This window comes from Gordonia sp. BP-119, from assembly GCF_016924115.1.
In the GTDB taxonomy this organism is placed as follows: Bacteria; Actinomycetota; Actinomycetes; order Mycobacteriales; family Mycobacteriaceae; genus Gordonia; species Gordonia hongkongensis.
Genome location: NZ_JAFFZF010000022.1, coordinates 1 through 92,941, shown reverse-complemented (window position 1 = coordinate 92,941; position 92,941 = coordinate 1). Strand labels below are relative to the sequence as shown.

Genomic DNA, 92,941 nt, shown 5'->3' with positions numbered 1-92,941 from the left:
GTACGCAGAACCTGCTGCTCGAACAACTCCACCAACGTCGAACCGACGACGGCTTGCGAGGTCTCGTTGACCTGTGCGATGGCCCCGAGATCGGCGGCATCGGCAATCTCGACATCACCCACGGGGCGGGCCGGGTCGGCGACGACCGCGTCGAGAACACGGACGTAGGCCTCGCCGAGGGCACGGACGGTCTGCTGGTCGAACAGGTCCGCGGCGTAGGTCAGCGACGACACCAGATCCCCGGGGGTTCCGGCGTCGGTGTGCGAGTCGACAACGGTCAGTTGCAGATCGAAACGTGCGACGTCGAAGTCGGAGGTCAGGCCCGACACCGTCAGGCCGGGGAGTTCGAGGTCCACCGACGGGTTGTTCTGCATGGTGAACATGACCTGGAACAGCGGCGAGTACGCGGTCGACCGAGCCGGGGCGAGGGCTTCGACGAGCTGCTCGAACGGCATGTCGGCGTGGGTGAACGCCGACAGGTCGGTCTCGCGTGCGGCGTCGAGTAGATCAGCGAAACTCGAGTCGGACTCGACAACGGTCCGCAGCACCAGGGTGTTGACGAACATGCCCACCAGGTCGTCGAGCGACTGCTCGCCCCGACCGGCCACCGGCGTACCGATCGCGATGTCACTTTCCCGCGCGATCTTGGACAACAGCACGGCGAAGGCCGCGTGCAACACCATGAACAAGCTTCCGCCCCGGGCGCGGGCGAGGTCGAGCAGACGGGCGTGCCGGTCGGCGTCGATGACGAACTCGACCTTGGCACCCGCGGTCGACTGGATCGCCGGGCGGGGACGGTCTGTCGGCAGGTCCAGGACCTCTGGCAGACCAGCGAGCTGGTTGAGCCAATATGAGCCTTGCGCGCTGATCAATGACTCGGGGTCGTCCGGCGAACCGAGGACCTCTCGCTGCCACAGGGCGTAGTCCGCGTACTGCACCGGCAGCGGTGACCACTGTGGCGCATTGCCCTGCGTCCGGGACGCGTACGCGACCATGATGTCGCGCGCCAGCGGCGCGACCGACGCACCGTCGGAGGCGATGTGGTGCATCACCACGACGAAAACCCGCTCGGTCGGCGAAACCTCGAGCAGCGCGACGCGCACCGGTGGCGCCGCCGCGACATCGAAGCCGGCCGCGACGATTTCGATGGTCCTCTCGACGACCTCGTCCTCGCGCACCCGTACCGGCGCCAGCGAGACGGGTACGTCGGAGACCTGCAGGATCTTCTGCACCGGTCCCCCGGCCGATTCCGGATACACGGTCCGCAGGATCTCGTGGCGCTCGAGTACGTCGACGACGGCGTGCTCGAGCGCGTTCGTGTCGAGGTCACCGGACAGCCGGACCGCCATCGGGATGTTGTAGGCCGCCGAGGTGGTGTCGAACTGATTGAGGAACCACATCCGGCGCTGCGCCAGCGACAGCGGCAGCTGCTCCGGTCGAGGTCCGGCCGCCAGCGGACGTGCCTGTAGGGTCGCCGAATTCTCCATCCGCGCAGCGAGTTCTGCGACAGACGGGGCGTCGAACAGGTCACGGACACCCACCCGGACGCCGAGGGCTGCGCCGACGCGCGCCGTGACCTTCGTCGCCGACAGGGAGTTGCCGCCGAGGTCGAAGAAGCTCGTCGTCACGCCGACCCGGTCCACGCCGAGGACCTCGGCGAAGACACCGGCCACGATCTCCTCGGTGAGCGTTCGCGGCGCCACGTATTCGCCTGGCTCGGTGACGAACTCGGGCATCGGCAACGCGCGACGATCCAGTTTGCCTGCGGGCGTACGGGGAACCTCGTCGAGGGCGATGACATGAGACGGGACCATGTAGGCGGGCAGGAACTCCGCGGCGAACGCCCGCAGTGCACCCTCGTCGACGCTGCGACCGGCGGCCGGCAGCACGTACGCCACCAACACCGTGCCGCCGTCGGGCGCGACCACACCCTCGGTGGTCACGAATCCGACGCTGTCGTGACAGGCGAGCGTGCCGCTCACCTCGCCGAGCTCGATTCGGAAACCACGCACCTTGACCTGGAAGTCCGAACGGCCGACGTACTCGAGGTTGCCGTCGGACCTCCATCGCACCACATCACCGGTGCGGTACATCCGCTGTCCGGGCACGCCGAAGGGGCTCGCTATGAATCGTTCGGCGGTCAACGGGCCACGGGCGTGATAACCGCGGGCAAGCGCAGGCCCCGACAGATACAACTCACCTGTGACACCCACCGGGGACGGTCGCAGACGCCCGTCCAGAACTGCCACCTGGAAGCCACGGATCGGTGCACCGATGGTGATCGGACCGGACGGCGTGAGCGGGGCCGACACCGTTGCCCACACGGTCGACTCGGTGGGCCCGTAGAGGTTGAGCATGACGCGACCGGGGGCCCAGCGTGCCACCAACTCCGGCGGGCAGACGTCACCGGCCACGGCCAGGACACTGAGGCCGACATCTGCGGGGTCCGCGGCCGCGAGGGCGGCGGGCGTGACGCACGCGTGGGTGACGTCGCGAACGCGCATGAAGTCCGACAGTTCGAGTCCGCCGAGCAGATCCGGCGGGGCGACGACCAGGGTCGCGGCGCTGCCGAACGCCATCATCATCTCGAAGACCGAGGCATCGAAGCTCGGGGAGGCGAATTGCAGTGTGCGCGAAGAAGGCTCGATCAACATATGCGCCTGCTGCTCGGCAACGAGGTCGGCGAGACCGCGGTGGTTGACAACGACGCCCTTGGGTACGCCCGTCGAACCCGAGGTGTAGATGACGTAGGCGGCGTCGTCGGGCGTGACACGTCGGGTGCCATGCATCCGCGAGTCGGCCACGGATGCGAGCATCTCGGTCGCGCCGTCGAGTGCGAGCCAGTTCACCTGATCGGACAGCGCAGGGCGGTGCGTCGTCGTCGTGATCCCGACAGTGACCGCCGAGTCGGTGAGCATGTGCTCGATGCGGTCGGACGGATAGTTCGGATCCACCGGGAGGAACGCCGCACCGGTCTTCGCGATCGCCCATACCGCGACGATCGTGTCGATCGACCGGGGCATCGCGATCGCGACGAAGGAGCCGGCGCGCACGCCACGGTCGAACAGCACCCTGGCCAACTGGTTCGAACGGGCGTCTAGCTCCCGGTAGGTGATTCGGTCGTCGCCGGCCTCGACAGCAGTCTGTCCGGGGTTGACCGCCACGGCGTCGGCGAAGATCTGAGCCAGCGTGCGAGGCGGAAGGCTCTCCGGCCCTGAGGCATTGGACAGTTCGTACTCTTCGACCGGATGGAGGATCGGTATGTCCCCGACCGGCACCGTCGGATCGACGACCACGGTCGAGAGGATCCGGACGAGGCGGTCGGCGAACGTCTGCACCGTTGCCGCATCGAAGAGATCGGTGGCGTAACCGAACGAGGCGAGCATGCCATCCGGGCGACCGTCGTCGTCGACCCGCTCACCGAGGGTGAGCTGGAGATCGAACTTGGCGATCTCGGCCTCCACCGACTCGGGCGTGACCGTGAGCCCTGGGAGCTCCAGTCGCAGATCGGTGGCGTTCTGAAAATCGATGGCCACCTGGAACAACGGATGGTGCGACTCGGTACGTGTCGGACTGAGCTCGTCGACCAGGCGCTCGAACGGCAACTCGGTGTGCGCGAACGCACCGAGATCGACGGTCCGCGTGTGCTCGAGCAGTGTGGCGAAGTCGGTCTCGGGCTCCACCTCGGTGCGGAGCACAAGTGTGTTGACGAACATGCCGACCAACGGGTCGATCTCCGGTTCGCCGCGGCCGGCGATGGCCGTACCGATGGCGATGTCCGAGGTGTTGCTCAACCGCGACAGCAACGTCGCCAGCGCGGCGTGCATGACCATGAACACCGTCGCGCCCTGGGCGCGGGCGATCTCGGCGACACCGCGATGGATCTCCGCATCGATGCGGAAATCGATCCGGCCGCCGCTCATCGACGCCCGCGCGGGGCGGGGTCGGTCGGTCGGCAGGTCGAGCTGATCCGGCAGGTTCGCCAGCGCGGCGACCCAGTACCGCAGCTGAGCCGCGGCGCGCGACTGGGGATCGGCCGGTTCCCCGAGAACCTCTCGCTGCCAGATCGCATAGTCGGCGTACTGCACCGCAAGTGGCGCCCAGTCCGGCGCATGGTGGTCGGCGCGTGCCGAGTAGGCCGTCACCAGGTCGGCGACCAGCGGACGGAGCGAGCCGCCGTCCGAGGCGATGTGGTGCATGATCAGCACGAAGACGTGCTCGTCGCCCTGGCCTTCGATCGTCAGGAGCGCGGCCCGGACCGGAACCGATTCGGCCACGTCGAAACCGGCGACCGCCAGTTCGGTGACGCGCGCGAACACCGCTTCGGCGGCAACGGTTTCCGCCAGTAGCTCGACGCCGGAATCGTCGACATCGAGAACGTGCTGCCGCCCGCCGTCAACGGTCTCGGGGTACACGGTGCGCAGCACCTCGTGACGGTCGACCACGTCGCGGAGTGCGGACCGGAACGCATCGACGTCCAGGTCGCCGCTGAGCCGAACCGCGAGCGGAATGTTGTACGCCGCGGAGGACTGGTCGAGACGGTTGAGGAACCACATACGTTGTTGCGCCAACGACAACGGCACCTCGGAGTCGCGCGCTCGCGGCGACAGCCTCGGACGTGCATCGCTCGCACCGTGTTCGACGAGGTCTGCGAGCTCGGCCACCGAGCGGGCGTCGAAGATGTCGCGCACACCCAGGGAGGCGCCGAACATCTGATTGATGCGGGCGATGACGCGGGTGGCGGCCAGCGAGTTGCCACCGAGATCGAAGAAGTCGTCGGTGGCGCCGACTCGCTCGACAGCGAGTACGTCACCGATGATCTCGGCGACGCCGCGCTGCACGTCACCTACCGGCGGTACGTGGACCGCGGCACCGACGAACTCGGGTTCGGGGAGCGCCGCACGGTCGACCTTGCCGAGCGCGGTGAGTGGCACCTCGTCGAGAACCATGATCGAGGTGGGCACCATGTACGACGGCAGGGTCCGGGAGACGAAACCGGCGAGATCCGCGGTGTCGACGGATTGTCCCGCCACGGGCTGCACGTACGCCACGAGTGCGGTGTCGCCGGCCGGGCCGGCGGTGCCGACGGTGACCGCGTAGGCAACCGACGGATGGGAGTTCAGGGCGTTGTCGATCTCACCGAGCTCGACGCGGAAGCCTCGGACCTGCAACTGGAAGTCCGAGCGGCCGACGTACACGATCTCGGCGGCGACGGCATCGGCCTCGATGCCGTCGCGCGTGGGGGACGCCCAGCGCACCACGTCGCCGGTGCGATACATGCGCTCGCCCGGAGCGCCGTACGGATTGGCGACGAATCGTTCTGCGGTCAGCGCGTGACGCTGGTGGTAGCCGCGCGCCAACCCGGCGTTGGTGATGTAGAGCTCACCCGGCGTCCCCACGGGGACGGGGCGCAGTGCGGCATCGAGGATCAACGCGTGCACGCCCTTCATCGGCGAGCCGATGGTGATGGCTGCACCGGGGGCGAGCGGATCGGTGATCGTGACGATCACCATCGTCTCGGTCGGGCCGTAGGCATTGCGCAACCTGCCGGTCCAGCGTGCCGCGAGTTCCGGCGGGCACACGTCACCACCGACCACCACGCGCTCGACCTGATCGAGACCGGTGGCGTCGACGGTCTGCACGCCCGTGGGCGTGCCGACGAAGACGGTGATCCGCTGTTCGGCGATGAAGTCGGCCAATTCTCGGCCGCCGTACAGATCGGTCGGTGCGATCACCATCGTGGCGCCAGCCCCGAAGGTCGCCAGGATCTCGCCGACGGCTGCGTCGAAGCTGATTGCCGCGAACTGCAGCATCCTGGCGCGCGTCGACGTCGAATAGTAGTGACGCAGATCGGAAGTGAGCGAGGCGAGGCCGGCATGCGACATCGCCACACCCTTGGGCAGACCGGTGGTTCCCGACGTGTAGATCATGTAGGCCAGATGATCCGGTGTCAGCGGTGCGGTGCGGTGCGAGTTGGTGATCACCCGGACCGAGCGCCTGTCGATGCGCGCGGCGACCTCGGGATCGTCGAGCTCGAGCCAACCGTGGACCGGCGTTGCCGCCGAACGCAACTCGGCGGCGAGTTCGGAACTGGTGAGTCCGACCTTCGCACCGGAGTCGCGCACCATGTGGGCGATACGGTCGGCCGGCAGTTTCGGATCGATCGGCAGGTAGGCCCCGCCTGCCATCGCGATCGCCCAGATGCTGATCATCGCGTCGGCCGAACGTGGCAGCGCGATCGCCACTATGTCATCCGGGCCGACGCCGAACTCGATGAGTTCTCGACCGAGCTGGTTCGCGCGTTCGGCGAGCTCGGCGTAGACGATCTTCTCCCCCGCCCACTCGATGGCGGTGAGTTCGGCGAACTCGGCGGCGCTCGCCGAGAAGATGCCCGCCAATGTGCGCGGCGGGTCGGCGGGCAGACCCCGCACTCCGGAGAGTTCGGTACGTTCATCGTCGTCGAGGACCGAGAGCTCGCCCACGGCGCGTGCGGGCTCGGCCAGGGCCTCGGCGAGCAGGCGCCGCAACCGCTCTGCGAACACTGCGACGGTGGACTCGTCGAACAGGTCGGTGGCGTAGTTGAACACGCCCTGCGCACCGTTCTCGGCATCCTCCACGACGGTGAGGCCGAGATCGTACTTCGCCGTGCTGGTGGGTAGATCGAGTGCCTCGATCTCGAGGCCGGCCAGCTCGAAGCGGGTGTCGCTCGCCGCCTGGAAGGCCAGGGCCACCTGGAACAGCGGCGAATGTGACGTCGAGCGCGACGCGTCGAGGACGTCGACGAGCTGCTCGAACGGGATCTCGGCGTGCTCGTAGGCAGCGAGATCGATGGCCCGCACCTCCTCGACGAGATCGTCGAAGCTCTGCCCCCGGCTCACCCGGGTACGCAGCACGAGCGTGTTGACGAACATGCCGATCAGGTCGTCGAGGGCGCGTTCACCGCGGCCCCCGATCGGCGTGCCGATGGCGATGTCCTCCGTCGCGGCAAGCTGCGAGAGCATGCCGGCGAAGGCCGCGTGGAGCACCATGAACGGCGTCACGCCGTTGCGTCGTGCGTAGTCGTTGACCTCGGCGTAGAGCTCCGCACCGAAATCGAAGCGATGATCGGCGCCACGCCCGGACTGCACTGCCGGACGCGGACGATCCGTCGGCAGCTCGATGCGGTCGGGCAGACCCGCCAGGGTCCGTCGCCAGTACTGGATCTGGCGTGCCGCAGCCGATTCGGGATCGGAGGCCTCGCCGAGGACCGCTCGCTGCCAGATGCTGTAGTCGGCGTACTGAACGGCCAACGGCGACCATCCCGGCATCTCTCCTGCGCTGCGCGCGCCGTAGGCGATCATCACATCGCGGGCGAGCGGACCCATCGACAGCCCGTCACCGGAGATGTGGTGCAGCACGAGCACCAAGACGTGCTCGCCTTGCTCGTCACCGTCGGTAACACGGGCCAGACGTGCATGCAGCGGCACCTCGGCGGTCACGTCGAATCCACGCGTGACGGTATCGGCGACGAACCGTTCCATACCTGCGGTCGCGACCGGGGCCGCCGTCAGGTCGGGCGCAACCCGACTCGCAGGGACGATGACCTGGTGCGGCCCGTCATCGGAATCGGGGAACATCGTGCGCAGCGACTCGTGGCGTTCGATGGTGTCGGCGACGGCCGCGTTCAGCGCATCGACGTCGAGTGGCCCGACGAAGCGGACGGCGAGCGGCAGGTTGTACGCGGGCGACGACGGATCGAAACGGTTGAGGAACCACATCCGCTGCTGTGCGAGCGACAGGGGCACCGCGTTGCCGCGGTCCTGCGGGACGAGCGGCGGACGGGAGCCGTCACCGGACAGTTCCACCCGCGCAGCGAGCTGCGCCACCGTGGGCGCCTCGAACAGATCCCGGACCGCCACCCGGGTCCCGAGCGCCTCGCTGACCCGAGAGACCAGTCGTGTGGCGACCAACGAATTGCCCCCGGCGTCGAAGAAGCTCTCCTCGACACTGATGCGCGGCACACCGATCACGTCGGCGAAGATGCCGGCGACGACCTCCTCGACCGGGTCGCGTGGCGCGACGAAGTCGACCACCGACACTTCGAATACAGGCTCCGGCAGTGCTTTTCGGTCGAGCTTTCCGCTCCCGTTGAGGGGGAACTCATCGAGCACGACCACCGATGCGGGGACCATGTAGGACGGCAGGGACTGCGCGATGTGGGCGGTCACCGCGGCTGCGGTGACCTCGGCACCCTCGGTGCGCACCACGTAGCCGACCAGCTGATCTCCGGTGTGCGGGTCGGTGCGGACCACCACCACCGACTGGCTGACGCCCTCGGCCGACAAGAGGGCGGCCTCGATGTCGCCGAGCTCGATTCGGTTGCCGCGCACCTTGACCTGGAAGTCGGTTCGGCCGATGTACTCCAGGACACCTGCGGATCGGCCGACTCCGGCGAGGTCATCGCCACCGTCGCCCTGCGGGCGGTGCCGCACGAGATCGCCGGTGCGGTACATGCGAGCACCCTCTGGACCGAACGGGTCCGCGACGAATCGGTCCGAACTCAGGTCGAACCGTCCGTAGTACCCGCGCGCGAGCTGGACGCCCGACAGATACAGCTCACCCGCGACACCGACCGGAACGGGTCGCAGACGCGAATCCAGAACGTAGACACGGGTGTTCCACATGGGCAGACCGATCGGCACGACCCCCTGGTCCGCGGGGGTGTGACGCCAGTAGGTGACCGCGAGGGAAGCCTCGGCCGGTCCGTAGAGGTTGTCGAGCGGCGCCGACGACAACGCGCGGAACCGCTCGGCGGTCTCGATCGGCAGTGCCTCACCGATCGCGATCACGGCGCGGACGGAGTCCGGGATGCGCGCGGACGAGTTCGTCACGAACATCGCCAGCATGGACGGGACGAACTGCACGACGGTGACGTTCTCGTCGACCATCAGCTGCGAGAGGTACTCGGGATCCCGATGTCCGTCGGGACGGGCGATGACCAGGCGGGCCCCGGTCTGCAGGGTCCAGAAGAACTCCCACACCGACACATCGAACGTCATGGGAGTCTTCAGCATCACCGCATCGGCGGTGGTGAGTTCGTACTCCGCCTGCATCCAGCGCAGCTGGTTCACCAGACCCGCATGCGGAACCGCGATGCCCTTCGGCCGCCCGGTCGAGCCGGACGTGTAGATGAGGTTCGCCGGATGCTCGGGACGCAGCGGGGAGACCCGGTCGGCATCGGTGACCGGAGCCGAGTCCAGTGCACTCGTGTCGGTTTCGTCGAGCACAACGACGGGTGTCGAGTCCGGCAGCCCACTTGCGTCTCGTGACGTGGTCAGCACACAGACCGGCGACGCACTGTCGAGGACGTAACCGTTGCGCTCGGCCGGATGGTCCGGATCGAGCGGCACATAGGCGCCGCCGGCCTTGACGATGGCGTACATACCGACCAGCAGATCGACCGACCGTCGGATGGACAGCCCCACAACTGATTCCGGGCCCACGCCAAGCATGATCAGATGCCGCGCAAGGCGATTTGCCCGCGCGTCGAACTCCCGGTACGTCAGCTGCTCGCCCTCGAAGACGAGGGCGGGCGCATCGGGTGTACGGCCCACCTGTGCGTCGAACAGCGCGACGAGGGTGTCCTCGCCCGCGGCGACCTCCGGCACGACATGAATGGTGTCGTTCCAGGTGTCGAGAAGCAGGTCGCGTTCGGCCGCCGAGGTCAGCTCGATGTCGCCCACGGCGATGTCCGGTCGTTCGGCGACCGTCTCGAGCAGGCCGGTGAACCGTGCGGCGAAGGCCTCCGCGGTGGCCCGTTCGAACAGGTCGTCGGCGTATGTCAGGACCAGGCCGATGTCGCCCGGTGCGCCCTGTGCGTCGACGTTGTCGATGACGGTGATCTGGAGATCGAAGCGCGCGAGACCGGTCTCGTACTCGATCGGGGAGACGGTCAGACCGGGCAACTCGAGGGCTGCGCGACGGGTGTTCTGGAACCACAGCGACACCTGGAACAGCGGATGGTAAGACGCCGAACGCGTCGGGTTGAGCACCTCCACCAACCGCTCGAACGGCAGGTCTGTGTGGGTGAACGCCTCGAGATCGTGCTCGCGCACCTGCGCGAGGAGATCGATGAAGGACTGCTCACCGCCGACCTCGGCGCGCAACACCAGAGTGTTGACGAACATGCCGACGACGTCGTCGAGTCGGGCGTCGCCACGGCCGGCCACCGGCGTGCCGACCGCGATGTCCTCGCTACCCGACAGGCGCGACAGCAAGACCGACAAGGCTGCGTGCACCACCATGAACAGGGTCGAGTTCGTCGACCTCGCGACATCGAGCAGCGCGGCGTGGGTCTGCGCATCGAGGCCAAAGGCCACCTCCCCGCCGCGGTAAGACTGCTCGGCGGGCCGGGGCCGATCTGTCGGCAGCTCCAGCACGTCGGGCAGATCCGCGAGCGCGCCGCGCCAGTAGGCGAGCTGACGCGCGGCGGGCGAGGTTGGATCCTGCTCATCGCCGAGGACCTCGCGCTGCCATATCGCGAAATCGCCGTACTGCACGGCCAGTGGCGCCCAGTCGGGTGCGTCGCCGGCACTGCGGGCGGTGTAGGCGATCATCAGATCGCGTCCCAGCGGGCTCGACGACCATCCGTCGAACGCGATGTGGTGGAGCACGAATACGAGCACGTGCTCGTCGGCCGCGGTCGCCAGGAGTCGAGCGCGCAGCGGCGGTGTGGCGGTCACGTCAAAAGGCTGCGTCGCGAGCTCGAGTACCGCCGCTTCCAGATCGGACTCGGCGACCTCGACGACGCTCGGTTCGGCGTGCACGCCGACGGCGTCGACGGGCAGGATCTTCTGGAACGGGCCATCGGCGGAGTCCGGATACACCGTTCGCAGCGACTCGTGACGATGCAGCACGTCACGCATGGCCGCGCGCAGGGCCTCGATGTCGAGGTCCCCACTCAGTCGGATCGCGAACGGCATGTTGTAGGCGGCGGACTGTTGATCGAAGCGATTGAGGAACCACATCCGCTGCTGGGCGAGAGAGAGTGGCACCCGGTCGGTACGCGGCTGCGGCGCCAGCGGCACACGCCCCCGGCCCACGGTGGTCTCAGCGCGGTGAGCGAGCTCGGCAACGGTCGGGGCGTCGAAGATCTGCCGAACCGCCAGATCGGCACCCAGCGCCTCGTTGACCCTCGCGATGACGCGCGTGGCCACCAGCGAGTTGCCGCCCAGGTCGAAGAAGTTGTCCGTCGCGCCCACCCGCGGAACACCGACCACCTCGCTGAAGATGCCCGAGATTATCTCCTCGATCGGCCCACGGGCGGCGACGAATGCCTCCACATCGACCTCGATACGAGGCTCTGGCAGCGCTTTGCGGTCGAGTTTGCCGGTCGCGCCGAGGGGCATGGCGTCCAGGACGACGAAGGCCACCGGCACCATGTACGACGGAAGAACGCGTCCCAGACCGACACGGAGCTCTTCGGAGTCCACGCCCGCACCGACCACATACGCGACGAGCTGGTCCCCGGTGTGGCGATCATGATGCACCACCACGACGGCCTGCGTGACGTCCGGTTGGGCCAGCAGGGCCGCCTCGATCTCGCCGAGTTCGATGCGCTGCCCGCGCACCTTCACCTGGAAGTCGGTGCGGCCGATGAACTCCAGCTCGTCGGATGCAGTCCAGCGCACCAGATCACCGGTCCGGTACATACGCGCGCCCGGGACGAACGGGTCGGCGACGAACCGGTCGGCGGTCAGGTCCGGTCGTCCGAGATAACCGCGAGCCAGCTGGTCGCCGGACAGGTACAACTCACCCGCGACACCGACCGGCACCGGATGCAGGCGCCCGTCGAGGACGCGCGCACGCACGCTCCGGCCCGGTGCGCCCATCGGCACGACCGCACCCTCGGTCAGCGTGGCGGGGTCGAACTCATCGGCGAGGGTGACGGTCACCGCGGACTCGGTGGGACCGTAACCGTTGCGAACGCGCAGTCCGGCCTCGGCCGCGCGAGTCGCGAGCGAATACGAGATCGCCTCGCCACCGACACGGAGGTATCGAAGCGAACCGGCGAAGCCGGTATCGGTACCGGTACCCAGCATCACCTCGAGCACCGACGGCACGAAGTGCGCCGCGGTCACGCGTTCGCGTCCGATCAACGCGGCCAGGTAGTCGATGTCGCGATGGCCTCCCGGGCGCGCGATGGCCACTCGGCCGCCGCGCTGTAGTCCGCCGAACATCTCCCACACCGACACGTCGAAGGTGGGTGCCGACTTGTGCAGGACCACATCGGCTTCGGTCATCCCGGCGGCGTCGCCGATCCACCGCAGTTGCGCCGCGATCGCACGATGAGACACCACAACGCCCTTGGGACGTCCGGTCGAACCGGAGGTGAAGTACACATAGGCCGGGTTCTCCGGACGCACGGCGCCACGCCGATCGGCATCGGTCACCGGTCGGCCCGACGCCGCGAGGCCGAGCTCGTCGACGCGCACGACGGAATAGCCGTCGAGCGGTAGCTCCGACTCTTCGGTCCCGCCGATCACCACACACACCGGCGCTGCGGCTGCGAGTACATGGGCATTGCGTTCGGCAGGCTGTTCGGAGTCGAGCGGCACATAGGCGCCACCGGCCTCGACGACGGCGTAGGCAGCGACGAGCGACTGCACCGACCTGCCGACGGCCAGCGCGACCGTCGACTCCGGGCCGACACCGAGTGCGATGAGGTCACGCGCGACGCGCGTCACCCGATCCTCGAATTCGCGGTACGTGAGCGACGACTCGTCGTCGGAGACCGCCACCGCGTCCGGAGTCCGCGCCGCCTGATCGTGGAAATCGTCGAGCAACAGACGTGCGTCGACCGGAACATAATGGTCGGAGCCGCGGGCGGCCGCACTCGACGCCTCCGCGTCGGTGAGCAGAGGGAGGTCGCCGACGGCCGTTGCCGGCGCGTCGACCATGTGGTCGAGCAGGCGCAAGTACCAGTGTGCGAAGCGCTCGACCGTGGCTTCGTCGAACAGATCGGTCGCGTAGGCAAAGGTGACGCCGTATCCCGAGTCGGCGTTCTCTGTGACGGTCACACCGAGATCGAACTTGGCGATCTGGGTCCGGATACCCTCGGCGGCCACGGTCAGGCCCGGCAATTCGAGCGTCGGATCCGAGAAGTTCTCGAGCGCGAACTGCACCTGATACAGCGGCGTATGTGCGGTGGTTCGGACCGGGTTGAGGACCTCGACGAGGCGTTCGAAAGGAATGTCGGCGTGCTCGAAAGCTGCCAGATCACGTTGGCGGACCTCGGCCAGGACGTCGGTGAACGACGAATCCGGGTCGATCTCCGCGCGCAGGACGAGGGTGTTGACGAACATGCCCACGAGGTCGTCGAGAGCCGCGTCGCCACGACCCGCAACCGGAGTGCCGACCGCGATGTCGGACTCGCCGGTGAGGCGGGCGAGCAGAACGGCCAGTGCGCCGTGCAACACCATGAACGGCGTGGACCGGTGGCGGTGCGCGAGGCCCTCCACGGCGAGCCGCGTCCCGGCATCGACGGAGAAGTCGACTCGCCCGCCGGCCCCCGAGGCGACCGGGGGACGGGGACGGTCCGTCGGAAGCGCCAACAGATCCGAGATTCCATCGAGTTCCTTTGTCCAGAACTCGATCTGACGGGCGGCCAGCGACCCCGGATCGGCTTCGTCGCCGAGCACCCCGCGCTGCCAGATGGCGAAATCGGCGTACTGCACCGGTAGCGGCGCCCACGCCGGGGGCACCGACTCGACGCGTGCGGTGTACGCCAGTACGAGGTCACGGGCCAGCGGCGCCAACGACCAGCCGTCCGTGGCGATGTGGTGCATCACCAGAGCCAGCACATGATGTCGTCCGGCACCAGGGCCCGAAGAGATCTCGCCAGTGTCGGAGACGATCTCGAAGAGCTGCGCTCGTACCGGGATCTCCCTGGTGACGTCGAACCCGGACGCACCGAATTGCAGTGCCGCACTGCTTAATTCATCCTCGGTGACCGCCATGGTCGGCAGCTCGACCGCCACGTCGGGCATCGGCCGGACCAACTGCTCCGGTCCGTCCGCGGACTGTGGGAAGACGGTGCGCAGCGACTCGTGTCGCGCCAGTACGTCCCGGAACGCCTCCCGCATCGCGGGCACGTCGAGGTCACCGGTCAGCCGGATCGCCATCGGCACGTTGTAGGCCCCGGAATCCGGCAGGAACCGATTGAGGAACCACATCCGCTGCTGGGCGAGCGACAGCGGAATCCGGGCGGGACGGTCTTCTGCGACGAGCGGCGCACGGTCGGTCGCACCCGACGCAGACTGTTCTGCGCGCAGCGCCAGACCGCCGACGGTCGGCTCCTCGAACAGGTCTCGCACGCCGATCGACGCGGAGAGCTCGGAATTGACACGGGCCGTGACGCGGGTCGCCACTAGCGAGTCCCCGCCCAGGGCGAAGAAGTCGTCGTTCGCGCCCACTCGGTCCACACCCAGCACGTCGGCGTAGATGTTCGCGACGAGCTCTTCCGTCGGAGTGACCGGTGCAACGTATTCGGTGCTCTCGAAACCGAACTCGGGCCGGGGGAGCGCGCGGCGATCCAGCTTGCCGACCGGAGTCAGCGGAACCTCATCGAGCACCATCACCGACGACGGAACCATGTAGGCGGGCAGGGTGCGCCCCGCGAGCTCGGTCAGCTCGGCCGGATCGACGGCCATGCCGGCCTTCGGCAACACGTACGCCACCAACTGGGTCTGACCCTGGTCGTTGTCGACGCCCAACGTGGCGACGAAGTCGACTGCCTCGTGCGCACCGAGGGTCGCATCGATCTCACCGAGTTCGATGCGCAGACCCCGGATCTTGACCTGGAAGTCGCTGCGGCCCAGGTATTCGATCGTGAGGGCCCCGGTCGTGTGGTGCTTCCGCCAACGTACGAGGTCGCCGGTGCGGTACATGCGCACGGCGGGATCGACCGGGCTGGCGACGAAACGCTGAGCGGTGAGCGCGGCGCGGGCGTGGTAGCCGCGCGCCAGGCCGACTCCGGCGATGTAGAGCTCACCAGTCGCGCCCGGCGGCACAACCCGCAGCCGGTCGTCGAGAACCAGGAGTTGGGTTCCGCGGACGGGCCCACCGATCGTGATGGTGCGACCGGGCTCCATGGGGTCGCTGATCGCGACCATGATCGTGGTCTCGGTCGGCCCGTAGCCGTTGTGCAGGGATCGGCCCGGCGCCCACCGGTTCACGATGTCGGCGGGCACGGCCTCACCACCGGCGACGAGGTGCTGCAGGCAGTCGAGACCCCTCGGATCGACCGACGCGAGCGCCGACGGCGTGACGAAGGCGTGGGTGACCCGTTCGGCGGCGATGAGGTCGTGCAGATCGGTCCCGCCGAAGACGGTGGCGGGGCTGACCACGAGAGTGGCCCCGGAGCCGAAGGCCATCGTGTACTCGAGCACCGAGGCGTCGAAACTCGGTGACGAGACGTGCAGGACACGCGAATCCGGAGTGACCTCATAGCGTTCGCGCTGTTCCGCCGCGAAGTTGGTGAGGCCCGAGCGGGTGACGACCACGCCCTTCGGGGTGCCGGTCGACCCCGAGGTGAAGATCATGTAGGCCGGGTTGTCGACCCGGGTGGGGTGCACTCGTTCGGCATCGGTGATCGCCGCCGTCGACTGCCGCGCGAGCGCCTCGCCGAATTCCTCACCGTCGACCGCGATCCATTCGATCCCGTTGTCGGGCAACAGATGACGCTCGGACTCGACCGTCAGGCCGATGGTTGCGCCGGAGTCGGTGAGCATGTGGTCGATGCGCTCACCGGGATAGTTCGGGTCGACGGGCACGAATGCGCCGCCGGTCTTGAGCACCGCCCAGACACCGACCACGGACTCCATGGACCGCGTCATCCCGAGTGCGACGAAGCTCTCCGGACCGGCGCCCCGAGAGATCAGTACGCGAGCGAGACGGGTCGAGCGTTCGTCGAGCTCCCGGTAGGTGCAGGACCGCCCGGAAGCGGACACAGCTGTCCCCTCGGGCCGGATCCGAAGACCTCGGTCGAAGAACTCCACCCCGGACTCGGCAATGACTGCGGGCAGACCGCGAGCGGGTGCGAGACGCCGGAGTTCGGCGGGGTCGAGCAGGCCGATCGAGCCGACCGGCTCGTCGGGCCGCGCGGCGAAGGCTGCGAGGATCCTCGTCAGCCGGGTCATCAGGACGCCCACCTCGTCGGCGGCGAACACGCTCGGCAGGAACTTGACCTTGAAGCGCAAGGCCGGGTCCTGCAGCGCGATGAGGGTCAGCGGGTAGTGCGAGGCGTCGTGGACGTCGACGTCGAGGACGTTCAGCCCGCCGAGGTCGAGGGCCTCGGAGAGGGCGCTGCGATCGACCGGGTAGGACTCGAAGACGGTCAATGTGTCGAAGAGCGTACCCATACCGGTCGCGCGCTGGATGTCGGTCAGGCCGACGAGATGGTGGTCGAGCAGATCGGCCTGCTCGCCCTGCAGGCGTCGGACCAGTGCGGCGATCGACTCGTTCTCGTCGAACCGGACCCGGACGGGAAGAGTGTTGATGAAGAGTCCGACCATCGCCTCGATGCCCGCGAGTGCCGGGGGTCGCCCCGAGACCGTGGCGCCGAAGACGACGTCGGTACGTCCGCTCGTGCGCGCGAGCAGCACGCCCCAGGCGGCCTGCACGAGCGTGTTCGCAGTGACGCCCAGTTCGCGTGCGAGAGCGACGATCCCACTCTCGATCTCGGCGCCGAGATCGACGGTCAGCTCTTCGGGAACGGGCAGCGACCCTTCCGGGGCGACCGATGCCAACAGCGTCGGCTCCTCGAGACCGTCGAGCGCACGCGTCCACACATCGAGCGATTCCGGAACATTCTGGCGGGCAAGCCATTCGAGGAATGTCCGGTACGAGCGCCCAGGAGTGAAGGCGCGAGCTCCCGCGGTGGCGTACAGCTGCAGCAGGTCCGCCAGGATGAGCGGCAGAGACCAACCGTCTGCCAGCAGGTGATGGTTGGTGATCGCCAGCCGGTACCGGTGCGGGCCGGTCCTGATGAGCATCATGCGCACCAGCGGGGGCGTTGTCAGGTCGAACCTCGCGATGCGGTCGGCCTCGATCAGCGCCTGGGCCCGTGCCGCGATGTCGTCGTCATCCAATCCCTGCCCGGTGAGATCGACCTCGGTGAACGGTAGCGGCGCGTCCACGACGACCGGCTGGGCGGGCACGCCGTCCGCGTCGTAGACGAATGCCGTGCGCAGACTGTCGTGCCGGTCGACGAGTGCCTGACCCGCACGCCGCATCCGATCAGTGTCCACGACACCTTCCACATCGGCGACCACCTGCGCGGTGTACACGTCGAGGAACTGATCGGCGAGCTGGGTGTGGAAGAGCAGGCCCGACTGCAGCGGCGAGAGCGACCAGACGTCGGCGAGCGTGGGATAGCGCGCTTCCCATGCTTCGATCTGACTCTGGCCCACCGTCACGAGCGGAAGGTCTGACGGAGTGAAGCCACCCCGGCGCTGCCGGGTGGCATGCTGCGCGAGGGCCTGCAGAGCCTGCTTCCACAGATCGGCGAGTTCGCGAACCGCCACATCGTCGAGGATCTCGGAGGCATAGCCGAAGGTCGCTGTCAGGTGCGTGCGGCCGTCGTCGACGGTCGCGATCGCATCGATGGTCAGCGCTGCGGTCAGCGGCATGTCCGGGGAGCGATGGGCGCCGGTCCCCAGGGACTCCGCATCCGGCAGCCACCCGACCTCGCGCAGCTCGGCAGGGATGTCGCCGGAGGACAATCGACCCAGATAGTTGAACGCGATCTGCGGCTGCGGCCAGGTGCGCATCGCCTCCGCGGTCGTGGGATTGAGTGCGCGCAGGAGGCCGTAGCCGATCCCGCTGCCCGGAACGACGAGCAGCTGCTCCTTCACCCACTTCAGTGCCTCGACGGCCGACTCACCGCCACCGAGCGCGTCGGCGAGGTCGAGACCGGCGACATCCAGGCGCACCGGGTGAACTGTGGTGAACCAGCCGACGGTCTGCGACAGGTCGGCGCCGCCGATCGCGGCCTCATCGCGTCCGTGCCCCTCGAGCGCGATCAGACACGCGTGCTCCGGGAGGCCACGACCGCGTCGCCAGGCGGCCAAGGCGACCGCGAGAGCGGTGAGCAGCGGGGTGTTCACGCTGCTACGGAATTGGGACGGAAGCGTGTTGAGAACGGCGTCGGTGGTGCGCGCATCGAGTGTGACCTCGACGGTCCGCTCCGTCGCCGCGACATCGACATCGTGGTCGAGGTAACGCGAACCCACGGCCACATCGGGTTGCGCGGCGATCGCACGCCACGTCTCGAATTCACCCAGACGTTCTGCGGCCGATGCCGATTCGTTGAGCCCGTGAGTCCACCGTCGCATCGAGGTGCCCATCGCGCCGAGTACCGGTTCGGCACCGGCGGCCACCTGAGCCCACGCCATGGCGAAGTCCGGTACGAGTACGCGCCACGAGACGGCGTCGACGGCGAGGTGGTGGATCAGGACGAGGACCCGGTCGCCGTCGTCGGCCCGCCGTCCACCGGTGAAGCGGACGAGGCGGATGACCGCCCCCGCGCGCGGGTCGAGCGACTCCGCTGCGATCCGCGTCTCCTCCGCGACCTGGGCGGCGAAGGCGTCCGTGCCCGGTACGGCGACTGCCGGCACCTCGCGCACGACGTCTTCGGCCGACACGGAACCGACGGGACGGGTGAGCAGGACGGGCGTGTGGGTCTCGTCGTCCGGGGCGGCACCACGCGGGTCGGTGTCGACGAGTTGGACCCGCAGCATGTCGTGGCGATCGAGCACAGCCTGCACGGTCGAGAGCACGGCCCCCTGCTCCGCGTTCTGCGGGAGAACCAGCACCAGCGACTGAGCGAAGGCATCGTAATTTCCGAGCGAGAGGATCTCGTGCATCACCGGCGTCAGTGGCATCTCGCCGACGCCGCCTCCGGGGAGTTCGGTGAGACGCTTGTCGTCAGGTTGCTGCGCATCGGCGGTTCGTGCCACCTCGGCGAGGCCGGCGACGGTCCGTCGTTCGAAGACGTCGCGCGCAGTGAACACGACACCGGCGGCCTTGGCTCGCGAGACGAGCTGCATCGATACGATGCTGTCGCCGCCCATCTCGAAGAAATCGGCGTCCGCACTGACGTTCTCGACGCCGAGGGTCTCTTCGACCACTGCGGCGATACGCAGTTCGAGTGGTGACTGCGGTTCGCGGTGCGTCGACGACACCGGTACGACCTGAGGGTCGGGCAGCGCATCGCGGTCGAGCTTGCCGTTGACGGTCAACGGGATCTCGTCGAGCACGACGATCGCGCTGGGCACCATGTAGGCGGGCAACGAACGGCCTGCATGGACCAACAGATCCGCGGCGTCGACCGCTTCCCCCGGTTTCGGCAACACATAGCCGACGATCCGATCCTGGCCGGCAGCTCCCGACCGCACCTGGGCGGTCGCGAAATCCACCGACTCGTGCGAGGCCAGAACGTCGTCGATCTCCCCGAGTTCGATGCGGAAACCACGGATCTTGACCTGGAAATCCGAACGTCCCACGTACTCGAGGGCCCCGGCAGCGGTCCAGCGAACCACGTCACCGGTCCGGTAAAGGCGCTCCCCCGCCGGACCATACGGATCGGCGACAAAGCGGCTCGCGGTCAGCGACTCGCGATGGAAATATCCCCGCGCGAGCGCTGGGCCCGCCAGATAGAGCTCACCGGTGACGCCCATGGGCACCGGCCGCAGCCGGCTGTCGAGCACCAGCACCCGGACGCCACTGACCGGTGCGCCGATGGTGACCGGTTCGCCCACCTGCAGCGGCGCCGAGACCGTCGACCAGATGGTCGCCTCGGTGGGTCCGTACAAATTGAGCATGGTGCGCCCGGGTGCCCATCGCGCCACGAGCTCGGGCGGGCACGCGTCGCCGGCGACGGTCAGCACCCGCAACGAGTCCAGATGCGCCGGGTCGGCCACCGCGAGCGCAGCCGGCGTCACACAGGCGTGCGTCACGCTCTGCTCACGCATGAAGTCCGACAGCTCTTCGCCACCGAGCAATTCGGCCGGTGCCACCACGAGGGTCGATCCGCTGCCGAAGGCCATCATCATCTCGAAGACCGAGGCGTCGAAGCTCGGCGACGCGAAATGCAGTGTCCGCGAGCGCGGTTCGATGCGCATGCGGTCCTGCTGTTCGGCCACCAGATTGCCGAGACCGCGATGGGTGACAACGACACCCTTCGGCAGGCCGGTCGAGCCCGACGTGTAGATCATGTACGCCGGGTTGTCGACACGGATCGGTCCGGAACGTTCGGCGTCGCCGATCCTCGCCGCGGACAAGTCCCGGCAGGCCTGGTCGACCTCGTCGGAATCCACCACGATCCAATCGACGGACTGCGGCAGCGACTCCGTGTGCGCACCTACCGTGATGCCCTGCGTCACAGCAGCATCCGACATGATGTAGGCGATGCGCTCGTCGGGGTAGTTCGGATCGATCGGCAGGTAGACGGCTCCCGTCTTCGCCGTCGCCCAGATCGACAGCACCGACTCGATCGATCGCGCCACCGCGAGGGCCACGAACGACTCCGGTCCGATCCCGCGTGCGATGAGGAGTCGGGCCAAGCGATTCGAGCGTTCGTCGAGTTCGCGGTAGGTCCAGTCCACACCACCGAAGGTGATCGCGATGTCGTCGCCATAGGAGTCCGCCGTGCCGACCAGAATGTCGGCGAAAGTACGTTCCGCGGAACGGGACTCGGGAGCGCGACCGGTCAGCCAGGCATGTTCGGCAGCGTCGAGGACCTCGACCCTGGAGACGGGGGTGTCACCGTCCGCGCTGACGAACCGGGTGAAGAAACCCTCGAAACGATCGTGGTGCCGTCGAAGCTCCTGGTCGGTGTAGCGCCCCGGATTGCCGATGAAGTCGATGTGCAGTCCGCCGGTACCGGTCTCGTAGAGGTTGAGCATCAGGTCGTCGACCGGACCGGACGACAGGACGTTGAGCTGGGATGTGATGGCGCCGAGTCGGAGATTGCCCAGACCGATCATGATGTTGACCAGCGGACCGAACTGGCTGCGGTCCGGACCGGCGAGCCCCAGATCGCGATTGATGTCCTCGGTGCGGTAGCGCTGATGCCGCAGCGCACCGATCAGCTGGACGCCGACCGAATCGATCAGAGCCTGCACGGTCGTCCGAGAGTCGACCGAGACACGCAGCGGGACCACGTTCGACACCATGCCGCCGGTGCGTCGCATCGCCGCGGTGGTGCGCGCCGAGACGGGCAGGGAGAGGACGACGTCCTCGGACCCGGTCATCCGGGACAAGTAAGCGGCGAAGGCCGCGATGGTCGCCGGCGCGAAGGACGAACCGGTGGATTCGAGAGCCGATACCGTCTCCGCGTGCAGAGGGGTACTCGCCACGACACTCTTCGCCTGCGCCGGGGCGTGTCGAGGCGCGAAGGTGGCCGGTTCGGGCATGTCGGCCGCGATGTCGGTCCAGTAGGCACGGTCGGACTCGAAACGCGTTGAGTTCCGGTAGGTTTCCTCGGCCCGGTAGAGGGCCAGCAAGCCGTCGTCGCCCGGTTCGGGCAGCGGGGTGCCCTCGAGCGCCGCGGTGTACCGCTCCGCCGTGCGGTTCATCAGCGTGATCGCGCCGACGCCGTCGAGAGCTATGTGGTGCACACGCGAATACCAGTAGTGCAGGTTCTCGTCGATCTTCAGAACCGCACACAGGAACAGATGATCCGACAGCATGTCGAGCGGGGCCTGGTACTCCGCCTGCATCCATTCGTGTGCAGCGGCCCTGGGATCGGCTCGATCGGTGAAATCCAGCCGGACCACGGCTTGTTCGAGCTCCGGGTCGACGACCTGGTACGGCGTGCCGTCCACATCGAGCAACCGGAGATACCCCGATCCCATGTCCTTGCCGACGCCGATCATGGCACGTTCCAGCAGATCGACGTCGAGTTCACCGCGCAGTTCGACGTACTGCGCCATGTTGATCGGCACGTCGGGATTCAGCTGCTGCGAGAGCCACAGCCCGAACTGGGCCGTAGACAACGGGTATGCGCCTTCCGGCACACGATCACCAGCGTCCGCCATCATGCTCCCGTTCAGGTTCGTTTCGCTCCGAGACGACTGGCTCTGGTCATCGCGGCGTGTCACAGTTGTTTTCCCTCTCGCAGATGGTCGTCGTACCCGATGTCACACGGCGTCAAGCGCGGCGGATTCCCATGATCCGGTCGGGCGTTGTCCCCCGCCGATGACCAGACGTCACTCGTCAGGACACTCATCGCCCCACCGCCGTCCGCTGATATCCGCGCAGCGCGGGATAGAACGACAGGCCACCGATGATGAGCGTCCAAGCAGCCACCTCCCACAAGTCCGACGCAACCGGCCCGCCGACAGCGAGGGCGCGCATGGCATCGATCGCCGGTGTCATGGGTTGATGGGCGACAATCGGTTGCAGCCATCCAGGATAAGCATCGATGGGAGAAAATCCAGAATTGAAGAACATGAGCACACTGGACAGCAGGCCGAGAAACGGCACCAAGGGCGCCCCCGGACTGACGTTGACCGCCAGGGCGAGAACGAACATCGCATAACAAGCCCCGTATGCCATCGCGATGAGCAACATCGCGACCGCGGGAATCACGCCCTGGGTGAATCGGAACCCGATCAGGTGACCCGCCGCGAAGATCACCGTCGTGGTAGCGCAGACGCGCAAGACCTCGCCGATGATCCGCGAGGAGAAGTCCGCCGTCCGGTTCACCGGTAGCACCCACATCCGCGACAGGCGCCCTGTCCGCCGTTCCTCGTTCAGACGTGTGGCCGCGGCCACCGACCCGAACATCGCGCTCACCAGGACTATCAGCGGAACGGTCCCGAAGGCGCTGTTCTGCCCGGTCGCCTTGCCCACGATGTCGCCGAGGACCACCTTGAACATCAGCATGGTCAGCATCGGGAACACGATGATCTGGATCAGCGTCGGTACATCGCGCCAGATGACCAGCAACTGCCGGCCGGTGAGTGCGGCGGTCTGAGACCACCAGGCACGCGCCGAATTCTCCGCAGGCGCGGTCACGGTCGGGAAATGCAGCCCACCGTTCTCCGTGGTCTGAACGCTCATCGTCTCGACCTCCTCACCGACAGTGCGAAAAGCGAGAAGGCCAGAACCGCGAGTCCCAGACTCCAGTACACGGACGGCAAGACGATCTCCCATGTGAGATCGCCACTCTCCGCAAATCGCATGACCGTGGTGATCTGTGAGATCGGCTGATTCTCGACGAAGCCCTGAATCCACTCCGGAAACGCGGACAAAGGGACGAATCCCGTCGAGAGCATCCCCAGGATGAGTGTCGGAAAGGCGATCAATTGACTCGTCGACGTGGGAGACGAGGCCACCAAGCCGATCGCGTCCGCGGTCAACGCCAGCAACATCCCGAAACCACCCGCCACGGCCAGGACCACGACCGTTCCCCAGAGACCGGCCCCGTACTCCGTGTCCGGCCGCCAACCCATGAGAAGGCAGGCCGTGAGACCACACAGGAGTGCCACGGTCAGCATCACCACGTTCGTGGACGTTCGTGCCAGGAAAGGGATCACCGCAGGCATCGGAAGCACCCGGAACCGGTCATGGATGCGGTCACGTTCCAGAGCCGAGCGCATCGCCGCGGTGGAGGCCACAAAGGCCACCGACTGCAACATGACGATCGGCATCAGGAACTGCGCGTAATCGAAACCGGTGGTGTCCACCAGTTTTCGTAGAGGCAGGTAGAAGCACACCGCGAGGAGCGCCGGAGAGAGAAACGCCAGGAGAAACTCACCGTTTCGGGCGATCTTGCCGATTCCACGTGCGGTCAGCACCCACCACTGATGAATCGGACGGACACGCACCGATGGAGCATCTGCGACCGGATCGGTCTGCGAAGCCCTGTCTGTTTCCCGGTCTGATGGCAAGACCTGGGTCACGTCGACGACCCGTCGGGCCCGGTCAGGGCCAGGAACACCTCGTCCAGCGACGGACGCCGAAGCGCGATGTCGGAGAGGTGGATGTTCGCCGCTTCGGTGCGAACGATCACCTCGGAGAGCGTCTGCGGACCGTGGGGCGCCGGCACGGACACCGATCGGGCGGCGTCCTCACGGACCGAGCGTCCGACGAGGTCGCTCAGACATTCGCGCAACCTGGGCAGCTCGGCCGGGTCCGACGGGGTCACCTCGCAATAGGCTTCGCCCGTTGCCGCCTTGAGTTCGTTCGCACTTCCCTTGGCGATGACCCGACCCTTGTCGATGACGACGATCTCGTCCGCCATCGAATCGGCCTCCTCGAGATACTGAGTCGTCAGGAGGACGCCGATGCCGGTGGCACGCATCCGCTTGACGAGCGACCAGACCTCGAGGCGACTCCGTGGGTCCAGGCCCGTCGTCGGTTCGTCGAGGAACACGACCTTCGGTGCGGTCACCAGGCCGCAGGCGATGTCGACTCGACGTCGCATCCCGCCGGAGTACTGACCGACACGCTTGCCCGCGGCATCGGTCAGCCCGAAGGTTTCGAGCAGCTCATTGGCGCGCGACCGCGCCTGCTTCTTACTCATCCCGAGCAGCCGGCCGAACAAGATCAGGTTCTCGCGCCCGCTCAGCGCCTCGTCCAGAGCCGCGAACTGCCCGGTCAGCATGATGCTTCGACGAACCTGCGCGGCCTCCTTGGCCACATCGTGCCCATTGACCGTGGCGACTCCACCGTCCGGCTTCAGCAGTGTGCACAGCATGTTCACCGTAGTCGTCTTGCCGGCGCCATTGGGCCCCAGCAGCGCGACGATGCTGCCCGCCGCGACGGTGAAACTCACGTCTTCGACGGCCACCATGTCTTTGAAACGCTTGTGCAGGTTTTTCGCCTCGATGGCGGGGTGTGCGTCTTTTGCCCGAGCCGTCGACGTCGGAGAAGACGGTGACACAGGGGAGAGCGAGACAGAGTTCACAGCTTGCAGCGGTGCGGTCACTTCCGCTGACACCGACGCAGCGGAGTCCGAGTCGGAAACTGACGTCGAGGGGGCGGCGCCTTCTAGCACCCAACCGTTCTTGGGATCACTGCCGCCGACGCGATCCATGGCAGCCGAGTCTTCGGAGAGCGGCACGGAGTCGTTCGGCGCCGAGCTCTCTGACGTCGCAGCGGCAGTCGATATCGTCCCGTCTGCATCGACCCGGTCTGCTCTCGTGCCGTCCCCGTTCAGGGGAGGGTCGGCAGGCCCGGCCGTTTCGGCCCGCCACTGAAGCAACTTCTCCATGACGGGGTCGGGCCGAACGAAGGGGTCTTCGAACGCCTTCGGCTCTGCGAGATCGTCCCGTCGGTGACGGGGCGCGTAGGAAGCGACGGACGGTCGCTCACCACTGGCCTCGGTCATGTTTTCCTTTTCGCGTCGGAAACGGGAACGATCGGGACGGTGCCGCAACACGCGCATGCCGACCCACGGTTTGGAACAGACGTGCTCGTACTAGCCCACGGATACAAACTTACGCACGAATCTCCATCCGAGCTGTCATTCGACTGTGTCGCGTCGTGATCGAAATTAGTTACCGGAGCTATCGGTCAGGAGCTCGGCTCCCGGGGTTCATAGGCTTCCGTCGACATTACCGACATGGAGGACCGGCCGTTATACGGGCCGGTTCCATCGTCGAATGCGGCATTTGGCAGAGTTGAGACATGGACGCTCCGACCACCGACCATGAAGTCCTGACGTGCGAACTCAACGGCATCGCCTGTCGTGAACTCGCACAGCAGGTCGCCGACGACTCCTTCGTTCCCGACATCATCCTCGGTATCGCACGAGGAGGGCTCATTCCGGCCGGCACCATCGCCTACGGTCTCGACTGCAAACTCATGATCTCGCTGAACGTCGAGTTCTACACCGGGGTCGGTGAGACACTCGCGGAGCCGGTGATGCTCCCTTCCCTGTTGGAATCCAGCGGATTGACCGATCAGCGCGTGCTCGTCGTCGACGATGTCGCCGACACCGGGAAGACACTGAAACTGGTCAACGATTTCTGCGAGGAACAGGGTAGGGTCGCCGAAGTGCGTAACGCGGTGCTGTACCGGAAGCCACACACCATCACCGTGCCCGACTATGCGTGGCGCACCACCGACAAGTGGATCGACTTCCCCTGGTCCGTGCAGGGTCCGGTCGCGGCGGCCGCGAGATGACTTCAGACAAGACCGGCGCGCAGACAGCGGTGAGCGACAATCCCGCAGAGCGCCGATACGAGATCACCGTCGAGGGAACCACCGCGCCGGCCGGCTTCGCCGAATACCGCGACCGCGACGCCGGTTCAGACCCCGCCTCCGGCGTCGCGCGGGTCTTCTTCCACACCGAGGTCGATCCCGCCTTCGGCGGCCGCGGTCTGGCCACGATCCTCGTCCGTGAGGCACTCGACGACGCACGCGACCGCGGGCTGAGGATTGTCGGGGTGTGCCCGCTGGTGGCAGCCTTCCTCAAGAAGAACCCCGAGTATGCGAGCTTCGCCGAACCGGTGACGCCTGCCGCACTCACCTGGTTGCGTGCGCAGAAGCGCTAGCCCTGCCCTCAGGTGTCCTGGGTCGCCATCAGCCCAGGATCCGGATCGTCGACCTTGACGGTTGCACCATCGTGGTAAAACTCGATCTTCCGGAAACCCACAACGCCCTGCGCCACGATCGAGGCGACCAGCGGTCTGCCGGGCGGTAGAATTCGCGCTGTCAGTTCAGCCGCATCGCCGTTCAGGGCCGCGAGCTCGTCGACGAGCATTGCTCTCGCGCGCCGGATGACAGCGTTGCCCTCGCGTGAGACACCGTCGTCCAAAAGACGCACGGACGCTCCCTGCCGACGCGCTGTCCACACAGCCTCTCTCACTTCGGCGCAGTCCCAGGCGGGCGCCCGGATGATGTCCCTCATCTGAGCTTCGGTCAAACGGGTCTCCCCCACTTCCGCGGGCGTGAATTCGCAGCCGTCAGCGATTCGTCGGAGAATCGGACGGGCCCGCGCATCGAGTCGGGCCATCTGCCGATCACGTTCCCCGACCGCGGCGCGGGTCGCGGCCTCGGCCGCGGCGCGCGCGAAGATGTCTGCTCGTATGCGCCGGATTCGCTCGGGCATCGGCGTCGCCATCAGCGCGAAGAGGGTCGCGATCATCAGAACCGGGTAGCAGAACACGGTGTTACCCACGAGCACTCCGAACCCGACGCCGGTCATCGCACCGGCTGCCGCCGCGAAGGCGGTTCCGGATGCCGCACCAATCCAGGCGATCACCGGATGTCCGTACAACACGACCATGACGACAAGGATGGTCAGTGCCGAAGTCGCCGGCGTCGTCTGGAGGGTCATGTAGGTTGCCTGCGGCAGGCTTGCCAGCGAGACACCGAAGCCCGCCACCGTCGCCGCGGTGACGGCCCATGCTCGCCGTCGTGGCAACTCCGACCCCGAGAACCGCATGAGGGCGGCCGCCGCACCGACGAACATGACGAATCCGGCGACGAGTGCGAACCAGGTGGCCGGTGCGCGGACGTTCCAGCACGCGGCCACGGTGACGGCGAGGTGGACACAGCCATAAAACAGCAGGGCCCTCATCAACACCGGGGATCCCAGCCCGAACAGGTTGACCGCAGTCCGGTCGAGGTCGTCGAGCCCGGCGAATTCCGGCGAGGGAAAGTCAGTTCTCACGATGTCGCCAATCCAGCGTCACGACGGTCCCGAGACCGGGTGCGCTGCTCACCGTTGCCGCGCCTCCCGTCAACCGCGTCATCCGGGCATGTATCCCGCCGGCGATACCGAAGCGATGCGGATCGACGGCCGACGGATCGAATCCGGCCCCGTCATCGGCCACGATGACCCGAACATGCTCGGCGTCGAAATAGCCGTCCACCTCGCACCGCGAGCCCGCGCCAGCGTGTCGGTACCAGTTCCGTGTCGCCTCACCGACGCAGTCGGCCATCACGTCGACGATCTCGGTGGAGTACCGCCACTCGCCGGACGCCACGAGATAACAACGCACTGCTTCGCTGGTCGCCAGGGCCGCGGCTCGGATACGCGCCGCGAAGCCCTCCGCGTCGAGCAGCGTCGGTGTGCCCCTGCTCCTGTCGAGTTCCTCCAAAGCTGATCTTGCCTGTGCCGCCAGTCTCGGGTCCGGCGGCCCTGCTTGCACCGCGAGCAGGGTCGCGATCACCCGGTCGTGGATCAATGCTGCGAACCGCGCGCGTTCGGCCTCCTGCGCAGTGTCTGCAGCCGTTGCGGCAGCCGACCTCAGGAGTTCGGGATGCCGATCGTCGAGAGAGCGTACGTTACGCACCGTGGCGAACGCCACGGACAGGAATACACCGGCCAGGGCGATCGACAGCGGAGCACTCAGCAACTCGAGCGGTCTGACCTCTCCGTACCGCGCGATCTGGTTGGCGATGTGGACCAGGAACGTGTTCACCACCAGGGCGGCCAATGCCCACCGCGTTCTCGACATGATCACGAGTGCAAAACTCGGAACCGACGGAAACTGCAGCATCCACACCGCCCACCGCGCATCGTCGTCGGGCTCGCCCCGCCATGCCGGAAACCACAACGATGTCGCGACAAGGTACCCGCATGCGCAGGCGATGACCAAGCCGTCGAGGTGTCTCGGAATCGGCAACAAGGTGGAGACCACAACAAAAACAGCCGGCGTGGCCACGAGCCCGAAGCTGACCGCAGTCCACCACGGATCGGTGATCTCGGCATGCCGGATCGCCACCGGAACCATCAACAGGCAGAACAGAAGCAATCCGCAACCGACGAAACGGCAGCCGATCCGCTGTTGCCGGGCGAGGTCCGAGTCGTCCTCGCGTCGGCCTCCCCCCATACCCTGCCGGAGCATGGATGCTCGATGGCGGAGTTCGGCGACGGCCGTCCCTCCAACACTCACGCGGTGCGCGACCGCATCTCCGACCGCCCGCATCACGTCGCCCGTGTGGCGGTCGTGCTCGCCTCGGTCTCCGGGTCACCGGCCAACGGATCGACACCGAACGCGATCAGCGAGACAGTGTCACCTGCGTCGACCCCGACGGTCGCCAGTGCGTCGCGGCCGGGTGGTTGGATGCGCACGGTCACCCGTCCGCCGTCGGTCCCGTCGAGCACGTCCTCGACCGCGACGGCGAGTTGAGCACGCGCCATGGTCGCGTGCGCGTCGTTGAGCGTGGCCAACCCGCCGTCGTCGAGCAGAACGACGCGCACACCCCGCTGACGCGCCCGCCACGCCGCGTCCCGGACCATCGGGAGGTCGAGCCCGGAGGCACGGATGCCGTCGCGTAACTGCGCCTCGAGCAGCCGGGCCGTGGCCACCTCGTCGGCGGTGAAGGTCTCGCGGCGCGCCATGCGTGTGAGGACGGGGCGTGCGCGTTCGTCGAGAGCGGCGAGACGTCGGTCCCGCACCTCGGTGGCCGCAGCGGCGGCGGCGTCGAGCGCCGCCTGGCGTTCGTTGGCCTCGCGTAGTTCGTAGATGTTGCGGGCCATCGGGCGCAGCATGACGGAGAACAGCGACCCCATGATCATGATCGCGTATCCCGGCAGGGTGATCGACAGTCCCCAGACCGCTCCCGCAGTCGAGACGGCGCCCCACACGCCCGCGATGACGCTGATGCAACCGCTCGCGAGCCACGCCGCCAGGGGACGACCGCGCACCGCGACGAAGGCCAGGATGATCACCGATGCCCCCATCGGCGGCCCGGTCTGCATCACGTGCGACGGCGGCGACGGCAACGAGAACAGCGTCACGGCCACGGCCGAGACAGTCATCGCGGCGATGACGGAGGTCGTCGACCCGGGCAGCGGATCCCCGGGGGAATCGAGGATCGTCATCCCGGCGACGACGAACAGCACGAATCCGGCGAACAGTCCGATCCACTGCCACCACCCCGTGATGGCCGAGTCGGCGTACAGCGTCACGGCGAAATAACCGCATGCGAAGACGCCCATCATCAGCCACAGGGGTCGCGACCCGATACCGAATGCGTTGACGACCTCGCCGCGTTCGGCGTTCTCGATGCCGCGGGCACATTCGCGTCTCACGGCCGCTCCCACAGGATCTGCACCGTGGTCCCCCGACCTGCGCGACTGTGCACCCGCGCGTGACCGCCGGGCAGTCTCGCGAGGCGACCGCGGATGCTCACGGCTATTCCCAGTCGGCCGACCGCCACCGACTCGGGATCGAACCCGACGCCGTTGTCGACGACCGCCATGCTCAATGCGTCGGGCGCCAACTGCACGATGACGGCACATTCGGCGTCGTCCCCGGCGTGGCGCAGCACGTTCCGCAACGCCTCCGACATCGCCTCGACGACCGCGTCGAGGACCTCGACGGGATACGAGGCCGGTTCCGGACCTGGACCGTCCACGCCGTCCTGGTCAACGGGGTCTTGGTCATCAGTGTTCTCGTCACCCACGACCGCCACGTCGAAGCGTTCGGAGATGTCGGCGGCGGCCGAGCGGATGCGTCGGACCACCTCGACATCCGGAATGGTGTCCGCATCGCCGGGTCCCGGCACCCGGGCGAGCTCCTCGAGGGCCGACGCGGCCTGTGCCGCGAGCCTCTCATCGGGGCGCCCCGGCCGGACCGCGAGGAGCGAGGCGATGACCCGGTCGTGCACGATGGCGTCGAAGCGCGCCTTCTCCACCTCGCGGGCCGAAGCGGCGGCCACGTTGGCCGCGGTGCGGTAGGTCTCCTCACGCGTCTCGTCGAGCTCGCGCCCGGTGCGCGTCGCGACCAGCACGACCGCGAGGAAGACACCGGTGAACACCAGCGACCACAGGATCTCCACGGGCGCATCGGAAGTCACCTCACCGAATCGGCCGAGCTGCTGGGAGATATGCGCGAGGGTCGACGACACGAGCAGACCCGCCACTGCGAGACGCGGCCGCACGAGCATCAGCACCATGCTCGGCATACCGCAGAAGGCGACCATCCACTGCGCCGAGTCGTCGGGATTCGTCAGGGTCGTCCCGTTCCAGGCCACGAACCACAGACCCAGGCCGAGGATGTACCCGGCCCAGGTCGTCAGGGCGAGCGGGGTGAGCCACGCCGTGCCCGGTCGAAAGGTCGCCGCGATCACCAGGATTCCTGGTCCGACCGACAGCAGGATGCTCAGCGGTGGCCACCAGGCGTCGGTCAGCGGCGCCGAGGCGAGGATCGACGCCGCCGAGACCACGGGGTACCCGATGAAACCCAGGCCCAGGAAGCGAGCGCCCACCCGGCGGACGCGGTCCAGATCCGGCTCCGCCGAACCCGATTCGAATGCGCGCCGCACCCACGCGGGTCGTGCGGGGGTGTCGCCGCTCGCGAGATCGGTGGTGGGCATCGCGTCTCAGCCTCACACCGTCCGGCTCGACCGGTCAATCCCCTGTTGAGACCAAATACGACGAAACCGGCCCGCTCCCTTTGGGGAACGGGCCGGTGACGGTAGAACTCGTTGGAGAGGGCTTACTTGGCCTTCTCCAGCACCTCGACGAGACGCCAGTGCTTGGTCGCCGACAGCGGGCGGGTCTCCATGATCCGCACGCGGTCACCGACGCCGGCATCGCCGTTCTCGTCGTGGGCCTTGACCTTGCTCGTGGTCCGGATGATCTTGCCGTAGAGCGGGTGGCTCTTACGATCTTCCAGCTCGACCACGATGGTCTTCTGCATCTTGTCGCTGACCACGTAGCCGATGCGCTCCTTGCGGCGTGCGCGCACCTCGGTCTGGGTTTCGGTCACCTTCTGGTCCTCACTCATGCGTCATCACCATCCGGTCCGGACGCCAGGCCCAGCTCCCGTTCGCGCATCACGGTGTAGATACGCGCGATCTCGCGACGCACGGTCCGCAGGCGACGGTTGTTGTCGAGCTGGCCGGTGGCCATCTGGAACCGAAGGTTGAACAGTTCTTCCTTCGACTCTTTCAGGCGATCGACCAGATCAGCGTCGTTGAGCTCACGAAGCTCGTTCGCAGCAACTCCGAGTGCCATCAGAACTGCTCCTCTCTGGTCACGATCCTGGTCTTGATGGGGAGCTTGTGCTGCGCGCGACGCAGGGCCTCGCGAGCGATCTCCTCATTCGGGTAGGTCATCTCGAACAGCACGCGACCCGGCTTGACCGGGGCGACCCACCACTCGGGCGAACCCTTACCCGAACCCATGCGGGTCTCGGCCGGCTTCTTGGTCAGCGGGCGGTCCGGGAAGATGTTGATCCAGACCTTGCCGCCACGCTTGATGTGCCGGTTGATCGCGATACGAGCGGACTCGATCTGACGGTTGGTGATGTACGCGCCTTCCAGAGCCTGGATGCCGTAATCGCCGAACGTCACCTTGGTGCCGCCCTTGGCCTGCCCCTTGAGGCTGGGGTGGTGCTGCTTGCGGTGCTTGACCCGACGTGGGATCAACATGGCCTAGCCCTCCTGCTTCTCAGCCGCACCAGCGGTGGCCTCGGCGGGAGCGGCCTCGGCCGCGCGAGCGGCGTCGGTGCTCGTCGCAGTGGTGCCCGAGGCACCGCTACGCCGGGGCCGGCTGGGCCGGCGCGGACGGCGATCCTCGGCTGCCGGAGCGGCCGCGGCCAGCTCACGACGTCCACCGACGATGTCGCCCTTGTAGATCCACACCTTCACGCCGATCCGGCCGAAGGTGGTCTTGGCTTCGTAGAGTCCGTAGTCGATGTCGGCGCGCAGCGTGTGCAGCGGCACGCGACCCTCGCGGTAGAACTCACTGCGGCTCATCTCTGCGCCGCCCAGACGACCCGAGCACTGGACCCGGATGCCCTTCACGTTCGGCTGACGCATCGCCGACTGGATCGCCTTGCGCATCGCGCGGCGGAAGGCCACACGGTTGCTCAGCTGCTCGGCGACGCCCTGGGCCACCAGCTGGGCCTCGGACTCGGCGTTCTTGACCTCGAGGATGTTCAGCTGGACCTGCTTGCCGGTCAGCTTCTCCAGGTCGCCGCGGATGCGATCGGCCTCGGCGCCACGGCGACCGATGACGATGCCCGGACGCGCGGTGTGGATGTCGACGCGAACCCGGTCACGGGTGCGTTCGATCTCCACCTTCGCGATGCCGGCCCGCTCGAGCCCCGTGGAGAGGAGCTTGCGGATGGCGACATCCTCTTTGACGTAGTCCGCGTACTGCTTGTCGGCGTACCACCGCGACTTCCAGTCGGTGGTGATGCCCAGACGGAAGCCGTGCGGGTTGATTTTCTGGCCCACTACTAGGCTCCCTTCTTCTTCGGCTGACGCGAACGGCCACGGCCGCCGGCTGCCTTCTCCGGCAGGCTCTCCACGACCACGGTGATGTGGCTGGTGCGCTTGCGGATACGGAACGCACGACCCTGCGCGCGCGGCTGGAAGCGCTTGAGGGTCGGGCCCTCGTCGGCGAACGCGGTGGCGACGACCAGGGTCCGGCGATCCAGATCCAGGTTGTTCTCCGCGTTGGCGACGGCACTTGCCAGGACCTTGTACACGGGCTCGGACGCCGACTGCGGTGCGAACCGCAGGATGTCGAGAGCCTCGTCCACGTTCTTGCCGCGGACCAGGTCCAGGACACGACGAGCCTTCATCGGCGCGACGCGCACGAACTTGGCGGTCGCCTTTGCTGTCGGATTATCGGTCTGCGTAGTCATTACCGGCGCTTCGCTTTCCGGTCATCCTTGATGTGACCCTTGAAGGTACGGGTGGGGGCGAACTCGCCCAGCTTGTGCCCGACCATCGAATCCGAGATGAACACCGGCACGTGCTTGCGGCCGTCGTGGACGGCAAAGGTGTGACCGATGAAGTCGGGAATGATGGTCGAACGACGGGACCAGGTCTTGATGACCTGCTTGGTGCCCTTCTCGTTCTGGACATCCACCTTCTTCAGGAGGTGGTCGTCGACGAACGGGCCCTTCTTGAGGCTGCGTGGCATTCTCTTACCTCCTCCTGTTATCGCTTGTTCTTGCCGGTACGACGGCGGCGGACGATCAGCTTGTCGCTGGCCTTGTTCTTGCGGGTACGGCCCTCGGGCTTGCCCCACGGGCTGACCGGGTGGCGACCACCGGAGGTCTTGCCCTCACCACCACCGTGCGGGTGGTCGACCGGGTTCATGACGACACCACGGACGGTCGGGCGCTTGCCCTTCCAGCGCATACGGCCGGCCTTGCCCCAGTTGATGTTGCTCTGCTCGGCGTTGCCCACCTCGCCGACGGTGGCGCGGCAGCGCACGTCGACGCGACGGATCTCGCCGGAGGGCATACGCAGGGTGGCGTAGGTGCCTTCCTTGCCCAGCAGCTGGATCGACGATCCCGCGCTGCGGGCCATCTTCGCGCCGCCACCCGGACGCAGCTCCACGGCGTGGACCTGGGTACCGGTCGGGATGTTGCGCAGCGGCAGGTTGTTGCCGGGCTTGATGTCGGCGGTCGAGCCGCTCTCGACGACGTCACCCTGCTTCAGGCCCTTGGGCGCGATGATGTAGCGCTTCTCGCCGTCGACGTAGTGCAGCAACGCGATCCGCGCGGTGCGGTTCGGGTCGTACTCGATGTGAGCGACCTTGGCGTTGATGCCGTCCTTGTCGTTGCGACGGAAGTCGATCAGACGGTAGGCGCGCTTGTGACCGCCACCCTTGTGACGAGTGGTGATGCGGCCGTGAGCGTTTCGGCCACCACGCCCGTGCAGCGGACGCACCAGCGACTTCTCCGGGTGGTCACGGGTGACCTCGGCGAAGTCGGAGCCGCTGGCCCCACGACGACCCGGGGTCGTCGGCTTGTACTTACGAATAGCCATGAGTCTCTAGTCCTTCTCTGGGCGCCCCGGTCAGCTGACCGAGCCCCCGAAGATCTCGATGGGCTTGCTGTCTGCGGTCAGCGACACGATGGCGCGCTTGGTGGACTTGCGCTGGCCGTAGCCGGTGCGGGTCCGCTTGCGCTTGCCCTGTCGGTTCGCGGTGTTGACGCTGGCAACGCTGACACCGAAGATCTTCTCGATCGCGATCTTGATCTCGGTCTTGTTGGACTCCGGGTGCACCAGGAAGGTGTACACGTTGTCCTCCATGAGCCCGTAGGACTTCTCCGAGATCACGGGCGCCAGGATGATGTCGCGCGGGTCGGCAACGGTCGCCATGTCAGGCCTCCTCTGCTGTCTTCTCGACGGCAGCCTTGGCATCCGCCGTGTTCTGCTCGATGAAGGCATTGAGCGTCTCGACGCTGAACACCACCTCGTCCGAATCCAGGACGTCGTAGGTGTTGAGCTGGTCCGGAACGATCGGCAGCACGTTCTGCAGGTTCGCGACACTCAGCCACGCCGTCAGGTCCTCGCGGCCGAGCACGACCAGGAACTTACGACGATCGGAGAGGCTCTCCAGGAACTGACGCGCCGACTTGGTCGAGGGCTTCTGCCCGGAGACCAGTTCGGTGATCACGTGGATGCGCTCGTTACGAGCGCGGTCGCTCAGCGCACCGCGCAGTGCGGCCGCCTTCATCTTCTTGGGGGTGCGCTGGCTGTAGTCGCGCGGCTGCGGGCCGTGGACGGTGCCACCGCCGGCGAACTGCGGCGCGCGGGTCGAACCCTGACGCGCACGGCCGGTGCCCTTCTGGCGGTACGGCTTGGCGCCACCGCCGCGGACCTCGCCGCGGGTCTTGGTGGAGTGCGTGCCCTGGCGTGCCGCGGCCTGCTGGGCCACGACGACCTGGTGCATCAGCGCGATGTTGGCCGGGGCGTCGAAGAGCGCGGCGGGCAGGTCAACGGTTCCGTTGGTCTTGCCGTCGGCGGTCTTGACGTCCAGCGTCAGCTTGGTAGCCGTCTCGGTGCTCATTTGGCACCACCCTTCACTGCGTCGCGAACCATCACGATGCCGCCCTTGCGGCCCGGGATCGCTCCCTTGATCAGCAGGAGACCGGCCTCGGCGTCCACCTTGTGGACGGTGAGGTTCTGCGTGGTCACCTTGTCGTTACCCATGCGGCCTGCCATGCGCATGCCCTTGAACACGCGACCCGGGGTGGCGCAGCCACCGATCGAGCCCGGAGCGCGGTGCACGCGGTGGGCACCGTGGCTGGCGCCCAGACCGGCGAAGCCGTGACGCTTCATGACGCCGGCGAAGCCCTTGCCCTTGGAGGTGCCGGTGACGTCGACCAGCGCGCCGTCGGCGAAGATCTCGGCGGTCAGTTCCTGACCGACCTCGAACTCGGCGACGTCGTTAACGCGGATCTCGGCCAGGTGGCGGCGCGGGGTGACCCCGGCCTTGCCGAACTGGCCGGCGACCGGCTTGGTCACCTTGCGGGGATCGACGGCGCCGTAGGCGAGCTGGACGGCGGTGTAGCCGTCACGGTCCGCGGTGCGGAGCTGGGTGATCACGTTCGGGCCGGCCTGGATGACAGTCACCGGGACGACGCGGTTGTTCTCGTCGAAGACCTGGGTCATGCCGAGCTTGGTGCCCAGGATGCCCTTGGTCGAACTCTGATTGCTCATGTGTTATCTCGCCCCCGTCCTACTGGATGTTGACGTCGACGCTGGCCGGCAGGTCGATGCGCATGAGCGCGTCGACCGTCTTCGGTGTCGGGTCGAGGATGTCGATGAGTCGCTTGTGGGTACGCATCTCGAAGTGTTCGCGGCTGTCCTTGTACTTGTGCGGCGAACGGATGACGCAGTACACGTTCTTCTCGGTGGGCAATGGCACCGGGCCGACGACGCGTGCCCCGGTACGGGTCACGGTCTCCACGATCTTGCGCGCCGAAGCGTCGATCGCCTCGTGGTCGTAGGCCTTGAGCCTGATGCGGATCTTTTGTCCCGCCACGCTGTGTCCTCTTCCGTCAGTTGTTCTCGACAGACAAACACCGCGTGATCTGGACCGACCTCTCGCCGGCTGAGCACATGACCACCGTGTGAGATACGGCAATCGACGCTGTTCATCTGTCGTTGTACGTTGGCTCGCACCTGGTACGAGCCGGTTTGCTCCGGCACCCGCGGTCGGGCGTGTCGGGACCGTGAACCGATATCGGCGCACGCGTTACACGCCCAGTCCCCGTAGACCGGGCCTGGGAGTCATTCACCTGATCGCGACCGCGGGTCTGGCACATGGCACAACCTGCGTCCGCCGGTCAAGGCAACCCGAACAGTATGCATCAGGTCGGGAGCACGATCAAATCAGCGCCGGTGGCCGTAGGCAGGAACCTTACCTGACCGATGAGTAAGATACCGCCATGAGTTCCACGAACCCCACCTTCGCCCTGCGCAAGAAGCTGCCCGCCAATCCGCTGGGCAACGTCCTCTTCTCTCTCGGCATGGTCGCGAAGGTCCCGTACTTCGGCACCGTCCTGCCTCTGGTGCAGGAGATGGAGCCCGGCTACTGCAAGGTCACCGCACCCAACTGGTTCGGCGTCCACAACCACATCGGCACCTTCCACGCGATCGCGGCGTGCAACCTCGCCGAGGCCGCGATGGGGATGCTGATGGAGGCCACCACGCCCACGACCCACCGTTGGATTCCCAAGGCGATGCAGACCAGCTATCTGACGAAAGCCACGACACGCCTGACCGCCGAGGCGCGACTGGCCGACCCCGTCGACTTCGACGCGATCACCACCGGCACCGACGTCACCGTGTCGGTGAGCATCGTCGACACCGAGGGGGTCGAGGTCGTGCACTGCGACATCACCACCTGGGTGACACGGGCCTGACCGGCAGACCTACTGCGAATATGAGCCGGGCGAACGATAGACGAATCGCACATACATGAGTATAGAAGGTGCGATACTCACCTATCGCTACGGGACGGATTTCCATGACGGCAACCACTGTCTCGAGTCGTACGCATCCGTGTTAAAGGTCGACGAGGCAGAGGTTCAATTCATGGCGCAAGGCGGCGGAACGGTAGATCCTTTCAGCGAGTCGTACGACATCATCGAACACCTTAGAATGGCGAAGCTTCGCGAGCGGACAACGCCTTCGGATGTTCTCGGAGATGTCGCGAAATCGCTGCGCTTCCAGTTCCTGTCGCATTACTGCGGCATGACTCCGAAGTGGCGGGTGAAACTGCGAGGAATGCACGGTAAGCGAACATTGCCCGATTTTGCCTGTGTAGGCGCCTTGAAGAGTGGCACGAGCGACCTGTCCACCTACTTGTTCCAGCACCCGAGCATGTTGCCGCCGTTGAGCAAAGAAATCCACACAACTCGAGTCGCCGACTGGCTGCCGCACTACCCGACCGTGGCCGAGAAGAACGCCGTTGTCGACCGCACCGGACAGGCACTCTCGGGTTACTTCAATCCGTGGATGCACAAAGTCGACCTCATTCGTAATTTCCACGCGGCGAACCCCGATGCAAAAATCATTGTGATGCTTCGTAATCCCACAGATCGCGCATATTCGCATTACAAGTGGGATTTCCTGGTCGGCGGCAAGGCGGCGAGGCACCGACCCGAATATGCCAGTTACGCGGAGTACATCGATTTCTGCCTGAAGCTGTTCCCCGCGACTCCAGCCCCGTCGTTATGTGGCTTTCCGCTTCTCCAGTCGGGAATCTATGTCACATCGCTGGCACTGTGGATGGACACATTCGGGCGCGAAAATGTACACGTCGTGCTGTCCGAGGATTTTTTCCGGGACACGAATGCGACCATCTGCGGAATTCATGAATTCCTCGGTCTCGCGCCCGAGGCGCCCGCACCTCACCCCATCGTAAACCAGAACCCCGTATCGACCCCGCCTCAAGACGAGTCCGCGCGGAGACGACTGCACCAGTTCTACCGCCCATGGAACGAGCGGCTCTCCTCCCTGCTCGACCGGGATCTCGGCTGGGACAGCCACGAATCCGTGAGGTGACTGCTTGCCGATCGGAGCGATAACGCACAGACGACATCGATCCTTCCTCTCACATAGTGAAACCCGTCGGACTCGGCGGCCAGGGGTGCGGTTGCGGCAGTATGGGTTGATCCGGGTACAGCACGGCACCGGAGTACGACAGCGAACGAGGAGGACCACCGACCCATGTGCGGAATCTGCGGCGAGATCCGGTTCGACGGGACGGCTCCGGATGTCTCGGCCGTCGACGCCATGACCTGCGAGATGACACGTCGCGGCCCTGACGGCTCGGGCGTCTTCTCGAAAGGCGCTGTGGCGCTGGGTCATCGGCGTCTGAAGATCATCGACCTGACCGAGAAGGGCAGTCAGCCGATGATCGACCCGGCACTCGGCCTGGCGTTGGTCTTCAACGGCTGCATCTACAACCACCACGAACTGCGCGCCGAACTCGAGGGCAAGGGCTACACGTTCTTCTCCCACGCCGACAGCGAGGTCATCCTCAAGGCGTTCCATGCCTGGGGCCCCGACTGCGTCGACCACTTCTTGGGCATGTTCGCGTTCGCCGTCGTCGACACCGACACCGGCGTGGTCACCCTCGGACGGGACCGGCTCGGCATCAAACCGCTCTACCTCGCCGACACCCCCGGTCGACTCCGGTTCGCCTCGTCGGTGCAGGCGCTCCTGCGCGCCGGCGACGTCGACACCTCGATCGACCGGGTGGCGTTGCACCACTACTTCAGCTTCCATGCCGTCGTCCCGGCACCCCACACCATCTACAACGGCATCCGGAAGCTGCCGCCGGCCACCGTCATGACGATCCAGCCCGACGGACGCCGCACCGAACGCCGTTACTGGGAACCGGTTTTCGAACCGCATCCCGACCGCCGGGACTGGGACGAGAAGCGATGGCAGCACGAGCTGCTCGACTCGCTGCGGACGTCCGTGCGCCGGCGCATGGTCGCCGACGTCCCGGTCGGCGTGCTGCTGTCCGGGGGCGTCGACTCCTCGCTGGTGGTCGCGCTGCTCGCCGAGCAGGGTCAGACCGACCTCGCGACCTTCAGCATCGGATTCGATTCCGCGGCCGGGGAATCGGGGGACGAGTACGCCTACTCCGACCTCATCGCCGACACCTTCGGTACCGACCATCACAAGATCCACATCGGGACCGACCGGTTGCTGCCCGCGATCCCGGATACGGTCGCGGCGATGGGCGAACCGATGGTCAGCCACGACTGCGTCGCGTTCTATCTCCTGTCGCAGGAGGTCAGCAAGTCCATCAAGGTGGTCCAGTCCGGTCAGGGCGCCGACGAGATCCTCGGCGGGTACAGCTGGTATCCCCCGCTGCTGGACGTGACCCGGGAGAAGACGACGCGCGCGTACGCCGACGTGTTCTTCGACCGCGACGATGTCGACATCCGCGGCATCCTCGCAGACGACTACCTCACCGAGGCCGGGTACGACCCGAGCTTCGAGTTCGCCTGGGCCCACCAGTCCGCACCGGGCGCGGCCACCGCCGTCGACGCCGCCCTCCGCCTGGACACGACCGTCATGCTCGTCGACGACCCGGTCAAACGCGTCGACACCATGACGATGGCCTGGGGCCTGGAGGCCCGCGTCCCGTTCCTCGACCACGAGTTCGTCGAACTGGCCGCCACGTGTCCCCCCGATCTCAAACTCGCACATGGCGGCAAGGGCGTCCTCAAGGAGGCGAGCCGGGCGTTGCTGCCGTCGGCAGTCATCGATCGCACGAAGGGGTACTTTCCGGTGCCGGGTATCCGCCATCTGACCGGCGGCGTCCTCGATCTCGTGTCGGACACCCTACGGTCGAAGGCGGCCCGCGATCGCGGCCTGTACCGTCCCGAGGCCCTCGACCGACTGTTCGCCGATCCGAACGGGATTCGCACGAGACTCGACGGCAACGAACTGTGGCAGGTCGCCGTGCTGGAGATGTGGTTGCAGACGATGGAAGCGAACGCCCGACGGTGACCGCTCTGCGTTTCGACGACCGCGGCTGGAAGACCTACGGCGCCTCGCTCTCTCCCGACGGGAGCGCCTTCGCCTACATCGTCGACGAGGGCACCGGTTATCCGCGGGCCGCGCAGCGGTCGCTCTCGCGGGACGGCGTCGGCGAGTTGCGCTGGGTGCAGCTACGATCCACCGGGCCCGTCCGAAAGGTGGTGCACTCCACCGACGGTCGCTGGCTGGCGGTCGAGATCGCGCCGAGCGGCGGTGAGCATCACCAGGTGTGGGTCGTCACCACCGATCCCGACGACGACACCGCCCATCGCATCGCCGCGACCCGCCCCGACGGGCGATCGTTCGGCACGGTGGGCCTGGTCGGCTGGGACACCGACTGGGTCCTGATCACCGCCATCGATCAGGACGGCACCTCCCACGCGCTCCGCGTGCATCCGGGGACCGGGACGACACTCACCCTCGATCAGCGCGTCGGCAGCGTGCTGATCGACTCGTGGAAGGGCGCCACCCTCGTCCGAGTGGGCCCGCGGGGCTATCACGACATGCTGCTGTTGCGCCGCCGCCCCGAGTCGGGTGACGACGAGATCACGATGACCCCGCTGCTGCCGCAGGATCCGGGCGCGATCACCGACCAGGGTTATCTCCTCGACCAGGGTTTCGATCACTCATCCCTGGTGTTCGTCCCCGCCCCGAACGAACCGGCCCGCGACCTCGACAGTGTCCAGGCGCTGGTGCGCAGCGATTTCGACGCCAAGTTCCCGCGGCTCCTGGGAGTCGAGGTCAGCAAGTTCGGCGTGCGCTTCCGGGTGATGGCCCAGCGCGTCGACATCGGGCTCGACGAGTTCGCGGTCAGCCACGACCAGTCGACCGTCGCCCTGCTGTGGAATGTGCGGGGCTGCAGCGAGTTGCAGATCCTGACTCTGCCCGATCAGACCCTGCACCCGCCCATCGACCTGCCCGGCGAGGTGGCCTCCGATCTCTCGATCAGTGCCGCCGGGTCGGTGGTGACAGTGACGGTGTCGAGCCCGCAGCACTCCCCCCTCGTCCATCTCGTGGATGTCGCCAACCGGCACGTGTTCCCGGTCCGCGACGACGTCGTCGCCGGCGAGGGTCCCTCGTGTCTGCTCCGGCCCGAACTGATGGAGTTCTCGGCGCGCGACGGTATGCCGTTGTCCGGCCTCCTATTCCGCGCCAAGCGAGCCGCCGGCACGGCCGTGCCCGGCCCCACCCTGCTCTACTTCCACGGCGGACCGGAGGGACAGTCGCGCCCGGACTACCAGTTCCTGTTCGGTCCCCTCGTCGACGCCGGGATCACGGTCTTCGCCGCGAACGTCCGCGGGTCGTCGGGATACGGCCGGTTGTTCTCGCACGCCGACGACCGATACGGACGGTATGCCGGGATCGACGACGCCGCGGACTGTGCCGAGTTCCTGTGTCGACAGGGCATTGCCGACCCCGACGCGGTCTACTGCTCCGGCCGCTCATACGGCGGATATCTGACCCTGGCATGCCTGACCTTCCATCCCGACCTGTTCGCCGCCGGGATCGCCATCTGCGGCATGAGCGACCTGGAGTCGTTCTTCCGCAACACCGAACCGTGGATCGCGGTGGCGGCCTACACCAAGTACGGACATCCCGAGTTCGACCGTGAACTCCTCGCCGACCTGTCGCCGATCCACCGGATCGACGCGGTACGCGCGCCGCTGCTCGTCGTCCACGGAGCGCACGACACCAACGTGCCGGTGAGCGAGTCGCAACAGATCGTCGCCGAACTCCAGGCACGCGGCGCCGTGGCCGAGATGCTGATGTTCGACGACGAGGGTCACGAGATCGTCAAGCGGCACAATCAACATCGGCTCACCGAGGCGGTCGCCGACTGGATCGCGCGTCACCCGTCCCGGACCCGGTCATCTCGATGAACAGGCGGATGACCGACCGCCTGCTCGCCCAGCTCGCCGAGACGCGTTCGCCCAACACACGTGCGAATGTGCTCGAGGAACTACGTCGACTGATCCTGTCCGGTGGCGCGCCCCCGGGGACCCAACTCCCGCCGGGCGAGATCGCCGACGCCTTCGACGTGAGTCCGATCCCGGTCCGCGAAGCCCTGAAGACACTGGTCGGCGAAGGCCTGGTGGTGCACCGCCCCGGAGCGGGGTACCGGGTGAGTCAGCTGTCCACCGAGGAGCTACGCGAGATCTACTTCGTCCGAGGCACTCTCGAACAAGCAGCACTCGCCCGGTCGGTCGGCCTGATCGACGAGTCCTCGCTGGAGACCGCACGCGCACGCCACATCGAGCTGCTCACGGCGGTGAAGTACAACGACGGCAAGGCTTTTCACGACATCTCCCGCGAGTTCCATCGCGCTCTCACCGAGCCGTGCGCGATGCCGCGCCTGCTCAACATGTTCGAGGCGACCTGGAATCTCACCGAGCCGTTCCAGGTGATGAGATCGGTGACCGCCGAGACCCAGCAGGCACTCAACAACGACCACGCCGACCTGCTCGCGGCGTTCGGCGACCGAGACACCGCATCGGTCCTCGACGTCGCACACCGTCACCACCAGCGCCTCGAGAGCGCCGTCATCGAGACCGCCGCACTCCTCGACGTCCGCCACGACTGAGCCCCGGCGAAATATATCTGCCCGTTCATCGCGGGGTAACAATCCGTTCTTACATTTCTCCCATCAGCGTGCGCCCCGTATGACTTCCGACCCCGGCCGCTGACCAGGACCAGGAGAACGCCAATGTCCACACCACCCTCCGGGACGCCCGGACCGCAGGTACCCGCGGCCACGTCCCACACCGGCGCCGCCGGTGAGAGCGTCATCAAGTCCACCTACGACGATCGGCTCACCAACACCGATCTCGCGCCACTGAAGGAACAGAAGTGGACGTGGTACAACATCTTCGCCTTCTGGATGTCCGACGTGCACAGCGTCGGCGGCTACGTGTTCGCGGGCAGCCTCTTCGCGCTGGGCATCGCGGCCTGGCAGGTGCTGGTGGCGCTCGTGGTGGGCATCGTGGCCGTCAACATCCTGTGCAATCTGGTCGCGAAGCCCTCCCAGATGGCGGGCGTCCCCTACCCGGTGACGACCCGGGTCTCCTTCGGCGTCAAGGGCGCCAACATCCCGGCCATCATCCGCGGCGTGATCGCGGTCGTCTGGTACGGCATCCAGACCTACCTCGCCTCAGTCGCTTTCGGCCTCCTGGCGCTGAAGTTCTGGCCCGGACTCGAGCCCTGGGGCGATGTCGAACAGCATGGTTTCCTCGGCTTGTCCGCGCTCGGCTGGGCGGGTTTCATCCTGATGTGGATCCTGCAGGCGTTCGTGTTCTGGAACGGGATGGAGACCATCCGGAAGTTCATCGACTTCTGCGGTCCCGCAGTGTATGTCGTCATGATCGCGCTGGCGGCCTACCTGGTCGTCGAGGCCGGTTGGGACAACGTCAGTCTCGACCTGTCGGTCGGCGACGGACTCTCGGGATGGTCGTCGTTCACGATGATGATCAGCGCGATCGCACTCGTGATCTCCTATTTCTCCGGTCCGATGCTCAACTTCGGTGACTTCTCGCGGTACGGGCGCACTTTCGGCGAGGTCAAGAAGGGCAACTTCTGGGGCCTGCCGGTCAACTTCCTCTTCTTCTCACTCCTCGTGGTGTGCACGGTCTCCGCGGCGGTCACGGTCATCGGCACCGACGAGGACGGCAACATCATCACCGATCCGGTGCACATCGTCGATCGCATCGACAACACGACCGCCGCGGTGCTGGGCGTGCTCACCTTCGCCATCGCCACGATCGGGATCAACATCGTCGCGAACTTCGTCTCGCCGGCGTTCGACTTCTCGAATGTCGCGCCCACCAAGATCAGCTGGCGAACCGGCGGCATGATCGCGGCGGTCGGCTCGGTGCTCATCACGCCGTGGAACCTCTTCAACAATCCGACCGCGATCCACTACACGATGGACACCCTCGGCGCGGTCATCGGTCCGCTGTTCGGCATCCTGATCGCCGATTTCTACCTCGTCAAGAAGCAGAAGATCGAGGTGGACGAGCTCTTCACCATGAGGCCCGAGGGCGCCTACTGGTACCGCAACGGCTGGAACCCGGTTGCCGTCGGCGCCACCGCCATCGCGTCGATCCTCCCGATCGGTGTCGTCATCTTCGGCACCGTGTATCAGGCCAGCTTCACGTGGTTCATCGGCGCGGGCATGGGCATGCTCCTCTACTGGCTCGGGATGAAGTTCGTGCCGACCCGCCTGATCTACGGACCCGCGGCGCTCGCTCGCATGACCGCTGACATCGAAGTGATGTCGGCGGAGCCCGAGACCGCGGGAACGCCGACCACAGAAGCCGCGTCCACCGTGCCCGGGGGCAGCACCCGGAACTGACGGGCGGTGAACCACGGGCCGCGCGAGCATCTCGCGCGGCCCGGTCTGCTGTGTGTGCGGCTCCCGAACCCACCGCCCACCCCTGACGCATCCATTGTGCCATTGACAAATGGCACGGTTGCTGATGGTGTGAGTTGATGCACACCAGCACGACTCCGACCCCGCTGCCGACCCGCGCGTCGGCACGGGCCACCGTGACCGCCCATGCGACGAGGTGGGGGCTCGGCACGTTCACCGGCGCGATTCCACTGAATCCGCTGGGCATCCGACTCTCGCGCGGTCTCATCGCCGCGATCATGCGCACGCTCGGACGTACGCCATCCGGAACAACCGTGTATCCGGTCCGCGAGAACGGCATTCGCGGCGAGTGGGTTCTCGGACCGGATGTCCGACGGGGGCGCCGCGCGATCTACTACGTCCACGGCAGCGCGTACAGCATCTGCTCGGCTCGCACACATCGGTCGCTGGCCGCGCGGCTCTCTTTCGCGACCGGGATACCGGTGTTCGTCGTCGACTACCGTCTGGCGCCCGAGCACCGATTCCCCACCGCCGCCGAGGACGTCGCCGACGGCTTCGACTGGCTGCTCCGCCAGGGCTTCCTTCCTGCCGACATCGTGGTCGCCGGCGACTCCGCCGGCGGTCATCTGGCCTGCGATCTGACCCTCCGGCGCGCGGACGGCGGCGCCGCCCAACCCGCCGCGGTCGTCCTGTTCTCCCCGCTCATCGACCTCACCTTCGAGCTGGCGCGCACCCAGGAACGCATCCGGCGCGACCCGGCGATCACGGCTGCGGCTGCCGCCCGCCTGGTGGCGCTCTACACCCGCGACGTTGCCGCCGACGACCCGCGTCTCGCGCTGGATTTCGCGGCGGCACGGGATCTTCCACCGTTCCTCATCCAGGCGGGCGGCGCCGAGATGCTCAGCGCCGACGCCCGCCACCTGCACGAGCAACTCAGCGCGCACGGCGGTGACAGCCGGCTGGAGATCTGGCCGGGCCTGATGCACGTCTTCCAGGCCCTCCCCCGGCTCGGCCCAGAAGCCGACGCCGCACTGCGCCGGGTGGCCGAGTTCCTGGGCGACCGGGCGGCGGACCGGCCGTCTCCGGCGACGGCCCCGGCCTCACTCACCGAGGCGGACGCGTCATGATCACCGCGGTCGACGGAATACGGCGTCGGTTCCTCCGGAATCCGGTGTCGCAGAACGCTCGCGCGCTCGTCACCGGTGCCGGGAGCGGGATCGGCCGTGCGTTCGCGCTCGAACTCGGCCGGCGCGGCGGCGAGGTGATCTGCGCCGACATCGACGAGACACGCGCCGACGAGACCGCGTCGCTGGTCACCTCCCGGACCGGGCGGGTGGCCCATGCGTTCACCTGCGATGTCGCCGACCGGGCCGCGATGGCCTCGCCCGCGGCGTTCACCCGCGACACCTTCGACGGTCCACCGACCCTCGTCGTCAACAACGCCGGAGTCGGCATCGGGGGCCGCCCGGTCGGCGACATCGGGTTCGACGACTGGGACTGGACGCTCGGGATCAACCTCTGGGGTGTGGTGCACGGGTGCGAACTCTTCGCACCGATGCTGCGCGAAGCGGGCCGCGGCGGGATCATCAACGTCGCGTCGGCCGCGGGTTTCGGCGCGGCGCCGGTGATGGCGCCCTACAACGTGTCGAAGGCCGGCGTGGTCTCGCTGAGCGAGACACTCGCCGCCGAGCTGGCCTCCGCCGGCGTCGGTGTCACGGTTCTGTGCCCCACGTTCGTCAAGACCAACGTGGCTCACGACGGTCGGATCACCTCGGACGCACAGGATCTCGCCGGGACGCTGATGCGCTGGACCGGGGTGTCCCCGGCCGGCGTGGCCGCATCGACACTCGACGCCCACGATCTGGGACGTCTCTACGTCCTGCCGCAACTGGACGCGCGCGTGATCTGGCATCTCAAACGACACTTCCCGGCGTCCTACGTCCGCGGACTCGGACTCCTCAACCGCCTCCTGCCGTCGTCCTGACCCGGCGACCTCAGCCCACCGACCACTCGAAAGGACCACTCTCATGGCCATCGACCTCGACAACATGCTGCAGAAGATCAAGGACCGTCAATGGGCCCTGATCGACATCGATTGGGACGCACCGGGCGCCGAGCTCATCGACCCCGACCTCCACGCCAAGCTCAAACCTTTCATGAGTGACCTGATGTGGATCGAGAACGTCGGCGCACGGGGCTTCGCGGCCATGGCCAAGAAGGCGCCGACCCCGACGCTGAAGAGCATCTACGAACATTTCCACGCCGAGGAACAGAAGCATGCCAATGCCGAACTGGCACTGATGCGCAGGTGGGGCATGCTCGGCGGCGCCGGGAGCGGAGCGAGCGGGCCGAACGCAACAGGCGACGAGATCCCGTCACCGAATGTCAACGTGCAGCTGGTGATCAACTGGCTCGACCGACACTCCGACGACATGTCCCTGTCCTTTCTGGGAACCGTGATCCCGATGCTCGAGGTCGCGCTCGACGGCGCGCTGATCAAGTTCATCACCGACGAGGTCAAGGACCCGGTGGCCCAGGAGGTGTTCAGACGGATCAACTCCGATGAATCGCGGCACCTCGCAGTCGACTTCGAGGTGATGGAAATCCTCGGACATGCGGGGTTGCGAAAACGGACGATCGATTTCGTCGGCGGGTGGGTCAAGCCGACCTTCCTGATCGGGGCTCTCAGTTATGTTCCGCTCCTGAACAAGATGCGCGACAACATCGTCGCTATGGGGGTCGACGAGGAACGGTTGTACAGCGCGATGAAGCGCTACCGGGCGGTGGGAGATCGAAGTGAGTACGTGCGGCGCCTGCCCATGTTCCAGGTGGTCGCGTACCACGGTGCGGCGGTGATCAATCGAGGCAACGTGCCCTACCACCTGTTCGCCGACTCGATGGTGAAGCTCACCGATCGCATCCCGTTCGGCCTCATTCACCGAACACCCACGTGGTCGCAGGAACTCACCTACGAGCCGACGGCCTGAGGGGGTGGTGATGCACACCTCGGTGGCCATCATCGGCGCCGGATTCGCCGGCATCGGTGCGGCGATCCGTCTCCGGGAGCGCGGAATCGACGACCTCGCGATCTTCGAACGCGACGACCGGGTCGGCGGCACGTGGCGCGACAACACCTATCCGGGTGCCGCGTGCGACATCCCGTCGCGCCTGTACTCCTACAGCTTCGCGCCCAACCCGGACTGGTCGCACACCTACTCGCGCAGTGCCGAGATCCTCGACTACATCCGGTCGATGGTCGACGACTCCGGGATCGGACCGCACATCCGGTTCGGCCACACGGTGACCGGGATGGAGTACAACGCCGACGACGGTCTGTGGACCATCACCTTCGACGAAGGGCACGAACCGGTACGGGCGCGCGCCGTCGTCCTGGCCTCGGGTCCGCTCGCGAACGCCTCCTTCCCCGACATCCCCGGCATCGAGGACTACGAGGGGCACAAGATCCACAGCGCACGTTGGGATCACGACTACGACTTCACCGGCAAGAAGGTCGCTGTCGTGGGCACCGGGGCGAGCGCGGTCCAGATCGTGCCGGAGCTGGTCGAGACCGCCGCGTCGGTGAAGGTCTTCCAGCGCACGCCCGGCTGGGTCCTGCCCCGCGCGAACGTGCGGACCCGTGCGACGACCGAGCGGCTCTATCGGGCGGTGCCCGGCACCCAGCGACTGGCGCGTTCACTCTGGTTCTGGGGTCACGAGACGGTGGCGCTGGGCGTCGTCTGGAACACTCCCCTGACCCGCGTCGTCGAGGCGGCCAGCAAAATGCACCTGCGGTCGCAGGTCGACGACCCGTGGCTGCGCCGACAGCTCACCCCCGACTTCGCCGCGGGATGCAAACGACTGCTCATGACCAGTGACTACTACCCCGCGCTCCAGCGACCGAACTGCACACTGGTGACCTGGCCGATCGCCCGCATCGCCGAACGCGGCATCCGCACCGTCGAAGGTGTTGAGCACCAGTTCGATTGCATCGTGTTCGCGACCGGATTCGACGTGTCCAAGACCGGGACGCCGATCCCGATCACCGGCCTCGACGGCCGCGACCTCGCGTCCGAGTGGGGCCGGGGCGCGTTCGCGTACCGCAGCGTCGCCGTGTCCGGCTATCCCAATCTGTTCTTCACGTTCGGACCCAACTCCGGCCCGGGCCACAGCTCCGCGCTGGTCTACATGGAGGCCCAGATCGACTACATCACCGAAGCGGTCACCCAGCTGCTCGAGAACGACTGGAAGGCTCTCGACGTGCGCGCCGAGGCGCAGGAGCGATACAACCAGGACATCCAGCGTCGACTGACCTCGACCACCTGGAACTCCGGATGCCAGAGCTGGTACCTCACCGACGACGGGTTCAACGCGACGATGTACCCCGGCTTCGCGACCCAGTACGTCAATCAGCTGCGCCGCGTCGAACTGCGCGACTACCGGATCCTCGTTCACCAGGACGCTCGGACTCCGGCCACCGCAGCGTTACAGTGAGGGGATGACCGAGTACCGGATCGACGACCTGGCGCGCGTGTCCGGAACCACGACCCGGAACATCCGCGGCTATCAGGAACGCGGGCTGCTCCCCCAGCCGCTGCGGCGCGGACGCGTCGCGATCTACACCGAGAAGCACCTGCGTAACCTCCGGGCCATCAACAAACTGCTCGGGAGCGGGTTCACCCTCAAGCACATCGCCACCTTCATGACGAACCCCGGCGCCCGCATCGGGGATGCGTTGGAGCTCAACGAGATCCTCGACGAGCACTGGTCGAGCACGTCACGCCCGGAGATCACCCGCGACGAGCTCGACGAGAGATTCGGTCCGCTGGACGATGCCCAGGTCGCGGCTCTCGTGCGAGCCGGTGTGATCTCCGAGACCCCGCGCGATGGGGTGTACGAGGCCATCGACCCGCGCATCATCGGAAACCTGGCGAAGCTCGTGCGACGGGGCGTGCAGATCACCGCGCTGGCAGATGTCCACGAACGGTTCACCGCAAAGATCAACGAGGCCGCCGAGATCCTGCTGGCTGCCGCGCATGACGAGGTGGACCGACGCAAGGGCCCGGGCTGGCTGCCGGAGAACGACGACGACGTCGCCTGGGCGGTGAACCTCCTGGGGATGATGCGCCGCGTCGGAACCGAGAACGCCCACGCCGCACTCGACCGCGCCCTCGACACGGCGCTGGACCGGGAACTCTCGGCCCACCAGAGCGCCGTCGACGAGCGTGCGGACGCCGACGCGCCGCAGCCCGGCCGGGAATCCGTCGAGCCCTCAGCCGGACCCGTTGTGCCGCTTCGGCAGAACGACCGATGAGGCGAGGAAGAAGCAGACCGCTCCCACGAACGTACCGGCCGTCGCGGCCACCGCGTCGGCGGTGACGCCACCCTTGGTCACGAACGCTCCGACGGCCGACACCCCGAATGCGACACACCCGATCCAGTTGATCAGCACCGACCACCAGTCGCGATCGCGGACATCCCACCGGCGTCCGGTGGCGCGGGTGTAGCCGGCGAAGGCGACCGCGCCACTGATGAGGAAGGCGATGGACCCGCCCGCGTCCGGGGTCCAGACCAGGTGCCGGTCCCCCCAGATCGTATGCGCGACCAGAGCTCCCGTGGTCGACACGTTGAACAGGATCGTACCCACCGATTGCGTGGCTGCTGTGAGCCATTCGGCACGGATGACCGAACCGGGCGCCGACGACCGCAGTTCGGCCACGGTACCGCTGCGGATCAGCTGGATGAATCCGGCGGCGGTGAAGAACCAGGCGCCGACGAAGTAGCAGCTGTTGGCGAACCCGGCGCCCATCACATGTGCCAGCCCGGGGGCCGACCCCAGCGCGAACAGCGCCGACCCGATCATGAACCCCCAGCACTGCTTGGGCAGCGTCGGCGTCAGGAACGCATGTGTGCGGTCATGCAGTGACATCAAGGCTCGCGATGACCTTGCTCGGCTCGATCCAGATCCCCAGCTCGCCGGTGACCCCGTTGCGGGCTCCGAACTCCTCGGCCCGCTCGGCACCCATGTATCGCGCCCCGCACATCGTCGCGATGCGACGCACCTCGTCGAGGTCGTCGGTGACCCGCGCGATGCCTTGCACCTGCACGAACCCGAACGGCGGTTCGGGCAGGTCGACCGCCATCACGACACGTGGATCACGCAACAGCGCACGGCCTTTGGCAGTCGTGGCCCCGGTGTTGAACGCGATCCGGTCGCCGTCGAGGACGAACCACACCGGGACGACGAGCGGTCGACCGTCGGCGGCGGTGTATCCGAGGTGCCCGGTCTTCGTGCCGCTGGTGAGGAAGTCGCGGATGGCCGGATCGGACAGCGTGGGCTCAGACATGCCTCTCACCCTAGAGAGACCCGGCCGCAACCGCGAGGTGTTCGGACCCGAGCGCCTCACCGTTGCGCGAGTACATCACCGATCCGGCACGCCATCATCATGATCGTCGCGTGCGGGCCACTGCGCCCGCTGGTGGGCAGAATGGACCCGTCGACGATCCGGAGTCCGCGAACCCCGTACACCCCGCCGAGCCAATCGGTCCGGACGCCCATCGGCATCGTCCCCCACGCGTGCTGGGAGAACCCCGCCCGATCGGCGATCCGCACACTCCCCGGGACGACGACGTCGGCGAACTCGGGCGCCCGCAGCATCTCCGCGACTCCCGCGGCCGCCGTCCGCAACGCGATGGCGGTAGCCGGGTCGGGTTCGTCGAACTCAATCCGTACTGCGGCGCCGTCGGCGACGATCCGTACCGCCGAATGCCTCATCGCGGTCACCTCGACGATTGGACCCCACGCGCGCAGACCACGAATGTACGAGGCGAAATCATCTCGATAACAACGTATTTCGAGACCGCTGTCGGTGTGCACCACGGTCGGCAACACCATGCCCCGCCCCGCCGGTGTCCGCCTGGCGTACGACACCGCCAGGCCTCGATGCTCCCCGGCACCCAGCGAACGGGCATCCGTACGACCCCCGATGTCGAGTGCGGGCAACTCCGAACGCAACAGGATCCCCGCGGTGCCGAGGGTGCCCGCGGCGAGGATCACCTCGCCCGCGCCGACCGTGAGCGAGCCCGCGTGCACGCCCGTCACCGTCGTACCCCCGGCCGACGCCACACGGTCCACCGTGCAACCGGTCACGACCCGGAGGTTGGGTCGCGACAGCGCCGGGACGAGGTACGCGTCGGCCGCCGAGCGGCGCGCGAGCCCGCTCCGATTGATCGGCACCCGGTTGAGCCCGACCACCGGCCACCGCAGCGCGAGCGGACGGACCGGTACCCGCGCCGTCCAGTAGCGCTCGAAAGCGGTTCCGGCGTCGCCGAGTTCGTTGTCGGCGACGGGTTCGACACCCATGGTGCCGCCGGGCGCGTCCAGTTCGTCGTACGCATCGGCGATGGCGTCAAGCCCCCACCCGGCCGGCCACGTTCCGAAGTCGTCGCGATGCCACCTGAGGAAGTACCCGCCGTTCACCGCCGACGAACCGCCGAGAGCCGACCCGCGGGCCGCCGACACCCCGAGGTTCGTGTCGTGGCGGACCGCATGCGGGGCGGCGTCGTCGATCGGTAGCCTAGACAGCTGGAGGTCCGCCGGGGTCGGCAGGCCTTCCGGCCCGCGTTCGAGCAGCACGACCGCACGGTCGGGGTTCCGCGAGAGCCGCTCGGCGAGCACGCATCCGGCGCTGCCGCCGCCGACGATGACGACGTCGGCGGTGAGCGACCGGTAGGTCGTCGTCATCGAGAGATGACCGGGCGCAACGCTTCCGGGTCTCGATGGGTGATGACCCCCTGCCACAGGCCCGCACCGTAGGCCAGGTCGTCGAGCCGGTGCATGAGGATGTAGCGCAGCGGACCGAGCGTGGGCGGACTGGTCGGATCGGCGAGCAGATCCCGGACCCAGGACACCACCCCCTCGACGATCGCCACCTGCACGGCGAGGGTGCGGAAACGCTTGGATACGAGGGCGAGCAACACCGCCACCGGCCAGTAGTGACGGCAGATGGCGTCCGCCGCCTGTAGCAGTCCGAACGCGGCCGCTCGTCCGGTCATCTGCGCCGACACCAGCGGGGCCGACGGCAGGTCGCCCAGTCGGCGCCGCATCCGAACCGCCAGATGGGTGAGGATGATCATCGCCAGGGCGGCACCGAACCGCGTCCGCGACAGCAACGCGACCACCGCGGCGGCCATCGGAACCGACATCTTCATCGGCGCCGCCCGGTCACCGTGCCGGGAGGCCAGGTGCGCGGCGCCGGTGCCGTAGAAACAGCGACGCGAGAGCACCGAGCGCAGGTCGGCGCGGTGCTCATGGGCCACACGAGCCACCGGGTCGTAACGGATCCGCCACCCCTCCGCGTGCATCCGCCAGCACGCGTCGACGTCCTCGGCCACCCGCAGCGACTCGTCGAAACCGCAGAAAGCGCTGCGCCGCACCACCATCGCGGCGCTGGGCACATACGGGGTCCGGGTCGAGGGCGCCACCGCGGACTCCTCGGGTCCCATGTCCAGGGAGGACCACCCGTTCTCGTACCGCTCGGCCAGCGATGAGGCCACCGCCGCGTCGGACTGCAATCCGACGATGCGCGGCGCGACGAGCCCGACCGTGGGGTCGGAGAAGTGCGTCAGCAGGATGGTGAGCCAATCCGGGTCGGGCACGACGTCGGAGTCGAGGAATGCGACGAAGTCGGTCGTCGCGGCCTCCGCCCCCGCGTTGCGCGCCGCGGACGGACCACGGTTGTCGTCGAAGCGCAGGACCCGCGCCGTGGGCCGGTCCGCCACGATCGGGGTCGCGGAGCCGTCGTCCACGACGATGACCGTCAGCCCGTCGAGGGCATCGAGCAGGCGATCGATGCCAACCTGGTTGTCCCGGACCGGGACGACCACGGTCACGTCCTGCGGCTGCGGCCCGAACATGGGCCGGGGATTGGCGATCCCCGCGTCCAGCAGTGCGCGCGCCAGTCGTCGGGTCACGTTGTCGCACACCTCGATCCGACCGTCCTCGGAGGTCATCCCGAGTGCGGTGTCGGACATGCGCAGCAGCCGCGTCGGCGAACCGCCGACCAGATACCGGAAGTCGCCCGCCTTGGCACAGCGCAGGTCGATCTGCACCTGGAAGCCGTCGGGCAGATCGGTGCGCGGCCCCGGAGGCGCGTCGGCGTCCGAGTGCGCTCCGGGTTCGACGGACTCCGAGTCGTCCCGGGCGGAGGCGTCGTCCGCGTCCTGGTTCCCGGCCCAGCGTCGTGGGGCCGAGTCGTCGAGGGCCGTCATCCCAGGCGCCCCAGATCGTCGATCTGCCACGACTCCAGGGCGGCCCACAGGCGGTCGGTCACCCCGTCGACCAGACCCGCCCCCGTCTCGGCGCTCGCGCCCTCCGGGTCGCCGAGGACACCGTTGGGACTCACGGCGGCGACACCGCCCGACCGCATCGCCCCCATCAGCGCCCCCACCGGCTCCCGGTTGCCCGCCACGGCACGGTCGGGATCCACGACGGACGGCGAAACATGCAGCAGCACAGATGTTTCGGTGAATCCCGCGTGGGCGTCGGCGCCGTCGAAAGCGCACGGGAACCAGGCGACGTCCCGGCCCTCGTAGCGGAGTCGGGTCACCGCCTCGATCAGCGTCCGGGTGTTCCCGCCATGTCCGTTGACGAACACCACGCGCGCCGCCCATCGGCACGCACTGCGGCCGTACTCGACGAGGAGGCCGCGCAACGCCTCGTGTCCGATCGAGATGGTCCCGGCGAAGCCCTCGTGTTCGCCGCTGGCGCCGTAGTTCAGATCCGGTGCGCACAGGAGTCCGGAGGCCTTCGATCGCCCGCAGACGCGCTCGGCGATCGCCGACGCGATACGCGTGTCGGTGTCGAGCGGGAGGTGGGGCCCGTGCTGCTCGACCGAACCGAGGGGCACCAGCAGGGTGATCACCTGCCCATCGAGGTCTGGCCAGTTGCACTGCCCCAACGCCGATGGCACCGTCATTCGACCAATGCTAGCGATGGTGCCTGCGAGTGTGTCGGTCTCGCCCGAAAAACGGAGCGAAAAACGCGTCCAGATGTCGCGAACCACCACTCTGACGAGCGTTCGATCGGTTGTGGAATGCTGAGAGCATCCAGTGACACCTGACACAGTGCGCGAACAACGATCGGGAGGACGACACCCATGAGCAGTGCCACACCACACGACAGCGGCAAGCCCGGCCCTCTGAGTTCGATCCGGGTCATCGAGTTCGCCGGTATCGGCCCCGGTCCGCATGCCGCCATGCTGCTGGCCGATCTCGGCGCCGACGTCGTGCGCGTTCAGCGCCCGGGGTCGCTGCCCAAGCCCGGCCGCAATGCCGATGCTCTGCTCCGCGGCCGACGCGTCGTCGAGGCCAACCTCAAGGACGACAACGACCGGGAGACCATTCTCGGCCTCGTCGCCAAGGCCGATGTGATCCTCGAGGGTTTCCGTCCCGGCGTGATGGAACGGCTCGGACTCGGACCCGACGACCTCGAGAAGGTCAATCCCGGCCTCGTCTACGGGCGCATGACCGGCTGGGGACAGGACGGACCCCGTGCCAACCTCGCCGGCCACGACATCAACTACATCTCGCTCACGGGCATGCTGCACGCCATCGGACGCAAGGACGATCGTCCCGTGCCCCCGCTCAACCTGGCCGGTGACTTCGGCGGCGGTTCGATGTTCCTCGTCGTCGGTGTGCTCGCGGCACTGCTCGAGCGCGGGGTGTCCGGCCGGGGGCAGGTCGTCGACGCGGCCATGGTCGACGGCGCTTCCGTTCTCGGACAGATGATGTGGGCGTTCCGCGGCACCGGACTGTGGAGCGACACCCGGGGTGTGAACATGCTCGACACCGGCGCTCCGTACTACGAGGTCTACGAGACCTCGGACGGCAAGTACATGGCGGTCGGCGCGATCGAACCGCAGTTCTACGCCGAGCTGCTCAAGGGCCTCGAACTCACCGACGCCGACCTGCCGGACCAGAACGACATCGCCCAGTGGGGGAAGCTGAAGGAGATCTTCACCGAGACCTTCAAGTCGCGCACCCGCGACGAATGGGCCGCGGTCTTCGAGGGCACCGACGCCTGCACCTCGCCGGTCCTCACCTTCGCCGAGGCACCTGCCGACGCCCACATGGCCGCCCGCGCCAACCTCGTCGACATCGACGGCGTGACCCAGGCCCAGGTGGCACCGCGCTTCTCGCGCACCAAGCCGGAGACCCCCACGGGCCCGACCACCGAGGCGACCGATCCGTCGACGCTCTGGGCCGACTGAGGGTCCCGCCACCGCTTCTCCGTGCGGGAGAAGCGGTGGCGACCCGCCCATTGCTCCCCGAGGTTCCAGGAGCGAAAGCCGCCGGGCCGAGCAAGCGACGAAGGAGCGCGTCGAGGTCGACGAGCCACGAAGGGCGACAACTCACGTCGCCCTTCGTGGCTCGCTTCGCTCGCACCTCAGGGAGCAGATGAATCGGCCACTCGCCCTCGAACGCAAGGGTTCTTCCGCGGCCGCGCGGCGTCAGACCTTCGAATGCCCCATGTCGATCTGGAACTCGGCCGCGGTGATCCCCTTGGCACTGTCGGACGCGAGGTAGAGGACGGCGTCGGAGATCTCGTCGAGCGCGGCGACCGGATGGTAGTCGAGGATCGACGTGAAATGCGGGTTGACCCAGGGGATTCCGAAGATCCGGTGGGCCTCGGTGTCAGCCACACCCATCGGGGTGTCGACCGCGTACGGGTGCACGCTGTTCACCCGGATGCGATGGTGACCGAGCTCTTTCGCGGTCGTCTGGGTCAGTCCGACGAGTCCGTACTTCGACGCCGAGTACGACGCCTGCAGCGGCATCGCCTTCAGCCCCGCGACGGAACTGATGACGGTGATCGAGCCCCCGTTGCCCGCCTCGAGCATCGCCGGAATGGTGGCCTTCAGCGTCTTCCACGCGCCGACGAGGTTGATGTCGACGACGTCGGTGAACTGCTCTTCGCTGAGCTCCCAGACCTTGCCCCAGGTCAGCACCCCGGCGTTGGCGACGACGTGGTCGAGCCGACCGAACTGCTCGACGGCGTCGGCCACGAGCTGCTGCTGGAAAGCAAGATCGCGCGTATCTCCCTGCCGTGCAAGGATCTTGCCGCCGACGCCCTCGACGAGACGAATCGTCTCGGCGAGGTCGTCGGCCGTGGCCGCGGGGTAGGTCGCGTGGTCGATGATCGGACCCGCGATGTCGAGGCCGACGATCGCGGCCCCCTCACGGGCGAACCGGATCGCATGATTGCGACCTTGACCTCGGGCGATGCCGGTGATGTAGACGACCTTGCCGTCGAACTGTCCCATGGCAGAACTGTAACACGTTCTAGTTCTGCTCCCCAGTGTTCGCCGGGGCCCGACGAACGGTTCAGGCGTGCCCGAACGCGCGGGTGAAGCCGTCGGGTACGACGAGGTCGGCGGCCGAGAGCTCGTGCACGCTCTTGTGGCCGAGACCCATCAGCACGCCGTCGAGTCCCATGCGCATGAGGTCCAGCACGTTCTCGACACCGGCCTGGCCGTTGGCGGCTAGACCCCAGAGGTAGGCACGGCCGATCATGACCGCGCGGGCCCCGAGCGCCAGCGCTTTGGCCACATCGCTGCCGCGTCGGATACCACCGTCGAGCAGGACCTCGATGTCGTTGCCCACCGCGGCCGCGATGTCGGGAAGGAGGCGGATCGTCGCCGGCGTGCCGTCGAGATTGTTGCCCCCGTGGTTGGACACCGACAGTGCCGTCGCGCCGATGTCCACTGCCCGCTTCGCGTCGTCGAGACGGGTGATGCCCTTGACCATGAAGGGGCCATCCCACTGCTCGCGCAACCACTTCAGGTCCTCCCAGGTGGGCGGCGGCGTGTTCATCCAGGACCCGTAGGCCCCGAAGAACGTCGGCCCGGGCACCCCCTGCGGTGTGAGGTTCGGCGCGGTCAGGTCGGGGATGTTGATCTTCCCGCCCTTGACCCAATCGAGTGCGTACCTCGGCTTGACCGCGATCTCCGGCCCCAGACGGAGAAGCGCCTTGAGGTCGACCTTCTCGGGGATCTCGGGGCTGCCCCAGTCGCGTCCGACGTTGAAGACCCAGTCGGTCGTGACGATCAGCCCCTTCGCGCCGGCCGCCTTCGCGCGCTCGGCTCGCGCGAGGATCTCCTCGCGGCTGCCCAGCCAGTAGATCTGGAAGAACACCTTGTCATTGACCGCGGTGACCTCCTCGACCGCGTGCGAGGCGAAGCTCGACAGCCCCATCGCCGTTCCGCGGGCCGCGGCGGCGCGGGCGACGGCGACTTCACCCTCCGGGTCGACGGCCTGCACGCCGGTCGGCGAGATCATCACCGGGAACGAGATCTCTTGCCCCATCACCGTTGTCGTCATCTCGCGGTCGGACTGCACACCGACGACGTGCGGCGCCCAGCCCAGTTCGGAGAACGCGCGGACGTTGTCGTCGACGGTGACACCGGCCTGCGTACCGGCGACCAGCGACGAGTACACCGATTTGGGCAGCCGCTTCTTGGCCCGGCGCTGCGCCTCGGTGACGGTCTCGAACCAGGGATTTCGGGCCCAGGGGTTGGCAGACATGTTCTTCCTACTCATTGATCCATCCATGGAGACCGGTTGGCTCTCATGGAGACGGGGCGCCGGTTCCGACGACGGCGCGCCCCGTGGTGTACCGCGGGCGATCTACCGCGCGGCGGGGGTGAACCCGGCGAGCGGGTTCTCGTCACAGGACTTGGTGGGACGCGAGGCCACCGGGGTCAGGTCGCCGTCGGGCCGCCGGGTCATCAGGGTCAGCGGCGTGCCGCGTGAATGGTCCTTGTTGGCGGTCGGTTTCGTGCGGTCGCCGGCGAGGAGTTCCTCACCGTAACCCTGCACGCACTCCGGGTCCGGGCCGGCGAGCGGGAGGCCGGTGAAGAACTTCGCGGCCATGCACCCGCCGCGGCAGGCGTCGAAATGCGCACACTTCGTGCAGGCGCCGGCGTTCTGCGGTTCGCGCAATTCGGTGAACAGGTCCGACCGCTGCCAGATCTCCTGGAAACCGCCGTCGGACAGGATGTTCCCGGCGAGGAAGTTCTCGTGGATCGCGAACGGGCACGCGTACACGTCACCGACCGGGTCGATGAGGCAGACCACGCGTCCCGCACCACACAGATTGAGGCCGGGGAGGCCGCCGCCGGAATCGGAACCGAACGCCGACAGATGGAAGAACGAGTCACCCGTCAGCACTCGATCACCGTGTGCGACAAGCCAGTCGTAGAGTTCGCGCTGCTGGTGCGGCAACGGATGCAGGTCATCCCACACGTCGGCGCCCCGGCCGGAGGGACGCAACCGGGTGATGCGCAGCGTGGCGTTGTAGCGGTCGGCGAGCGCCTTGAACTCGTCGAGTTGCGCGACGTTCTGTCGCGTCATGACGACGCTGATCTTGGCGTCGGCGAAACCCGCCTCTGCCAGGTTCTCCAGCGCACGGACGGCCATGTCGAACGAACCCGGACCGCGGACCGCGTCGTTGACCTCCGCGGTCGCCCCGTCCAGCGAGATCTGGACGTCGACATAATCCGACGCCGCGAGTCTCGCGGCCACCTTCTTGTCGATGCGCAGGCCGTTGGTGGAGAACTTCACCCCCACCTGATGGCTGGTGGCGTAGTCGACGAGCTCCCAGAAGTCCGGGCGAACGGTCGGTTCGCCGCCGCCGATGTTGACGTAGAAGACCTGCATCCGCTGCAACTCGTCGATGATCGCCTTGCACTGTTCGGTGGACAGCTCGCGGGGATCGCGTTTGCCCGACGACGACAGGCAGTGCACGCACGCGAGGTTGCACGCATAGGTCAGTTCCCAGGTGAGGCAGATGGGCGCGTCGAGACCCTTCTCGAACTGGTCGACGAGCCGGCCGACCTTCGGCACCTCGCCGGCGGTCGGTGCGGGCGCCCGGAGTGCACTCGCGAATTCGGTTGCTGTGGGCGGCATCTCGATGGTCGTCATCGTTGAGGTCCTTGCATTCGGGGCTGTCGGTTCGGGACTGGGACGTCCGGGCCGGGACGTCGGGCCTGATCGCTCAGGAGCGGGGCACGATCATGCCGCTGTCGGCGAGGGCGGTGAGCGCCTGCAGGTACAGGGGACGTTGGGCGGGCGAGATCCCGGCGGCGAGGAGGGCGGCCTCCGCCGAGTCGTGGTCGGCGAGTGATTGCACGATGCCGACGACGGTGAGGTTCTTGAGGAACGACAGCTTGCGCGTACCGAAGTGGTACAGCAGCGCGCCGAACGGTTCCGGCCGCAGAGCGACCTTCGGATTGAGCCGCCACGGCTCGAGCGTGTCGAAACCGGGCGCCTCGGCTGGGGTGTCGAACCGGACCCCGGCGACCGCGGAACGGTCGCCGGAGATCGGATTCGATGTCGGGGCTGACATCAGTAGACCCCGCACATCCCGTCGATCGAGACCTCTTCGACGAGTGACTCGGCGAGGAGTTCGGTGTCGTTCGAGCTGTGACTGGTCGCAGCGGACTGATCTGCCATGATCCATACCTCCTGGTTGGTGGGTTAGTGATGTGGATCACGACAGACTCTAGTGGCACTCGGTGCAGAAATCCAGCGTTCGCGAGCGAACTGCCCGAATGGCCAGGTGGACGGTTCTGTCGATCCGGACGACACCGGTCCCATAGGCTGAGGTCCCGATGACCACGAAGATGCGCGGTGACGAGCCCGCACGTACCCCGCCGGGCCGGCGCCCCATCACGTCGCGTGCGCAGATCAGCGCACTCGCGATCCGCCTCTTCACCACCCAGGGCTTCGAGGACACCAGCGTCGACGACATCGCCGAGGCGGCCGGGATAGCCCGGCGCACACTGTTCCGGTATTACTCGTCGAAGAACGAGATCCCCTGGGGCGAGTTCGACGACCATCTCCTCGAACTACGCACTCTCCTCGCCGGCATCCCGCCCGAGACGCCGATGGCGCAGGCCCTCGTCGACGCCCTCGTCTCGTTCAACCGGGTGCCCGCCGAGGAACTCGACAACCATCGCCGACGTATGTCCCTCCTCCTCGGGGTGCCTGCGCTGCAGGCACATTCGATGATCGTCTATGCCGACTGGCGTCAGGTCATCGCCGAGTTCTGCGCGACCCGGCTGGGCGTCGATGTCCGCGATCACCTGCCGCAGACCATCGGCTGGCTGTGCCTCGGTGCCGCCCTCGCCGCGTACGAGAAATGGCTCGACGACCCCGATGCCGACCTGGAGACGCTCATCGAGTCCGGCGCGCGCACCGTGGCCGACGGCGTGGCCGCCCTGGCGTGACTACGCTGGCAACGGCCGCAAGTGATCGACCGCAAGCCCCTCGTGGGAACACCGGTCGTTGCGCTAGGCTGAAGTAGAACGTGTTCTAATTTGGGCCGGGGTGCCGGTCCTCGACGGCGGAGACTGCGCACATGTCTGACCTGACCCCTCACGGTTCACGCAGCGTGATCCTCACGGTGTCCGAGGTGATCGACGAGACGGCCGAGGCCAAGTCCATCGCCTTCGAACTACCCGAGGCCTCGCCGAAGCCGTTCACCGATTACAAACCGGGGCAGTTCCTCACGCTACGGATTCCGAGCGAGCAGACTGGTTCGGTCGCGCGCTGCTACTCCCTCGCGTCGTCGCCGTTCACCGACCCGCAGCCCAAGGTGACCGTGAAGCGCACCGCCGACGGCTACGGATCCAACTGGGTGTGCGACAACCTCTCCCCCGGCACCCAGGTCGAGGTGCTGCCGCCATCGGGCGTGTTCACCCCGAAGTCCTATGACACCCCATTGCTGCTCATCGCGGCCGGCAGCGGTGTCACGCCGGTGATGTCGATCCTCAAGGCGGCCCTCGAGAAGGGCGACGCACCGATCGTCTTCTTCTATGCCAACCGGGACGTCGCCGACGTGATCTTCGCCGCCGAACTCCGAGAACTCCTGGCCGCCCACCCAAATCGGCTCACCCTCGTCCACTGGCTCGAATCACTCCAGGGTCTGCCGAGTGCGGCCGCTCTGGCAACGGCTTTCGCGCCCTACGCGACGTCGCACGTCGCCTACATGTGCGGACCGGGCCCGTTCATGGATGCCGTCCACAAGGGTCTGTCGGACGCGAACTTCCCGCACCACAACGTCCACACCGAGGTCTACAACTCGCTGTCCGGCGACCCGTTCGCCGACGTCGAACTCGGCGAGGTGAGTGAGGAGGAGCAGGCGGGTGCCGCCACCGTCGAGGTGGAGCTCGACGGTGAGACCCACACCCTGACCTGGCCTCGCTCACGAACTCTCGTCGACATCATGCTCGCCGCCGGACTCGATGCCCCGTATTCCTGCCAGGAGGGTGAGTGCGGTTCGTGCGCCTGCACTCTCACCGAGGGCAGCGTCGACATGGACAACGCCGGCGCGCTCGACCCCGAGGACATCGAGGACGGGTACATCCTCGGCTGTCAGGCGCATCCGACATCGGACACGCTGAAGGTCGAATTCTGAGAGAGTGGTTCGAGTTCGTGCAGTCACCGGTCCATCGAAGGAGAACGACGACGTGAGCACCATCCGCGGTTCCCGGCTCGACCCCGTCCAGCTCGCCCGTGGCCTCGCCGCGATGCTCATCAGCATCGGAGTGCTCCACTTCGTGGCACCCAAACCGTTCGACGAGATCATCCCGGAGGAGATCCCCGGCGACCCCCGCACGCTGACCTACGCTTCCGGTGTTGCCGAGATCGGTTTGGGCGCGGCACTTCTCGCTCCGAAGACCCGACGCGCCGCCGGCGCGGCGTCGGTGCTGCTGTTCCTCGCCGTCTACCCCGCCAACATCAACATGGTCCGGCTGTGGTGGGACCGGCCGCTGCCCTACAAGATCGTCGCGCTGGCCCGGTTGCCGTTCCAGTTCCCGATGATCTGGGCCGCTGCGAAGGTCGCACGCGAGGGCTGACCCTTCGAGGCTCGTCGCTAACGCTCCTCACACCTCAGGGAGCAGAAAGCGCAGCGGCGCCATCGGATTCGAGAGCACGGAGCCGGTCAACGGAGGGCGCGGTAGTGGGCACGCTCCTCCGGGGTCCGGTGTTCGAGCGCGTATGACAGTGCGGTGCGGCCCATCCGGGCAGCGTTGTCGTCCAGGTAGCCGAGCAGGACGCTCTCGTCGACTCGTTTGCCGACCTCCCGCAGCATCCAGCCGAATGCCTTCTGGATGAGACCCCGTCGGTCGTCGCGGACGAGCGGCGCCACCGCGAGCAGTGCCGCCGGGTCGCCGTGCTTGATGAAGGCGAAGGTCGCGATCACCCCCACCCGGCGCCGCCACAGATCGTCGTCCCGCGCGTGTTGCAGGACGAGATCGAGTTCGCCGCTGCGCCAGCAGTATTCGCCGAGGACGGGATCGGCGGACGAGTCGACGAGATCCCAGTTGTTCACCCGGCCGCGGCGCACGGCGTCGAGGTAGAGGTCGACCCAACCCTTGCCGTCGCCGCCGCGGCGTAGCTCGCGTTCGAACTCCTCACGCAGGAGGAACAATGCGATCAGGCGATGCTCGTGGATCGGTGAGTCGAGCAAGTCGACGACCTGATCCGACGCGATGCCGCGGAACCCCTTCGCGAGCTTCCGTTGTACCGGTACACGGATTCCGAGGAATTCGTCACCCTCCCCGTATCCCCCCGGTCGGGCCTGGAAGAACGCAGCCTGGCCGAGCGCGAGCTGCGGGTCGGCCACCTCGGCCGCGGCGTCGCGCACCCGCGTAGCGGTGGGCGTATCCGTCACTGCGTCACTACAGCAGATCCGCCACGGGAGTGGGGGTCTGCAGCTTCGGCCGGGTCTTCATCACGGCACCCACCTTGCCGGCGCCCACCACCCCGGTGAGCACGCCGTCCCGGCTGTAGTAGGCAACGAACTTCTTCCCGTCGTCGTCGACGACGTGGACCTCGTCATCGGCGCGCGGGGAGCCGAGTACCTGGATCTTGACGTCGAACTGGTCGCTCCAGAAATAGGCGACCGACGCGGTGACCGCGTCGCCACCGGTGATCTGGTGCGCGACGACCGAGGCCTGCTCGACCGTGTGGTTCCAGTGCTCGACGCGTTTCGGCCGCCCGTCCTCGTCGAGCCAGTTCGCCACGTCACCGAGGGCGTAGACGCTCTCAGCGCTGGTGTGTCCGGTTGCATCACAGGCGATTCCGCCCCCCACCTCGCGTGCGGCGAACTCGATACCCGACCCGTCCAGGTACCCGGTCACCGGGGTCGAACCGATACCGACGACGACGATGTCGGCGGGCAGGGTGGTGCCGTCGGTGAGTTCGACCGCGCTGACCCGCCCGTCGGACACGTCGATCTTCGCGACCCCGACCCCGGTCCGCAGATCGATGCCGTTGGCCACGTGCAACCGCGACACCAGGGCGCCGATCCGCTCCCCCAGCGCCACGGCGAGCGGCGTCGGAGCCGGTTCGACGAGGCTGACCGCCAGTCCGCGGGCCGCGAGGCCGGCCGCCACCTCGCATCCGATGAAGCCGGCGCCGATGACGACTGCGGTGCTCGCGGAATCGATCTCGCGACGCAGCGCCACCGCGTCGTCGTAGGTGCGGAGCACGTGCGCGCCACGGACGTTCTCTGCGAGACCGGGAAACGGCCGCGGATCGAGCCCGGTCGCCAGTACGAGAGTGTCGTAGGCGACGGTGGCGCCGGAGGCCAGTGTGATCGTCCGGTCCGTCGGTGACACCGCGGTCACCGCTTCACCGAGTCGCAGCGTGATGTCGGAGTCCTCGTAGAACTCCGCGGGTTTGAGATCGACGCGGTCGTCCTTGCCCAGCAGCACCGACTTCGACAGCGGCGGACGGTCGTACGGTGGATGCGCTTCGGCTCCGACGAGGGTGATCGGATCGGTGAAGCCGTTGTTCCGCAGGTTCTCCGCGACCCGGATTCCGCCGAGTCCGGCTCCGACGATCACCACACCCGCGCTCGATGCACTCATCTCTGGTCCCCTTTTCGTCATCCCACCCCGCGAGCACCCGTCTGCGCCGGCGGTCACGCGGACCGCCCGGGGCCGGGCATCTCGTGTCTCAACGGGTCACGTCGCCGACCGGTTGCAGGTCGGACAGCAGCCAATTCCCGTCGACCTTACGCATAAGTGCCCACCGGGCGATAGAGGTCGTCTCGGCCGGTGGACGACTCGCGGCACCCGGTGCCGGTGAACCGGACCCGGCTGTCACCCGCTGGTCGGCGAAGACGAGCACCCGGGCGCGTTCCGAGTCGCCCTCCTGCAGTCCGGCACCGACGACCTCGCCGGTCACCGACAACGCTGATGCACGGACGCCGGGAACCACGACGTCGGTACCGCGGTTCCGGTACTCCAGGCGTAGCGGGTCGGTCAGCAACGCGTCGGTCGCCTGCCGCCGGTCGGCGGGGTCGTCGGGCGAGTAGGTCAGAAGCGCACTCACGGCAGCCGCAGCCGCGCTGAGGATCTCGCTGCGTTGCGCCTCGGTCGGGTCGGGATCGGGGCGCAGGGTCGCGGCGCCCGCGATCGCCGCGACCACCAGGGATACCGCCGATGCGGCGATGAGAAGCCGCATGCGGATGCGTTGGGTTCGGGTCGGCCGTGCCGGTAGCAGGACCCGGTCGTGAGCGGTGGTCATGGACGCCTCGCCTCGGCGATCTTCCAGCCGCCGTCGGTGCGCGTCATGGTGATCAGCGCCGTGATCCGCTCCCCGGTGGTGTCGATCTCCGAACCGTCCCCCGACCCGCCCAGGAGCGCCGGGTTCGTCGCGTCGGCGACGACGAGCACGTCCACGCTTCCACCGATGTCGTCGGACGACGGATCGGTGACGAGCCCGGCCGAGATCACTTGCCCGACACTCGAACCCCGTTTCCCGCCCACCTCTGTCATCAGTGCCTCCCGGGCGGCGTCGATCCGTTTCAGCTGCGGTCCGGTGCTCACCTCCGCCACGCGTGTCACGTAGCCTTCGGGGTCGGCCGGGTCGGCGGTCAGCATGACGGTGACGGCGCCGCGGGCGGATGCGAGCACGTCGTCCTGCAACTCGGTCGCCGCCTGCTGGCCGCGGATCTGCCAGGCAAGAAAGCCGGCGACGCCAACGAGGACGACCACCGCGATCGCTGCTCCGACGAGAGTCCGGCGCACCGTCTGTGTCCGGCGTGCCGCACGCGCCCGGAGCGCCGGCGCGGCGACGATCCGGGCGGTGCGCGCCCGTCGGGTCGCCGCGTCGACCCGGGCGCGGGCGAGTTCGATTCGCGTGGTGATGGTCTCGGTCATCGTCGCACCCGCAGATTCCGATGGACGGTCATCCGATCACATCCGCCGCCGCGAGGAGCCATGTGTCGTCCGACCGCGCGTAGCGGGCCAGGACCGTGCGTTGAACGGTCGTCGCCGGCCCCGCGGCCGGACGTACTGTCACCACGACACGCAGCAGCGCCTCCCCCTCCGCGGCGTCGACCGCGACGATGCTGACGACCTCGGGGCGCCAGGTCACCGACGACGTCCCCTCGGGCGGGGGCCGATCGAGCTGGGCCCCGTAGCTGTCGGTGAACTCGTCGGCGACCCGCTCCCGCGCCCGCGTCCGGTCCTGCTGCCAGCGGTCCGCATCGACCGAGAAGACGTCCGCGACGATCGTTCCCGCCTGTGCTCGCAACTGGTCTCGGCTCTCCGTGACGTCGGAGCCCGTGCGGTGCGAATTCCACAGGGTGAGCACCACGACGAGCGTCGCGACCAGGACAACCGCCGCGATCGCGAGGCGGATGGTGGCACCTCGCACCCCGATCGGCCGGGTAGTTCCGCGTCCCGGGACCGGCTCGACGCCCGGGGTGTGAGTCGGTGGCGTCATGGAAGGTACTGCACCGCACTCAGTTTCAGCGTGTCGTCGGCCGGTGTGATGAGCACCCGCAACCGGAATCTGCGCGCCTGGTCGCCGGTCTCGGCCGCCGCCGCCCCACCGGTGAAGACGACGGTGGCCGCGACGAGGACCGTGGCGGTGTCGCCGGTCCGGACGGAGATCCCCGTGCCGTCGACGGAGGACTGCGCGACGGTGCCGTTGGCCCGGATGAATTCGGTGTAGCTGTCGGCGGATTGGGCGAACTCGTCGTAGAAGGTGCCGGTGGCGCCGGCCAGGATGCGCTGGGCGCGCCGATCGTCTCGGCTGTCCGGGGCGATGAGCACCGCAACCCGGTCGGCCGCCGCGGACTGGAGTTCGGCATCGGAGTACCGCTCACGGTCTCGCTGCCACGCGGTCACCGCCACCCCCGCGAGCACGAGCGCGACGACGAGGACCACGACCGCGACGACCCACCGGAGCCGCGACAGGCGCCGACGGAGTCCGGCCTCGAACTCGAGGGTGTGCAGATCGTCCAGTGCCTCGCGCAGCTCGCGCCTCGCGGCCCGGTCGGCGGACACCTCCTGCGCCCCCGACCGAGCACCCATGCCGTCCCTCTTCACGACGACAGGGGCGTGCTCTCCTGGGGCTGCGTCAGACTGTCGCCCGGCGCCCGGGTCTCGACCTTCTCACCGCGGATCCGGCTGGAGTATGCCGCGCGCGCCTGCTGGTCGGGGCTCAGGAAGATCGAGTCCAGCTTGGTCAACCGGCGCGACCACCGCTTCATCGCCTGTGGGAACAGCGCGCCCGACTCCGCCCACCGCATCGACCGGGGCGCGTAGACGCGGACCACCGGCCGCGCGATCGTCTGCACGACGATCGACGCCACCTCGCCGGGCTCGACGGTCTGGATGAACTTGTTGGTCTGCAGGCCGGAGATCAGGGCGGTTCGCGTGAACGTGGGGAGTACCGCGCTGACGGCGACGCCCTGCGGCTCCAGCTCGGCGCCCAGCGCCTCGGAGAACTCGATGACGGCTGCCTTGGCGCCGTTGTAGATGGTGAGGCCGGGGGTGGGTATGCGCCCGGCCGTCGATGCGATGTTCACGATGTGGCCGGTCCGGCGGGGCGCCATCCGACGGGCCGCCTCCTGGCATCCGATGATCACGCCCAGGACGTCGATCTCGTAGGTCCGGCGGATGATCGTGTCGTCGTAGGAGAGGAACGGTCCGACCGGCATGATCCCGGCGTTGTTCACGAGCACGTCGATCGGTCCGAGCCGGTTTTCGACCTCGGTCAGGAACGCATCGAAGGACTCGCGTTTGGTCACGTCCACCTCGATGCCCTCGCAACCGAGGTCGGCGGCGGCCTTGCCCACCGCCTCGGAATCCACATCACCGATCGCGACCCTGGCCCCCGCCTCGGACAGCTGGGTCGCGGTCTCGAATCCGATGCCACGCGCGCCGCCGGTGATGACCACGACCTTGTCCCGTAGCGCGGCGCGGATCGCGTCGTGGTCGGGTGTGCGGGACAGCTTGTCACGCAGACTCATTGGATCTCCTTCGGTGGATGCGGACTTCAGACGAGAGGAACGGGGCCGGCGTGGCCCGTCATCTCCGGTGGGGTTTCACCAGATCATCGGTGCGAGGAACTTGGCGGCGAAATCCCGAACGCGCTGGGGTTCGTTGCGAGCAGGGTCCGACGGCGGCGTCTCCAGCAGTGAGATCACCAGTCGCACATGGATCTCGACGGCTTCCAGCAGATCCTCGACGGGCATCTGCGCACCCTCGTCGCGGAGTGTGGCCGCGACCCGGTCGGTGACCATGTCGATGAACAACGACGTCATCGTCGACGTGACGCTCTTGATCTCGGAGTCGGTGAGGACGATCCGGCTCAGCAGCGGATCGGAGTTGACCCACTCGGCGCCGACAGCGAACGCCTCCACCAGTGCGGCCTTGGGTCCGAGCCCCTTCACCGAGGCCTCGAGCTTCTGCATGCCCGTCTCGTAGGCGTCGTTGGCCACCGCGTAGAGCAGCGCATCCTTGTTCGGGAAGCGCCGGTACAAGGTGCTGCGGCTCACTCCAGCCCGCGCGGCGACCTCGTCGATGTTCGCGCGGCGGACACCGACCTCGGCGAACTCCGCCCCGGCGGCCGCGAGGATCGCGGCTTCCTGGTCGGCCGGGCTGGCGGTGTTGCGGACCTTACGCGTCGAGGTCCGATTCCTGCTGTCGGCCTTGGTTCCGGTGCCTGCCACGGTCATCGCCGCCGACGGGTGGCGGGCTGCGAGTCCTCGGGTGCCGACCAGTGGTTTTCGTGCAGCCGGCGATGTCTGATCTCCGTGATCTCCATCTGGTCAAAATACAGCCCGGCGGTCCGGCGTCCGCGGACACCGCGACCCCGGCCGACGTGCAACGGGGTTCCGTTGCGGCCGGGAGACGGGACGCCGACCGAATCGGCTGCTGCCGGCACTGTCGCCAGAACCGAGGCCATGATTGTCTCCCTCCCGCAACGGCCGCCCCGGGTACGGACGGTCGGCATGTGACCCACATCGCATGATAGACCACGTTGAGACAGATCGGAAAATGCGTTCCTATCCTCGCCCGCGACCCGTGGGCGACCCGTCCATCGTCAGCAGGCGGTGACACCGCCGCAGACGCTCGCGCCACCAGTACTGACGCTCTTCTTCGACCGCGGGTTCCCGCACGTCGACCGCGGCGTCGGGGCCGAACCATCGCGTTCCCACCGCGCCGTCGACCATCTGGAACGACGCGGCGACATCCGTGGCGAGCAACGACCCGGTGCCCAGCCCGCACGCGAGTTCCAGGCGCGGTAGCGCGGCCGCGGCAGCCACGCCGGCGGCCATCCCGATCGCGCTGTCGAGGGCACTCGAGACCACGATGTCGAGTCCCAGGTTCTCGGCGAGCTGGAGGGTTGCGCGCATGCCGCCGAGCGGCGCGACCTTGACCACCGCCACGTCAGCGGCGTCGGCCGCGACGACACGGTACGGGTCCTCGGCCTTCCTGATGGATTCGTCGGCCGCGATCGGCACCTCGACCGCCCGACGCACGGCCGCCAGTTCTTCGACTGTGCGACAGGGCTGTTCGGCATACTCGACCTCACCGATGGCGCGCAGGGCGGCGATGGCCTCGTCGACGGTCCAGCCGCCGTTCGCATCGATGCGCACCCTGCCGATGAGCGCCCGCGTCGCCGCGACCCGGGCGACGTCGTCGTCGAGGGTCTGCCCCGGCTCGGCGACCTTGACCTTCGCGGTTCCCGCGCCGGGGTATCGCTGCAGCAATGCGCCGACCTCGTCGGCGGGGATGGCGGGCACGGTCGCGTTGACCGGGACGGTGTCGCGGACCGCGGTGGGAGGACCGACCCAGGCGGCCTCGATGCCGGCCCGTAGCCACGAGGCCGCCTCCGGGTCGTCGTACTCGACGAACGGACCGAACTCCCCCCAACCCGCCGGCCCCGCGAAGACCATCGTCTCGCGCGTGGTCAGGCCGCGGAATCTCGTACGCATCGGCAGGCGCACCGCGACAGCGGAAGCGAGGACCTCCTCGACGTCGGGAAGCGCCCAGTCCGGTTGCCTGCCCCGCATCATCCGTCCTCCCTCTCCGCACACAGATCACCCCGCGTCGTTGGAACAACCTTCCAAGTTTGTTCCAAGTGCGATATTCTCGCCGCCATGTCAGTCAACCAGGGATTCGACGCCGGTATCCGCGAGGCAGAGCCGATGATCGTCGACGACACTCCGGACACCGCGGGCGAGGTCGCCTCGCCACGTCTCGGCGCCGACTCGCTCGTGTGGAAGTTCTACGGCGACAACCGCGGACTGCTGGGCTTCCAGCGTCTGGCCGGCACCGAGAACTGCATCGAACAACTCGGCCAGGCCGTGCTCGATCACTCGATCATCTTCAGCGACTTCCTCGGCCGGGCCAAGCGGACCGGCCCCCCGGTCATGCGGACCGTGTACAGCACCGAGCCGGAGAAGTGGGGGCGCACGGTGCGCGACTTCCACCGCGACATCAAGGGCACCATCAGCGACGGATCGCGGTACCACGCACTCAATCCGGAGTTGTTCTACTGGGCGCACGCGACGTTCGTCGACCAGGTCCTCTACATCACCGACACCTTCATCCGACGCCTGAGTTACGCCGAGAAGGTCCAGATCTTCGAGGAGAGCAAGGTCTGGTATCAGCTCTACGGGGTGAGCGATCGCGGGCAGCCGCAGACCTACGAGGAGTTCGTCCAGTACTGGGACGACATGCTCGACCGGTTCGTGCCGCACAAGACGATCGTCTACGCCACCGGCTACATCCGGCAGGGGCTCCCCCGCCCCAAGAAGATCCCCGCACCCGTGTGGAAGATCGTGTCGCTTCCGTTGAACGCCTTCATCCGCACCGTTGTCGTCGGAACGCTGCCCCAGCAGATGCGGGACGTGTGCGACCTCGAGTGGAACGACAGGCGCGAGAGGAACTTCCAGCGTTTCGCCGCCCTCATGCGGGCTGCCAACCCGTTGATCAACCGCCTGCCGCTCAAGTACCTCTACGTCCCGTGGGCCTACGAGGCGTGGCGCAAGGTCGGGATCGACCCGCGACCGCTGCACAACAAGCCCGCCTGACCCGCTCCGCTCTCTGAGCTGAGGAGCACCATCCCGCCCCGGACGAGCGCCATCCCCCGCTCCCTGAGGAGCGAGCTTGCGAGCGTCACGAAGGGTCTTGGTGACATTCGTGGCAGACCCTTCGTGACGCGCCCTCCGCAAGCTCCGGGCGCTCCTCAGGGAGCAGTGGTGGGCCAGTGGTTTCGCGGTTCTCTCGATCAGGAACCAGCGAGCCGGAGATGACGCCGGCAGGCGTCAGTGCCCGAGGAACCCGTCGACGTGGGTGACGAACTCCTCGGCGCGGTCGCGGTGAACGCTGTGCCCCGCCTCGATGGTGACGAACCGCGAGTTCGGCAGGGCGTCGCTGAGGGTCCGCAGGTGGCGCGGCGGCAGGAAGCTCTTCTCGCCACCGGAGATGACCATGGCGGTGGCCTGCACATCCGGCAGCTCCGACCACCAGTGCGGCGCGCAGACGTCGAATTCGGCGACGATCTGGTCGCCCATCCGGCCGTCGTAGCGGATGACCGGAAAGGGGTTGCGCGCGAGCGCGATCAGCCCACGAATCTGCTCGCCCAGGGTGGCGCGCATGGCGATGCCCTCGGACAGATCGGCCTCGTCGCGGGGCATCGGCGGCACCTCTTCGAGCACCAGGCGTCGGATCCTCGTCGGCTCACGCATGGCCACTCGCAGCGCGGTGTGGGCACCGAGCGAATGGCCGACCACGTCGGCGACCGCGATCCCGAGGGTGTCGAGGACATAGGCCAGGTCGTCGCGGAAGTCGTCGAGCCGGTAGACCTCACGGGCCCGGCCGCTCCGCCCGTGTCCACGGAGGTCCACGCTGATCACCGCACGCCCGCGGGCGCGGAGTGCCGTCGCGAGCCGGCGCCAGGTCGAATGGTCCGATGCCATCCCGTGCACGAGGACGACCGGTACGCCCCGGTCGGCCTCCCCCGCGATCCGGACCGCGAGGTCGGGGTCGCCGCTTCGACGCAGAACACGCATGACCGTCAGCTTACGAACGTCGGCCGTGCGGGCGCCGTCACACTCCACCCGGCCGTCCGCGCAGACCGCACCTCACCGGTCGTCGTCACCGGTCGCGGAACCAGCCGCTGTTCTTGGCGCGCCACACCATGTCCTCCCAGTACCCCCAGGCGTGTGTCCCGACGGACGGAAAGTCCGTCGTGACCGGGATGCCCTGCAAAGCGGCCGCGACTTCGAACGACCGGGTCTGCGCGAGCGACACCACCTCCAGCGGTGTGCCCTTGACCGAGGCCACGGCGTCGGCGTTGTGCGGACCCCACGTCGCCGAACCGGACCCGATGCGGATCTTCATCCCCCGCATCCGCGGCAGCTGGACGAGTGCATCGTTGCGCGTCCACCGGTCACTCCAGGGCGGTCCCCACATGGCGTCCGCGCTGAACGGACCGACCCCCGCCCCGACACCGGCGTCGATCAACGCGAGCCGAACAGCCTCTCGCATCGTGGGCGCGGACAGGTTCAGGTAGCCGGACATCGAGAAGACGTGCGAGATGCGCTTGCGGTGGTACGCCCCGTAGACCATCGCAGCGTTACCGCCCATGGAGATGCCCATGATCGCGTATTTGCCCAGCGGGCCGACTGCGAGTCCGCGCGCGTCGAGTTCGCGCACGATGGTGTCGAGTCGGCACGTCCACCGATAGCGGTATCCGACCTTGTTGGCCGGGCTCGCCGCTTCCCAATCGGTGTAGAAGCTCGCGAGACCTCCGACCGGTTGGATCACGTTGACGCCGGAGTCGGCGATGCGGTGGACACGCGTGTCGCGACGCCAGCCACTGATGTCACCGGTCGCGCGAAGACCGTCGAGAGCGATGACGGTTTTGCTGTTGCCCCACCGAGTCCAGGTGTCGACCGGGGTGCTCGGCATGCCGCAGCCGGACACATGGAACCTGCCGAACGCGGCCGACGCGGATGCGTTACCCGACCCGATGGTGACCACGCCGACCACCGCGAGGAGCGCGAGGGCGAACGCGAGGGCTCGACGTCGGCGGGCAAGCCGACGCGGCCGTAGTGAAAGCTGCACCGACGAACTGTAATTCGACGACCATCAGCAATGCCACGGCTGTGACCCTAGGGCATCGACATCGATATCGAGTGGTGACCAGAGTGACTAGAGTGAATCGAGTGGCGTATGTGGCAGAGGATTCATTTTGTTACAGACGATCCACGCAGCGTCAGAGATCGTCGACGATGCGCTGACGCGCCCGCGCGTACTCCTCCTCGGTGACCGCGCCGGTGCGGCGCAGTTCGTCCAGCGACGCGAGCCGTTCGGCCGGCGAACGGCCCGGGTCACCACCCCGGCCCGACCCGCCACCGGCCTTGGTGAACGACGGGGGGTCCATCCGAGACGAGCTCGCCGAATCCGCCCGGACTCCCGCCCAGCCGCGCACGACCTCCATGACCTCCGCTCGGGCCGCGGGATTGGACCGCAGATCGATCACGCCACTGCCCGCCACCCCGTGACGCCCCAGGATCTGCAGGATCTCCCCCAACGGTTCCGCCTGACCGGTGAGATCGTAGGTCCGGCCGTCCTCTTCGGAGGTGAACCTGGCCGGCACCGAACCGGCGAGCAAAGCGGTTGCCTGCCAGTCGATCTCGAAGTCCTGGGACTCGGGATCGACCATCACGGCCAACCGACGGGCGTGAAGCAGCGGCTGCTGGTAATGCGGCACGACCTTCCTCGTCGACACCTCGAACGGAGCGAGTCCCTCGGCGTGGATCCGGAGCCCGAGCTTCATCAGCGGCTGGTCGTTGATCTCGACATTCGTCTGACCGATCGAGGTGATCTCGGCGATGCCGAACACTCCGGCGGCGCGCAGGCGTTCCAGCTTGGCGCCACCCCGATAGTTGAACCACGCGATGGCAACGCCGAGAACGATATCCAGCACGGTGATGCCGATCCCGGTCCACAGCATCCACTCCGTGTCGGGTGCATCGATCACGAAGTAGGCGACGAGGAAGATCGGACCGACGATCCCGCACAGCATGACAAACGCGAAAGTGCCCACGGCACTCCACACATGGGCAGGAACACGTGGCCCGGTCCCCGACTCTCCGAACATGGTCATGCGCGAACTCTATGCGCGGACCTGCGGCGACGGAAGTTCGAAGGCCGAGGCGTCCCACCTTGGAACGACATGGAAGCGCCACCGTTCGCAGTCGGCGCCGGATACGAGTAGTTCGCCGCACTTTCCCGGGTCAAAGTTGCCTGATCTGCGGTTTCGGCACGACCCGGAGAGTCTCGGTGGCACACTCTGCGCTCAGATGAGCACGCCGAGGCTCACCACCGAGAGGTTCCCCATGGACGACACCCGCTCGCATCGGTTCACCCGGCTCCTCTCGACGATGGCCGTCACCGCCGCCATCGTCGCGAGCTCCGCCCTGAGTGGAGGCGGGGTCGCCTCGGCCGCACCACCGACGCCGACCCAAAAACTCTGCGGCCAGAGCACCGACGATCCCGCCACCGATAAGTCCCTGCTTCTCTGGGGAAAGGTGAAGGGCACCAAGCCCGGTCAGATCGGCGACAACATCGACGTCATTCAGCCGGGTCCCCAGTACCAGCCGAACCCGAAGTACGTGAAGTACTAAGCAATCCGTCGAGGTGGTGACCACAAAGGTCACAACGATGACTTCCTGCTCCTACCCACCAACCGGATCAGGGGCATCGAATGCCCCTATCTGTACAACGGTTCCGAGTTGAACCTGTGGAGCGCGGCGTGGCTGCAGGCGGGCAAATTGGTCGCCAAGAATCCCACTCGACCGATTGCGATAGGGGTGAACTCCGCCACGGCGCGCTCGCAAAACCAGCTGCACATTCATCTGGCGCAGGTGAATCCCACCACGCTGGCCGACCTGAGGGCGATCCCCAACCCGGAGACGCATCTGGACAACTGGACGAAGACCGACGTCGTCTTGAGGCTCAACAAGACCAAATCGAAGATCCCCCGGCACTTCCGCGTCGTCAAGTACACCGGCGGTCTGCCCGATCTGTTTCGTGTCCTGAAACGTCAGCTGCCCGCCACCGAGGACATGGCGGACCAATCGATCGGCGTGGTCGATGCCGGCCAGCCCAACACCTACTTCGTCCTCACCAGCAATCCGAAACTGGGTGGTGCCGGGACGGGACTGATGGACATGATCTACGGCTGGGGCGTCTGACCCTCGGCAGGATCAACGACAAAGGCGCCCGGCCACTTTCGTGACCGGGCGCCTTCGACTCAGTGAGTCAGTGAGTCAGAACGAGATCACTTGGTGATCTTGGTGACTCGACCCGCACCGACGGTGCGGCCACCCTCGCGGATGGCGAAACGCAGGCCCTCGTCCATGGCGACCGGCTGGATGAGCTTGACGCTCATCTCGGTGTTGTCGCCCGGCATGACCATCTCGGTGCCCTCGGGGAGGGTCACGACGCCGGTCACGTCCGTGGTACGGAAGTAGAACTGCGGACGGTAGTTGTTGAAGAACGGGGTGTGACGGCCGCCCTCGTCCTTGGACAGGATGTACGCCTGGCCCTCGAACTCGGTGTGCGGGGTCGTGGTGCCCGGCTTCACGATGACCTGACCGCGCTCGACGTCCTCACGCTTGAGGCCGCGGAGCAGCAGACCGGCGTTGTCGCCTGCCTGTGCCGAATCGAGGAGCTTGTGGAACATCTCGATACCGGTGACGGTGGTCTTGGTGCTCTTCTCGCGGATGCCGACGATCTCGACTTCCTCGTTCACGTTGACCTCGCCGCGCTCCACACGACCGGTGACCACGGTGCCGCGGCCGGTGATGGTGAAAACGTCCTCGACGGGCATGAGGAACGGCTTCTCGGTCTCGCGGACCGGGTCCGGGATCGACTCGTCGACGGCAGCCATGAGCTCTTCGACCGACTTGGTCCACTCGGGGTCACCCTCGAGGGCCTTGAGAGCCGAGACCTTGACGACCGGGGCTTCCTCGTCGAACTCCTGGGCGGCCAGCAGTTCGCGGACCTCCATCTCGACGAGCTCGATGATCTCGTCGTCGTCGACCATGTCGGCCTTGTTCAGGGCGACCAGGATGTAGGGCACACCGACCTGGCGGGCCAGCAGCACGTGCTCGCGGGTCTGCGGCATCGGGCCGTCGGTGGCGGCGACCACGAGGATCGCGCCGTCCATCTGGGCAGCACCGGTGATCATGTTCTTGATGTAGTCGGCGTGACCGGGGGCGTCGACGTGGGCGTAGTGACGCTTCTCGGTCTCGTACTCGACGTGCGAGATGTTGATCGTGATACCGCGAGCTTTTTCCTCGGGAGCCTTGTCGATCTGATCGAACGCGAAGCTCTTGTTGAGGTCCGGGTACTTGTCGTGCAGCACCTTGGTGATGGCCGCGGTCAGCGTGGTCTTGCCGTGGTCGACGTGACCGATGGTGCCGATGTTCACGTGCGGCTTGGTCCGCTCGAACTTCGCCTTCGCCACTTGATTGTCCTCCTGGACTTGTTGCTCTACTGGGCGGATCCCAGCAGGGGTTTTCTTCTTACGTTGGTGCGCAGAACTGGTCGGCGCATGTCGCTAGGACCGGATTTACTCGCCGGTGGCCTTCGCGATGATTTCCTTCGACACGTTCGCGGGAACCTCCGCGTACGAATCGAACACCATGGAGTAGTTTGCCCGGCCCTGGGTCTTCGACCGGAGGTCTCCGATGTAGCCGAACATCTCCGACAGCGGCACCTGTGCCTTCACGACACGCGCACCACTGCGCTCCTCCATGGCCTGGATCTGGCCACGGCGGGAGTTCAGGTCGCCGATCACGTCACCCATGTAGTCCTCGGGAGTCGTGACCTCGACGGCCATCAGGGGCTCGAGGATGACCGGACCGGCCATCCGCGCAGCTTCCTTCAGGGCCTGCGAGCCGGCGATCTTGAACGCCATCTCCGAGGAGTCGACGTCGTGGTACTGACCGTCGAGCAGGGTGACCTTCAGGTTCACCAGCGGGTATCCGGCGAGGACACCGTACTGCATGGCGTCCTGGGCACCGGCGTCCACCGACGGGATGTACTCGCGCGGGACGCGGCCACCGGTGACGGCGTTGGCGAACTCGTAGGTCGCACCGTCCTCGGCGTCCACCAGGGGCTCGAGCTTGATGATGACCTTCGCGAACTGGCCCGATCCACCGGTCTGCTTCTTGTGGGTGAACTCGTGCTTCTCGACCGTCTTGCGGATGGTCTCGCGGTAGGCCACCTGCGGCTTGCCGACGTTGGCCTCGACCTTGAACTCGCGCTTCATGCGGTCGACGAGGATGTCGAGGTGGAGCTCGCCCATACCGCCGATGACGGTCTGGCCGGTCTCCTCGTCGAGCTGGACCGAGAAGGTCGGATCCTCTTCGGCGAGCTTCTGGATCGCGGTGCCCAGCTTCTCCTGGTCGGACTTGGTCTTCGGCTCGATCGAGACGTTGATGACCGGGTCCGGGAAGCTCATGGACTCGAGCACGATCGGCGACGCCGAATCGCACAGGGTGTCACCGGTGGTGGTGTCCTTGAGACCGATCATCGCGTAGATGTGGCCCGCGGTGGCGTCCTCGACCGGGTTCTCCTTGTTGGCATGCATCTGGAAGAGCTTGCCGACGCGCTCCTTCTTGCCCTTGGTCGCGTTGAGCACCTGGGTGCCGGCGTTGATCTTGCCGGAGTACACGCGCACGAAGGTGAGCTTGCCGAAGAACGGGTGAGCCGCGATCTTGAACGCGAGAGCCGAGAACGGCTCGTCCGCGGACGGCTTGCGCGAGAGGATCTCCTCCTCGTCGCCCACGGCGTGACCCTCGACCGACGGCACGTCCAGCGGGGACGGCAGGTAGTCGATGATCGCGTCGAGCATGGGCTGCACGCCCTTGTTCTTGAACGCCGAGCCACAGATCACCGGGTAGAACTCACGGGCGATCGTGAGCTTGCGGATCGCGCCCTTGATCTCCTCGGTGGTCAGCTCTTCGCCGCCGAAGTACTTCTCGAGCAGTGCCTCGTCGGTCTCGGCGACCGTCTCGAGGAGCTTCTCGCGGTACTCCGCAGCCTGGTCGACCAGATCGGCGGGGATCTCCTCGATGGTCGGCGCAGCGCCGATCTCGACGGTTCCGCGCCAGGTGATCGCCTTCTGCTCGATGAGGTCGACGACGCCGTCGAAGTTGTCCTCGGCGCCGATCGGCAGCTGCAGGACCAGCGGCTTGGCGCCGAGGCGCTCCTCGATGGTGCGCACGGTGAAGAAGAAGTCCGCACCGAGCTTGTCCATCTTGTTGACGAAGCAGATACGCGGGACGTCGTACTTCTCCGCCTGACGCCAGACCTGCTCGGACTGCGGCTCGACGCCTTCCTTGCCGTCGAACACGGCGACCGCGCCGTCGAGCACGCGGAGGCTGCGCTCCACCTCGACGGTGAAGTCGACGTGGCCGGGGGTGTCGATGATGTTGATCTGGTTCTTGTTCCAGAAACACGTCACCGCCGCGGAGGTGATGGTGATCCCCCGCTCCTTCTCCTGCTCCATCCAGTCGGTGGTCGAGGCACCGTCGTGGGTTTCACCGATCTTGTAGTTCACACCGGTGTAGAAGAGGATTCGCTCGGTGGCGGTGGTCTTGCCGGCATCGATGTGGGCCATGATGCCGATGTTGCGAACCTTGTTCAGGTCGCTGAGCACTTCCTGTGCCATCAAGTTCCCTTCGGGAAGATTTCGGACTAAAGGCTGTCTTCACTTATCAGCCCCGGGCTCGCTGCGCTCGCCCCCACCCGAACGAGTTCGGGTGGACTGGGCGGCCGTCGCTTCGCGCCGAGCGCCCAGTACCCGGTTTGGGGTCGATTACCAGCGGTAGTGCGCGAACGCCCGGTTGGCCTCGGCCATCTTGTGGGTGTCCTCGCGGCGCTTCACCGAAGCACCGAGACCGTTGGACGCGTCCAGCAACTCGTTGGCGAGACGCTCGACCATGGTCTTCTCACGACGCTGGCGGCTGAAGCTGACGAGCCAGCGGAGCGCGAGGGTGTTGGCGCGGTTCGGCTTGACCTCGATCGGCACCTGGTAGGTGGCACCACCGACGCGGCGGCTCTTCACCTCGAGGGTGGGCTTCACGTTGTCGAGAGCGCGCTTGAGGGTGACGACCGGATCGGTGCCGGTCTTGTCGCGAGCCTGCTCGAGGGCGCCGTAGACGATGCGCTCGGCGGTCGACTTCTTGCCGTCCAGCAGGATCTTGTTGACCAGCTGGGTGACCAGCGGCGAACCGTAGACGGGATCGTTGATGAGGGGGCGCTTGGGAGCGGGTCCTTTACGTGGCATGACTTATCAGTTCCCCTTCTTGGCGCCGTAGCGGCTGCGAGCCTGCTTGCGGTCCTTGACACCCTGGGTGTCGAGCGAGCCGCGGATGATCTTGTAGCGCACACCCGGGAGGTCCTTCACACGACCGCCGCGGACGAGCACCATCGAGTGCTCCTGCAGGTTGTGGCCTTCGCCGGGGATGTAGGCGGTGACCTCGACCGAGCTGGTCAGGCGCACACGGGCGACCTTGCGCAGCGCCGAGTTCGGCTTCTTGGGGGTGGTGGTGTAGACGCGGGTGCACACGCCACGACGCTGCGGGCTTCCCTTGAGGGCCGCGGTCTTGGTCTTGGCAGCCTTGTCGTGACGGCCCTTGCGGACCAGCTGATTGATGGTTGGCACTAGGTGTTCGTTCCTCTTTGTCATCGGTTGTGGTTGGTGCTCCGGGCAAGCACGAAGTGGCTCGCAGGCCTGTTTTCGCGGCTTCCACAACTCGCCCCACCAGCACGTATGTGCTGGTCAGTACATTTTCGCTACCCCGAGGTCGGGCGTGTCATACACTCGACAGCGGATTCGCCTGTCAGCCCCTCTGCCGGCCGTACCCCGAGATGCTCGGCGGCTCGAGAGCCGTAGGGCAGGCATGCGGACTGGCCCAGCATGGGCCGGGCACCGACGATCCACTCTACCGATCGGGTTTACACAGGTCAAAAAACGGATCCTGCACGCAACCGGCAGGTGAACGGGTCGTGCACGATCGGGTCCGGGTCACGCTCGTGCTCGGCGTGCCCCTCTCACTTCTACACCGTGAAACCGCATGCGTCGAGGGCGCGAACCGCGGGTGCGACCATTCCGTCATCCGCGCTGCACGGGTCGCCTGAGCTGCTCGATCACGGGTGCGGACGGGCTCTCGGGGTCGCGCGGTCGCCGCGTCGGCGAGGACTGGCCGCCGAACCACCGATCGACGATCGTCGCCTGCCGTTCCACCTCGCCCCGGCGCGGCATGTGGTGGTTCTCACCGACATCGCGCACGCCGTACACGTCCTCGCCCAGTTCGTACCGGGCCTGGTCGCCCAGCGCATCGGCGAGGAACCCGGCAGGGGAACGGGCAGCGGCGATCTGCCAGGCGTGGACCAGTTCGTGGATGAGCAGCTGACCCGGCACCGGATATGCCCTGGTCCCCGGCCCCAGGGTCGCGTCGAGGTGCGACCCGAGATTGCAGAGGATGCGTCCGTCGACCGCTGGCACCGTGAATGCGCGCCCGCCCCGACCGGCGAGATCGGTGAGGACGACGTCATCGAGCCACGCCGCGTCCCCGAAGACCGCCACGCCCACGCTTCGCTCGGCCGGGGTCAACCCGCGATGACGCACGCGGCGGCGGATGACGTTCGACGTGACGAGGCCCGCGACCAGCACGACGACGAACCCGAGCGGGCCGAGCCAGATCGTCACCGGCACCAGGTGCACCGCGAGGAGCACACCTGCCGTGGCCGCCGGGGCGTCGCCGAATCGTCCTGCCCCGAGTCGGCGGGCGACGGAGAGCACCGTGCCGAGCAGGCGCCCGTAGGCCCGGGCGGCCGCGATGACCGGACGTCGCAGGCGCGTCGTGGACGCCGGGCGGGGCATCATTCCGGCGTCTGCGGCAGTTTCACCTTCGTCGCACCGGGCTTCGCCGGATTCGACGGCGGCGGGACCACCGGTCCGATGTCGTCATCGGGAGCCTCGTCCAGGTCGACGATGACCGGCGCGTGGTCACTCGGCTTGCTGCCCTTGCGTGCTTTCCGGTCGATCCAGGCGGCCGCGACGCGATCGGCAGCGGACGCTCCGGCGAGGATCAGGTCGATGCGCATCCCGAGGTCTTTGTGGAACATGCCGGCGCGGTAGTCCCAGTAGCTGAACACACGCTCGCCCGGCCACCGGTCCCGGACGACGTCGCGCAGGCCTATCGATTCGAAGGTGGCCAGCGCGGCCCGTTCCGCCGGAGTGACGTGGGTGTGTCCCACATACGCGGCGGGGTCGAACAGGTCGGCGTCGGCCGGCGCGATGTTCATGTCGCCGCACAGGAGTGTCGTGGTCGGGTCCTCCACGGCACGGGCCAGCGCCGCGAGCCACTCGAGTTTGTAGGTGTAGTGGTCCGAGTCCGGGGTCCGGCCGTTGGGCACGTACAGCGAGTGGATGCGGAGTCCGCCGCACACCGCCGACACCGCCCGTGCCTCCAGGGTCGACGGGTCGGGGTATCCGGGCATGCCGTCGAATCCGATCCGGACGTCGTCGAGTCCGACCCGCGACAACAGCGCCACCCCGTTCCACTGCCCCTGTCCGGCGTGCGCGACCTCGTATCCGCGGTCGGCGAGATCGGTGCCGAGTGACTCCTCGAACGCGGCGTCGGAGAGTTTGGTCTCCTGCAGGCACACCACGTCGGGTCGGCGCTCGTCGAGCCAGGGCAACAGGCGCGGGATGCGCTGCTTCACGGAGTTCACGTTCCAGGTCGCCACGCGCATGCGACCACGGTAGTACCCCGCCATCAGGGCCCGGCCACCGCCGATCGCGGACCCGGCCTTTCGTTGCACGGTGACATGTGTCACGTTGGTGGGTATCGACACGTTGCACCGCACCTCCGATTCGTCGCCCCGACGGCCCGTCATCGAGTCGTCGTGGCGTCGTTCGGAGCTGTCCGGGGTCCGCCCCGAGGACCGGACGCCGACGCAGGTCCAGGACATCGCTGCCGCCGACCCGCTGCTCGACGCCGCCCGCCCGGTCCTCGATGACGCCGCCGCCCGACTCGCCGACACCGATGTCTCGCTGCTGCTCGTCGACCACGAGTGCCGGATGGTGACGCGGGTGGCGTTCGGCACGACCGTGGAGCGCCGTCTCGACGCGATCGGCGCCTCGCCGGGCGTGCCGTTCGGCGAGGACGTCGTCGGGACGACGGCCCTCGGTACCCCGGCGGAGACCCGGGGCGGGATCGTCGTGAACAGCTCCGAGCACTACCTGGACCAGTTCAAGTCGATCAGTTGCTTCGGACAGCCGATCATCCATCCCGCGACCCGCAGGCTGGCCGGGATCATCTGCATGTCCGAGATCGCCGATCGCATCAACCCCTTGGCGATCCCGGTTGTCAACGGGATCGTCGCCGACATCGCCGACCGCCTGCTGGACCGGTCGCGAGCGCACCAGCGACGCGTCCTCGACGCGTTCCAGCGCGCCGCACCGCGTCGCGACCTCGCCGTCGCGGCCATCGGCGACGACCTCCAGCTCACGAATGCCCTTGCCGCCGAACTGCTCTCCCCCACCGACATCGGCGCGATGCGGATCGTCGCGACCGATCCCGCACTGCGCGCGACGGTACTGCCGCTGACCCTGGTGTCGGGCGCCGAGGTCGAGGTCGCCGTCGAACCCGTGCCGGGCGCCTGCGGCGCGGCGCTGTTCCGCTTCCGGCCGGTCAGCGAGCCGCCGCCGAGGCGGTCCGCGCCACCGACCGCCCCGTCCCGCACCAGCGTCGCGATCACCGGCGAACCGGGGACCGGACGCAGCACCCACGCCGCTGCGCTCGCCGCCGAAGCCGATTCGCCACCGGTGATCGTCGATGTCGCCGACGAGATCATCAGCGGTCGTCGCCCCGACATCCCCGCGTTCGTCGGACGCGCCCGATCGATGAGCACGACCCTGGTGATCGACGGCGTCGACCTCCTCGACCTGCAGTCGGTCGCCCTACTCGGGCGCGTGGCGGTGTCGAGCTCGCCGGAGTCGCCGCTGATCGTCGTCGGCGGGCCGCGCGACCAGGCGAGTCCGGGAGTCGCCGCACTCCTCGCCCGGTGCGCCACACGGGTCGATCTCGCTCCACTACGTCATCGGACCTCGGAGCTGGCGTCGATCGCGAGCAGCGCACTGACAGACATCGACCCGGAGCTCACGCTGTCCGGACTGGCGACGGACGCCCTGCTGTGCGACGACTGGCCGGGCAACCTCACCGAGCTCAACTCGGTGCTCCGGCAGGCCGCCCTGGCGTGCCGAGCGCGCGCCGCGCGGGTCGTCGAACCCGCCGACCTGCCACCCGCCTATCGGACGACCAGCCGGGCCGCGCACCTGTCCGGCCGAGAGCAGGCCGAGCGCACCGCGATCGTCGAAGCGCTGGACCGTGCCCGGGGCAACAAGGTGCATGCCGCAAGGGATCTCGGCATCAGCCGGACGACGCTGTACTCGCGGATGCGCGCACTGGACATCTGAGCGCGCCGGCTACTCCGGCACCGTGGTGCGGGGCACCGGGTCCCGCAGCGTCTGCCGTGCGAGCGCCGCGATGAGGTCGGTCCGGGTCACGATGCCGACCAGGGTGTGCCCCTCCAACACCGGGACCGCGTCGCATCCGCTCTCGGCGAGCAGCGGCAACAGCGCCCCGACCGGCGTGCCCGGGGTCGCGACGGCCGGTTCCGCCGACATCACGTCCGCGGCGCACAACTCGACGTCGTCCGAACGCATCAACCGCCGCACGAGATGGATCTGGAACACCACACCGACGAACATGCCGTCGTCCGACGTCACCGGCAGCGAGGTGAAGCCGTACTCGTCGAAGTGGACGGCGACGTCTCGCAGCGGCGTCTCGGGGTTCACGGTCACCAGGTCTCGGGACATCACGTCCGTCGCGGCGAGCGGGCCCGCGCGATGACCGGCAGCCTGCAATTCGGCGGCCCCGATCAGTCTCGCGAGGTCGGCGACACCGAGGTTGAGCGACTGCTCGTACCGGTCGAGGATGCCGGTCAGTTCGTCCTCGTCCAGACCCAGCCGCGCAGCGGGCGGGGGCGCCGCGTCGAACCGGCGATACGTGTAACGCCGCCCGGTCAACCGTGCGTATCCGGCGGCGAGGACCACCAGCAGGAGTGTGCCCGCGAGGACGGGCGCGAGGACGAACCGGAACCCCAGCGACTGGATCGTCTCCGGACTGAGCGCGGCTGTCATCGCCACCGCGCCGGCAGGCGGATGGACCGCGTGGCACCCGATCATCAAGGCCACGGACAGACCGACCGCGAGCGCCACCCGAAGCGCGGGCTGGCCGATGGTGAGGGTGGTCGCCACCCCCACGACCGCCGACACCGCGTTGCCGACGGTCGCGGGCCACGGCTGCGCCAACGGACTGTTCGGCGCGGCGAAGACGAGCACGGCGGTCGCCCCGAACGGCGCGATCAGGAAGAGTCCGAGCCGCAGGTCGACCCCCGACGCGGCGAGCACCAGACCGACGAGTCCGAGCGCCACCCCGGCCCCTGCTCCCGCCCGGAGGGCCTCACGGATCGACATACCCCCGGTCACCGGGCCGAGGCCACGCAGGGCGGCGCCGACCCTGCCCGCTGGGCGCACGTTCACTCTGCTCCTCCGAAGGTCCCTGACTTGTCCGGCGTCTCACGGTAGCCACGCGGTGACGGCCGGTCGCCGCGACCCCTGTACAGCCCAGGTGTTCAGTTTCTGGACACGGCGACATGTCGGAACGGTGAGAGAAATAAGTCAGGTCGAATATGACCGAGATCACTCCACCGACCACATCACCGCCGGCACCACGCCAACCAGGAGGCCACATGACCGCCGTCGTTCCCGACACCGCCCTGCATGAGCGCGTTCGCGATTTCATCTCCGCCGACCGTCCGATGCTGATCGGCGGCGAGTGGGTGTGGTCGGCCTCGGGCCGCACCTTCGAGACCATCGATCCCGCGACGGCGCGTCCGCTCACCTCGGTCGCCCACGGCGACGCGGCCGACATCGACCGCGCGGTCCGCGCCGCGCGCCAGGCCTTCGACGACGGCCCGTGGACCCGGATGAAGCCGAATGAACGCGAACGCCTGCTGTGGCGGGTCGGCGACATCCTCACCGAACGCGCCGAGGAGTTCGGCCAGTTGGAGGCGCTCGACAACGGCAAGGCGGCCACCATCGCCGCCGCGGTCGACACCAACTGGTCGGCCGACATCTTCCGCTACAACGCGGGCCTCGCCACCAAGATCACCGGCTCGACGGTCGACGTCTCGATGCCGTTCGTGCCCGGCGGCGAGTTCCACGCGTACACCCTGCGCGAGCCGGTCGGAGTCTGCGGCCTGATCGTGCCGTGGAACTTCCCGCTCCTGATGGCCGCGTTCAAGCTGGCCCCCGCATTGGCGGCCGGCAACACCGTCATCCTCAAGCCGGCCGAACAGACCCCGCTGACGGCCCTGCTCCTCGGCGAGGTGTTCCAAGAGGCCGGCTTCCCACCGGGCGTGGTCAACATCGTCACCGGTTACGGCGAGGCCGGCGCGGCGCTCGCCGCGCACGACGACGTCGACAAGATCGCGTTCACCGGCTCGACGGAGGTCGGCAAGAAGATCGTCGACGCCGCGAAGGGCAACCTCAAGAAGGTGTCGCTGGAACTCGGCGGCAAGAGCCCCAACATCGTGTTCGCCGACGCCGACTTCGAGAAGGCGGTCGCCGGGTCGGTCGCGGCCTGGATGTTCAACCACGGACAGTGCTGTGTCGCCGGAACACGTCTCTTCGTCGAGCGGCCGATCTTCGACGACTTCACCGCGGCCGTCGCGGAGGCGGCCTCGCAGGCCAAGATCGGACCCGGCCTCGACCCGTCGACCGAACTCGGACCGCTGGTCAGCCAAGAGCAGTTCGATCGCGTCTCGGGGTACCTGGCGGCGGGCCTCGCCGACGGCGCACGGGCGCTGACGGGCGGAAAGCGTTGGGGCGACGAGGGATTCTTCATCGAACCGACCGTCTTCGTCGACGTCGACCCGAGTTTCTCGATCGTGCAGGAGGAGATCTTCGGTCCCGTCGTCGCCGCCATGCCCTTCGATGCCGACACCGGGGTCGCGGCCGCGGCCAACGACTCCATCTACGGTCTCGCAGCAGGCATCTGGACCACGGATCTGTCCAAGGCGCACCGGACGGCCCGACAGATCAAGGCCGGTTCGGTCTGGGTGAACCAGTACAACGGCTTCGACACCGCGATGCCGTTCGGCGGTTACAAGCAGTCGGGATGGGGGCGCGAACTCGGCTCGTCGGCCATCGAGCTCTACACCCAGACCAAGGCCGTCAACATCTCGCTCTGACCCCCATCCGCCCTCGAGTACACCCAAGGAGCACGATTTCATGTCTCTCACCACCAAGGCAGCCGTCCTCACCGGACCCGGAAAGCCGTTCGAGATCGTCGAACTCGACCTCGACGAGCCCCGCGAAGGCGAGGTGCTGATCAAGTACACCGCGGCCGGCCTGTGCCACTCCGACCTTCACCTGACCGACGGCGACCTCCCGCCCCGCTATCCGATCGTGGGCGGCCACGAGGGTTCGGGGATCATCGAGGCGGTCGGCCCGGGCGTCACCAAGGTCAAGCCCGGCGACCACGTGGTCTGCAGCTTCATCCCCAACTGCGGCACCTGCCGCTACTGCTCCACCGGCCGGCAGAACCTCTGCGACATGGGCGCCACCATCCTCGAGGGATCGATGCCCGATGGCACATTCCGATTCCACGGTGGCGGTGACGATTTCGGAGCCATGTGCATGCTCGGCACGTTCGCCGAACGCGCGACGATCTCGCAGCACTCGGTCGTCAAGGTCGACGAGTGGTTGCCGCTCGACAAGGCAGTGCTCGTCGGTTGCGGCGTGCCCTCGGGCTGGGGCACCTCGGTGTACGCGGGCGGCGTACGTGCCGGCGACACCGTGGTGATCTACGGCATCGGCGGCCTGGGCATCAACGCGGTGCAGGGCGCGGTGTCGGCCGGGGCCAAATACGTCGTGGTGGTCGACCCGGTCGCGCTCAAGCGCGACACGGCGCTCAAATTCGGTGCAACACATGCCTTCGCCGACGCCGCCGAGGCCGCGGAGAAGGTCAACGAACTGACCTGGGGGCAGGGTGCCGACCAGGCCCTCATCCTCGTCGGCACGGTCGACGCGGAGGTCGTGGCCAACGCGACCGCCGTCGTGGGCAAGGGCGGGACGGTCGTCATCACCGGTCTTGCCGATCCGACGAAGCTGACCGTGCAGGTCTCCGGAACCGATCTGACCCTGAACCAGAAAACCATCAAGGGCAGTCTGTTCGGCTCGGCCAATCCGCAGTACGACATCGTCAAACTGCTGCGCCTGTACGACGCGGGGCAGCTCAAGCTCGACGAACTGGTCACGCAGACCTACACCCTCGACCAGGTCAACGAGGGGTACCAGGATCTGCGGGACGGCAAGAACATCCGCGGGGTCATCATCCACGCGGAGTGAATACCCGGTCGGTTCGCCCGAGGTGCCGTCTCCCTCGGGCGAACCGGCCACCCACGTCGCGGCGACGATGCCGGGCCCGACGAGGGACAGAAGTGCTTGAATCGTCGGTGTGACCGCGACCTGGTGGATACGACTGCTCCGCATCGCCTTTGCCGCCCTGGGCGTCACCGCGCTCGTGTATCAGGCGGTGCTGCGCTACGGCGACGCGGGCTTCACGCTCGCGAACTTCTTCAGCTACTTCACGGTGCTGAGCAACATCTTCGCCGCGCTCGTCCTGCTCGTCGGCGGACTGCTGGCCCCGGCAACCCCGGCATGGGAGTGGTGCCGTGGGGCGGCGACCACCTGCATGGTCATCACCGGGATCGTCTACGCCTTACTGCTGCAGGGCATCGACGTCGACGTCACCTACGCCTGGGTGAACGACGTGCTGCATCGCGTCATCCCGCTGGTGATGCTCGTGGACTGGATCGTGGTGCGTGCCCGGCGACTCCCCGAACGGGCGTGGCTGTCCTGGCTGACCATCCCGCTCGTGTACGGCGTCTACACGTTGATCCGCGGGCCGCTCGCGGACTGGTATCCCTACCCGTTCATCGATCCGCGTGGACAGGGTCATCTGTCGATGACGATCTCGCTCGTCGTCGTGTTCGTCGGCATGGCCTTCATGTCGTTCGGCGTCTACTGGGTCGGCACCCGCGGTCGGCGACCCGATGCGCCGGGGCCCGGACACCCCGCCGCCGAACGCGGTTAGTCCGCGCCCGGCGGGTCCGCGGGCTCGCTCCCGAACGCCGCGACGAGCTGCGCCGACCAGGTGTCGACGACCAGCGCACGCCGGGCGGAGTCATCGGACAGCGTGTCCGCCAGGCCGAGTCCGCGCGCCATGTCCAGAGTTGCCTGCACCAGTCGGCAACCGGTCTCGTCGTCCGGGGCCACCCCCATCGCGGCCATCGTCCGCTGATGGGCCGCGCGGGCGAACTTGGCCTCGAGTGGCAGGATGAGCCGCCGCAGTGCCGGGTCGGACGCGGCGGCGGCCCAGACCTGGAGTGCTGCCTTGAATTCGGTGCCGGTATAGACGTCGACGGCCCGCTGGACGGCACGGATGACCCGGTCCGGGGTCACTTCGTCGGCCGCCTCCGGCGATGCGTGCGGATCCCCGACGGCAGCGCGGGTCATGTCCTCGAAGACCTGCTCGAGTGCCGCGGTGATGAGGGCTTCGCGCGTCGGGAAGTGATGTTGCGCCGCACCGCGGGACACGCCGGCACGTTCGGCGACCGCGGCCACGGTCGCGGCGGCCCAGCCGTCCGCGGCCAGCGCGTCGACCGTGGACCGCAACAGGCGCTCGCGGGTCAACCGCGAGCGTTCCTGTTGCGGGGAGCGGGTGTTCGCCGACGACGTGGTCACCGCGAGCCTCAGTAGGACTTCGGCAGCCCGAGGCTGGTCTGCGCGACGAAGTTGAGGATCATCTCCCGGCTCACCGGGGCGATGCGGGCGATCCGGGCGAGGCTCAGCATCGGCGCCAGTCCGTACTCGGTGGTCAGACCGTTGCCGCCCAGGGAGTGCACGGCCTGGTCGACGACCTTCACACAGGCCTCGGCGGCCGCGTACTTCGCCATGTTGGCCGGCTCCGCGGCGCCCCAGTCGTCGCCGGCGTCGTAGAGGGTCGCGGCCTTCTGCATCATCAGCTTGGCCATCTCGAGCTCGACCTTGCCCTGGGCGAGCGGGTGCGCGATCGCCTGGTGCGCACCGATCGGCGTCTTCCACACCGTGCGCTCCTTCACGTACGACACCGCCTTGTCGAGCGCGAACCGGCCCATCCCGACGGCCGACGCCGCGGCCATGATGCGTTCCGGATTGAGCCCGGCGAACAGTTGACTCAGGGCAGCGTCCTCGGAGCCGACGAGCACGTCGGCGGGCAATCGCACATCGTCGAGGAAGAGCTGGAACTGCTTCTCTGGGTTCTGCAGTTCCATGTCGATCATCGTGTACGAGAAGTTCTCGGAGTCGGTGGGGACGATGAAGAGCGCGGGCTTGAGGTTGCCGGTCTTCGCGTCTTCGGTGCGGGCGACGATCAACACGGCCTGCGCCTGGTCGACGCCGGAGATGTAGACCTTCTGGCCGGTGAGCAACCAGTCCGAGCCGTCCCGACGGGCCGTGGTGGTGATCTGGTGGGAATTGGAGCCGGCATCGGGTTCGGTGATACCGAACGCCATCGTGATCGACCCGTCGGCGAGACCCGGCAGCCACCGCTGCTTCTGCTCGTCGGTGCCGAAACGCGCGATGACGTTGCCGCAGATGGCCGGTGAGACGACGAGCATCAGCAGTCCGGTGCCCGATGCGGCGATCTCCTCCATCACGATGGCGAGCTCGTACATACCGGCACCGCCGCCGCCGTACTCCTCGGGGAGATTGACCCCGATGAAGCCGAGCTTGCCCGCCTCGGCCCACAACTCGTCGGTCTTGCGGCCGGTGCGCGCGCACTCACGGAAGTACTCCTGTCCGTACTTCGCGGCGAGTCCGGCGACCGCCGCGCGCAGCTCGGCGCGTTCGGTGGTCTCCACGAACGGATTGGTGTCCACGGTCATGTCGATGCTCCCTGTCTCGGTCTTCGATGTGGTTCGGCGGCAGACGGTTTCGGCGCCGGTCAGGCCTGGTAGCCGAGCCGTTTGGCGGCCAGTCCGTTGAGGATCTCGGTGGTGCCGCCACCGATTCCGATGATGCGCATGTCGCGGTATTGCCGTTCGACCTCGGTGCCGGTCATGTAACCGAGGCCGCCGTGCAGCTGAACGGCTTTGTTGGCCACCCACTCCCCCGCCTCGACCGCGGTGTTCTTGGCGAAGCACACCTCGGCGATGAGGTCGTCGGTGGAGCTGACCTTCCGTTCGACGAGGGCCCGCGTGTAGGTGCGGGCGATGTCGATGCGGCGTGCCATCTCGATCAGGGTGTCCTGCACCGACTGCCGGGCGATGATGGGTTTGCCGAAGGTCTCACGGTCGCGCGCCCACTGCAGGGTGAGGTCGAGGCAGCGTTGCGCACTGGCGTACGCCTGCACCGCCAGACCGGACCGTTCGGTGACGAAAGCGGTTGCTATCTGCGCGAATCCGGAGTTCTCCGGTCCGACCAGGTTGGTGACCGGCACCCGCGCATCGACGAAGGACAGTTCCGCGGTGTCGGAACTGCGCCACCCCATCTTGTCCAGTTTCCGGGTGACCTCGAAACCGGGTGTGCCCTTTTCGACGACGAGCAGTGAGACGCCCGCGGCTCCCGGCCCTCCGGTGCGGACGGCGACGACGACGAAGTCGGCGCGGACCGCGGAGGTGATGTAGGTCTTGGAACCGTTGACGACGTAGTGGTCCCCGTCGCGCTCGGCCTTCGTCGTCAGGTGGCCGACGTCGCTTCCGCCGCCGGGTTCGGTGATCGCCAGACTTCCGATCTTCTCGCCCGCGAGCGTGGGCCGCACCCACCGGTCGATCTGGTCGGGGTCGCCGGCGGCGATCAGGTGCGGCAGGGCGATGCCGTGGGTGAACAGCGACGCGAAGACGCCACCGGCCGCGCCGGCGTAGTGGAGTTCCTCGCCGAGGATCGTGCTGTCGATCAGATCACCGCCGGAGCCACCCACTTCCTCGGGGACCCCGAGCCCGAACAGACCCAGTTTGGCCGCCTCGATGTGCAGTTCACGGGGGATGGCACCCTCGCGCTCCCAGTCGTCCTGGAACGGGAGGATGTGTTTGTCGACGAATCGGCGCACGGTGGAACGCAGTTCGAGGCGTTCGGGTGTCTCCCAGATCGGACTGGCGATGGGCATCGTGTTCTCCTGTCGGACTGCGTGCGACTGCGTGCTGCTGCGATCGGACGATTCGGCGGCGTCTGGGGGTCGGTGGACGTCAGCGGCGGACGGTGACGACGACGGGCGTCTCAGCTCGCCCGCGGTTCGCGACCAGGCCCGGGCGGACCTGCGAAACACTGTGCGATCCCCGACCATTCGACCGCGTCGGGTCCGATGAGGTCGAGGTCGAGGTCGGTGAGTGCGCGGCGCTGGGTCACCAGGAAGCAGAAGTCGAGTGCCGGCCCGCGCACGCTGTTCGACGCGTCGTCCGGGCCCCAGGTCCAGATCTCGCCCGACGGCGCGGTGAGCGCGTAGTGGAACGGCTCGGCCGGCGGCGTACGGCCGTTGACGATGTAGGCGAAGTCGCGTGTGCGGACACCGATGTGGGCGACGCTGCGGATCCGATCGGTCGGCACGACGGGAACACCGAGGGCGTCGGCGACATCGAGGCCGTGTGCCCATGTCTCCATCAGGCGCGCGGTCGCCATCGACGCCGCGGACATCGGTGGCCCGAACCACGGGATCTTGACGCCGGCCGGTACCTCGCGCAGCGCGTCGGCGAGACGGTCGCGCGCCGCCCGCCACCCGGCCAGGATCTCGTCGGCCGGCGCGGCGGCCCCCGCTTCGGCGGCGTCGTCGACATAGGTCGCCGCACCGCTCGCCGCCTCGGAGAGCAAGGCGCCGAACCGGTCCGGGTCGGTGGCCGCGATCGCCGCCACCTCGTCGGTCCACGCCAGATGCGCGATCTGGTGCGCGATCGTCCACCCCGGCGCCGGCGTCGGGGTGGCCCAGCCCGCATCGTCGAGACCCGCGACGAGCGTGTCGAGCTGCGCGGATTCGGCTTCGAGGTCGGCGACGACGCCGATCACGGCTGCTTGTCCCTCAGGCATGCGATCACCCTCACACACGGCATCAGAAGAATCAAGCGCGCTTGATTGTTTTTGATAAGCAACACCGCCGTTTGAGCCGGCCGAGCCCCACCGCTGGTTTCAGTGTCAGGGTTGTCTAGCCACTTCGGTGGTGGTTGGGTTCTGACCATCAGGCATCTGGCTCTACCGCTGGTTACCGCCCCTGGCTGTATTGGGCTGGTGTTGGCTCATTGT

The 92,941-nt window shown here is 67.5% G+C and carries 77 protein-coding genes; 24 read left to right on the top strand and 53 right to left on the bottom strand.

Annotated elements, in window-relative coordinates; translation table 11 throughout:
- From JW364_RS14125 to JW364_RS14110, 4 genes are all read right to left on the bottom strand, one after another.
- On the bottom strand, positions 1 to 22,037 hold a 22,037-nt coding region (locus tag JW364_RS14125), incomplete at its 3' end, for a non-ribosomal peptide synthase/polyketide synthase (RefSeq protein WP_240199100.1).
- 229 nt (positions 22,038 to 22,266) lie between these two features.
- Positions 22,267 to 23,106 (bottom strand): ABC transporter permease, encoded by an 840-nt coding sequence (locus tag JW364_RS14120; protein ID WP_205333727.1) that lies wholly within the window; start codon positions 23,104 to 23,106, stop codon positions 22,267 to 22,269.
- Positions 23,103 to 23,873, bottom strand: coding sequence for an ABC transporter permease (locus JW364_RS14115; protein WP_307814792.1), 771 nt, complete (start codon positions 23,871 to 23,873; stop codon positions 23,103 to 23,105). The genes JW364_RS14120 and JW364_RS14115 overlap by 4 nt, the downstream gene beginning before the upstream one ends.
- Positions 23,874 to 23,944: 71 nt before the next feature.
- Positions 23,945 to 25,378 carry an ATP-binding cassette domain-containing protein gene (locus tag JW364_RS14110; RefSeq protein ID WP_205333726.1) on the bottom strand — a complete coding sequence of 478 codons (1,434 nt, stop codon included), beginning with the start codon at positions 25,376 to 25,378 and terminating at the stop codon, positions 23,945 to 23,947.
- A gap of 299 nt (positions 25,379 to 25,677) precedes the next feature.
- Between JW364_RS14110 and JW364_RS14105 the strand changes: the two genes are divergently transcribed.
- Positions 25,678 to 26,175 carry a phosphoribosyltransferase gene (locus JW364_RS14105; RefSeq protein WP_205333725.1) on the top strand — a complete coding sequence of 166 codons (498 nt, stop codon included), beginning with the start codon at positions 25,678 to 25,680 and terminating at the stop codon, positions 26,173 to 26,175.
- On the top strand, positions 26,172 to 26,546 hold the full coding sequence (locus tag JW364_RS14100) for a GNAT family N-acetyltransferase (protein ID WP_205333724.1): 375 nt from the start codon (positions 26,172 to 26,174) through the stop codon (positions 26,544 to 26,546). The genes JW364_RS14105 and JW364_RS14100 overlap by 4 nt, the downstream gene beginning before the upstream one ends.
- An 8-nt stretch (positions 26,547 to 26,554) precedes the next feature.
- On the opposite strand, the gene JW364_RS14095 is transcribed toward JW364_RS14100, so the two are convergent.
- The 15 genes from JW364_RS14095 to rpsJ all read right to left on the bottom strand — a co-directional run bounded on the left by JW364_RS14095 (position 26,555) and on the right by rpsJ (position 36,745).
- Positions 26,555 to 27,667, bottom strand: coding sequence for a hypothetical protein (locus JW364_RS14095; protein WP_307814789.1), 1,113 nt, complete (start codon positions 27,665 to 27,667; stop codon positions 26,555 to 26,557).
- On the bottom strand, positions 27,657 to 28,895 hold the full coding sequence (locus JW364_RS14090) for an ATP-binding protein (protein ID WP_307814788.1): 1,239 nt from the start codon (positions 28,893 to 28,895) through the stop codon (positions 27,657 to 27,659). The genes JW364_RS14095 and JW364_RS14090 overlap by 11 nt, the downstream gene beginning before the upstream one ends.
- A 32-nt stretch (positions 28,896 to 28,927) precedes the next feature.
- Positions 28,928 to 30,037 (bottom strand): hypothetical protein, encoded by a 1,110-nt coding sequence (locus tag JW364_RS14085; protein WP_307814787.1) that lies wholly within the window; start codon positions 30,035 to 30,037, stop codon positions 28,928 to 28,930.
- Entirely contained in the window at positions 30,034 to 31,323 is a 1,290-nt protein-coding gene (locus JW364_RS14080) for a sensor histidine kinase (protein ID WP_205333723.1), read from the bottom strand. Before JW364_RS14080 ends, JW364_RS14085 begins: the two co-directional genes overlap by 4 nt.
- A gap of 122 nt (positions 31,324 to 31,445) precedes the next feature.
- Entirely contained in the window at positions 31,446 to 31,736 is a 291-nt protein-coding gene (gene rpsQ, locus JW364_RS14075; protein WP_058252339.1) for a 30S ribosomal protein S17, read from the bottom strand.
- On the bottom strand, positions 31,733 to 31,966 hold the full coding sequence (rpmC, locus tag JW364_RS14070; RefSeq protein WP_004020547.1) for a 50S ribosomal protein L29: 234 nt from the start codon (positions 31,964 to 31,966) through the stop codon (positions 31,733 to 31,735). Before rpmC ends, rpsQ begins: the two co-directional genes overlap by 4 nt.
- A complete protein-coding gene (rplP, locus tag JW364_RS14065) occupies positions 31,966 to 32,382 on the bottom strand; it encodes a 50S ribosomal protein L16 (protein ID WP_004020548.1) in 417 nt (138 codons plus the stop codon). Before rplP ends, rpmC begins: the two co-directional genes overlap by 1 nt.
- Before the next feature lie 3 nt (positions 32,383 to 32,385).
- Positions 32,386 to 33,192 carry a 30S ribosomal protein S3 gene (gene rpsC, locus JW364_RS14060; RefSeq protein WP_004020549.1) on the bottom strand — a complete coding sequence of 269 codons (807 nt, stop codon included), beginning with the start codon at positions 33,190 to 33,192 and terminating at the stop codon, positions 32,386 to 32,388.
- Positions 33,193 to 33,194: 2 nt separating this feature from the next.
- A complete protein-coding gene (gene rplV / locus JW364_RS14055) occupies positions 33,195 to 33,605 on the bottom strand; it encodes a 50S ribosomal protein L22 (RefSeq protein WP_205333722.1) in 411 nt (136 codons plus the stop codon).
- The gene (gene rpsS, locus JW364_RS14050) at positions 33,605 to 33,886 is read right to left on the bottom strand and encodes a 30S ribosomal protein S19 (RefSeq protein ID WP_004020551.1); all 282 of its coding nucleotides are present in this window, start codon (positions 33,884 to 33,886) and stop codon (positions 33,605 to 33,607) included. Before rpsS ends, rplV begins: the two co-directional genes overlap by 1 nt.
- A 17-nt stretch (positions 33,887 to 33,903) precedes the next feature.
- On the bottom strand, positions 33,904 to 34,740 hold the full coding sequence (gene rplB / locus JW364_RS14045; RefSeq protein WP_004020552.1) for a 50S ribosomal protein L2: 837 nt from the start codon (positions 34,738 to 34,740) through the stop codon (positions 33,904 to 33,906).
- A 30-nt stretch (positions 34,741 to 34,770) separates the two neighbouring features.
- Positions 34,771 to 35,076, bottom strand: coding sequence for a 50S ribosomal protein L23 (gene rplW / locus JW364_RS14040; RefSeq protein ID WP_058252341.1), 306 nt, complete (start codon positions 35,074 to 35,076; stop codon positions 34,771 to 34,773).
- Position 35,077: 1 nt separating this feature from the next.
- On the bottom strand, positions 35,078 to 35,767 hold the full coding sequence (rplD, locus tag JW364_RS14035) for a 50S ribosomal protein L4 (RefSeq protein WP_205333721.1): 690 nt from the start codon (positions 35,765 to 35,767) through the stop codon (positions 35,078 to 35,080).
- Positions 35,764 to 36,420, bottom strand: coding sequence for a 50S ribosomal protein L3 (gene rplC / locus JW364_RS14030; protein WP_058252343.1), 657 nt, complete (start codon positions 36,418 to 36,420; stop codon positions 35,764 to 35,766). The genes rplD and rplC overlap by 4 nt, the downstream gene beginning before the upstream one ends.
- A 19-nt stretch (positions 36,421 to 36,439) precedes the next feature.
- Positions 36,440 to 36,745: a 30S ribosomal protein S10 gene (gene rpsJ, locus JW364_RS14025; protein ID WP_003938093.1), complete on the bottom strand. Its 306-nt coding sequence runs from the start codon at positions 36,743 to 36,745 to the stop codon at positions 36,440 to 36,442.
- A gap of 406 nt (positions 36,746 to 37,151) precedes the next feature.
- Between rpsJ and JW364_RS14020 the strand changes: the two genes are divergently transcribed.
- The 11 genes from JW364_RS14020 (at position 37,152) to JW364_RS13970 (ending at position 50,444) form a co-directional block, all read left to right on the top strand.
- Positions 37,152 to 37,628, top strand: a complete 477-nt coding sequence (locus JW364_RS14020) for a hotdog fold domain-containing protein (RefSeq protein WP_205333720.1) — start codon at positions 37,152 to 37,154, stop codon at positions 37,626 to 37,628.
- Between the two features lie 172 nt (positions 37,629 to 37,800).
- Entirely contained in the window at positions 37,801 to 38,772 is a 972-nt protein-coding gene (locus JW364_RS14015) for a sulfotransferase domain-containing protein (protein ID WP_205334523.1), read from the top strand.
- Positions 38,773 to 38,937: 165 nt separating this feature from the next.
- Complete coding sequence (locus JW364_RS14010; RefSeq protein ID WP_205333718.1) at positions 38,938 to 40,737, top strand: N-acetylglutaminylglutamine amidotransferase; 1,800 nt, start codon at positions 38,938 to 38,940, stop codon at positions 40,735 to 40,737.
- Positions 40,734 to 42,647, top strand: coding sequence for a S9 family peptidase (locus JW364_RS14005; RefSeq protein ID WP_205333717.1), 1,914 nt, complete (start codon positions 40,734 to 40,736; stop codon positions 42,645 to 42,647). Before JW364_RS14010 ends, JW364_RS14005 begins: the two co-directional genes overlap by 4 nt.
- A gap of 8 nt (positions 42,648 to 42,655) precedes the next feature.
- Positions 42,656 to 43,348, top strand: coding sequence for a GntR family transcriptional regulator (locus JW364_RS14000; RefSeq protein ID WP_065629646.1), 693 nt, complete (start codon positions 42,656 to 42,658; stop codon positions 43,346 to 43,348).
- A gap of 123 nt (positions 43,349 to 43,471) precedes the next feature.
- Positions 43,472 to 45,115, top strand: coding sequence for an NCS1 family nucleobase:cation symporter-1 (locus JW364_RS13995; protein ID WP_065629647.1), 1,644 nt, complete (start codon positions 43,472 to 43,474; stop codon positions 45,113 to 45,115).
- Between the two features lie 137 nt (positions 45,116 to 45,252).
- The gene (locus tag JW364_RS13990) at positions 45,253 to 46,260 is read left to right on the top strand and encodes an alpha/beta hydrolase (protein ID WP_065629648.1); all 1,008 of its coding nucleotides are present in this window, start codon (positions 45,253 to 45,255) and stop codon (positions 46,258 to 46,260) included.
- On the top strand, positions 46,257 to 47,117 hold the full coding sequence (locus JW364_RS13985) for an SDR family NAD(P)-dependent oxidoreductase (protein ID WP_205333716.1): 861 nt from the start codon (positions 46,257 to 46,259) through the stop codon (positions 47,115 to 47,117). The genes JW364_RS13990 and JW364_RS13985 overlap by 4 nt, the downstream gene beginning before the upstream one ends.
- A 43-nt stretch (positions 47,118 to 47,160) precedes the next feature.
- Complete coding sequence (locus tag JW364_RS13980) at positions 47,161 to 48,120, top strand: reductase (RefSeq protein ID WP_065629650.1); 960 nt, start codon at positions 47,161 to 47,163, stop codon at positions 48,118 to 48,120.
- A gap of 10 nt (positions 48,121 to 48,130) precedes the next feature.
- The gene (locus tag JW364_RS13975) at positions 48,131 to 49,624 is read left to right on the top strand and encodes an NAD(P)/FAD-dependent oxidoreductase (protein WP_205333715.1); all 1,494 of its coding nucleotides are present in this window, start codon (positions 48,131 to 48,133) and stop codon (positions 49,622 to 49,624) included.
- A gap of 4 nt (positions 49,625 to 49,628) precedes the next feature.
- On the top strand, positions 49,629 to 50,444 hold the full coding sequence (locus tag JW364_RS13970) for a MerR family transcriptional regulator (RefSeq protein ID WP_240199099.1): 816 nt from the start codon (positions 49,629 to 49,631) through the stop codon (positions 50,442 to 50,444).
- On the opposite strand, the gene JW364_RS13965 is transcribed toward JW364_RS13970, so the two are convergent.
- The 5 genes from JW364_RS13965 to mftE are packed head-to-tail and all read right to left on the bottom strand — an operon-like array spanning position 50,403 to position 55,107.
- Positions 50,403 to 51,059, bottom strand: a complete 657-nt coding sequence (locus JW364_RS13965; RefSeq protein ID WP_175401079.1) for a hypothetical protein — start codon at positions 51,057 to 51,059, stop codon at positions 50,403 to 50,405. The two genes, JW364_RS13970 and JW364_RS13965, sit on opposite strands and share 42 nt — an antisense overlap.
- On the bottom strand, positions 51,046 to 51,477 hold the full coding sequence (locus JW364_RS13960; protein ID WP_065629651.1) for a PPOX class F420-dependent oxidoreductase: 432 nt from the start codon (positions 51,475 to 51,477) through the stop codon (positions 51,046 to 51,048). Before JW364_RS13960 ends, JW364_RS13965 begins: the two co-directional genes overlap by 14 nt.
- A gap of 56 nt (positions 51,478 to 51,533) precedes the next feature.
- Entirely contained in the window at positions 51,534 to 52,874 is a 1,341-nt protein-coding gene (mftG, locus tag JW364_RS13955) for a mycofactocin system GMC family oxidoreductase MftG (protein ID WP_205333714.1), read from the bottom strand.
- Complete coding sequence (mftF, locus tag JW364_RS13950) at positions 52,871 to 54,400, bottom strand: mycofactocin biosynthesis glycosyltransferase MftF (RefSeq protein ID WP_058252355.1); 1,530 nt, start codon at positions 54,398 to 54,400, stop codon at positions 52,871 to 52,873. The genes mftG and mftF overlap by 4 nt, the downstream gene beginning before the upstream one ends.
- Entirely contained in the window at positions 54,397 to 55,107 is a 711-nt protein-coding gene (gene mftE / locus JW364_RS13945) for a mycofactocin biosynthesis peptidyl-dipeptidase MftE (RefSeq protein WP_205333713.1), read from the bottom strand. Before mftE ends, mftF begins: the two co-directional genes overlap by 4 nt.
- A gap of 180 nt (positions 55,108 to 55,287) precedes the next feature.
- Here mftE and JW364_RS13940 point away from each other — a divergent pair, with 180 nt between their 5' ends.
- The gene (locus JW364_RS13940) at positions 55,288 to 56,400 is read left to right on the top strand and encodes a CaiB/BaiF CoA-transferase family protein (RefSeq protein ID WP_058252357.1); all 1,113 of its coding nucleotides are present in this window, start codon (positions 55,288 to 55,290) and stop codon (positions 56,398 to 56,400) included.
- Positions 56,401 to 56,640: 240 nt separating this feature from the next.
- On the opposite strand, the gene JW364_RS13935 is transcribed toward JW364_RS13940, so the two are convergent.
- The 5 genes from JW364_RS13935 to mftA form a co-directional block, all read right to left on the bottom strand.
- On the bottom strand, positions 56,641 to 57,453 hold the full coding sequence (locus tag JW364_RS13935) for a mycofactocin-coupled SDR family oxidoreductase (protein ID WP_058252358.1): 813 nt from the start codon (positions 57,451 to 57,453) through the stop codon (positions 56,641 to 56,643).
- A gap of 61 nt (positions 57,454 to 57,514) precedes the next feature.
- Positions 57,515 to 58,714: a pre-mycofactocin synthase MftD gene (mftD, locus tag JW364_RS13930; protein WP_058252359.1), complete on the bottom strand. Its 1,200-nt coding sequence runs from the start codon at positions 58,712 to 58,714 to the stop codon at positions 57,515 to 57,517.
- 102 nt (positions 58,715 to 58,816) lie between these two features.
- Complete coding sequence (gene mftC / locus JW364_RS13925) at positions 58,817 to 60,112, bottom strand: mycofactocin radical SAM maturase (RefSeq protein ID WP_058252360.1); 1,296 nt, start codon at positions 60,110 to 60,112, stop codon at positions 58,817 to 58,819.
- A gap of 73 nt (positions 60,113 to 60,185) precedes the next feature.
- Positions 60,186 to 60,536 carry a mycofactocin biosynthesis chaperone MftB gene (gene mftB / locus JW364_RS13920; RefSeq protein ID WP_058252361.1) on the bottom strand — a complete coding sequence of 117 codons (351 nt, stop codon included), beginning with the start codon at positions 60,534 to 60,536 and terminating at the stop codon, positions 60,186 to 60,188.
- Positions 60,536 to 60,643 carry a mycofactocin precursor MftA gene (gene mftA / locus JW364_RS13915; RefSeq protein ID WP_058252362.1) on the bottom strand — a complete coding sequence of 36 codons (108 nt, stop codon included), beginning with the start codon at positions 60,641 to 60,643 and terminating at the stop codon, positions 60,536 to 60,538. Before mftA ends, mftB begins: the two co-directional genes overlap by 1 nt.
- Before the next feature lie 158 nt (positions 60,644 to 60,801).
- On the opposite strand from mftA, the gene mftR reads away from it, so the two are divergent.
- The 3 genes from mftR (at position 60,802) to JW364_RS13900 (ending at position 63,051) form a co-directional block, all read left to right on the top strand.
- On the top strand, positions 60,802 to 61,419 hold the full coding sequence (gene mftR / locus JW364_RS13910; protein ID WP_058252363.1) for a mycofactocin system transcriptional regulator: 618 nt from the start codon (positions 60,802 to 60,804) through the stop codon (positions 61,417 to 61,419).
- Positions 61,420 to 61,550: 131 nt separating this feature from the next.
- Positions 61,551 to 62,609, top strand: a complete 1,059-nt coding sequence (locus JW364_RS13905; protein ID WP_058252364.1) for a ferredoxin--NADP reductase — start codon at positions 61,551 to 61,553, stop codon at positions 62,607 to 62,609.
- A 52-nt stretch (positions 62,610 to 62,661) separates the two neighbouring features.
- Positions 62,662 to 63,051 carry a hypothetical protein gene (locus JW364_RS13900; protein WP_058252436.1) on the top strand — a complete coding sequence of 130 codons (390 nt, stop codon included), beginning with the start codon at positions 62,662 to 62,664 and terminating at the stop codon, positions 63,049 to 63,051.
- 86 nt (positions 63,052 to 63,137) lie between these two features.
- Here the strand turns inward: JW364_RS13900 and JW364_RS13895 are convergent, their stop codons facing one another.
- The 10 genes from JW364_RS13895 to JW364_RS13850 all read right to left on the bottom strand — a co-directional run bounded on the left by JW364_RS13895 (position 63,138) and on the right by JW364_RS13850 (position 70,520).
- Positions 63,138 to 63,869, bottom strand: a complete 732-nt coding sequence (locus JW364_RS13895; protein WP_205333712.1) for a DNA alkylation repair protein — start codon at positions 63,867 to 63,869, stop codon at positions 63,138 to 63,140.
- 7 nt (positions 63,870 to 63,876) lie between these two features.
- Positions 63,877 to 65,070 carry an NAD(P)/FAD-dependent oxidoreductase gene (locus tag JW364_RS13890; protein ID WP_058252366.1) on the bottom strand — a complete coding sequence of 398 codons (1,194 nt, stop codon included), beginning with the start codon at positions 65,068 to 65,070 and terminating at the stop codon, positions 63,877 to 63,879.
- Positions 65,071 to 65,158: 88 nt separating this feature from the next.
- The gene (locus JW364_RS13885) at positions 65,159 to 65,731 is read right to left on the bottom strand and encodes a hypothetical protein (RefSeq protein WP_058252367.1); all 573 of its coding nucleotides are present in this window, start codon (positions 65,729 to 65,731) and stop codon (positions 65,159 to 65,161) included.
- Positions 65,728 to 66,366, bottom strand: a complete 639-nt coding sequence (locus tag JW364_RS13880; protein WP_058252368.1) for a hypothetical protein — start codon at positions 66,364 to 66,366, stop codon at positions 65,728 to 65,730. Before JW364_RS13880 ends, JW364_RS13885 begins: the two co-directional genes overlap by 4 nt.
- Before the next feature lie 28 nt (positions 66,367 to 66,394).
- The gene (locus JW364_RS13875; RefSeq protein WP_058252369.1) at positions 66,395 to 66,934 is read right to left on the bottom strand and encodes a hypothetical protein; all 540 of its coding nucleotides are present in this window, start codon (positions 66,932 to 66,934) and stop codon (positions 66,395 to 66,397) included.
- A complete protein-coding gene (locus tag JW364_RS13870) occupies positions 66,931 to 67,527 on the bottom strand; it encodes a hypothetical protein (RefSeq protein ID WP_058252370.1) in 597 nt (198 codons plus the stop codon). The genes JW364_RS13875 and JW364_RS13870 overlap by 4 nt, the downstream gene beginning before the upstream one ends.
- Positions 67,528 to 67,538: 11 nt before the next feature.
- Positions 67,539 to 68,468 carry an SDR family oxidoreductase gene (locus tag JW364_RS13865; RefSeq protein ID WP_058252371.1) on the bottom strand — a complete coding sequence of 310 codons (930 nt, stop codon included), beginning with the start codon at positions 68,466 to 68,468 and terminating at the stop codon, positions 67,539 to 67,541.
- 75 nt (positions 68,469 to 68,543) lie between these two features.
- Entirely contained in the window at positions 68,544 to 69,176 is a 633-nt protein-coding gene (locus JW364_RS13860) for a TetR/AcrR family transcriptional regulator (RefSeq protein ID WP_058252372.1), read from the bottom strand.
- On the bottom strand, positions 69,173 to 69,406 hold the full coding sequence (locus tag JW364_RS13855; RefSeq protein WP_058252373.1) for a hypothetical protein: 234 nt from the start codon (positions 69,404 to 69,406) through the stop codon (positions 69,173 to 69,175). The genes JW364_RS13860 and JW364_RS13855 overlap by 4 nt, the downstream gene beginning before the upstream one ends.
- Before the next feature lie 100 nt (positions 69,407 to 69,506).
- Positions 69,507 to 70,520, bottom strand: coding sequence for an o-succinylbenzoate synthase (locus JW364_RS13850; protein ID WP_058252374.1), 1,014 nt, complete (start codon positions 70,518 to 70,520; stop codon positions 69,507 to 69,509).
- Positions 70,521 to 70,604: 84 nt separating this feature from the next.
- Between JW364_RS13850 and JW364_RS13845 the strand changes: the two genes are divergently transcribed.
- Positions 70,605 to 71,540 carry an oxygenase MpaB family protein gene (locus tag JW364_RS13845; protein WP_058252375.1) on the top strand — a complete coding sequence of 312 codons (936 nt, stop codon included), beginning with the start codon at positions 70,605 to 70,607 and terminating at the stop codon, positions 71,538 to 71,540.
- A gap of 234 nt (positions 71,541 to 71,774) precedes the next feature.
- On the opposite strand, the gene JW364_RS13840 is transcribed toward JW364_RS13845, so the two are convergent.
- The 3 genes from JW364_RS13840 to JW364_RS13830 all read right to left on the bottom strand — a co-directional run bounded on the left by JW364_RS13840 (position 71,775) and on the right by JW364_RS13830 (position 74,623).
- The gene (locus tag JW364_RS13840; protein ID WP_058252437.1) at positions 71,775 to 72,521 is read right to left on the bottom strand and encodes an alpha/beta fold hydrolase; all 747 of its coding nucleotides are present in this window, start codon (positions 72,519 to 72,521) and stop codon (positions 71,775 to 71,777) included.
- Between the two features lie 85 nt (positions 72,522 to 72,606).
- Entirely contained in the window at positions 72,607 to 73,503 is an 897-nt protein-coding gene (locus JW364_RS13835; RefSeq protein ID WP_374100833.1) for an alpha/beta hydrolase, read from the bottom strand.
- 226 nt (positions 73,504 to 73,729) lie between these two features.
- A complete protein-coding gene (locus JW364_RS13830) occupies positions 73,730 to 74,623 on the bottom strand; it encodes an SHOCT domain-containing protein (protein ID WP_231742459.1) in 894 nt (297 codons plus the stop codon).
- Positions 74,624 to 74,819: 196 nt separating this feature from the next.
- Between JW364_RS13830 and JW364_RS24185 the strand changes: the two genes are divergently transcribed.
- Together JW364_RS24185 and JW364_RS24180 are read left to right on the top strand one after the other, a co-directional pair.
- The gene (locus JW364_RS24185) at positions 74,820 to 75,143 is read left to right on the top strand and encodes a hypothetical protein (RefSeq protein ID WP_231742461.1); all 324 of its coding nucleotides are present in this window, start codon (positions 74,820 to 74,822) and stop codon (positions 75,141 to 75,143) included.
- 3 nt (positions 75,144 to 75,146) lie between these two features.
- Positions 75,147 to 75,713 (top strand): CDP-diacylglycerol diphosphatase, encoded by a 567-nt coding sequence (locus tag JW364_RS24180; RefSeq protein ID WP_259937125.1) that lies wholly within the window; start codon positions 75,147 to 75,149, stop codon positions 75,711 to 75,713.
- A gap of 86 nt (positions 75,714 to 75,799) precedes the next feature.
- On the opposite strand, the gene tuf is transcribed toward JW364_RS24180, so the two are convergent.
- The 6 genes from tuf to JW364_RS13795 all read right to left on the bottom strand — a co-directional run bounded on the left by tuf (position 75,800) and on the right by JW364_RS13795 (position 82,293).
- Complete coding sequence (gene tuf, locus JW364_RS13820) at positions 75,800 to 76,990, bottom strand: elongation factor Tu (RefSeq protein ID WP_004020593.1); 1,191 nt, start codon at positions 76,988 to 76,990, stop codon at positions 75,800 to 75,802.
- A 105-nt stretch (positions 76,991 to 77,095) separates the two neighbouring features.
- Positions 77,096 to 79,201: an elongation factor G gene (fusA, locus tag JW364_RS13815; protein WP_065629671.1), complete on the bottom strand. Its 2,106-nt coding sequence runs from the start codon at positions 79,199 to 79,201 to the stop codon at positions 77,096 to 77,098.
- Positions 79,202 to 79,348: 147 nt separating this feature from the next.
- A complete protein-coding gene (gene rpsG, locus JW364_RS13810; RefSeq protein ID WP_004020595.1) occupies positions 79,349 to 79,819 on the bottom strand; it encodes a 30S ribosomal protein S7 in 471 nt (156 codons plus the stop codon).
- 6 nt (positions 79,820 to 79,825) lie between these two features.
- The gene (rpsL, locus tag JW364_RS13805) at positions 79,826 to 80,197 is read right to left on the bottom strand and encodes a 30S ribosomal protein S12 (RefSeq protein ID WP_004020596.1); all 372 of its coding nucleotides are present in this window, start codon (positions 80,195 to 80,197) and stop codon (positions 79,826 to 79,828) included.
- A gap of 450 nt (positions 80,198 to 80,647) precedes the next feature.
- Positions 80,648 to 81,421 (bottom strand): hypothetical protein, encoded by a 774-nt coding sequence (locus tag JW364_RS13800; RefSeq protein ID WP_240199098.1) that lies wholly within the window; start codon positions 81,419 to 81,421, stop codon positions 80,648 to 80,650.
- A complete protein-coding gene (locus JW364_RS13795; protein WP_205333729.1) occupies positions 81,418 to 82,293 on the bottom strand; it encodes an exodeoxyribonuclease III in 876 nt (291 codons plus the stop codon). The genes JW364_RS13800 and JW364_RS13795 overlap by 4 nt, the downstream gene beginning before the upstream one ends.
- Before the next feature lie 88 nt (positions 82,294 to 82,381).
- Here JW364_RS13795 and JW364_RS13790 point away from each other — a divergent pair, with 88 nt between their 5' ends.
- The gene (locus JW364_RS13790; protein ID WP_205333711.1) at positions 82,382 to 84,019 is read left to right on the top strand and encodes a helix-turn-helix domain-containing protein; all 1,638 of its coding nucleotides are present in this window, start codon (positions 82,382 to 82,384) and stop codon (positions 84,017 to 84,019) included.
- Between the two features lie 9 nt (positions 84,020 to 84,028).
- On the opposite strand, the gene JW364_RS13785 is transcribed toward JW364_RS13790, so the two are convergent.
- Positions 84,029 to 85,147 (bottom strand): HPP family protein, encoded by a 1,119-nt coding sequence (locus JW364_RS13785; RefSeq protein WP_205333710.1) that lies wholly within the window; start codon positions 85,145 to 85,147, stop codon positions 84,029 to 84,031.
- Between the two features lie 209 nt (positions 85,148 to 85,356).
- Here JW364_RS13785 and JW364_RS13780 point away from each other — a divergent pair, with 209 nt between their 5' ends.
- From JW364_RS13780 to JW364_RS13770, 3 genes are all read left to right on the top strand, one after another.
- Entirely contained in the window at positions 85,357 to 86,859 is a 1,503-nt protein-coding gene (locus JW364_RS13780) for an aldehyde dehydrogenase family protein (protein ID WP_065629673.1), read from the top strand.
- A gap of 40 nt (positions 86,860 to 86,899) precedes the next feature.
- Positions 86,900 to 88,018, top strand: a complete 1,119-nt coding sequence (locus JW364_RS13775; RefSeq protein WP_058252381.1) for an NDMA-dependent alcohol dehydrogenase — start codon at positions 86,900 to 86,902, stop codon at positions 88,016 to 88,018.
- 109 nt (positions 88,019 to 88,127) lie between these two features.
- Positions 88,128 to 88,766 carry a Pr6Pr family membrane protein gene (locus JW364_RS13770; protein ID WP_205333709.1) on the top strand — a complete coding sequence of 213 codons (639 nt, stop codon included), beginning with the start codon at positions 88,128 to 88,130 and terminating at the stop codon, positions 88,764 to 88,766.
- Here JW364_RS13770 and JW364_RS13765 read toward each other — a convergent pair.
- From JW364_RS13765 to JW364_RS13750, 4 genes are all read right to left on the bottom strand, one after another.
- Positions 88,763 to 89,416: a TetR/AcrR family transcriptional regulator gene (locus JW364_RS13765; protein ID WP_205333708.1), complete on the bottom strand. Its 654-nt coding sequence runs from the start codon at positions 89,414 to 89,416 to the stop codon at positions 88,763 to 88,765. The two genes, JW364_RS13770 and JW364_RS13765, sit on opposite strands and share 4 nt — an antisense overlap.
- Positions 89,417 to 89,424: 8 nt before the next feature.
- Positions 89,425 to 90,597, bottom strand: coding sequence for an acyl-CoA dehydrogenase family protein (locus JW364_RS13760; protein ID WP_205333707.1), 1,173 nt, complete (start codon positions 90,595 to 90,597; stop codon positions 89,425 to 89,427).
- A gap of 59 nt (positions 90,598 to 90,656) precedes the next feature.
- Positions 90,657 to 91,817 carry an acyl-CoA dehydrogenase family protein gene (locus JW364_RS13755; protein WP_205333706.1) on the bottom strand — a complete coding sequence of 387 codons (1,161 nt, stop codon included), beginning with the start codon at positions 91,815 to 91,817 and terminating at the stop codon, positions 90,657 to 90,659.
- Between the two features lie 110 nt (positions 91,818 to 91,927).
- The gene (locus JW364_RS13750) at positions 91,928 to 92,728 is read right to left on the bottom strand and encodes a TIGR03084 family metal-binding protein (RefSeq protein ID WP_205333705.1); all 801 of its coding nucleotides are present in this window, start codon (positions 92,726 to 92,728) and stop codon (positions 91,928 to 91,930) included.
- Positions 92,729 to 92,941: the final 213 nt, after the last annotated feature.

Coding starts and splice junctions, on each gene's coding strand:
- JW364_RS14120 (WP_205333727.1), bottom strand. CDS start 23,106: ATGAGCGTTCAGACCACGGAGAACGGTGGGCTGCATTTCCCGACCGTG.
- JW364_RS14110 (WP_205333726.1), bottom strand. CDS start 25,378: ATGACCGAGGCCAGTGGTGAGCGACCGTCCGTCGCTTCCTACGCGCCC.
- JW364_RS14105 (WP_205333725.1), top strand. CDS start 25,678: ATGGACGCTCCGACCACCGACCATGAAGTCCTGACGTGCGAACTCAAC.
- JW364_RS14100 (WP_205333724.1), top strand. CDS start 26,172: ATGACTTCAGACAAGACCGGCGCGCAGACAGCGGTGAGCGACAATCCC.
- JW364_RS14080 (WP_205333723.1), bottom strand. CDS start 31,323: ATGCCCACCACCGATCTCGCGAGCGGCGACACCCCCGCACGACCCGCG.
- rpsQ (WP_058252339.1), bottom strand. CDS start 31,736: ATGAGTGAGGACCAGAAGGTGACCGAAACCCAGACCGAGGTGCGCGCA.
- rpmC (WP_004020547.1), bottom strand. CDS start 31,966: ATGGCACTCGGAGTTGCTGCGAACGAGCTTCGTGAGCTCAACGACGCT.
- rplP (WP_004020548.1), bottom strand. CDS start 32,382: ATGTTGATCCCACGTCGGGTCAAGCACCGCAAGCAGCACCACCCCAGC.
- rplV (WP_205333722.1), bottom strand. CDS start 33,605: ATGACTACGCAGACCGATAATCCGACAGCAAAGGCGACCGCCAAGTTC.
- rpsS (WP_004020551.1), bottom strand. CDS start 33,886: ATGCCACGCAGCCTCAAGAAGGGCCCGTTCGTCGACGACCACCTCCTG.
- rplB (WP_004020552.1), bottom strand. CDS start 34,740: ATGGCTATTCGTAAGTACAAGCCGACGACCCCGGGTCGTCGTGGGGCC.
- rplW (WP_058252341.1), bottom strand. CDS start 35,076: ATGGCGACCGTTGCCGACCCGCGCGACATCATCCTGGCGCCCGTGATC.
- rplD (WP_205333721.1), bottom strand. CDS start 35,767: ATGAGCACCGAGACGGCTACCAAGCTGACGCTGGACGTCAAGACCGCC.
- rplC (WP_058252343.1), bottom strand. CDS start 36,420: ATGAGCAATCAGAGTTCGACCAAGGGCATCCTGGGCACCAAGCTCGGC.
- JW364_RS14020 (WP_205333720.1), top strand. CDS start 37,152: ATGAGTTCCACGAACCCCACCTTCGCCCTGCGCAAGAAGCTGCCCGCC.
- JW364_RS14015 (WP_205334523.1), top strand. CDS start 37,801: ATGGCGCAAGGCGGCGGAACGGTAGATCCTTTCAGCGAGTCGTACGAC.
- JW364_RS14010 (WP_205333718.1), top strand. CDS start 38,938: ATGTGCGGAATCTGCGGCGAGATCCGGTTCGACGGGACGGCTCCGGAT.
- JW364_RS14000 (WP_065629646.1), top strand. CDS start 42,656: ATGACCGACCGCCTGCTCGCCCAGCTCGCCGAGACGCGTTCGCCCAAC.
- JW364_RS13995 (WP_065629647.1), top strand. CDS start 43,472: ATGTCCACACCACCCTCCGGGACGCCCGGACCGCAGGTACCCGCGGCC.
- JW364_RS13990 (WP_065629648.1), top strand. CDS start 45,253: ATGCACACCAGCACGACTCCGACCCCGCTGCCGACCCGCGCGTCGGCA.
- JW364_RS13985 (WP_205333716.1), top strand. CDS start 46,257: ATGATCACCGCGGTCGACGGAATACGGCGTCGGTTCCTCCGGAATCCG.
- JW364_RS13980 (WP_065629650.1), top strand. CDS start 47,161: ATGGCCATCGACCTCGACAACATGCTGCAGAAGATCAAGGACCGTCAA.
- JW364_RS13975 (WP_205333715.1), top strand. CDS start 48,131: ATGCACACCTCGGTGGCCATCATCGGCGCCGGATTCGCCGGCATCGGT.
- JW364_RS13970 (WP_240199099.1), top strand. CDS start 49,629: ATGACCGAGTACCGGATCGACGACCTGGCGCGCGTGTCCGGAACCACG.
- JW364_RS13965 (WP_175401079.1), bottom strand. CDS start 51,059: ATGTCACTGCATGACCGCACACATGCGTTCCTGACGCCGACGCTGCCC.
- JW364_RS13960 (WP_065629651.1), bottom strand. CDS start 51,477: ATGTCTGAGCCCACGCTGTCCGATCCGGCCATCCGCGACTTCCTCACC.
- mftG (WP_205333714.1), bottom strand. CDS start 52,874: ATGACGACGACCTACCGGTCGCTCACCGCCGACGTCGTCATCGTCGGC.
- mftF (WP_058252355.1), bottom strand. CDS start 54,400: ATGACGGCCCTCGACGACTCGGCCCCACGACGCTGGGCCGGGAACCAG.
- mftE (WP_205333713.1), bottom strand. CDS start 55,107: ATGACGGTGCCATCGGCGTTGGGGCAGTGCAACTGGCCAGACCTCGAT.
- JW364_RS13940 (WP_058252357.1), top strand. CDS start 55,288: ATGAGCAGTGCCACACCACACGACAGCGGCAAGCCCGGCCCTCTGAGT.
- JW364_RS13935 (WP_058252358.1), bottom strand. CDS start 57,453: ATGGGACAGTTCGACGGCAAGGTCGTCTACATCACCGGCATCGCCCGA.
- mftD (WP_058252359.1), bottom strand. CDS start 58,714: ATGTCTGCCAACCCCTGGGCCCGAAATCCCTGGTTCGAGACCGTCACC.
- mftC (WP_058252360.1), bottom strand. CDS start 60,112: ATGACGACCATCGAGATGCCGCCCACAGCAACCGAATTCGCGAGTGCA.
- mftB (WP_058252361.1), bottom strand. CDS start 60,536: ATGTCAGCCCCGACATCGAATCCGATCTCCGGCGACCGTTCCGCGGTC.
- mftA (WP_058252362.1), bottom strand. CDS start 60,643: ATGGCAGATCAGTCCGCTGCGACCAGTCACAGCTCGAACGACACCGAA.
- mftR (WP_058252363.1), top strand. CDS start 60,802: ATGACCACGAAGATGCGCGGTGACGAGCCCGCACGTACCCCGCCGGGC.
- JW364_RS13905 (WP_058252364.1), top strand. CDS start 61,551: ATGTCTGACCTGACCCCTCACGGTTCACGCAGCGTGATCCTCACGGTG.
- JW364_RS13890 (WP_058252366.1), bottom strand. CDS start 65,070: ATGAGTGCATCGAGCGCGGGTGTGGTGATCGTCGGAGCCGGACTCGGC.
- JW364_RS13885 (WP_058252367.1), bottom strand. CDS start 65,731: ATGACCACCGCTCACGACCGGGTCCTGCTACCGGCACGGCCGACCCGA.
- JW364_RS13880 (WP_058252368.1), bottom strand. CDS start 66,366: ATGACCGAGACCATCACCACGCGAATCGAACTCGCCCGCGCCCGGGTC.
- JW364_RS13875 (WP_058252369.1), bottom strand. CDS start 66,934: ATGACGCCACCGACTCACACCCCGGGCGTCGAGCCGGTCCCGGGACGC.
- JW364_RS13870 (WP_058252370.1), bottom strand. CDS start 67,527: ATGGGTGCTCGGTCGGGGGCGCAGGAGGTGTCCGCCGACCGGGCCGCG.
- JW364_RS13865 (WP_058252371.1), bottom strand. CDS start 68,468: ATGAGTCTGCGTGACAAGCTGTCCCGCACACCCGACCACGACGCGATC.
- JW364_RS13860 (WP_058252372.1), bottom strand. CDS start 69,176: ATGACCGTGGCAGGCACCGGAACCAAGGCCGACAGCAGGAATCGGACC.
- JW364_RS13855 (WP_058252373.1), bottom strand. CDS start 69,406: ATGGCCTCGGTTCTGGCGACAGTGCCGGCAGCAGCCGATTCGGTCGGC.
- JW364_RS13850 (WP_058252374.1), bottom strand. CDS start 70,520: ATGATGCGGGGCAGGCAACCGGACTGGGCGCTTCCCGACGTCGAGGAG.
- JW364_RS13845 (WP_058252375.1), top strand. CDS start 70,605: ATGTCAGTCAACCAGGGATTCGACGCCGGTATCCGCGAGGCAGAGCCG.
- JW364_RS13840 (WP_058252437.1), bottom strand. CDS start 72,521: ATGCGTGTTCTGCGTCGAAGCGGCGACCCCGACCTCGCGGTCCGGATC.
- JW364_RS13830 (WP_231742459.1), bottom strand. CDS start 74,623: ATGACCATGTTCGGAGAGTCGGGGACCGGGCCACGTGTTCCTGCCCAT.
- JW364_RS24185 (WP_231742461.1), top strand. CDS start 74,820: ATGAGCACGCCGAGGCTCACCACCGAGAGGTTCCCCATGGACGACACC.
- fusA (WP_065629671.1), bottom strand. CDS start 79,201: ATGGCACAGGAAGTGCTCAGCGACCTGAACAAGGTTCGCAACATCGGC.
- rpsG (WP_004020595.1), bottom strand. CDS start 79,819: ATGCCACGTAAAGGACCCGCTCCCAAGCGCCCCCTCATCAACGATCCC.
- JW364_RS13800 (WP_240199098.1), bottom strand. CDS start 81,421: ATGATGCCCCGCCCGGCGTCCACGACGCGCCTGCGACGTCCGGTCATC.
- JW364_RS13795 (WP_205333729.1), bottom strand. CDS start 82,293: ATGCGCGTGGCGACCTGGAACGTGAACTCCGTGAAGCAGCGCATCCCG.
- JW364_RS13780 (WP_065629673.1), top strand. CDS start 85,357: ATGACCGCCGTCGTTCCCGACACCGCCCTGCATGAGCGCGTTCGCGAT.
- JW364_RS13775 (WP_058252381.1), top strand. CDS start 86,900: ATGTCTCTCACCACCAAGGCAGCCGTCCTCACCGGACCCGGAAAGCCG.
- JW364_RS13760 (WP_205333707.1), bottom strand. CDS start 90,597: ATGACCGTGGACACCAATCCGTTCGTGGAGACCACCGAACGCGCCGAG.
- JW364_RS13755 (WP_205333706.1), bottom strand. CDS start 91,817: ATGCCCATCGCCAGTCCGATCTGGGAGACACCCGAACGCCTCGAACTG.
- JW364_RS13750 (WP_205333705.1), bottom strand. CDS start 92,728: ATGCCTGAGGGACAAGCAGCCGTGATCGGCGTCGTCGCCGACCTCGAA.